85 protein-coding genes and 1 tRNA gene (2 of these 86 cut by a window edge) are annotated in these 115343 nt (G+C 51.5%); 32 read left to right on the plus strand and 54 right to left on the minus strand.

Translation table 11 applies throughout. The features are described 5' to 3' along the window. Positions 1-674 carry the 5' end (the start) of an ArnT family glycosyltransferase gene (locus SH302x_RS01265; RefSeq protein WP_479366731.1) on the minus strand. It extends 814 nt beyond the left edge of the window, so the window shows 674 of its 1488 coding nt (coding positions 1-674); its start codon is at positions 672-674; the stop codon falls past the left edge of the window. 174 nt (positions 675-848) lie between these two features. Here SH302x_RS01265 and SH302x_RS01270 point away from each other — a divergent pair, with 174 nt between their 5' ends. Together SH302x_RS01270 and SH302x_RS01275 are read left to right on the plus strand one after the other, a co-directional pair. Further along, positions 849-1709 (plus strand): PfkB family carbohydrate kinase, encoded by an 861-nt coding sequence (locus SH302x_RS01270; RefSeq protein ID WP_479366732.1) that lies wholly within the window; start codon positions 849-851, stop codon positions 1707-1709. A gap of 55 nt (positions 1710-1764) precedes the next feature. Further along, positions 1765-2514 carry a sulfite exporter TauE/SafE family protein gene (locus tag SH302x_RS01275; RefSeq protein WP_479366733.1) on the plus strand — a complete coding sequence of 250 codons (750 nt, stop codon included), beginning with the start codon at positions 1765-1767 and terminating at the stop codon, positions 2512-2514. Between the two features lie 264 nt (positions 2515-2778). Here the strand turns inward: SH302x_RS01275 and SH302x_RS01280 are convergent, their stop codons facing one another. The 6 genes from SH302x_RS01280 to SH302x_RS01305 all read right to left on the minus strand — a co-directional run bounded on the left by SH302x_RS01280 (position 2779) and on the right by SH302x_RS01305 (position 9960). Continuing rightward, positions 2779-3024: a hypothetical protein gene (locus SH302x_RS01280; protein WP_479366734.1), complete on the minus strand. Its 246-nt coding sequence runs from the start codon at positions 3022-3024 to the stop codon at positions 2779-2781. 23 nt (positions 3025-3047) lie between these two features. Then, positions 3048-3341: a hypothetical protein gene (locus SH302x_RS01285; RefSeq protein ID WP_479366735.1), complete on the minus strand. Its 294-nt coding sequence runs from the start codon at positions 3339-3341 to the stop codon at positions 3048-3050. 26 nt (positions 3342-3367) lie between these two features. Further along, positions 3368-3979, minus strand: coding sequence for a hypothetical protein (locus tag SH302x_RS01290; RefSeq protein ID WP_479366736.1), 612 nt, complete (start codon positions 3977-3979; stop codon positions 3368-3370). A gap of 123 nt (positions 3980-4102) precedes the next feature. Beyond that, positions 4103-5677 (minus strand): hypothetical protein, encoded by a 1575-nt coding sequence (locus SH302x_RS01295; RefSeq protein WP_479366737.1) that lies wholly within the window; start codon positions 5675-5677, stop codon positions 4103-4105. Positions 5678-5746: 69 nt separating this feature from the next. Beyond that, on the minus strand, positions 5747-9154 hold the full coding sequence (locus tag SH302x_RS01300; RefSeq protein ID WP_479366738.1) for a CHAT domain-containing protein: 3408 nt from the start codon (positions 9152-9154) through the stop codon (positions 5747-5749). 20 nt (positions 9155-9174) lie between these two features. Next, entirely contained in the window at positions 9175-9960 is a 786-nt protein-coding gene (locus SH302x_RS01305) for a hypothetical protein (RefSeq protein ID WP_479366739.1), read from the minus strand. Between the two features lie 541 nt (positions 9961-10501). Between SH302x_RS01305 and SH302x_RS01310 the strand changes: the two genes are divergently transcribed. Both SH302x_RS01310 and SH302x_RS01315 read left to right on the plus strand, forming a co-directional pair. Beyond that, on the plus strand, positions 10502-11089 hold the full coding sequence (locus tag SH302x_RS01310; RefSeq protein ID WP_479366740.1) for an RNA polymerase sigma factor: 588 nt from the start codon (positions 10502-10504) through the stop codon (positions 11087-11089). Positions 11090-11290: 201 nt separating this feature from the next. Further along, positions 11291-15937 carry a protein kinase domain-containing protein gene (locus SH302x_RS01315; protein ID WP_479366741.1) on the plus strand — a complete coding sequence of 1549 codons (4647 nt, stop codon included), beginning with the start codon at positions 11291-11293 and terminating at the stop codon, positions 15935-15937. Between the two features lie 9 nt (positions 15938-15946). Here the strand turns inward: SH302x_RS01315 and SH302x_RS01320 are convergent, their stop codons facing one another. The 11 genes from SH302x_RS01320 to SH302x_RS01370 all read right to left on the minus strand — a co-directional run bounded on the left by SH302x_RS01320 (position 15947) and on the right by SH302x_RS01370 (position 35205). Then, the gene (locus SH302x_RS01320) at positions 15947-16207 is read right to left on the minus strand and encodes a hypothetical protein (protein ID WP_479366742.1); all 261 of its coding nucleotides are present in this window, start codon (positions 16205-16207) and stop codon (positions 15947-15949) included. A 309-nt stretch (positions 16208-16516) separates the two neighbouring features. Then, positions 16517-19981 (minus strand): protein kinase domain-containing protein, encoded by a 3465-nt coding sequence (locus tag SH302x_RS01325; RefSeq protein ID WP_479366744.1) that lies wholly within the window; start codon positions 19979-19981, stop codon positions 16517-16519. Between the two features lie 16 nt (positions 19982-19997). Further along, positions 19998-20549, minus strand: coding sequence for an RNA polymerase sigma factor (locus SH302x_RS01330; RefSeq protein ID WP_479366746.1), 552 nt, complete (start codon positions 20547-20549; stop codon positions 19998-20000). Positions 20550-20622: 73 nt separating this feature from the next. Beyond that, on the minus strand, positions 20623-21798 hold the full coding sequence (locus tag SH302x_RS01335; RefSeq protein ID WP_479366747.1) for a tetratricopeptide repeat protein: 1176 nt from the start codon (positions 21796-21798) through the stop codon (positions 20623-20625). A 267-nt stretch (positions 21799-22065) separates the two neighbouring features. After that, the gene (locus SH302x_RS01340) at positions 22066-23688 is read right to left on the minus strand and encodes a tetratricopeptide repeat protein (protein ID WP_479366749.1); all 1623 of its coding nucleotides are present in this window, start codon (positions 23686-23688) and stop codon (positions 22066-22068) included. Between the two features lie 489 nt (positions 23689-24177). Then, complete coding sequence (locus SH302x_RS01345) at positions 24178-26655, minus strand: ligase-associated DNA damage response DEXH box helicase (protein WP_479366750.1); 2478 nt, start codon at positions 26653-26655, stop codon at positions 24178-24180. 109 nt (positions 26656-26764) lie between these two features. After that, complete coding sequence (locus SH302x_RS01350) at positions 26765-28363, minus strand: ATP-dependent DNA ligase (RefSeq protein ID WP_479366751.1); 1599 nt, start codon at positions 28361-28363, stop codon at positions 26765-26767. Further along, entirely contained in the window at positions 28360-29427 is a 1068-nt protein-coding gene (locus tag SH302x_RS01355; protein ID WP_479366752.1) for a ligase-associated DNA damage response exonuclease, read from the minus strand. Before SH302x_RS01355 ends, SH302x_RS01350 begins: the two co-directional genes overlap by 4 nt. Before the next feature lie 46 nt (positions 29428-29473). Beyond that, complete coding sequence (locus SH302x_RS01360) at positions 29474-30931, minus strand: cryptochrome/photolyase family protein (RefSeq protein WP_479366753.1); 1458 nt, start codon at positions 30929-30931, stop codon at positions 29474-29476. A gap of 307 nt (positions 30932-31238) precedes the next feature. After that, the gene (locus tag SH302x_RS01365; protein ID WP_479366754.1) at positions 31239-34130 is read right to left on the minus strand and encodes an amidohydrolase family protein; all 2892 of its coding nucleotides are present in this window, start codon (positions 34128-34130) and stop codon (positions 31239-31241) included. A 220-nt stretch (positions 34131-34350) separates the two neighbouring features. Next, entirely contained in the window at positions 34351-35205 is an 855-nt protein-coding gene (locus tag SH302x_RS01370) for a GNAT family N-acetyltransferase (protein WP_479366756.1), read from the minus strand. 111 nt (positions 35206-35316) lie between these two features. Between SH302x_RS01370 and SH302x_RS01375 the strand changes: the two genes are divergently transcribed. Both SH302x_RS01375 and SH302x_RS01380 read left to right on the plus strand, forming a co-directional pair. Beyond that, positions 35317-36375 carry an NAD-dependent epimerase/dehydratase family protein gene (locus SH302x_RS01375; RefSeq protein ID WP_479366757.1) on the plus strand — a complete coding sequence of 353 codons (1059 nt, stop codon included), beginning with the start codon at positions 35317-35319 and terminating at the stop codon, positions 36373-36375. Beyond that, complete coding sequence (locus tag SH302x_RS01380) at positions 36362-37402, plus strand: dihydrodipicolinate synthase family protein (RefSeq protein ID WP_479366758.1); 1041 nt, start codon at positions 36362-36364, stop codon at positions 37400-37402. Before SH302x_RS01375 ends, SH302x_RS01380 begins: the two co-directional genes overlap by 14 nt. A gap of 52 nt (positions 37403-37454) precedes the next feature. Here SH302x_RS01380 and SH302x_RS01385 read toward each other — a convergent pair whose 3' ends face one another. The 3 genes from SH302x_RS01385 to rpsU form a co-directional block, all read right to left on the minus strand. After that, complete coding sequence (locus SH302x_RS01385) at positions 37455-38723, minus strand: OmpP1/FadL family transporter (protein ID WP_479366759.1); 1269 nt, start codon at positions 38721-38723, stop codon at positions 37455-37457. Between the two features lie 154 nt (positions 38724-38877). Continuing rightward, a tRNA-Val gene (locus tag SH302x_RS01390) sits at positions 38878-38951 on the minus strand. A gap of 122 nt (positions 38952-39073) precedes the next feature. Then, positions 39074-39271: a 30S ribosomal protein S21 gene (gene rpsU, locus SH302x_RS01395; protein WP_479366761.1), complete on the minus strand. Its 198-nt coding sequence runs from the start codon at positions 39269-39271 to the stop codon at positions 39074-39076. Positions 39272-39961: 690 nt separating this feature from the next. Between rpsU and SH302x_RS01400 the strand changes: the two genes are divergently transcribed. Further along, on the plus strand, positions 39962-40171 hold the full coding sequence (locus SH302x_RS01400; protein ID WP_479366762.1) for a hypothetical protein: 210 nt from the start codon (positions 39962-39964) through the stop codon (positions 40169-40171). Between the two features lie 200 nt (positions 40172-40371). On the opposite strand, the gene SH302x_RS01405 is transcribed toward SH302x_RS01400, so the two are convergent. Continuing rightward, a complete protein-coding gene (locus SH302x_RS01405) occupies positions 40372-40851 on the minus strand; it encodes a DUF1579 domain-containing protein (RefSeq protein WP_479366764.1) in 480 nt (159 codons plus the stop codon). 175 nt (positions 40852-41026) lie between these two features. Between SH302x_RS01405 and SH302x_RS01410 the strand changes: the two genes are divergently transcribed. From SH302x_RS01410 to SH302x_RS01425, 4 genes are all read left to right on the plus strand, one after another. Continuing rightward, positions 41027-41491, plus strand: coding sequence for an SRPBCC family protein (locus SH302x_RS01410; protein WP_479366765.1), 465 nt, complete (start codon positions 41027-41029; stop codon positions 41489-41491). Next, positions 41472-41828, plus strand: coding sequence for an ArsR/SmtB family transcription factor (locus SH302x_RS01415; RefSeq protein WP_479366766.1), 357 nt, complete (start codon positions 41472-41474; stop codon positions 41826-41828). The genes SH302x_RS01410 and SH302x_RS01415 overlap by 20 nt, the downstream gene beginning before the upstream one ends. Positions 41829-41925: 97 nt before the next feature. Continuing rightward, positions 41926-42381, plus strand: coding sequence for an SRPBCC family protein (locus SH302x_RS01420; protein ID WP_479366767.1), 456 nt, complete (start codon positions 41926-41928; stop codon positions 42379-42381). A gap of 130 nt (positions 42382-42511) precedes the next feature. Beyond that, the gene (locus SH302x_RS01425) at positions 42512-42979 is read left to right on the plus strand and encodes a VOC family protein (RefSeq protein ID WP_479366769.1); all 468 of its coding nucleotides are present in this window, start codon (positions 42512-42514) and stop codon (positions 42977-42979) included. A gap of 36 nt (positions 42980-43015) precedes the next feature. Here SH302x_RS01425 and ruvA read toward each other — a convergent pair whose 3' ends face one another. Beyond that, positions 43016-43648 carry a Holliday junction branch migration protein RuvA gene (gene ruvA / locus SH302x_RS01430; protein WP_479366770.1) on the minus strand — a complete coding sequence of 211 codons (633 nt, stop codon included), beginning with the start codon at positions 43646-43648 and terminating at the stop codon, positions 43016-43018. Positions 43649-43947: 299 nt separating this feature from the next. Between ruvA and SH302x_RS01435 the strand changes: the two genes are divergently transcribed. Together SH302x_RS01435 and SH302x_RS01440 are read left to right on the plus strand one after the other, a co-directional pair. Beyond that, positions 43948-44577: a Uma2 family endonuclease gene (locus SH302x_RS01435; RefSeq protein ID WP_479366772.1), complete on the plus strand. Its 630-nt coding sequence runs from the start codon at positions 43948-43950 to the stop codon at positions 44575-44577. A gap of 131 nt (positions 44578-44708) precedes the next feature. Next, on the plus strand, positions 44709-45119 hold the full coding sequence (locus SH302x_RS01440) for a thioredoxin family protein (RefSeq protein ID WP_479366773.1): 411 nt from the start codon (positions 44709-44711) through the stop codon (positions 45117-45119). A gap of 391 nt (positions 45120-45510) precedes the next feature. Here the strand turns inward: SH302x_RS01440 and SH302x_RS01445 are convergent, their stop codons facing one another. From SH302x_RS01445 to SH302x_RS01455, 3 genes are all read right to left on the minus strand, one after another. Further along, on the minus strand, positions 45511-46398 hold the full coding sequence (locus SH302x_RS01445; RefSeq protein ID WP_479366774.1) for a hypothetical protein: 888 nt from the start codon (positions 46396-46398) through the stop codon (positions 45511-45513). Between the two features lie 761 nt (positions 46399-47159). Continuing rightward, positions 47160-48104 carry a hypothetical protein gene (locus SH302x_RS01450; RefSeq protein ID WP_479366775.1) on the minus strand — a complete coding sequence of 315 codons (945 nt, stop codon included), beginning with the start codon at positions 48102-48104 and terminating at the stop codon, positions 47160-47162. A gap of 235 nt (positions 48105-48339) precedes the next feature. Next, positions 48340-49533 carry a hypothetical protein gene (locus SH302x_RS01455; protein ID WP_479366776.1) on the minus strand — a complete coding sequence of 398 codons (1194 nt, stop codon included), beginning with the start codon at positions 49531-49533 and terminating at the stop codon, positions 48340-48342. 1475 nt (positions 49534-51008) lie between these two features. On the opposite strand from SH302x_RS01455, the gene SH302x_RS01460 reads away from it, so the two are divergent. The 3 genes from SH302x_RS01460 to SH302x_RS01470 all read left to right on the plus strand — a co-directional run bounded on the left by SH302x_RS01460 (position 51009) and on the right by SH302x_RS01470 (position 54999). Next, positions 51009-52172 carry a hypothetical protein gene (locus SH302x_RS01460; protein ID WP_479366777.1) on the plus strand — a complete coding sequence of 388 codons (1164 nt, stop codon included), beginning with the start codon at positions 51009-51011 and terminating at the stop codon, positions 52170-52172. A 131-nt stretch (positions 52173-52303) separates the two neighbouring features. Then, positions 52304-53992: a cysteine peptidase family C39 domain-containing protein gene (locus tag SH302x_RS01465; protein WP_479366779.1), complete on the plus strand. Its 1689-nt coding sequence runs from the start codon at positions 52304-52306 to the stop codon at positions 53990-53992. Further along, positions 53989-54999, plus strand: coding sequence for a DUF1559 family PulG-like putative transporter (locus tag SH302x_RS01470; protein ID WP_479366780.1), 1011 nt, complete (start codon positions 53989-53991; stop codon positions 54997-54999). The genes SH302x_RS01465 and SH302x_RS01470 overlap by 4 nt, the downstream gene beginning before the upstream one ends. A gap of 167 nt (positions 55000-55166) precedes the next feature. Here the strand turns inward: SH302x_RS01470 and ruvC are convergent, their stop codons facing one another. The 3 genes from ruvC to ispF form a co-directional block, all read right to left on the minus strand. Next, positions 55167-55667 (minus strand): crossover junction endodeoxyribonuclease RuvC, encoded by a 501-nt coding sequence (gene ruvC, locus SH302x_RS01475; protein WP_479366781.1) that lies wholly within the window; start codon positions 55665-55667, stop codon positions 55167-55169. Positions 55668-55737: 70 nt separating this feature from the next. Further along, positions 55738-57351, minus strand: a complete 1614-nt coding sequence (gene cysS, locus SH302x_RS01480) for a cysteine--tRNA ligase (RefSeq protein ID WP_479369228.1) — start codon at positions 57349-57351, stop codon at positions 55738-55740. Positions 57352-57556: 205 nt separating this feature from the next. Beyond that, positions 57557-58072 carry a 2-C-methyl-D-erythritol 2,4-cyclodiphosphate synthase gene (ispF, locus tag SH302x_RS01485; protein WP_479366783.1) on the minus strand — a complete coding sequence of 172 codons (516 nt, stop codon included), beginning with the start codon at positions 58070-58072 and terminating at the stop codon, positions 57557-57559. 199 nt (positions 58073-58271) lie between these two features. On the opposite strand from ispF, the gene mdh reads away from it, so the two are divergent. The 5 genes from mdh (at position 58272) to SH302x_RS01510 (ending at position 64371) form a co-directional block, all read left to right on the plus strand. Further along, complete coding sequence (gene mdh, locus SH302x_RS01490; RefSeq protein WP_479366785.1) at positions 58272-59225, plus strand: malate dehydrogenase; 954 nt, start codon at positions 58272-58274, stop codon at positions 59223-59225. 147 nt (positions 59226-59372) lie between these two features. Then, on the plus strand, positions 59373-60101 hold the full coding sequence (locus tag SH302x_RS01495; protein ID WP_479366787.1) for an alpha/beta hydrolase: 729 nt from the start codon (positions 59373-59375) through the stop codon (positions 60099-60101). A gap of 419 nt (positions 60102-60520) precedes the next feature. Next, positions 60521-60817: a hypothetical protein gene (locus SH302x_RS01500; RefSeq protein WP_479366789.1), complete on the plus strand. Its 297-nt coding sequence runs from the start codon at positions 60521-60523 to the stop codon at positions 60815-60817. 345 nt (positions 60818-61162) lie between these two features. Next, positions 61163-62464, plus strand: coding sequence for an ATP-dependent Clp protease ATP-binding subunit ClpX (gene clpX / locus SH302x_RS01505; protein ID WP_479366790.1), 1302 nt, complete (start codon positions 61163-61165; stop codon positions 62462-62464). A 269-nt stretch (positions 62465-62733) separates the two neighbouring features. Then, positions 62734-64371: an ABC transporter permease gene (locus SH302x_RS01510; RefSeq protein WP_479366791.1), complete on the plus strand. Its 1638-nt coding sequence runs from the start codon at positions 62734-62736 to the stop codon at positions 64369-64371. Positions 64372-64382: 11 nt separating this feature from the next. On the opposite strand, the gene SH302x_RS01515 is transcribed toward SH302x_RS01510, so the two are convergent. The 3 genes from SH302x_RS01515 to SH302x_RS01525 all read right to left on the minus strand — a co-directional run bounded on the left by SH302x_RS01515 (position 64383) and on the right by SH302x_RS01525 (position 66739). Then, entirely contained in the window at positions 64383-64928 is a 546-nt protein-coding gene (locus tag SH302x_RS01515; RefSeq protein ID WP_479366792.1) for a hypothetical protein, read from the minus strand. 285 nt (positions 64929-65213) lie between these two features. After that, positions 65214-65678 (minus strand): hypothetical protein, encoded by a 465-nt coding sequence (locus SH302x_RS01520; RefSeq protein ID WP_479366794.1) that lies wholly within the window; start codon positions 65676-65678, stop codon positions 65214-65216. Between the two features lie 335 nt (positions 65679-66013). Continuing rightward, entirely contained in the window at positions 66014-66739 is a 726-nt protein-coding gene (locus tag SH302x_RS01525) for a hypothetical protein (RefSeq protein ID WP_479366795.1), read from the minus strand. A 251-nt stretch (positions 66740-66990) separates the two neighbouring features. Between SH302x_RS01525 and SH302x_RS01530 the strand changes: the two genes are divergently transcribed. After that, positions 66991-67506, plus strand: a complete 516-nt coding sequence (locus tag SH302x_RS01530) for a hypothetical protein (RefSeq protein ID WP_479366796.1) — start codon at positions 66991-66993, stop codon at positions 67504-67506. Here the strand turns inward: SH302x_RS01530 and SH302x_RS01535 are convergent. Next, the gene (locus tag SH302x_RS01535) at positions 67492-67875 is read right to left on the minus strand and encodes a response regulator (RefSeq protein WP_479366797.1); all 384 of its coding nucleotides are present in this window, start codon (positions 67873-67875) and stop codon (positions 67492-67494) included. The two genes, SH302x_RS01530 and SH302x_RS01535, sit on opposite strands and share 15 nt — an antisense overlap. A gap of 107 nt (positions 67876-67982) precedes the next feature. Here SH302x_RS01535 and SH302x_RS01540 point away from each other — a divergent pair, with 107 nt between their 5' ends. Further along, a complete protein-coding gene (locus SH302x_RS01540; protein WP_479366798.1) occupies positions 67983-69332 on the plus strand; it encodes a phenylacetate--CoA ligase family protein in 1350 nt (449 codons plus the stop codon). A gap of 452 nt (positions 69333-69784) precedes the next feature. Here SH302x_RS01540 and SH302x_RS01545 read toward each other — a convergent pair whose 3' ends face one another. Beyond that, on the minus strand, positions 69785-70888 hold the full coding sequence (locus SH302x_RS01545) for an alpha/beta hydrolase (RefSeq protein ID WP_479366799.1): 1104 nt from the start codon (positions 70886-70888) through the stop codon (positions 69785-69787). Between the two features lie 511 nt (positions 70889-71399). On the opposite strand from SH302x_RS01545, the gene SH302x_RS01550 reads away from it, so the two are divergent. Further along, positions 71400-73931: a DUF1592 domain-containing protein gene (locus SH302x_RS01550; protein WP_479366800.1), complete on the plus strand. Its 2532-nt coding sequence runs from the start codon at positions 71400-71402 to the stop codon at positions 73929-73931. A gap of 223 nt (positions 73932-74154) precedes the next feature. Beyond that, positions 74155-75468: a DUF1552 domain-containing protein gene (locus SH302x_RS01555; RefSeq protein ID WP_479366801.1), complete on the plus strand. Its 1314-nt coding sequence runs from the start codon at positions 74155-74157 to the stop codon at positions 75466-75468. Between the two features lie 104 nt (positions 75469-75572). Here the strand turns inward: SH302x_RS01555 and SH302x_RS01560 are convergent, their stop codons facing one another. Continuing rightward, complete coding sequence (locus SH302x_RS01560; RefSeq protein ID WP_479366802.1) at positions 75573-77228, minus strand: hypothetical protein; 1656 nt, start codon at positions 77226-77228, stop codon at positions 75573-75575. Positions 77229-77333: 105 nt separating this feature from the next. Beyond that, a complete protein-coding gene (locus SH302x_RS01565) occupies positions 77334-78464 on the minus strand; it encodes a vWA domain-containing protein (RefSeq protein ID WP_479366803.1) in 1131 nt (376 codons plus the stop codon). A gap of 117 nt (positions 78465-78581) precedes the next feature. Here SH302x_RS01565 and SH302x_RS01570 point away from each other — a divergent pair, with 117 nt between their 5' ends. Further along, complete coding sequence (locus SH302x_RS01570; RefSeq protein ID WP_479366804.1) at positions 78582-79118, plus strand: thermonuclease family protein; 537 nt, start codon at positions 78582-78584, stop codon at positions 79116-79118. An 89-nt stretch (positions 79119-79207) separates the two neighbouring features. On the opposite strand, the gene ypfJ is transcribed toward SH302x_RS01570, so the two are convergent. Next, entirely contained in the window at positions 79208-80077 is an 870-nt protein-coding gene (gene ypfJ / locus SH302x_RS01575; RefSeq protein WP_479366805.1) for a KPN_02809 family neutral zinc metallopeptidase, read from the minus strand. Positions 80078-80226: 149 nt separating this feature from the next. Between ypfJ and SH302x_RS01580 the strand changes: the two genes are divergently transcribed. Further along, positions 80227-80739 carry a gamma carbonic anhydrase family protein gene (locus SH302x_RS01580; RefSeq protein WP_479366806.1) on the plus strand — a complete coding sequence of 171 codons (513 nt, stop codon included), beginning with the start codon at positions 80227-80229 and terminating at the stop codon, positions 80737-80739. 136 nt (positions 80740-80875) lie between these two features. On the opposite strand, the gene SH302x_RS01585 is transcribed toward SH302x_RS01580, so the two are convergent. Beyond that, positions 80876-84640, minus strand: a complete 3765-nt coding sequence (locus tag SH302x_RS01585) for a CRTAC1 family protein (RefSeq protein ID WP_479366808.1) — start codon at positions 84638-84640, stop codon at positions 80876-80878. Positions 84641-84656: 16 nt separating this feature from the next. Continuing rightward, a complete protein-coding gene (gene acnA / locus SH302x_RS01590; RefSeq protein WP_479366809.1) occupies positions 84657-87377 on the minus strand; it encodes an aconitate hydratase AcnA in 2721 nt (906 codons plus the stop codon). 430 nt (positions 87378-87807) lie between these two features. Here acnA and SH302x_RS01595 point away from each other — a divergent pair, with 430 nt between their 5' ends. Then, a complete protein-coding gene (locus tag SH302x_RS01595) occupies positions 87808-88887 on the plus strand; it encodes a hypothetical protein (RefSeq protein WP_479366810.1) in 1080 nt (359 codons plus the stop codon). A gap of 74 nt (positions 88888-88961) precedes the next feature. Then, on the plus strand, positions 88962-90806 hold the full coding sequence (locus tag SH302x_RS01600) for a glycoside hydrolase family protein (protein WP_479366811.1): 1845 nt from the start codon (positions 88962-88964) through the stop codon (positions 90804-90806). A 43-nt stretch (positions 90807-90849) separates the two neighbouring features. Here SH302x_RS01600 and SH302x_RS01605 read toward each other — a convergent pair whose 3' ends face one another. The 3 genes from SH302x_RS01605 to SH302x_RS01615 all read right to left on the minus strand — a co-directional run bounded on the left by SH302x_RS01605 (position 90850) and on the right by SH302x_RS01615 (position 94169). After that, on the minus strand, positions 90850-92196 hold the full coding sequence (locus SH302x_RS01605; RefSeq protein WP_479366812.1) for an outer membrane protein assembly factor BamB family protein: 1347 nt from the start codon (positions 92194-92196) through the stop codon (positions 90850-90852). A gap of 166 nt (positions 92197-92362) precedes the next feature. Further along, positions 92363-93253: a helix-turn-helix domain-containing protein gene (locus SH302x_RS01610; protein WP_479366813.1), complete on the minus strand. Its 891-nt coding sequence runs from the start codon at positions 93251-93253 to the stop codon at positions 92363-92365. 91 nt (positions 93254-93344) lie between these two features. After that, positions 93345-94169 (minus strand): GxxExxY protein, encoded by an 825-nt coding sequence (locus SH302x_RS01615; RefSeq protein WP_479366814.1) that lies wholly within the window; start codon positions 94167-94169, stop codon positions 93345-93347. Positions 94170-95454: 1285 nt separating this feature from the next. Between SH302x_RS01615 and SH302x_RS01620 the strand changes: the two genes are divergently transcribed. Then, positions 95455-96393, plus strand: a complete 939-nt coding sequence (locus SH302x_RS01620; protein WP_479366815.1) for a dihydrodipicolinate synthase family protein — start codon at positions 95455-95457, stop codon at positions 96391-96393. Between the two features lie 131 nt (positions 96394-96524). Here SH302x_RS01620 and SH302x_RS01625 read toward each other — a convergent pair whose 3' ends face one another. Beyond that, positions 96525-98036 carry an NADP-dependent isocitrate dehydrogenase gene (locus SH302x_RS01625; RefSeq protein ID WP_479366816.1) on the minus strand — a complete coding sequence of 504 codons (1512 nt, stop codon included), beginning with the start codon at positions 98034-98036 and terminating at the stop codon, positions 96525-96527. A gap of 432 nt (positions 98037-98468) precedes the next feature. On the opposite strand from SH302x_RS01625, the gene SH302x_RS01630 reads away from it, so the two are divergent. Next, entirely contained in the window at positions 98469-101150 is a 2682-nt protein-coding gene (locus SH302x_RS01630) for a hypothetical protein (protein WP_479366817.1), read from the plus strand. A gap of 45 nt (positions 101151-101195) precedes the next feature. Here the strand turns inward: SH302x_RS01630 and mutS are convergent, their stop codons facing one another. The 8 genes from mutS to SH302x_RS01670 form a co-directional block, all read right to left on the minus strand. Then, a complete protein-coding gene (gene mutS / locus SH302x_RS01635) occupies positions 101196-103841 on the minus strand; it encodes a DNA mismatch repair protein MutS (protein WP_479369229.1) in 2646 nt (881 codons plus the stop codon). Positions 103842-103904: 63 nt separating this feature from the next. Continuing rightward, the gene (fliG, locus tag SH302x_RS01640; protein ID WP_479366819.1) at positions 103905-104897 is read right to left on the minus strand and encodes a flagellar motor switch protein FliG; all 993 of its coding nucleotides are present in this window, start codon (positions 104895-104897) and stop codon (positions 103905-103907) included. A 185-nt stretch (positions 104898-105082) separates the two neighbouring features. Continuing rightward, entirely contained in the window at positions 105083-105574 is a 492-nt protein-coding gene (locus tag SH302x_RS01645; protein WP_479366821.1) for a 6-pyruvoyl trahydropterin synthase family protein, read from the minus strand. Further along, entirely contained in the window at positions 105549-106448 is a 900-nt protein-coding gene (locus SH302x_RS01650; RefSeq protein ID WP_479366822.1) for a triphosphoribosyl-dephospho-CoA synthase, read from the minus strand. The genes SH302x_RS01645 and SH302x_RS01650 overlap by 26 nt, the downstream gene beginning before the upstream one ends. 27 nt (positions 106449-106475) lie before the next feature. Continuing rightward, positions 106476-107378: an alpha/beta fold hydrolase gene (locus SH302x_RS01655; protein WP_479366824.1), complete on the minus strand. Its 903-nt coding sequence runs from the start codon at positions 107376-107378 to the stop codon at positions 106476-106478. Positions 107379-107420: 42 nt separating this feature from the next. Beyond that, positions 107421-107792 (minus strand): hypothetical protein, encoded by a 372-nt coding sequence (locus SH302x_RS01660; protein ID WP_479366825.1) that lies wholly within the window; start codon positions 107790-107792, stop codon positions 107421-107423. After that, positions 107789-108847, minus strand: coding sequence for a hypothetical protein (locus SH302x_RS01665; RefSeq protein ID WP_479366826.1), 1059 nt, complete (start codon positions 108845-108847; stop codon positions 107789-107791). Before SH302x_RS01665 ends, SH302x_RS01660 begins: the two co-directional genes overlap by 4 nt. Before the next feature lie 116 nt (positions 108848-108963). After that, positions 108964-109590 (minus strand): RNA polymerase sigma factor, encoded by a 627-nt coding sequence (locus SH302x_RS01670; protein WP_479366828.1) that lies wholly within the window; start codon positions 109588-109590, stop codon positions 108964-108966. A 165-nt stretch (positions 109591-109755) separates the two neighbouring features. On the opposite strand from SH302x_RS01670, the gene cysK reads away from it, so the two are divergent. Continuing rightward, complete coding sequence (cysK, locus tag SH302x_RS01675; protein WP_479366830.1) at positions 109756-110697, plus strand: cysteine synthase A; 942 nt, start codon at positions 109756-109758, stop codon at positions 110695-110697. Positions 110698-110893: 196 nt separating this feature from the next. Here cysK and SH302x_RS01680 read toward each other — a convergent pair whose 3' ends face one another. From SH302x_RS01680 to SH302x_RS01690, 3 genes are all read right to left on the minus strand, one after another. Beyond that, positions 110894-113008, minus strand: coding sequence for a prolyl oligopeptidase family serine peptidase (locus SH302x_RS01680; RefSeq protein ID WP_479366831.1), 2115 nt, complete (start codon positions 113006-113008; stop codon positions 110894-110896). 317 nt (positions 113009-113325) lie between these two features. Continuing rightward, complete coding sequence (locus SH302x_RS01685) at positions 113326-114003, minus strand: sugar-binding protein (protein ID WP_479366832.1); 678 nt, start codon at positions 114001-114003, stop codon at positions 113326-113328. 106 nt (positions 114004-114109) lie between these two features. Further along, a protein-coding gene (locus SH302x_RS01690) for an FAD-dependent oxidoreductase (protein WP_479366833.1) crosses the window boundary here: on the minus strand, positions 114110-115343 show its 3' portion. It continues 443 nt past the right edge of the window; the window shows 1234 of its 1677 coding nt (coding positions 444-1677); the start codon falls outside the window, past its right edge; its stop codon occupies positions 114110-114112.

Here is a 115343-nt window from a genome sequence, read left to right on the forward strand (position 1 = left end):
CACAATAAGGCTATCGCGAACATCTGCGTGAGGACAAATGCAGGGAGTTCGGTGAGAAAATCTTCCATGTATCGTCGCACGTTGCTGTCAAACAAAGCGATCGTAAAGCATGCTAGCGCCGCGATCAGGGATAGATAGCCCAGCCATCTTTGGCTGAACTGAGTGCGATTGGTGTCTTGAACGTCCGCATTTATGCTTCGAACAGACACATATTGATCCGCTAAATACTTGGCCATCCAAACCGATAGAGCTCCCGCACCGGACAAGCATACCGCTAAAAAAATTCGCACTGCGATATAGGCGTTCGCTCCGACGCCAAAACATTGATAAACCGCTGCTATGACCCAGGGCAAAAGTGGGGGGCGATCAGTTCGCGGTACAATTGGCCCGGTTTTCGCACTCCAGTCTGAATAGAGAATAGGGTCCGATTGCAGATAGGAAAGCTGCCACTGGGGATCGCTAAAGTGGGTCGACAAACCGAGGCCGTGCTTTAATCCCCAGCCCATCGCTTCGTAATCGGGTCCGTCCGAAAACGGTTTAGGAGGTAACTTGAACCAAGCGTTTTGACTGATCCAATGATAATTGACGACAAACAACAAAATAAAACTGACAACGACCAACGCGACATTCGCTTGCCGGTTCTTGAATGCAACTGTCTTTTGAGTGTCGACCATCGAACCAGTGAGGAATCCAACGCGTTGTAAGAGGTCGTGCGATAGCGCAACCAAGAGTCATTGTGAGCGAAACGCTGGTATACAAGAATACTTCCGGTCAAGCAACTTTACCATGAGTCTTGACATTGATCGATTTTAATCCAACTCGGCAGCAAGGATAGGCAGTTTACTGTTATGCAACCACTGATCATATCAATTGGCGAAATTTTATTTGATCGCTTCGACAACGAGCAGACTTTAGGGGGAGCGCCTGCGAATTTCGCTGGCCATGTCGCGGCATTGGATATGCCGGTCGCGATGATCTCTGCCATCGGTCGTGATGAGTTAGGCACCGCAGCGTACAACGATTTGCTGCAACGTCGCATTGAAATGAGTGCCGTGAGTGCCAACGATTTGCCGACAGGGACCGTCGACGTCAAACTGAATCAAGGCCAACCCACCTATACGATCAATGAGCCGGCTGCCTGGGATGCGATTACTTTAGATAACGCAGCGTTTGATCTACTGAATCGAGCGACGGCGGTCTGCTTTGGAACGTTAGCTCAGCGGTCTGAGCGATCGAGAAACAGCATTCGTCGCGCGATGGAGATCTGTGGCGACCATGTGCTGAAGCTATTGGACGTGAACCTTCGCAAACCCTTTTATGATAGCGCCATTATCGCGGATTCGGTGGGGTTCGCAAACGCGTTGAAGCTGAACGAAGACGAATTGCCGATTGTTGCCGATGCGCTGGATATTCCGCCCGACCCCGAGGAATTCGCGCATACATTGCGGCGGGATTATGGCGTTCGCTTTATCATGATCACGCGGGGAGCTGCTGGGGCGACTTTGTACAAAGAGCAAGAGCGGGCCGTAATCTCTGCGGTGCCCGTCGAACACATGGTCAGTTCGGTCGGTGCCGGCGACGCCTTCACAGCGGCTGCTGTTTGCGGTTACTTAAATGAGAAACCGCTGGCAGAACTGGGGTATGAAGCAGCAAAACGTGCTGCGGTGACCTGTTCTTATGCTGGAGGACTACCTCCTTTGGATCGATGAGACTAACATAACGCAACGTTTTGGATCGGTTCCTTGTCCCACCGAAGGCTGACTGTTGCTCTCCAGTATCTCGATTTTCGATTGGTTGCTGCTGTGTATTGGCGCGATCGGCATCGGGCTTTCCAAAAGCGGTCTGGCGGGCGTGGGCATGGTGCACGTCATTGTCTTTGCGCACGTTTTCAATCCCTTTGAATCCACAGGTGTGCTTTTGCCGCTGCTGATTGTGGGAGACATTCTGGCTGTTCGCAGATACGGTCGTTATGTGCAATGGGATCTGGTCAAGCGACTTTTCCCGCCAGCCCTGATCGGCGTTGTGACTGGCTGGGCTTTGATGGGGCAGCTCAATGACCGTACGATTCAGGTTCTCATTGGCGTCATCATTTTATGCTTAACAATTTTACAGATCGTACGTGTTTGGAAGCCTGACATTATCGGTCAAACGTCACATTCGATCGCGTTTGCTTATGGAGCTGGCATGTTGGCTGGCTTTACAACCATGATTGCCAACGCGGCTGGTCCAGTCATTTCGCTCTACCTGTTGGCTATCGCCACACCCAAGCTGGAGCTTGTTGGAACAAGTTCCTGGTTTTTCTTGCTATTGAATATTGTGAAGGTTCCATTTAGTTATCAATTAGGCTTGATCGGCTGGAGTTCGCTGCTGGTCAACCTATGGCTTACACCAGCAGTCGCTTTAGGTATCTACGCTGGCAGCAAGATTTTGCCGCTGATCCCTCAAAAGCTCTTCAACATTTTGATCTTAACGTTTACCGCCATCGCATCACTTCGGCTCATCGGATTGTTCTGAGCGACATTGGGAAAGCGAAGCTGGGCGTCGTGCATATTCTTCGCAATCGGATTGGTTAGCTAAGAGCAATCGTAACGCGCCGGCATGTCCGATCGGGGATTGTCCCCGTCGGGCAAAGCTTTGGCGTTCTAGACATCTATCTCTTACTTTGTAAACCATTATCGGCAACCGTGCCCGAGGGTGAGTTTACTTTCGTTCTATAGTTACGCTGAGTCATTCTTCCAGCCAAATCGTAGTTGGGCTTGCAGGTATCGCGAGGCTGATCTAGGAGTTGCGTAACCGAAGTCGATGATGAAGATCCGTTATCATCATCGAAAGTTCCGCTGGCGTCATCGCCAGAAGCTGCTCGTCTTCACTTACCACATCGCCTAGCAACTCCTGGTAACTTTGTACTCGGCCCGCTAATTTTCCTTCCTGACGACCTTTCTTTTCAGCGGCAGCGATTCGCCAAGCTTCATCCAGCTTCGCTTTCTCGCGATCGTCATAAATCTCACGATATTCCGTCTTCATTTGAATCTCCTCGACCGTATCAATCACTGTTTGGAAATCAGGAGATTAGGGAAAAGCTCTCGCAATCGCTCTGGACTGTATTTCTGAGCGTTTCGGATCAGGTAAATCCAGCGGCTTGCTCTAAGCTCTGTTGCATGCGGCGGACGCGGTCCGCTAGTGATTCGGTACTTAATCGTTCCCGCAAGCGGTCGACCAGCAAAGCAAACGCTAGCGGAGTCGGTCTCTCTGGCTCTCGCCATATGATTTCGCAGTCTGCAATCCTGCAAAAACAGTAGAGACGTTTGTGGAGCCAAGGTCGAAAGCGGATTTGACGTCATGTCCGCAATTCGAGGATCCGGGGTTGCTATCGCAGTTCGGTGAGATCGCCGTACTCCAGTGAATTGAAAAACTCCTCTGCGTCGCGTTGAATGCGAGTTGTTTCAGCGGCAAACTCTGCATCCCTCAGCTTGACGTTGAAAAGTGCGGCTGCTAGTTGGTTTGAGCCATCAATGAGCTGAGACGAGTCAAGCGAGTAGCGGATACCGTCGTTGATAAAGGATCGCTGTACGTGATACTGGATGTAAGGCAAAGGGGCAAAACGGCTAACTGCCAACGTCTCAGTCGTTTGAATCCCTCGCCAATCAGTTTCTTTGCGGCTTAATATTTTAAGCTCGCGATTAAACTTATTGTCCAGGCTGGAATCACTGGCGTCCGCTAACACGGTCGCTTGCGGCTTCTCCTTTTCTTGTTCGCTTAGTGGCACGATTGCAAACGAAAAAGTAGTAAATTTTGGGTCTGGCAGTGGCGACATCTTGATGCCAATGATCACCTTGGTTTCATCATTGTTTATCTCCGTCAGCTCGACGGGTGCTTTGAGGTGAATCTTTTTGAAACTGTATTCTTTCCATTCTTCTGCGCCGAGAGCGGTCGAGAGCGCAAAGATCAGTAGGATGGTTGCTGCAAATAGGTGACGCATGATAAATCTCCTAAGAACTGAAAAAGTAAGGGGTAATGAAAGTGTAATGGGACCTAATAAAGAAAGTGAGGGGGATTTGATTCTTGCTCCAACGCAGGATTCAAGTTGCTTTAGCCTTTGGAGCTATTCCGTTTTCATTTGTCGAGTGAATTCCAGCACTGCCCCTGACCTCACCCAAACGAAAGGCTTCGCTTCCTTAAAACGCAGACGTACTCTCAACTTTCTCGACTCTTGATCCAACTGGTCTGCGTTTAGGATCTCGATGGAGAATGGCTGTTGATCCTCGGGAAAGACTTCTACCATTTTTGTGCTCCCTGGGCTGATGTCAGCTTTGAGATTTGCAAGTAGTAGGTCTATCTTAAAAGGGTGAGAGGTAAAGGCATCCATTTGCAGAGCTCCCCGGATCTCGTTGAACCTTTCGTTGTCGTCGGCGTCTATGAAAGTCGCTGCATTCTCGATGGTAGCCATGAAGTTCAGCGAGACATGCTTGCCGCTACCATCGAAATTTGACACATCGTGCTTCCAAGCTCCGTCTAAAGCTTGCCACAGATTCGCCTGCGCGACCGCTTCGGACTTTGAAAGAGGTAGGTCTTTCGAAGCGACTTTATTAATAGTCGTTATCTCTGCGGCCATCTTTGCTTCCCGTTCAAGCTTTTCTTTCTCACTTGCTGCAATAGCTTCGGGGCTAGGTGCCAAATCTGGAGCCAAGTCACCAGGCCGAGTGAGAATGACGTGAAAGCGTCCATTGCCTTTCGTGGGTTGATAATCCGTTGGTCGGGAAGAATCGTCTTCTCCGCTTATTCCACAACAGATCTCCAAACGTTCGTCGGTAATGCGATAGATGGCGGGTGTGAAAACTCCTAACTTTACAAGTGCATCGTCGTGCAAGTCGAGACGGGCTTTGCCTTTGTCGACCGTGTAGCGACCTTCGACAGGGCAGAACGAGTTGCCGATAGGGACAGAACTTGTTACTAGACTGTCTTGGTCCAGCCTGCGGAACCTACCACGATAGAAAGTGTATTCAGCACCAATTTCTGATGCGCTCAGCGATCCATCCAATGTTGCCGATCGAACAATCCAACTGCCTTCAAGATCATGTTGGATTGGCACTCGTTCCGGATGGATTTCTTCCAGGAGACGAAAAGTCTCGAACAGTTTCGATGCATCCCGACTGACTGCCAAGTTTGAAAAGAATGGATCTTTTATAAAGTCCAGATGACCGTAAGAAATCGTATAAAGCTTGTCATCAATCCAAACCAAATGATCGACGACTTTGGTTGGCACGGGGAGCTCAGCGAGCTTGTACGAGTATATCGAACGCAGCCCAATGTGCCCGTGCCAGCGAATAGGTGTCTGTTCAACAGGAGTTCCTCCCAAACGGTTCAATACACCAACTTGGTGGGATCGCAACGTGGCAAGCTGCTCGTCTCCGTCTCCTTTCTTCGTGTCGCCCATCGATTGCACAATGACGTTTATGAAAACTACTGGGTTTCTGGGGAATGGGGGACTTGTTGCGGTGTAAAGTGACGCCCCTTGGAAGCTTTGTTTGAGCGGTTCCTCAGGTAGAACTAGTGCAAAATTGTCAGACTTAGAAACGAATTCTTTTGGATCGACCGGGGCCGCTGCGCACGCAGCATGGGTGAAAAGATAAATCGCGATGTGGCAAATGACAGTGCGTATAGAAGTAGTGATTGGCATAGTCAACTCTCTTAAAAGTAGGAATGAAGGGCAATGGTAGATTTGGTATTCGAACCGGTTGATGTATCGTTACGTTCCAGGGCCTGATAAGAAAAAGCCTGCCCAATGAAATGCGGAACTATACTCGTTCAGGTTAGATTGTTTGTGAGGTAAATCTGGTGGTGGACCAGTTCCATCCCAAGACATCAACTGCTGCGGAGCACGGATCAAAAGAAGTTGAGCTTCACGGAGCGCGACGGCAGGAGGTTTATTCTCGCGAAAGACCTTGTAGCAATATGCCATAGTAATCCTCGCCGTCGACACATCGGAAACCGACCATAGTGTGGCGATGACATTTCTCGTGCCTGCCATATGAAACGCCATTGGTAAGCCGTACAACTCTTCGCCCGCTCGTACATCGCCCAACCCCGTCTCGCAAGCGGAAAGAAATACCCATTGCAAGTTGTCTAGCGGCATGCCGCAGACTTGTCTTGCGGTGAGATCGCGAGCTGCCGAGCTGGAATTAAGTGACTCTCCCGTGTTCACGGCCGTTGCGCTCAACGACAAAGCGACTTGCAACAAAGGATCTCGTTGAAGCAGCGTGCGGCGCTCTTGGTCTGACAGAATTAGACGCGAATCCAACGCCAATTTAGCTTGACCATTAGTGTTCTCGAGCAGCTTGTAGCTGCCATGCGTTGAAAGCAATGCAAAGCTTGCTTGTGATAATACGTCTGTTACCGACTGTAAGCCCGCTTCCTGACCTGTGACAAAAACCTTGGGCATTGCATCCGCACAGTGCATTGCAAAAGTGCACTCGAGTGCCGATCCAGCCAAATATTGTTCGTTGTCAAGTTTCACCCAATGTCTGTAAGACGCCAGGCGTGCGTGCCAACCGATGCGATCGGTTGAAAAGGTGTGTTTGACAGGTTTCACTGGTTCATCGTAGAAGATTCCACCAACGGTCAAAAGCGTTTCGACAAAATCTTGCGTCGGTCTTGGCTTTTTTAGTTGCTTTACAAGCCAGCGTGCATCGGGGACGATCGTTAGTTGGTAGTCCTCAATTAAGTACCGTCCGTTATCTGTCGTTTCCAACGCGTTGAATGGTATGAAATGGAGAGGTCCATCCGGAATTACATACACGGTTTGGCAGTTTGCTGGTAACTGATTTGCGATTTGTTGCCAAAGCAACTCGTATAGAAGTCTGCTGTAGATTTTGGTCCAGTCTTCTTCCAGCAATTTGATATGAAACGGTTGCAGAAATGGAAACCCTTTTAATGCGAGAATGCATTCGGCTTCGATTCGTTTGTGTGTCGTTTCAATCGACAATCGCAACAGCCTAATCAGCGGATCGACGTTTTCTGCTGAGGCGAGCGTCAGTCTCTTTGGGGGACCATGTTTGGTTATCAAAAACGCCGTATATGCTGCTTTCTGGAACTGACTGTCGCGGAACAAGAAGTATTCAATAACCGCAGCGTCATTAGGCAAGGCATGCTGAAGATCTGCAATTGATAAAGTTCCAGGCTGCAAGTCTTCCATCGATAGCTTCGCCTCCGCAGCAAGCTCGCGTTCCAATTGCTCCTTGCGCTCGACTAGACTTTCATGAACACTCGGCGGTACGCGGCCCTGACGGTAGATGGCAGCGAGATCACGACAGTTAGCCTGATATTGTTGATACTTGTCGCGAATCAATTGGTTTGAAGATGTACTCAACTTTTCAAAACGATTGGAAAGAACTCGTGAACGCTCGCCCTTCGCAAGCGATATCGCTTCATAGAGCTCTGTGGTCGATTGCTGATCCTGTGGCCAGTATGTCAAGAGATCATCGACAATACGTGGCAATGACCGCTGGAAATTCATTGCCTCACCTTCCGAGACTGACGCTGTTATGTAACGACTCTGTTGACGGAAAGCGTTGTAGCCCTCTAACAAAGCTCGCAAGCCCTGTGCTACGTCGCCGTTGATTAATTGAGCATGTCCATAGTTGACCATGGAGCGGCTGAGATGATCGTGTCCAAAAGGGAAATCCGACTCTGGATAAAGTCGCCGATTCATTTCCAAAGCTTGGCGATACAATTCCAACGCCTCTACATTTCGCCCCTGCCGCTCAACTACGAGTGCCAAATTGTTGGTGACCTGAGCGAGGGCGGGATGTCCCTGGTTGCCAGCATTTTCGGGAAGGGTGCGCTGGGTCATAGCCAGCGATTCAGCAAGTAATTCTTCCGCAGTAAGGTACTCACCTTTCGCGCTCAAGATTACTCCCATTTGCGCCAAGCTTTTTGCCAGGTCGAGATGACCGTTAAGATAGCGGTCGCTTGAATAGAGGGTTTGACGTATTTGAAGTGCTAAACGTTGTTCTTTTTCTGCGTCGTCTATATTTCCTAAGGCTCGATTCAAACGCGCGCTTGTTTCTAGACAATATGCCAGATCCGACTGAAGTGATAAGTCTCTTTTACTGATGACCCACGACTCAAAGATGTCAATCGCATCGTTTACAAGAGCTCTTGCCTTAGTCAGTTCGCCAAGCATCTCTAGCACAACGGCTAGGTTGTGAATGGCAAGAGCGATTCGTGGATGTCCAGCTAGGTGCGACTGCTTTGGATAAAGCTTTTGGAAATCCGAGATAGATTCTTCGTAGTGAGCTCTCGCTGCTGCTAAATCGCCTCGTGATCTCGCTAAGTAACCTAAGTTGTTGGATACCAATGCAATCGCAGGATGCCCGTTGGGATAATCCGGAATGGGAAACAATGACGCGGCCATTGTGGCTGCACGCTGGTAGCAGGCTGAGGCTGTTGAATAATCCCCGACAAGCGTTGCCGCATGACCACGATTGTTGAGTGTCTGCAGCAACTGCTCGCTACCATTTGGAAAGTGATCTATCGGATACAGTTGATCGGCCATCAATAATGCTTCGTCCAAATGCGTGATCGCTTTGTCATACTCGCCCAGCTCTATCAGGACAGCACCAAGCGAATTGGTGGTAGTTTGTAGAATCGGATGGCCGTTTGGAAAAACAGTTCGGTCTACTAAGTTCAAGGCCATAGTATGCGACGCTTGCAGCCATTCTTTCGCCCCAGCCAGGTCGCCCGATCTGCGCATTGCATTGCCGAGGTTGCTACTAGTAGCGACCAATTGCGGATGTCCCCCCGGAAAACGTTCGCTGGGAAAAAGGGCAAGTTTCATTTGCACTGCCACCTTGGAAAACTCGACAGCCTCTAAGAAATGACCTTGATCGATCAACACTGCGGCCATCTGATCGGCAATCACGGAACTAGCCATGTTAGCCCCAGGTGCTTCGCGTTGTAGTCGCGTTAATGCCTGTGACAGCGTTGCGAGTGCTTCGTCCAGCTTTCCTTGTTGATGTTGCTCAATCGCTAAACGGGTCGCCATGTGCGCTTCGCGATCTACTTCATCGGGTACAACAGACACCGCCATTGGAGACTCTGCATGAGCCAAAATGGAGCAGCTAATCAGCAATAAACTGACTAGGATGTTTATCATGCAAATGTATGCAAGATGCCTCATTTTGCCACCTGCTCGGCCGCTATGGGACTGTCCGTTGCCTCTTGTACCGATTGGAGTGGTGATTCTTGTAGGAGGGCGTCCAGGAAGTCTTCCGTAAAGATCGCGCCTGCAATCAAGATCTGCTTTTCTTCCGTCTTCATCTGACGCCAAGCCAGTACGATGAAGTTAAACATCTTGGTAGATTCAAGTTGTTCTTGAAGTTGCTCTTCCTCGACGTTTGTCCAATACTTTCCTGAGGCAAATGCGTGAGCTTGAGTATTAATCGCCAGACTTTGCAAGTCACGTAGGACTACTTGTCCGACTTCGGAATTCTCGATGTCGAGAATCTTGTTGGAGAGCAAGTCGTTGGCGATCTTGTTCTTGCGTACTGCTTCTTTTTTGCGTTGCTCCTGCTCCGCCAGTTCTTCTTTCGTGAGGGGGAGGTTGCGCTTAATCGGCTGAAACTGGCCTTCGTCGGCCCAAGCTGTAATTTCAAGACCATTGATTTCGCCACGGATGCGCAACGACCCCGGCATTAGGTCTGTAACTACAAAGCCCTTTTGCGTGGCGAGCGGTTCGACTTCATGGATTCGCTCAGCGCCATCGTTGGACATCGTAATCAGCTTATTCGTCTTCAAGTACACGGTGTGTCCGACTGTAATGGGCCGGGACTCATGCTTCACATTGGTTGGTGGTGTGGCGCTTGGTGGCGAGGAATCCTCAGCGTGAGCACCGGGCATGATGAGCAATGCAAGGAGACACAAACGGAATAGACTGTGGTAATGCAACGGTTGGAGATACATTTTCGATTCCTCGTTGATGATTCAGTTCGGATGGTGTAACAAGAACTCATCGCGTACGCTGCCGAACTTGTTCGGCACACAAATGACGAACGTCTGAGCGTTATGGGGAAATTTTTATTTAGCTCAGAAGGCTAGAGAAATTGTCAACACAGGTCGGGCGCGCATTGTGCGAAAAAGGAAGATTGTTTCGACACAACATGGGCGCACGGGGATGCGTTGATGGGGGCAGGGGTGGTAGCAGACAAGCGCGGACTGCTGGACCCAACCAGGTGCAATTACCGGGCGCTGAAGGCGTGGTTGCTTCACGCGAACTTGTCAGACTGTCAAAACCGGCACTTAGTGAACCAGAAATTGGGACCTCTAAACACCGATTTGCTGCGGGCTTTTTGTGGGTAATACCGGCGCGAGTCTTGTGGGAGGGCAACGGTGGCAGTTAGAATAGCTTTGGTGAGCGTGTTTCACCTGTTGGCCGTTCAGCCTAGGTCAAATATCGGCGAAGGCATTTAACGACGAGACCTTAGCGTTTACCCATTAGTACGTGATGCAAGAAACTACTCACTCCAGCTTACTGCAAGGGATGCGAGACGGAGTTCCGGAAGCTTGGGAGAAAATTGTAGATATCTGGACACCGCTGCTACGTAATTACTGTCAAAAGCGTGGCTTTTCGGCAAGCAGCGCCGATGATATCACTCAAAACATCATGTTGCGACTTTATCGCGGGATCCAGGGCTTTCATCGGGATGGGAAAGGCAAGCGACTCCGATACTGGATCATGGCGATCACGCGGAATGAAGTCGCGGAGTATTGTCGTCGGAATGCCCATCACGGCATCGCACAGGGCGGCAGCGAGCATCAAGCAAAAGTAGCGGCTTTAGTCGCCTTTGACGATAACGACTCTGACGAAGACTGGTGTGGGCCCGCAGTCGTCTTATCGAGAACAATGCAGGTGATTAAGACTGATTTTAAGCCGAATGTTTGGCAGGCATTTGAGCTCTTCAAGTGTAACCGGCTTACAGCGCGTGAGACTGCCGAGCGGTTGAATATGACTGAAAATGCAGTACGCCAAGCTTCACTTAGGGTCTGTCAACGTCTGAAAGAGGAAATGGATAGTTGGTTTTCGGTCCAGTAAGCCAATACTCCGTAAACGTAAGGAATCGCTCGCAGGATCTGTTCGTACAACCGCAACCACTGCGAATTAATTAGGGAAGTTTTCTCGTAACGCAGCTTCGTTGATACCAACAAGAGGAAATCGTTTGCCAAGCTCAATGCTATCCCCTTTACAGTCATCCAACAATTGTTTCTCCACTATTGCAGATTCGGTGGACCACTCATGAGCGATCAACGTCCAAAGCCGGATCGGACTAAGAAGCTGCCTTGTGTTGCCCCTACTGCATCTGATTTGGCCGATACGCCGTCCGCACATGCAGATGAAACTGGTTATGAGTTTGAGCAAATTCTGGGCGCTGCGCTCAAATACGACTTGGGCAGGGTGCCAAGTGACGAGGTATGCTCTGAACTTATAAGCAGACTGAAGGACCCGCAAAAGCTTCTTCGGTTACTCGACGACTTGGATGAGGATTCGCAAGCGGCTCATTTACAAAAACGAGAGCGAATAGGACAATTTGAATTTCTGGAATCGCTCGGTGGCGGTGGCATGGGGCAAGTCTTTAAAGCTCGTCACATGCAACTTGGACGGCTTTTCGCCGTAAAAATGTTGCATCCGCACCGCATGGAAGAAGCTGGTTCCTTACGGCGATTCCGCCAAGAGATGCGAGCGGTTGGCCAACTGCAGAATCCTCATATTGTCTCTGCGTCCCACGCGGACGAAGAGGACGGCTTGCCCTATTTGGTCATGGAGTATGTGCAAGGGCAGTCGCTGCAGCAACTTGCAAACAAATTGGAGCAATCTGGCCAACCATTGAGCGTTGGCGCAGCGTGTGAAATGATTCGGCAAGCTGCATTAGGTATCCAATTCGCCCACGACAAAGGTATCGTTCACCGTGATTTGAAACCAGGCAATCTCATGCTTGACCATTTGGGCACTGTTCGAGTGCTCGACCTCGGACTGGCTAAGATCATCCATGAGTCAGAGTCATCTTTTAGTCATACCGCAGAGATTGAACCTTTGACAGGAGAGCACCAATTGATCGGCACTCCCGACTACATGGCTCCCGAACAAATTCACGGTACGCTTAGTGCCGATGAGCGAACGGATGTTTACGCACTGGGAGCGACATTGTTTCGGCTGCTTACGGGGGCTGTGCCTTTTCCGTCGGAAACTTCGAATGAAAAATTTGTTGCAAAAGCGATTTGCATTTTGCATAGCCCCGCACCAGATGTACGGGGATTCCGACCCGAAGTCAGTGTGCAACTAGCAAATCTAATCAGCTCATGTTTATCGAAAGATCCAGCCGTACGAATTCAGTCTGCAGGCGAACTAGCGCAACGATTGGCGATATGGGCAGATCCTGCTCAGGTGCTGGCTTTGGCCTCGGATACAAGTGAGATGCCAGTGGATCAAGCAGCAGTCGATAATTCTCTGCTGACGTTGCATTTGCCAACTTCTTGTTCGCCTCAACCTATCGGTGGCTTATCCAGAAAGCTTACGGGCAAGGCCGCAGGTAGTGGATGGCATAGCGGTTCGAAATACTTCTTAGTCGCGGCTGCGTCGTTCTTCCCGCTTATATTAGCGGTCTGGTTAATCTACCGGTTCTCATTGCCCGGAGGCGGTGAATTAATCATTGAGTGCACCGAAGATGTGCAGTTGACTGTGCACGCGATTCAAGATGAACAAATAAAAACGCTGGATCTGGTCCGAAAACCTTCTGGCACTCTGGAGCTTGCCAGTGGTCCATGGCGATTGAGTTTGCAAGGCATTGACGCTGACGAGTTTAAACTAAGCGATGACATGATCGTAATCGCACAAGGCGATCAACCTCACATCCGAATCAGCCGGATCGCGAAATCACAGGTGTCATCTGCTGCTTCGCCAGTGGTCAACTCTGCTGAACCATTGCCAACCAGCAACGCCAACAACCAACAACAGCAAGGCATTCCGCAATTGAAGGCGTCCATACGGATTGAGAATCCTTCAACATTACAGAGCAATGAAACGACCAGCAAACATTCGGCTAATCCAGAGCCTAGTAAGCAGGAAACACCCATTCAGAATGGGCGAATGAATTTTCCTGGCGTGGTCTTACAGCCTTCCGTCGAAGATGACTTGTTTGAATGGCAAATGCTGCTCAAACGCCCGCTTTCCGGCGTACAGATCGACCAGTGGAAATGGAATATAGAACACTTTGACGTCCATCGCGATGGGACACGATGGGTGGACTCGCTTGGTTCGCATGTGTTGGTTCGAGATTGCCAGAATGGTCAAGTGAAGGCTTTGGTAACGCCCCGGAATAATGATGAGTTTTTGCACTCGGTAGCTTTTCAACCGAATGGGGAACCTCTTGCGGTGCTGGTGCATTCGCTGCGCGACTACCGTGAAGATGCATTAGAACTCCGTTCTTCCACTGGATTACTGGAACGTCGAATTGAGTATGGAAAAGATGTGCCTCAAAGTTCAGATATCAGTCGTGCAAACTTTGCCTGGTCGGGTGATGGGAAGCTACTAGTTATTTGGAATCTAAAGAATTTACTCGTTTACGATATTGCTGGCCAATTGCTATCGAAGTTTCAATTCGACGATGCATCTGGGCCGGCGACTGAGCTTGCGCAGGTGCCTCGCAGCATACATGCGACCGCACATCCGAAATCGCCTCACTTCACTATGCTTTGCCGAGACTCAGCCATTCGGACTTGGAATCTAGTCGACGGCTCGGTGCAAGATGTATCGCAAGTGGTAATGTCGACAAGACCAGAAGGCTTGGATGCTTTCATTCGCTGGAGCCCTAGTGGCGACCACTTGTTAGTAGCTGGGCTCGACGAATCCGGCGAAAGTCGCATTGCTCAGGTCTACTCGTTTGACGGCAAACGCCTGGCCTCCAGCCCGCGCGATTGGGTACACGCTGATTGGTCAAGGGATGGAAAGTATCTGGTCACGGACCTTGGACAAATACTCGATGTGAATCTCAAGCAAATTCGAGTTCTCCCATTTGCCGAACGTGATCCATTACCTGGTGCCCAGCGATATCCTTATTGGAGCAATAGTGACGAAGTTATCTTGTTGTATGCCGACGATAGGTGGCAGCGTCATTCCGGCATGATTCGTAGATTTCAACAATCGTCAGGCGTGGAAATGCCGACGGCCGTAGATCCTCAACCTTTGCAGCCGATGGCTGTTGGCGAAGTATCAGAGGGGCGAATTGCAGCAGCTTACCATCGTGGTGGGACACATCGCGTCATCTTTCAATGGTCGAAAAATGGTGTTGGGCGTCCTGCCGCTCGATTGGCTGAACAGACACCTACTGGAGCTTCGCTGCAACCCTACGAGGCGGCGTTATCTTCAAAGAACAACCGTTTTGCTTTGCGTTCTCCGCGGCGACAACTCGTGGTAGGTTTTGATGGGGAATTAATCGATGAAGCAATCTTGATGGGCGAAGAGCGACACGATGCAGCTTATCAACCACATGGAGATTTGTTGGCCTTCGTACAACAGCCCGATCAAACACTGGTGATTCAGGACGCTGACGGTAACACAATTCGAACGTTGCAGTCGGCTAGTTACAATGCGATGCTCCGGTGGAGTCTCAACGGACGTTTCCTTGCTTGGCAGCATCCAAGCCCGGATGGAAGTTCCAACCTCACTTCCGCGATCGATTTGCAAACGAAAGATCAACCGCCGATTTCACTTGGTAACGCTGGTGGGCGTGTAAGTTTTAGTCCTGACGGAAAGTGGCTGGCTTGTTTGGTGGCAGACCAGAACTCAGAAAAGTTACTCGTTTTAGACTTGATGTCAGATCGACGTTTGGAGGTTCCACTAAAGATAGATTCTGGTGTTCGGGCTGCCCCGGTGTGGTTGCCAGACTCTCAACATGTTTTTGCTGGGCAAGTATATCAAATTGGGAGTGATAACGTTTTGGTTCAGGTAGGAGAGGTTCGGCTTCGTGAATGGACCGGCGGTATGGCCAGTTCGAGCAATAATCAAGTGATTGTCTTTGCGCAACAGAAAGACGGCGAGCCGAAATTGTATGCCATCGATGCCAATGGATTGCTCCTTCGCTCGATTCATATCGCTGGGCAAGTTCTACCTTCGGCTATCAATGGATCCAGTAGCCAATCGAATCATGATTCCCAGGGCTCGGAGCGATCGGCTTTACTGGTGGCAGGAAAAGGTCTTTTTGAGCCTCATTCGGTTCTGCTGGCTGCCATGGACGGACCGCAAGCACCGACACTGCTCTGGAACGGGATCGCCTTCGATAATGGTGCAACGCTAACGGTTAGCCCTGGAGGCGACATTGTAGACGCTCCAATCAATGGCCAATCGGATCCGTATGTACTGCATGCCATCCGATATCCAGGCGGACCTTCGATACCTTTGACACAAGAAGAGTTTCAAGTCCGACTTTCCCTGAGTAAGAATCAACGAGCGATACTCTGGGCTTTAGACGTCAACGCGACTCTTCAGTTGGCTAGTGGCGAGATATGGACTCTGCCTGAGGCATCATTTGATGCACTAAAGCTATTGAACCAGTGGCCGCAAATCGAGCAAGTCTCGAAGATTGATCTCTCTGGACATAAGGAGCTTTCCGATCTGGAACTTCAGTTCGTCGCTAGATTTACGAGCTTGAAAGAGCTTGACCTAGCCAACACCTCCGTCAGTGACTTATCGTCCTTAGTCGGTTTGTCGACGCTGGTGTCCCTTGATATCTCCAATACTCAAGTCGAAGAGTTGGACAGCTTGGCGAAGCTATCCTCGCTGCGTCAGCTAAATCTATCAGGTTGCAACGTGTCTACGTCTAACGTAGCACTTTTGAACGAATCTATTCCGCAATGCAACATCGTCTTGAATACGCCTTTAGAAAATTAGGTTTTCAATTCAAGTATATAGTTCGATTGATGTTGGCTCTAACCCGAGATCCGTACAGATCATCTCAATTGAAATTCGCAGTTCTCGATTGAAATCAAGCAACCATCCGAGATAAGAGTTCAGCGTCGCGTAAGCTATTTCTCCCCAACGCAAAGAGCTTTGGGCTTTGCCGAGCAGTTCGTCAAAGCCGGGGAATTGATGCGCTTTCGCTATCGAGCGTAATTCCGTCATGTACGGGGTGTGAGGCACTTCCTCGCCAAAGCTTTCCATCTTTTTTGTCCTTCTAATGATAGTCAATTCTTAAAATTATTTGCACTTCTTAAGAAAGATCGTCGTTTGAAAAAGCGAGATCCGCTCGAAGGAAGCTGACAAGCTGAATTCGAGTGATACGAGTGCAATTGAGAGCTATTGCGCATACAAGTGGACATAAACTCGCAAGCCCATCTTCTGCGCTGTTTCGATCATATGCTTTGTTCCACGCATCGCGCTCAATGTCACGTAAGCTTGATCGAGTCAACAGCAACTTAGATTTCAACCCAACGAAATCCAGGCGCTTCCATCTGCGGGAAAAGCGAGTTACTATCGAGTACTATGAAGCTTCATGGACTTCCACTCCTGAACTTGGAGTGAAGGTGGTGATTGTGAATTCAGAATCGGCCTGGATATTGAAACAATCGACTCGATAAACTCTGTTTGATGGAAGCCGAACCAGATCGGCTTGCGAAAAGTGGACGGTAGAGGCTCAGTCCAAATAGGCTGGCCAATTCGCGTATCCCAAACGGACAATGAACCCCATGTGGGCTGGATGCCATTCAACTGGTCAGAATTCGACTTTACTCGAATAGAATACAAGCGATGTTCGGAAGGATGGAACGTGAGATGCGTGGAAAGGCCGCTCTGCGAACTTGGCATATAGTGTTGAAACTGATGCAGAACTTCCCCGTCAAAGCTCATTACTACGATCTGCCCATCAATGGATGCTACGGCAACGAGGTCTTCAGCAGGGTGTACGGCTAGGTCTTCAATGGCGATTGATGACTCGTAGAGTGTGGTAGACGTACCGTCTGCAATATCCAATCTAAGGACGCGATGATCCGATGCGGCGAAAATCAATGTCCCCGCATGATTTGAATCGATAATTGCAGCATCGATAGTTAGGGGGATCAAGGCTTGCCGCTTACCAGTCACCCCATCCAGCAAGCCCAACGTATTCGAATTTAGCCCAATCATGAAAGTCCGATTATTGCGACTCCATACAAACTGCTTGATATGAAGACGGGCTAATTCCGGAAACGAATCCGCCAACTCAAGCGATCCTGTCGGAGTCGCCTCCACGGTGAGTGTTTCGCCCTCTCGTATCCAAAACTGGAGGTGGCCTTCTGAGTTAAGAGTGGCAAAGCGTTTTCGGTCGTGGCTGATTGATGTTGCTACAGAATTCTTCACCGTAAACTTTTGTATTGGGGCAACATCGAGTGGAACGAGATACTGTTCTTGGAACTCGGCATGCGGCAGTGACAATCCAGAGACATCCGGTACTACGTTCTCTTGGTACGCTGTAGCTTGGACGCCTGATTCGGCTGAGCAAATAAACAAATCTTTTCCTGCACCAAAAGCGGATACGGTTCCATTATTTCCCACAGCGCAGTGGATCGAATGTCGTCGCAGATCGATTTCGCTGTCAACCCGATCGGCAGTCCTCGGCATCCAGTGGACTTCTCCAGTAAGATGATTCCATTGCAAAGTCCGCCACACGCGTGAATCTCCGCGCAATGCACGGTCAGGGTCTTTGCAAATCCACGCAGTCGATTCGCCGACCGAGGATAGCGCCCCGGCGATAATATTTGGGAATGTTAACCGTTTGAGGGGGGCAACATTCAGCCACCGCTGATCACGTTGTCTCAATAAACTGCTATCAGGGTTTGGAGTCCAAATCATGACTGCACCATCTCGTCCACAGCTTCTCAAACCATTGGCGCTCGTGTAAGAGAGGTCAAGTATCGCGCCATCATGTGCATCCGGCTCCATGAAAAGAAGTTCCGAATTGGTCATGTCCCAGATTCGGAGGCCCCCATCATCATCGCCGCACACCAAAACCGTATTGGTTGCATTCACTGGTGATAAAGCAAAGTCTTGGTCCAAGATATCGGCAAAAACCATACTCGATATTTTTGATTTCCCAGTGGTAAACTCTGCTTTTTTCTGCAGCGACCGGCGATCCCATACTGAAACAATTCCATTGGTTGATGCCGCTGCGATGTACGAAGGGGAGGCATCACTTGGTGACTCTACTGCTGGATCATCAGATACTGCTATAGCGGATATAGCTCGATCGCCGTCTATAGTTCCCAGTAGGGTACCCTGGCGAGAGTCTTGTAGTGACCAAACAGCAATCTGCCCGTTGCCGTTTCCGGAAACCAGATACTCACCGTCGCTTGAAAGTTCAATCGATCGGATTGGTGAAATATCTCGTGGGTCAAGCTGTCTCAACGAGCTTTCCCCTTGCTTTCCATAGAACCAAACATAGATTGACCCAGATTCCGTTCCACAAACGACTGTTGTGACGCTTCCCAAGTCAAGATAGTTAACCTCATTACGCGAAACGGCGACACACGAGCTATAGTCGCCATGAGGAATCTTTACTTGATGTTCGTTGACGTGCATTCTGGCGTTTAGATGCTCATACTCCCAACCACGAAGCGTGGGTGATATAGCCGACATTCTCGCATTCGATTCATCAACGTCGCCTCGAACAAAAGCATCGTGGGCAAGCCGCAGATCAAGCGCGTATCTTTGCGATTCGGAAACAGCTAGATTCCTACTCGACTCGTTCAGGGTGGATGCCAGAGATGCAGCGGTTGAAATCGCTTCAGCCCGGAAAAGGTTGGTTAGAATCAAGCCAATTAACAGAGTGAGAATAAGGGCAGTCAGTAGGCTGGCGATGACTGGCTCACGCTGTATCCAACGAGCTAGGCGTGTCATAATCCCAACTGCTCGAACCGGAACGGGTTTCCCATCCAGAAATAGTTGAAAGTGCTGGGCTAGTAAGTCTGCAGATGGGTACCTATCTCCCGGAGACTTCGCCAGACATTTCATCAGGATCTTCGATAGATCGCGGTGTATAAGACTGTTGACTGCACGGGGCTCGCGGATTTCTTGAATCTGAATGTTGCGAATCATCTGAGCGACATCCGGTCCATGAATGGGTGGCGTACCGCATACAAGGTGATAGAGTGTCGCTCCAAGTGAATATACGTCAGATGCAGGCGTGAGACTGGCGTTCTGACCAGCGGCCTGTTCGGGAGACATATAATCGAACGTTCCTACCACATTCTGAGTTGCTGTCAGTGGGTCGGGTGATTGGACTAATTTCGCCAGTCCAAAATCCGTGATTTTTGGTTCCCCTCGTTGGTCAATCAGGATGTTCTCCGGCTTGATGTCACGATGGAGTATCCCGGCGCTATGGGCAGCATGCAGTCCTTGGCAGATCTTTAATCCTAATGTCGCGAGTTGTTGGCTGGTGACATTCGAATACTCTGCGAGACTTCCACCAGGAACATACTCCATCGAGTAGAACAGCTCTCCATTGTCCTCGCCTGGTTCGTAGAGGGTCACGATATTGGGATGAGTAAGACTGGCGACAATCTGAACTTCTCGACGAAATCGATCTGCTGATGCCGTCAGTCGCATAATCTTCACAGCCACGACTCGATTGGCTGTCGTTTGGCGAGCCCGATACACATCGCCCATTCCGCCGCGCCCAAGAAGTTCCAGGAGTTCATACGTACCGAGATAACGTAGGACACGCGGGGCTGGAGCGGTTTCCGACTGTGTTGCGAACTTGACTAGCGGTCCGTTCATACCGTCCTCATCCGCGAAGTACTCGAGGAGCTTTGTCCGGTAAGCGGAAAACTCAGCAAGAAATCGTTGGCGAATTAAGGCCCTATGAACCAAGCCTTCGTTATCGACACTGACAAGATACGCACCGATCATTTCATCGATAATTTCGTCATCGTAACGGCTATTGTCAGCGTCGGATGGGTTCATTCGATCCTCCAAAATCTTAAGAAATATCCATCAACTGACTCCACTGTGACAATGTGGTTTGAGAGCGAAGTTTGGACATCGCGCGCCTAAGTAATCCGCCGATTGCGCTGGGTGTTCGTTGCAGTTCGTCGGCGATTTGCTGTATTGACCAATTCTCGCAATGTCGCAGCAACACTGCCGCGCGTTCACTGTCAGTTAAGGTTCCCAGGAGCTCGACTAAACTCTCACGTTCCTCATTCAAGCGTACCACTTGCGAAGCGCTTCTCAACGATCGGTTTGCGGGAAGTTCACTATCGATGGGGGACTCTCGCTTCTGCTTGCGAAGTGCCGCGAAGCAGCAATTACACACAATAACTCGTACCCAGCCTTTGAGTTCTGCATCTGTGTGCCCACGAAATTGTTCAAAACGCGCCAGAATGATTAATTCCGCTTCTTGCGTACAATCCTCGGCAACCGAGACGTTGATGGAATGGGCAATAGATAAAATAAAGCCTCGCAGAGTGACAAGCACTTGCTTTAATCCATCTCGATTCGTTTGCGCAAGATTCACCATCATTGTTTCTGACATCGATTGAGCCTCGATTATTAGCATCTTTCTGGATGACTCTCAGTATGTTGGCCTTCACCTCGAGCGACGAACTCTAGTTGGTTTGAATGCTGAAGGCACTTTGAAGATATTTCAATGCCTCATTGCCCTGGACCTTTTTTAATTCAACTAATTTATTGGGCTGGCTTCCACCATGATTTGCAGGGCAAAACCCATGGATAAAAGGCGATAGGTCGATCATGGAATCGAGGGGAATGTCCGAATTACGAACTCGACTGAGTTCAGTTAGACATTCGGAAACATTGAGTTCGCGCAATAGTTTTAGACCACTGTAGTGCGGGTCAGCGAGAGCCTCCGTTACTTCTGGATTTCCAATAACCAGACGCGCCTGCATCAACGCTTCCAGGCTCAGTGGATTCACTTGCATCGCCGTTTCAAAGTCTTCCGCGGCCTCGAGATACTTCTTACCCGTTGTGTAAAGGTCTCCACGAGTGAGAAGAATCCAGTGGTACCATGGATCACATTTCAATGCCATGTCTGCATACATAAGAACTCCACTGATTCGCTCCTGAGTCGGTATTCCGGGGGTAATGTCGGTCCTCATCAACATAGATGCAAGTAAGTTCATCTGTCGCGGGGGAACGCCATATTGCGATGCGCTTTCAATTAGTGATTGGTATGCGGATTCTGGTTGGGCATCGTTGTTCTGACGAGATAGCCAGCGTGAACACATTTCTAAGTAAACTAGCTGAGGTGCATATTCGCTCTTACTCAGTTGCGCTAGGAGTTCCGAGTCTGAGGATAGCTTTGCAATGTGCGTCTCTGCAAGAGCTTGTAAACACGGGTCATCGGTGTCGAGCTTTTGGAGCAGGGAAAGTCGTTCTTCACGTGTATGCTGAACCAGTGCCGCACCAAACTGTGCGAACGAATCGTTCGGAGATACTTTCAATGCTTCGTTGTAGTGCTCAGAGGCGGTTTGTAAATTCAGCAGCGAGTAGTAGTTGCCAGTTGCAAATGCTTTTGTAAACGCATCTTGTTGTTGAAGCTTGGGCAGAATCTCTGACAGACTATTGGTTAGGACCACGTAATCTTCAGCAGCAATGTCAAAGAAACCCGTGTCATCGTAGGCAACTTTCATCGCGTTCGTATTCAACAGTTTCACAACTGAGCCAGTAGGTACGCGACGCTTGATGCCATGCGGGTCCTGCCACTTCAGCGGAACGTATAGTTCGCGAGTTATCAACGCTCGCTTCCCCGTATCTGCTGCCATTTGGATCTCAGAGGGTTGTGCAAGGCAATCCCGCGGAAAGCCGGCAGTTATCGCGAAGGTTAGGGCAATGAAGCAAAGTAAACGCGCGCATCCGAGCTTCGCAAATTCCAGGTTTATAGTTTTCATGTTCGTATCTGGTGGCAGAGGGAAGTGAATCGATTCGTAAAGTAAGTCGACAGTAGAGCATGCATAGAACATAGGGTACAAAGTCGTTGTGGAACTGTCGCCCGCGTGATTTCGCAAAGGCTTTGCAGAGCGGCTAGGTTTTCAATACCCATAGTACATCTTGTCGACTCTGCGATTGAAGTCCTCAACTCTCTGTCGCTCCTGATTTCGGTGCTCAATTTGCTGCTGAAAGTTTCTGTCGAGTCGGTAGTCATCCTCGGCATACCACTGGTCCGAGACTCTCGGCGACCTGGCTATCTCGTTCAATTCAATGGCCGCTTGTTGAACTTTCTCAGCAAGATCGCGAGAGCGTGTTGCTCCGTCACTATTGCCTTGTTTGGTATATAAATCAGCAGCGTTTGATAAAAACGCCGCAGCGACAAAGTAATTCGAAATCCGCTGTTCTTCTTGCTTCGTCGGTTGGGGCAGTCCTGGGATCTGGTAATCCAGTTTTGGAACCTCCGCATTCAAAATTCCAGCGTAGTAGAGCAGCCCGGCTTTTTCGTAAGCTTCTGGCAATTCAGCCTTCAGTCCGATGTCAAAGTATTTCAACGCCGTTGATAAGTCCTTTGCTACGCCTTCACCGCCAGTTTCGTAGATAAGCCCAAGAAAAATAGATGCATCAGCGATTCCCATCTCAAGCGCTGTTTTGAGCGTCTTAACAGCAGAGTGGTAGTCGTCGGCGACAAACTGGAGACATCCGAGCTTAAATACACAATCTTTTTGCCCAGCAGCGGCACCTCTCTCCACAATTTGACGTGCAAGGATTAACTCATTTTGTGAGTTGTAATAATCGAATAGTGTGCAGTAGGCAGTTAATACTCCGGATTCCAAGGCCAAGTGGGCAAACTTTGGCGTCGAGGCCGGTGGAACTTCCTTCATCAGTAAAGCTATTTGCGTTTGTAGCTGTGCTAGATAGTCATACGCGTAACCATCAAGGCCCTCACACGTTGCAAGCTGCTCAGTTAGTTCCCGAATAACTTGCAACTTCTCACCCTTCTGGATTGAGCGTCGGATCGAGACTTCTACGGCCGGCCAATACTTCCGATTCGCAAGCTCACTCAACTCCTCAACTGCTTGGGATCTTTCCGCATGTAGACTCATGAGCTTTATCGCTTCGGCCCTCACTGCGCGCTTAGACTCACTAAGTCTGTCGGTTGGGATGTCATCGCCATAGCTGCCGTTCCAGCTAGGATCGGCGCTGTACGCCATCTGAATTACGTCCAGAATGGAACAATGATTGATGGTTCCTTCTGCTAAACCCTTTCGAGAAAGCTCGCGAAAGCCCTCTGCAATTTCGTTCAAGCGACGAAGGTGAGCCCGCACGACCTGATCAATCTCGTCGTTCGAGGGTAGCCGCGATTGAGCTCTTGCATGCTCATTAAGTTCGTCAGCTTCTAGCTCCGACTGTAAATGCAGCGAACGTGCTTGCAACACCAAGTACGCGTTCTGTTCTTCCAACGAACTTTCCGGTTGAACAACATGACTCAAAAGTATTTCTTGAAAATTCCCAACATGGAATACCTCAGAAAAATCCGTATTTGCTTGCTCATGATCACCCAAATGCAAAATGGCAAATCGTGGTTGCAAAAGAGTACTCAGCAGCGATTTTTTGGTCTTCAAATGTTCCGGTAGCGAGGTTGTTTCTGCCACCCCGCTAGTTGCAGCGATAAGCGACGCCAACGTCAGGAAAAGCACGATAATGGTGGGCATAACTATTTTCACGATATACTCCTGCGGTTCTTATTACAGTCAATGGGAACGATTTCTGCGACCACTAGCGGTTGCTATCACTGTGATCGCGGGGAAGGTGGATTCGGGCGCTAATTAATCACTTAGAATTCGGATTTTCTGGTCATGGTTAGAGGAGACTGGATCACCTAGGCGGCTCTAAGCAGGCACTGCAACACAGTTGCGTGCCTTACCAATTAGTCCGACCTTGTCGTTGTTGGTTTGCAGCCTGCCTTCGCTAGGTCGGTCTGTTATTTGGTCGAGTAACGAACGCAATAAGAGAAACGTGAAGTCGTTACGAGAATCGCGAGAGATTTCTAGAAGACGGACAAATCCGCAGGGACAGTCGTAGTTTGCTCCCACAAACGGGAATGGCAAGAAGCCGCGTAGGCCGGTAACAAGTAAAGCTTTCGTGCGCCGGAACATCGGTCGCTAAGGGGGGAGGGCGTTGACAGCACATCGGTTCGTTGATGGATGTGCATCTTATCCAGCGGCTTGCTCTAGGCTCTGTTGCATGCGGCGGACGCGGTCTGCTAATGATTCAGTGCTTAATCGTTCCCGCAATCGATCGACCAGCAAAGCAAACGCTAAGGGAGTCGGTCTCTCTGGCTCTCGCCATATGATTTCGCAGTCTTCAATCCGAGTAAGCGTGGCATTCAATCGCTCCCACTCAAGCTGCTTCTCCAGTACCTCTTTTCGCGCTTGAGCTAAGAGCAGATTCTGCGGATCATAGTTACAGAAGACATCGTAAATCAGATCGCTCGATGATTGTAAATGACGATTCGAACGACGCTCGCCGGGATAGCCCGCATGGATCAATCCCGCCACTCTGGCGATCTCACGAAAATGTCGTTTGGCCATCTCGGTAGCGTTCATACTCGCAAAGATATCCTCAAGCAAACGATTGGGCGAAAACCACTGAGCTGCTTCCTCGAATCGTAAATCAGGATCTGTCGGAGATTGCAATACAAATCCATAATCATTGGCCGCAATCGAGAACGTGATCTTTTTCGACCGGCTGATACGAAAGGCTGTCAGAGCTGCGAGCCCTTCATGAACCAAACGACCTTCAAATGGATATACAAACAACTGATAGCCGTCGCGCGTCTTGATCCGTTCGATCAATAGTTCGTTTTGTCTAGGCAGATGGCTCCAGCGTTTCTGAACCTCCAAGATCGGCTTGACCGCTTGCATCTCGAGTCCCATGTATTTTCCGTCGCTTGCCAACTCAATCTGCTCACGAATACCAATCGAAAGTTGGCTGGACAGCGGCATGCGACCACCGGCCCACCTCGGAACGGCAGTCGGAGTTCCTTTCCCTTTGCGGACCCAAGCGATCGAATCGCGTAGATGAACCAATTCTAGTAGCTTGCCTGCGAATAAAAACTTATCTCCTTCTTTGAGCTTGGAAATAAAGCTCTCTTCAACCGTCCCCAAACGCTTGCCAGTCATATAGCTGACTTGAACGGAGACTTCACTGACAATAGTGCCGATCGACATGCGATGACGGCGCGTGACTTTCGGGTCGGTCACTTGAAAGCGACCATCCTGTGCTTCTAGACGGCGATAGTCTTCGTAACGAGCTAACGATTGGCCGCCATGCATCGCAAAGCTCAAGGCCCAGTCAAGCTCGTCAGCATTGAGGTTGGCATATGCATGCGTTCGCTGAAGTTCTGCCAGGACTTCATCGCTGGTATAGCTTTCGGCCAAACCTCTTGTCACCAAATGTTGAGCTAGCAGGTCCAATGGGGCGATCACGGGTTGGCGAGCCTCTAGTTTCTGCTGCTGCATCATCACGCGAGCGGCCGCTAGTTCGATCAGCTCCAACGCATTGCTTGGAACAAAGAGCAGCTTGCTGGGCGTGCCAGGTTGATGCCCTGATCTTCCGGCTCGTTGAAGCAATCTCGCAATACCTTTCGGTGAACCCACTTGGACGACTTGTTCGACCGCCGTAAAGTCAACGCCCAAATCGAGGCTACTGGTGCAGACGACGGCTCGCAAGCGTTCGTCGCGGAGAGCTTGTTCGACCCAAGTGCGAACATCTCGATCGAGTGATCCGTGGTGTAGTGCTAGTTGTCCGGCCCATTGTGGATTGGACCTGAGCAACTCTTGATACCAAAGCTCGGTTTGATTGCGAGTGTTGGTAAAGACCAGCGACGTCTTCGCATTTGCAATAGCGGCCGAGGCCAGCGGGACCATTTTCGTGCCTATGTGACCCGCCCAAGGAAAGCGTTCCATGTTGTCAGGGATCGCGGCATTCAAGATGATCTTCTTCTTGCTTTCGCCGTGAATGATTTCGGTCGGACCCGCAAAATTAGAACCAACCAACACAGCGAGTGCCTCATCAAGATTACCGAGCGTGGCACTCAAACCCCAGCATCGAAAATTGGGTTGCAGCGAACGCATGCGTCCCAGTGCAAGCTCCAGTAGCACTCCGCGTTTACTGCCGATCAATTCATGCCATTCGTCCACCACGACGATCTGCAAATGTTCAAAGTGTTTGCGAGACTCTGGATACGACAGCATCAAAGTCAAACTTTCCGGCGTGGTTACGAGGGCTGTTGGCAGTCGCAGTCGTTGCCGCTGTTTGACGCTGGAGGATGTGTCGCCGGTACGGGCCTCCAGTGTCCACGGTACTTGCAATCCATCAAGTGCTCGCTGCAACGATTGCGTGGTGTCCCCAGCCAGCGCACGCAGTGGCGTGACCCACAGAGCTAGTAGCGGTGGAGCGTCGGGTTTGCCTTTGACGTGCGTCCATTGTTCTGGGGGCATAGGATTCGCATGCCACTGCAGCAGCGGGCCTAGCCAAGCCGCAAGTGTCTTGCCTGTCCCAGTCGCTGAATGGATCAGGACGTTCTTGCCCTCTAGATAAGCTCGCCAAGCACGACGCTGAAAAGCAAACGGCTTCCAACCTTGGGCTGCAAACCAATCGTCGGCTAACTTGATTTTGGAACGGGGCATATGTGGAAATTTCGCGTACGGCTGCGGCTGACGGTTAAACGAAGGAACGCGTACGCCTGCGGCTGACGGTTAAACGAGGTGTACTTGTTGCGCAAGTTGCGACCTTCTTTCATCGGGCTTCAATCATACGTTTGAGGTCTTCTAATTGGTTTGCATCGGCAGGTCGCTTATCGGTTCGCCAGCGAAGGATACGTGGGAATCGTACTGCAAGCCCGCTTTTGTGACGAGTCGATAACTGGATATTCTCAAACGCTAACTCCATTACTAACTCTGGTTTCACACTGCGGACCGGCCCAAACTTGTCCTGCGTGTTGTCACGCACAAAGCGATCGACTTGACGCATCTCTTGATCGGTTAAGCCAGAGTAAGCTTTCGCGAAAGGGACCAACTGGTCATTGTCCCACAATGCAAAGGTATAATCGCTGTAGATCGACGCTCGTCTTCCATGCCCGCGCTGCGCGTATATCAAGACCGCGTCAATCGTATATGGCTCAATCTTCCACTTCCACCAATGACCACGCACTCGACCGACTTGATAAGCCGACTGCAACTGCTTCAACATCAAACCTTCGGCCATCTGGTCGCGGGAAGTTGATCTCATGATCGCCAAGTCTTCCCAGCTTGCTGCCGCAACTGGTTGTGATAATTGCAGCGTCGAAGAGGAACCGAGCAATTTTGAATCTTCTAGCAAATGTTGCAACTGCTGGCGACGATCGGCCAGCGCCGCGGGCCTCAAATCTTGGCCATCGATTTCCAGTAGATCAAAAGCGACAAAAACGACAGGTACGTCAGCTAACAACTTCTTGCCAACCGTCTTGCGACCAATCCGTCGCTGCAGTTCACCAAATGGCAGCGGGCGACCGTCGTACCATGCCAATAGTTCCCCATCCAGTACGCAGTCTCGTGTCAGCTTTTGGGCTGCCGATTCAACTTCGGGATATCGTCCATCGAGTCGCTCCTCACCGCGAGACCATAAGAAAGTGGAGCCACGACGGCGAATCAACTGGCTACGAATGCCGTCCCATTTCCATTCGGCAAGGAACTCGTCGACGCGGCCGAGGGTATCAGGCGATGATTCAATGGCGTTGGCCAAGCAGAATGGATACGGTTGACTGATGTTTGCATCGCTGGCATCGGAGTTCTGTAGTGAACGGTAGAAGGCTGCAGTTGGTTCCCACTGACCCATCAAACGATGCGCAATAATCTCAGCGGAGATCTGCAAGTGCTCCGCTAGCGCTCGAGTGACCAATCGCTGACTGACGCCGACTCGCATCGAACCGGTGATCATTTTCATCAGCACGAACTGATCCTCCTTTGCGATATCGTTCCAGAGATTACTCAATGCCAGTGTTTGTTCTTCGGCGGGCAAACGACCCAGCAGTTGGAGTTTTAGGACCCAGTCGGTCAGCGAGCCAAGCGTTTCTGTTTGGTTATTGGGAATGACTAAACTGAAGGTCTCCGCCAAATCTCCTACCCAGCCGTACGTCTCTTCAAACAGCCATGCCGGTATGTTGGCGCGCGCGGCCGCCCAAGCTCGCAGCAGGTTACTGGGCATGACGCGACGCAGTTTGTTGCCTGACAGAAAATAGACCGCCCACGCCGCATCAGCGTCGTCTGCACTGCGGAAGTAGTCGACCATCGCAGCCAGCTTTTCGTTCGTCTTGGTCGTTTCATCCAGTCGCTGGTAGAGTTTTGCGAAGTGCTTCATGGCGATGACTCTGCAGTTGGAGTATCGCTGGCTTCTTGCGACGCTGCAGCGACCGCGTCTTCAACTTCACCTTCAAACTGAGTGTTAATGGCGATCGCATCAAGGCCGCTCTCACGGAGATACTTGGCGGTAATCTCTGCAAAGCCATGTGTGACCCAGACGGTGGAAGCGTTCGTCTGCAAAACAGTCTGTATCAACGATGGCCAGTCGACATGATCCGACAATACAAACCCACGATCCATGGCGCGTCGACGGCGCGTTCCACGGATCGCCATCCAACCGGATGCCATCGCAGTGGAGATATTGCCAAAGCGTCGCAGCCAAGGCGTGCCTTGGGCGCTGGGGACCGCCACGATTAAAGCTTCACTCCAAGCGACGTCGCTGGGTGCTTGGCTGATCAAACGGGTTTCGGGTAAGTGGATGCCCTGTTCGCGATAGATTTGAGTTGGGCCGTGCACAGCTCCGTGCAAGTAGATTGGACCAATCGACGCGTCAAGTCCGGCTAGCAATCGCTGGGACTTCCCCAAGGCATAAGCCATAAGGACACTCGCCTTGCCAGATTGCTGATTGGATTTCCACCAATGATTCACTTCTTCAAAAACTGAGGCGGGCTCAGGCCACTGGAACGCAGGCAAGCCAAATGTGGATTCAGTCACCAGCAGATCGCATTGAATCAGTTCAAAGGGCAAACAAGTTGGATCAGGCTGGCGTTTGTAGTCGCCGGTGACGACCGCTACTTTGCCGTCGACTTCGATGCGCACTTGAGCCGAACCGAAAATGTGCCCGGCTGGATGCAGCGAGACCCAAGCGTCATTCAGCTTGATTTGTCGGCCGTATGGGATGGCTTCCACGGTAATATCGCCTAGCCGACTTCGCATGATCGGTTCGCTTTGCGGCGTCGAGATGTAAAGCTTGCTGCCCCAACGAGCATGATCGCTGTGGGCATGCGTAATGCAAGCGGTGTCGACGGGTTTCCAAGGGTCGATGTGGAAATTGCCTGCGGGGCAATAGAGTCCTGCTTCTGTCAAACGAAGGAGTCGGTCGAAGTTTGGAGCGGGATTCATACAAGCAAGTTACTAAGGCCGAGGGTAGTTTGAAACCAGGCTGCAATCACTTTAATCCTTGCAAAAACTGTTCCGCTGTTTTGCGATGCCGCTCAAGCTTGGTTCCCATCTTTGTCAGTTGGCTTGTCATGACTTTCATGCGAGGGTTGGAATTGAAGAAGTCTTGGTGGTCGTTAATAAAGCTCCAGTACAGTGCATCCCAGATTTCGCACCATGGTCCACTCGGGTAATCGCTCATTTTCTTGATGTATGCTGAGCCGCTGATGTAAGGCTTCGTGGTAATTTTGCCACCGTCAGCATATTGGCTCATCGCATACACATTGGGGACCATCACCCAGTCATAGGCGTCGATAAATAATTCCATAAACCAGCGATACACTTCGTCAGGATCGATTCTGCACAGCAACATGAAATTGCCTAGGACCATTAATCGTTCAATATGGTGGCAGTATCCGGTTCGCAGAACTCGCTGGATGGTGGCATCAAAAGGTACGATGCCCGTCGTACCGTCATAAAATGATTGCGGAAGTTTGCGAGTAAACTTCCAAAAGTTCGTCGTGCGTTGTTGGCGACCATGCAGCCGATAAACCGCTCGCATGTATTCTCGCCAGCCGATGACTTGACGTACAAAGCCTTCGTACGAGTTCAGCGGAACGTTCTCAAACTGCTTTTCGGCCGCCGCGAGGATATCGTGAGGAGTGATCAGGCCGATATTCAAGCAGGGCGTAAGCACCGAATGATAGAGCGTGTCCTCTTTCGTCGAGATCGCATCTTCATAATCACCGAAGAGGGAAAAGCGATGCGACATGAAGTCCTTTAGCCACTTCAAAGCTCCCTTGCGATCAATCGGATACGCGAAATTATCTGCGGAGCCGATCGCATTGGGAAAATGTTTGGCCACGTAATGTTGGGCTTCGATGACATGTTCGCTCTCCGGCAGCTTCGGTAGAGCAGGGGGTAGGACGCCTTTAGGTAGTTTTTTGCGATTGTCCGCGTCGAAACTCCACTTACCACCCACAGGTGAACCATCGGTATTTAGCAAAATACCAAGACGCTTCCGTTGTGCGATGTAGAAATTTGTAAAGAAGAGACTCGTCTTGCCTTTCGCGTACGCTTGAATTTCGGAATCGCTGGTTAAGTAGTGCTCGTCTTCCAGCCAATCGATCGGCGTCCTTTCGCTGGCCGCCCGTTGGTCAAGTCGTCGACGCAGCCAATCGTCGTTGACATCGAGGGCGACGATCGAGGACGCTTTTAGCTTTTTTAAAATGCCGAAGATATCGGCTGAAGTCTTCAGCGAGCGAGCTTCAACATATTGAACTTGGTAAGTTGTTTCTAGCGAGCGAGCATACGACTGCATCGATGCGCGGTGCAGGATCAGTTTTTGCCGGTGGAAAGCGTACTGCGAGAAGTAAAGTGGATCCTCTACCAGCAAGACCGTATCCGCGGATCGGATGGCTTTGTGATCGGAGTAAAGCTGGTGTGGATAGACAAGAGCCGCACGCATGTTTTCACAGTTAAAGGCGTCAGTAATGGAAGCCCTCTAGTTTAGCAGGTTGGCAAGCTGGTCGTTGTCGCCCAGTGAACCTGCAGGGGGGGCGTTTAACCGCGGGGGCATCGCCCGGCGTTGGTCGGGTAGCGCGGCCCGCTGGGCACGCGGTTAAACGAAGAACGCGTACGCCTACGGCTGACGGTTAAACGAAGAATGTGGCTCTGTCGTTTAACCGCGTTGGGCATCGCCCCGCGCTTATTGCGCCCTTTAGAAACAAAGCCTAGTAGATACGAATGCATCTAGCGGCGGCCTTGTCCTTTGTTCAATCTTCGAACAGAAATTGCAAGGCTGCTCCCAATCGCTGTGACCAAGCGGCCTCGTTGTGCTGGCCTCCCACGGCTTGAAAGTACTGAAAATCATTTCCACGTCGCAGGCCAAGGGCCTCAATCGCAGCGGCAAAACGATCCGCGCGGTTTATGTTTGCACGCTGCAAAGATTCGTTGCTGCCTTCTTGAGTGCCCATGTCGATCCAAAGTTTGGATTCTCGCAGCCACTTCGCTTCGGTCTTCACCTTGCCAAGCATCATCTCTGCGGCCCAACCCAGCGAAGGGGACATCGCCATGCATTTGCCAAACTGAGTGTTCGCTTCTTCAAGTATCTGCAGCGATATCAGACCACCTAATGACGATCCACCTACTGCGTTGTGCCAGCGGTCGGCCTTCGTTCGGTAATGCTCGTCTATAAAAGGCTTGAGCTCTTCGCTTATAAATTTTACATAGTTGCTCCCCTTTCCGCCTCGACCCAGTCGCTCATCCACCGCTGCCGTGAACTCATCGATTCGATCCGCAGAATTCCAGATGCCGACCACCAGCATGGGCTGAAGTTGATGCGTTTGTATCAGGGAAGTGAGTGTTTCATCAACATTCCATTCAACACCAAATGCGGCGGTCGCTGCATCAAACAGGTTTTGTCCGTCTTGCAAATATAGTACAGGGAACCGGTCCGCCGAACTTTCGTAACCAGGTGGCAACCAAACTGCCACATGGCGTGAGCGTTTTAAATATTTCGATGAAAAATCACGATGAAACACAAGTCTGCCGATGACAGTTGACGAGGGCGGATGGGCTTGGCCAAATCCCTCGACGGATAAACGCAGCGCTTGCAAGTCAGACTTTGCCATGGATTGGATATCCAGTTTCCGGTTGGGAATGTCGTGACCTTGAGCATCCTTTTCGACAGTGTTCCAGTCCCCCAATGTAAACTTGAACTCAATCTGCTGGTTCGCTTCACAAACAATCTCGCACGAGTATTGCGACTCTGATTCGCGGCTAAGCTCAAGCCCATTGGGTTTCCAATTGCCGAGAGCTTGAGAACTGCCTGCAACGAATATTTTCTGATTTGCTGGTAGCGGGGATTGAATATCTACAGTGATTCGTAATTTAGTAGTTGGTTGGATGGCGCTGGCATCCGCGTTCGCGAGCGAATCAGCGGTTGAGGAATAGACCAACTGGCCGCCTAGATAGGTTGCCAGGACTTTGGTCGTTGCGATATCTGGCTCTGGGCAATTCAAAAGGTCTCGATCGATCACGATGAAGTCGGCCAGCTTGCCAGCTTCTAGAGTTCCCTTTGAGTTCTCTTCGAAAGACAAGTAGGCGTTGTTGATGGTGTAAAGCCGGATCGCTTCTTCGCGTGAAAGACGTTGCTGAGGATGGATTGGTTCTGACGACGACTTTGGAATTCGCGTGATGGCTACCGACATGCCCAAGAATGGGTTGTAGGGATTGACGCTGCGGAAGCTGCCGATCTTTTGCATGTGATCGGAACCGCCACCGACGGTCACTTGAGCGTCAAACAGTTCTCGATATGGCTGGAAATACGACATCCTTTGGTCACCAAACTGCTTTTTCAAGGTGGGGCCATCAAGGTACAGCCACGCGGGCTGGAGATCGGCCACGATGCCATACGCCTTCATCGATTGAATTGCCTCTTTGCTCATAAAATTGCAGTGAGTTATGCAAGGACGAGCGTCGCGAATATTCGTTTCGTCGATCACCGTCCGATACGCATCGATCAGGTTGTGGACAGCGCCATCGCCGACGGAGTGGGCTGTCATCTGCAGTCCATTTACCATTGCGAGTTTGGCGATTTGATAAAGCCGCTCGGGACTAATCTTTAAAGTCCCGCGGTAGTTGGGGTCGGTGATCGAGTAGATTTCGCTAACTCCCCAGGGCTCACGCATGTAAGCACTGCCGGTCAACATGCCGCCATCCAGATAAACCTTGATGCCGCGCAGCCATAATTGATCGTTATACGTATGGAGTGGATGCTCGGTCAGTGATTCTATTTTCTGCTGGATCTCGTTGGAAGGAGCATCGGGGTTGATTCCATAGAACAAGAAAACGCGCGTGCTGAGTTCGCCGCGATCTCGCAAGGCTTGATAAAGCTCAATTGCTTTGTCGCTGGTGTCGCGGTCCGATATACTTGTGATGCCAACCGAGTTGTAGTCATGCAGCAATTGCTTTAACGCAGAAGCTTGTTCGGAAAAAGAAGGCGGCTGTTGGCTGTCTGTAAACTTGATGATCGACGTCTCACCGCGAATGATACCGTTCAGCTTGCCTTGCTCATCGCGTTCGATGCGGCCTGTCGAGGATGGAGGTAACTGATAGCTGTCATCAATGCCGCTGATCTCCAATGCGAGCGAATTGACGGCGATATCGGGACCCGTTCGGAAGATGACTGGATTTTTGGGTGCCACACGATCAAGTTCCGCTCGCGTGGGGAAACGCTGCTGGACTAGCCGAGTAATAAACATCTGCTGGACTTTGATCCATTGCCCATCCTCAAGGGCTTCTGCACGTTGTTGGATATAGGCCAGCACGTCATCGATGGTTGCCACATCAGGGACGACGTGATCAAACTCGTACACCGCCGCAGCAGTCGCATGCACGTGTGAATCGATCAGTCCAGGCAAGACCATCTTGCCTGCGAGGTCGACTAGGTGCGTAGCTTCAGTAGCCAAACTTAGAATGTCATCGTTCGAACCGACCGCCAGGATTTTGTTATCAGCAATTGCCATCGCTGTTTTAACTTCAAAGCTTGGATTCACCGTAACGATTTGACCATGATGCAAGATCAACGTAGGTGTTTGCGAATAAGCAGGATTGCCAATGGCATAGATTAGGAAAAGAATCAACGTGGTGAGGATCGTTTTCATGCGGCCAGTTCCGTTCGGTTTCCAAGAAGCCATTGATGCAATTGTCGAAACATATAGATCTTACCTTGTTTAGACGCGCGGGTATCGCCCGGCGTACGGCATCTGAAGTTGTCAACGCGGCCCGTTGGGCACGCGGTTAAACGACGTCTCCCCGATGCGTCTGTCCTGTGGCTATAACGCGGCCCGTTGGGCACGCGGTTAAACGGCTTTTGCCTCTATTCTAACCAGTGGCGAGGTCAGCGAACGCGAATTGTGTCTCCCAGCAAGCAGGAAAATCTTGGCCCAGTGTCATGCGATAGAGTGGTCGGAACGGAGTGAAACCAAAACCTTTGGCTAACTCAACTGCGGCTTCATTAGTGGTCGGCACATCCCAAATCAGGCTGCGATGGCTTAGTGACAACAGCCGTTCAATAAGAGAATGCGCGTCGTCGGGGTCGGCAATCACCGGCCCTAGGTAGTCTGCCACGCGGCCAGTGCGCAGCATGGCAAAACTATCGTTGTGTACCGCAACTGCTGATTCGGTCGCCAGCGTTTGCAGCAGCGACGGTCGGCTCACACCCAATGCAGCTTGGTCTTTTTGAATCATCGCATCGCTTAAAGCTTCTTTCCATTGCGATCGGCTCGGTAGCGATAGGTCTGGTGGCAGCGGATCTTGTCGCTGGTTGTTGTTAGAGTTTGGAGCGGCCCGCTGCCAACGGTAAAACTCTTCATTTTCGACAAAGCCTAGCTTAGCGTACAGAATCTTTCCAACGGGCGTCGCGTCCAGTTTGATGCTCTTGATTTCCAATGCTTGAAGGTAATCGATGGCGGTCTTCATCAAAGCTCGCCCGATCCCCAACTGCCGAAGGCTTTCATCCACCAGCATCATGCCGATCCAGGCAAGCTGCTGGTCGTAGGTTGTCGTTGTGACGGTACCCGCGGGCTTACCTTGGTACGTAGCGTAGAAGCAACCGGTCGGATTCGCACGGATAATTCGCAACCAATCTTGCTCAAGCTGGTTCCATCGGGCTTGCTCCACCAAGGTCAACGCCCACGGAATTTGCGCAGGTGTTAAAGGATGTATTTCAATGGACATGGTGGGTGGCTCCGTGGTGTACTCATGTTTTGATCATGATGGGTTATACTTGACAGGAAAGGCAGGGTGAAGAACACTGCCCCCGTGAACTTGAAGAGATTGGTGCTAGGAATGATAAATACCACCCCATTAGCCTTGCCGGACACTATTGACTCGGAAGAGCAGTTAGATGAAGTCCTGTCCCGACCGGATGGTCATTTGATTGATTTTATTCAGCAATTGGAGTCTCCGCTGATCATCATTGGGGCTGGCGGGAAGATGGGGCCAAGTTTGGCGGAGTTGGCCCAGCGCGCTGCGCAGCAAGCCGGCCACCATTTAAAAGTGATCGCCGCCAGTCGATTTCGTCAACCTGAATCGCGAGCTTGGTTGGAGTCGAGATCGATTGAAACCAGAAGCATTGATGTTTTCGACCGCGAGCAGCTTTGTCAACTGCCCGATAGTCCCAACGTCGTGTACTTGGTGGGGATGAAATTTGGGACAGCGGTTGACCCTGTGCCTACATGGATCACCAACACCATTGGTCCGATGCTGACGGCAGATCGCTATGCCGGTTCAAAGATCGTCGCGTTATCGACGGGTAATGTTTATCCGATGGTGCCAGTAAATTCAGGTGGAAGTGATGAATCGCATGATCTTACGCCACTGGGGGAATATGCCAACGCCGCGGTGGCTCGCGAGCGAATCTTCCAACATTATGCGACGGAGGCTAAGCATCAAAATCCAACAGCGATCATCCGGTTGAATTATGCTCACGATTTGCGCTACGGTGTACTTTGCGATATCGCTCGTAAAGTCTATGAAGGTCAACCGATCGATTTAAGCGTAGGCTACTTCAATGCGATTTGGCAAGGCGATGCAAACTCGATCATCTTGCGAAGTTTTGCTTTGTGCTCCAGTCCCGCGACGGCCTTTAACTTAACGAGTGCGGAAGTGTACAGCGTGCGCGACACTGCCGAGCAATTTGGAGCATTGATGAATCGCAAGCCCAGTTTTACTGGGCAAGAGCAGCCTACGGCACTTCTCAGTAATGCATCGCGCATGAAGCAAACTTTTGGTGACTTGGGTGTAGCTCACGAGCGATTGTTGCAATGGGTTTCGCATTGGATTGTCAGCGGCGGACGGTCACTAAATAAACCTACGCATTTTGAGAGCCGAGATGGCAAATATTGAGTATCTGCAACAACGATTGAAGTCCGGTTTGGTGATCCCAGCGCATCCACTTGCGCTTAACGCAAATCGCAAGTTAGATGAGAATCGTCAACAAGGTCTGACCCGATACTATTTGGAGACTGGCGCGGGCGGCTTGGCTGTCGGCGTGCACACTACGCAGTTTCAGATTCGTGATGCAAAGCATGGTTTGTTGAAGCCGGTGTTAGAACTTGCCGCCGAAACAGCTAGATCTTTCTCTATCCGATCGTACCTCCCCGTCTTAATAGCGGGGATTTGTGGACCGACGCTGCAAGCGATCCAAGAAGCACAACTGGCTTGCGAGTTCGGCTACGACGCTGGGTTGTTGTCGCTTTCTGCGCTTCGTTCCGTCGATGAAGTGGAGTTGCTGGAACACTGCCGGCAGGTTGGCCGTATCATACCGCTGGTAGGCTTTTATTTGCAGCCGGCGGTAGGAGGACGCGTACTTTCCTATTCATTCTGGCGTCAGTTCTGCGAGATAGAATCGGTTGTTGCCATCAAGGTTGCACCGTTCAATCGATACCAGACATTCGATGTGATGCGAGCGGTAGCTCAGTCAAGTCGCTGGGATCAAATCGCTCTGTATACGGGCAATGACGATGCGATTGTATTTGATTTACTCTCGGAGTATGCATTGGAAGTCGCTGGGGAGGTTCGTACATTTCGCTTTTCGGGTGGATTACTAGGACATTGGGCTTGCTGGACCAAGTCGGCGGTCGAATTGCTTGAACGTTGCAAGCGTGTGCGAAGTTTGAAAGACTCGGAAGTCCGATCGGCTGAGTATGCGGAGCTATTGAAGATCGCTCATCAGGTGACAGACATGAACGCCGCGATTTTCGATGCAGCCAATGCGTTTCGCGGTTGCATCGCTGGGATCCATGAGGTGTTATACCGACAGGGGCTGCTGGAAGGTATCTGGTGTCTAGATTCGCAAGAGACGTTAAGCCCTGGTCAGTCCGCAGAGATCACTCGAGTATGCCAGCAGTATCCGCATTTAAGTGTGATGTGAAGAAGATTGATGAAATAGGCGTCAATACCCTCGATACGGGCAGGCGAAATGCCTAATGGTTCATCGAGATGCCGAAGCTCAAGAAATGAGCGTCCATGCTGTTGGTAAAAGTCGAACCTGGGACAGGACCAATTCCCGGCTGAATCAACTGGCCACTACGCGTGTTCTCTAGCATGTACGAATAGGCGACGTTAAACGCTACGGAATCGTTTGGGGTTAGCGAACCGCCGATACTCAGCATATGCTCATAGATCAGCGGCGATGCAATGTTGTAGAACGCTTCACTGTTCTTGATTGGGTTTTGGTTGTAAGTGTAGCCGACACGCCCAGTCACTAAATCGCTGAACTTCTTTTGAACTCCTAGGGCGGTGGCCATCACTGAACTCCAGTCTAATCCGCCCAATCGACCTGTGGCATCGAACACGGCGGGATCTCCGAAGCCAGCCGTGTTGGCATAATCAAAATAGCGGACATCCAGCGCAATGACGATGTCTTCAAAGCCTGTGTAAGATGTGCCCACCGAAATGATCATCGGCAGATCGATATCGGCGGTCATTGTGCGTGGCAGACCGTTGGCATCTTCGCCAAAGAACTCGAACTCGCTCAACCAGCTTGTGCTCTTGAATGAACTGCCAAAGCGCCAGTCGTTATCGGCGATATAGTATGTGCCAACTTGAAAGCCGCCGCCCCACTGGTACTTGGATGATCTCCCGTTAGCGTACAGCCCATTGGTGTTCGCGGAACTCAACACAAACGGATCCAGTTGCACTTCGCCAGATGTAATGGTGGGGCCGACTGCGATGGACAGTTGCTCGTTCAGGGCGTAGGAAACGACCGGTGCGAACTGCATGAACTGAGCTTGCGAGCTGACTTGTCCCAACCCAATAGGCGGAGGAGCAAGCGCTAGGTTGGTTGGATCGGACGGTAAGTTCGTTTTGAAACCGCCAACCGCGTTGACCCCCAAGCCCAGAGTAACGGCAGGTACAGCAGTCTTGTAGACCCAGCCTACGTTTGGTATCGGGAAAGTGCCGCTATCGGATTGAGTTGTGCCGTCGAACGGCCCCAAGGTCGACCGGACGGTTTGGTTGGACCACAACAGGTCCATGCCGAAGGCGGTTTGCGATTTTTCCATACCGGAGATCGACGCTGGGTTCCAGTAGATGGCGCCGATCGCGTCGGTCGGTGCTGCGACCGATGCACCGCCCATCCCACGATTGACCGGACCAGCGGTCGAGAGCCACGTACCTTGAGCGAAGCCAAAGGACTGAATTTGCAGCAGGGTGAGAACCGCGACCGACCAAAGACCGAGCGACTTGAGCATTTCAGGGAACCTTGCGCAAAACCGAGAGTTGTATATGTCGCTACAATCGGCAAAAGCGGCAAAGTCGCTGCAGGGTAATGCAGGATTTTTCGGCTTTGCGCAGCAGTTCGCCACAAGCTATTCTCACTGCATACCCAAGAATAGGGAAGAGAAGTGGGCGGTGAGGGACTCGAACCCCCGACCCCCTCGGTGTAAACGAGGTGCTCTAACCAACTGAGCTAACCGCCCGTGCGTGTTCTTCTAGGTAATCTCAAATTGTCTTGTCGACTATCCGCGCCACCCTGAGGCATCATCGAATCCGCGACAGGTTGCGCTGGATTCTGCAGATAGGAGAAGACTTGTATCAAGGCTTATAACTGTGGTCGACGTCGAGCCATATAATTACGGCGTTCAGCTCGTTGTTTGGCTCGTCGCTTGGTCTCGCTTGGCTTTTCGTAAAACTCGCGTCGTCGCATTTCCTTCTTCAGCCCGCTGCGTTCCACTAACTTTCGGAATCGACGGACCGCTTCTTGAATCGTTTCCCGGTCACGGACTAACAACTTGACCATGCATGCCTCCTATTTGGACTATTACGACAGGTTTAATACGAAAAAACAGCGATTTACTCATCCCCATACCTCCGTACACGACTGCCGACATGCGGCCCTGGAAACTTGGAAAGGGATCCGAAACGAAGATTTACGACGCCCAAGCATAACAAGCTTGACCGTCTATCCTATTTCGGCTGCGAAAGGCCCCGTAGTTTAACTGTTCAACATTCCGTGTCCAGTCGAATCCAACGGCTTTTCTTTCGATTTTGTGAGCCAAATAGTCGATACCCGGCGCCAATTCGCTCGGCGAGTGCTAGCCAATATGCGTGCTCGCCCAGTTTCGATGTACATTTGGCGGGTTCTTCAGGGCTGCCGGATCTTCGGTCGCCGAGTTTTGCTGCGAGTTACTACGAACTGTTTATCTGAGGCTGGCCGTGCGGAGGGCCTGCAAGTGCGGATGGGCTCTTGTTGCCAGCCGCGGGGCATCAAGTTCACCAGCTTTCTCAATCGCCCCGCTTTGTGAAGACCGCCTGGACTGACGATTCTGCCTGACTGGACCAAGCCAAACTTCCTGCAGTTAAGCTTTGCCGTTGGTCGATCCCTTGACCAAGCAGCCAAGGCGAATCGCGGTCTCTGCCAACTCGCTTGGATCGTACAACCTTTCGTACAGTCTGCTTTGCTTGCGACCGCCGCTTTCATTCAACCACTATGTCTCATCTCAAAATCGCCGAGCAAAACGAAGAAGTCGCCAACGGCCAATCGGATGCCAATGATGATGGCGTGCAGTTGATTGCCGAGATCGAGCGACTGCAGGATTACGTCTTGGACGAGCTAGAGTCGCTGAACACTCGCATTCAAACTGTCTTTCGCACATTCGGCTATAAGGAAGTCGAAGAGATCGAAGCTCCCGCCGAATAATAAAGCGAAGCGGACCAATAGACGATCAAGTGATTCGTCCGTTCGGCTCTTGCCGTCCGCGGGCGGTCATGACGATTGTTGATCTGCCTCCACGTGCACCTAGCGGCTGACGGTTAAACGAATGGCCGGATGGCGAGCTGTGTTCTTTCGGCGGGCGTTTCGCCCGCTTCTGCGAATTCTATGCAGTCGACCGAGCTCCATCAGCTTTTCGCGCGGACGTGTCGACCGTCCATGAATTTAACCCACTGGCCATCGTCGGTCTGCAGCTCGCTGCTAAAGTGCCATTGGTCCGCGTCGATGATCTCGATGGTGTCACGGTATTTACCTGTTCCACTGCCATCAAACTTGGGACCTTCCGAATACAATGGAAGTTTTGTGCCCGACTCGTCCAGTACACCCTTATACGGCCAGATGTTGGTCATCATCGATCCGATAAAGGTACCGACGTATTGATTCTGTTGTGAATCATATCCAACGGTCATGATCGACGACCAAGCGTCGCTGTCTTGCGCGTCACTGCAACTCTCGCAGATCAGCCACATGCCGCCAAGCGACCGGGCGACCATTCTGCCAGGCGTAGATGAATCGGAGCCATCTGGCATCTTGCATTGATGGACAAAGTCCCAGGTGCCTATCAGTTGATCGAGCCATTGGTGTTCGGATTGAGGTTTAGCAAACATGTAGATGGTCCTTTTCAAAAATGGAGTTTGTTGCCGTGTATTCCAAGTCGAATTCGATACGGCTAATTCGACAAAGCAAAGAAAACTGATTTTCGACTTGTCATGATATCACGGTTGAAATAACATGCAACCATTTGGTTGCGTGTTGGATTGTTCACGGAGAAGTTGGCGTACTATGGTTGCAAGCAATACAGATCGAATTGAAAAGCAAATTGAGATCAACGCGGATGTTTCACGGGTATGGCGGGCGCTGACGGACTACCGTGAATTTGGAACGTGGTTTCGTGTGAATTTAGAAGGGCCATTTATTGTCGGTCAGTACTTGCGTGGGCAGATCACTTATCCAGGCTACGAGCACGTAACGATGGAAGTGATTGTGGAAGCGATTGAGCCAGAGCATCGGTTTGCATTTTGGTGGCGTCCGTATGCGGTGGATCCCAGTGTGGACTACTCTCACGAACCGAGGACATTGGTCGAATTTACCTTGGAACCAACTGCCAGTGGCACGCTTGTACGGGTGACAGAGTCAGGCTTCGATGGTATTCCAGCTCATCGGCGTGATGAAGCGTTTCGCATGAATGAAGGTGGTTGGGCCGCTCAAGTAAAGAACCTTATGCACTATGTCCAAGCCAACCTCTAAACATCGTGAAACAAATGCTGTTTGGCAAAATGCTGCTCTGTTCGCTGCCTTGGGCGATGAGAATCGATTGAAGCTGTTGGTCAAGTTGGGTAGTGACGGGCCTCAATCGATTACACAGCTTTCGTCCCACATGTCGATCACTCGGCAAGCGGTCACCAAGCACTTGCGGGTATTGGAAGAGGCGAGCTTTGTTGCTCAGCAAACGCATGGCCGCGAGCGCCGGTTTGTCGTTTGTCCTGCGCGGATTCAGGACGTTCAGGCTGCGCTACGGCGAATCGCACAACAGTGGGACGATGCGCTGCTACGGCTAAAGAATTTCATTGAAAACGACAAGTAATCAAATGGCATGATGAAGCCTACGACGGGCCAGGGACACAACTGGCGATTGTATTGAGCAATATTTCATCAACATCAATTAACACGAGAGGACTGACGTGGTAAGCATTCAGCATCGAATCGGGATAGAAGCTTCAGCGACGAAAGTTTACGCCGCAATATCTACCATCGAAGGCATCGCCGGCTGGTGGACGCGGCAGACGAGCGGATCATCGGAGATTGGTGGCACCATTACGGTACGATTTCACAAAGACGATGTCGAAATCGGTTCTATGGCGATGAAGGTCATCCAGTCCAATCCAAACAATCGCGTGGTATGGAAGTTCATTGCTGGACCGCAAGAATGGATCGATACCGAAGTGGTCTTTGACATCAAGCAAGAAGGAGACTACGCGATCATTTTGTTCAACCACAATGGTTGGCGCGAAGCGATTGAGTTTATGTCCCATTGCAGCATGAAGTGGGCGACATTCTTGCTGAGCTTACGAAGCTTTATCGAAACGGGAATAGGCCAGCCATCGCCGGATGATCTCAAAATCGACAATTGGAATTAGGCCATGCACTGGGCTTGCTTTGCGCCTATGCGTGAGCTCAGCTTTTCGTTACTGTTACGTTATGTTTAGCGACTTCAGAGCATGAACCGGCTGCGACCAGCAAGCCAAGACAACTTAAGGAAATCTTTCGATGCAAAACAATTTGATCCTTGATGCTTTTCCTTATCTTCGAGTTCGCGATGCGGCAACGGCGATTGAGTTCTATAAGTCGGTCTTTGGTGCAACAGAATCGCTGCGGTTGGTTGAGCCTTCGGGCCGAGTCGGCCATGCAGAGTTGAATTTTGGAAGTCACACCATCATGATATCCGACGAGTACCCTGAATACGGTATCTTGGGTCCTGAAACCATTGGCGGTACCGGCACGTCGGTCCATCTCCATGTCACAGATGTCGATGCGTTAACGCAGCGAGCGGTGGATGCAGGTGCTAAATTATTGATGAAACCGCAAGATCAGTTTTATGGCGAACGTGCCGCCAAGGTGCTTGATCCTTTCGGGCATGAATGGTTGTTGGGCTCGCACATTGAGGATGTTAGCGCCGAAGAGATGCAGCGACGCTTTACCGCAATGTTTTCCAAGGACAATTCAACCGGGAAGTAATGGAAAGTTTGTTAGTAACGATTTAAGTGAAGTCGCTCAAGAGCCTTCGCTTTGTTTTTGGTAGATCGCTTGAATCATCGACTCGGTGTCCTTAAACTTCTTGCCGCCGGCGAGCGCTTGTTCGATTAAGCGACGCGCGTCGGCTTCGTTGTGACCCAAAACGACCAATGCTTCGAAGGTTTCTTCCACGACGCCCGGCGTTTGGATTTTGGCTTCGGGCATCTCTCGCTGAATTAGCAGTGCGAACTTCGGCATCTTTCGACGAAGTTTCGCAATGATTCGTTCGGCAGTCGCTGGGCCGACGCCAGGCAGGGCCGATAGACCCTTAGCGTCTTGTTGTTCGATTAAGATCGCGGTGTCGGCCACCGGTCGCACCATGGCTCGCAGGGCTTTCTTCACGCCGACGCCATCGACTGAGCAGAACAGGTCAAAGAACTCGCGTTCGACGATCGATTCAAAGCCGATGATGCGTGGCGTAAGCTTGCCACCCTGCGCTGCGTTGCCTTCGATGTACTGGATCGTGTGCAGTGTAACAATCTTGTCTAGTTGCGATTGCATGCGTCGTCGCGTGAAGTCGGCGACGAGGACTTCATAGCAAAACGGTAGCGACTCGAGGGTTAGGGTTTCTTCGGTAATTTCGACCAATCGTCCGGTGATTTTCGTGATCAAGTTCGTTCAAATCCGTTATTTGCTTTGCTTGTAAACTAGGGGACACCGACCAGTATAAGCCAAGGTCCAGTCGTGTAGTAGGGCGACTTGCGCAGGCTTCGCTTCGATGCAAAGTCTTCCCTATTGCTGTCATCTAGTTGAACCGTCAACCGCGGGCGACCGCGATTTTCAGAGTGAATGGCTCGTCCCAAGCGAGCCTATGGCTGGGCGGTAAAACAAAGCAAATCACCGCTTGGACTCGCAATCATTCGCCAGTTCGTAGTAATTTCGCTAAAATAACGCCTAGGAGCTTCCAAATCATGAACATGCCTTTATTGATCTACGACTCAGCGCTCGCTGACGAAATATTGCTGCAACGAAAGCAACATGGTCGCGATCGATATGATGAAGTTTGGGATGGAGTTTATGTCATGTCGCCCATTGCCAATAACGAACATCAGGACCTTGTGTCTGAGTTGGTCGCAATATTGCGATCGCTGATTGATTGGCAAGGGCTTGGTCGAACTTTTGCTGGTGCCAACGTCTCTGACCGAGCTTCGGAATGGTCGCAGAATTACCGCGTGCCCGATGTCTTGGTTTTTTCCAACCAGACTTCAGCCGTTGACCATGGTACGCATTGGCATGGCGGCCCCGAGCTTGCCGTCGAGATCGTCAGTCCAGGAGATAGAACATACGAGAAACTCGACTTCTATGCGAAGGTTGGCGTGCAGGAATTATTGGTGATCGATCGTCATCCTTGGAAGCTAACACTTTTCCGCAGGTCACAATCGCGGCAATTGGACTTGGTTTGTTCAACTAGTCCGCAATCGCTTACAGAGTTGATTTTTGAGACCTTTCCAGTTCGCATGCAGATAATCGCCGAGCCCGCTTGTATAGAAGTCCGGTTGTCGACAGGTCAGTTGGTGCGAAGTATCCCAATTCGGGCGTAAGTTTGGGTTATGACGATTTTGACGCGAGCTTGCCAGTGCTGGCACCACAACAGCATGTGATGTGGTTCTCCAACCAGCAGATGATGAACTAGGATTCTGCTGAGGTTTGTCACATTGGAAGAGGCTCGTTTATGTTGCTATTGGTTCAACACTTTGAAAAATTTCTCGCTGTAGCCATCGTTGGTTTTGTAGTAACCAGCTTGGTGTTGTCGCCTGCTAAAGATCCGATTGAGCCGCCCGATGATCGTTGGTTTAGCGCTCATGTCTTGGACGAGGCTGCACCGGTGCTCGTGAAGTTTGGCGCGGATTGGTGTGGTCCGTGCAAGATGATGGACGGAGTGCTGGATGAGTTTCGAGCGAAGTCGCAGGGAGAAGTCCGAGTCGTGCGAATTGACATTGATAAGCATCCTGATTTAGCCAAGCACTATCGTGTGGGTCCGATCCCCAAGTTAGTGTTGTTTCATCATGGCGCGGTGGTGGCAGAGGCTGTGGGATCGCGAGATCTTGATTCTTTGGGACGTTGGGTCGACAGCAAACTGTGAGACAGGTTGGCTAGAATTCGGTGGGCCATCACCTAGCCGGCCAGCGAGCTAAAGGGACCACCTCCTCAGAAGTGCCCACGGGTGACGCGCTCACTGGTCCGGATGGCGATCACATGCGTTTCTTCTCACAAACAAACGTAACCATTCACAACTCAATGAGCCGCAGGGCGATAGCCCCGGTTTTTGAAATTTCTCACCTGGCAACCGCGGCTATCGCCCAGCGGCTAATGTTTCTGTAATTTCTCACCTGACAACCGCGGCTATCGCCCAGCGGCTAATGTTTCTGTGACTTCTCACCTGACAACCGCGGCTATCGCCCAGCGGCTCATTAAATCATGCTTTGTGGATTCCTTGATCGAGGCATGAACGGCTACCAAACGAGCGAATCCCTTTAGCGAGAAAAGAATTTAATTCCGCGATCTTTTGCAAAATTCTCTGCTGCTTTGCGGCCAGTAGGAAAATCTGCATTGACACCTCGCCAGTTGAACTGAAACGAGCGTCTGAGAACTGTGATGGAATTTGTTGTGCAGACCAAGTCAGCAGACTTTGGAAGCCATAAGTCGTCATATTGAACCAACTCCAACTTCCATTGATAGGTCTCCGTCTCTCCCTGACGGTGCGAGTGGTGTGTGTATTCAGTAATCCAGTCGTCTCTGCTGTGATCAATTTTTAACTGCACATTGCCTGCACGGACGACACTGTGCGAAGAGGTTTCTGCCAGAAACTTTGGAGTGATTAAACGCTGCCAATCCGAATGCTGGCCAATTAGCTGCTCGACCGTGCGACCCGTATAGTGATCGCCAAGAAAGCCAAACCCAATTGCAAGCGGGTCCAGCATATCGCCTGCGAAGAATTCGGACGAGATATTTGGTAATTCGGATGAGTTCCGATCACGAGCATATCCGATGAAGTTTTGTTCTGGAGAAAAAACATACGCATCAGCTCCAGACTTCCACACTGCCGCCACCGTACTTCCACTAGAGTTAGCCTTGCGAAAATGATAGGAAGTTCCAAATCTAGCAAACTCGACAAGTATCTCAAATCTACCATTCTGGAAATGATCTTTGGCGTAAAAGGGAAATCTCTCTGCGTTAGCGTCCATCTCTAACTGCAGTGAGCAGCGATAGGACACAATTTTGGCTCGCTGTATTGCCATCTCGCGAAAGAGTTTCCGCCATTTGGTTGCGCTGGAAGTGTCTATCGCGTTCAATGGTTGATTCAACAAACCAGCGAGTCCAAACGCGCCACACTTCAACAGGTATCGGCGACCTATTTTCATTGAGCAGCATCCCAAAGATTCACTTTTAGAGTTTCCCAATTGCATCGACTCACCAATCATTTTTCCCTATCGACGCGGCACGTTCCTACGCACTCATCGTAGTATGCAACCTCAACGGCCAGCGGATCTCCCAATCCTGACAAGCATACTGATTCAAAAACAGGTGTACTGGCAAGGCTTGCATCCGTCATAGCATTTGAATTTAATGTTCGATTTGGCAGTGTAGAGATGATTCGACTCACTGGCAACGAGGCAGTCTCGCAAGCATAAACTGTCCAGCAGGGTAGTTCTCGAGTTTCGCCTATATCCGCATATCCATCGTCTGGTTTCAGATCGTCGCAACTTAATGCTACGCGAAGACCATGATCATTCGCCCCGGATGCATCATGACATACATATTCCACTGCTGGAACCTCCACTTGTTCATCGAATGGATGCTTCGACCACCCAGTCACTAGGCTCTCTGCATTGATCGATTCGCATCGTTTAGGCGGGTTATCACAGATTGCTTTATTAATCTCTACAAAACAGTGAGTATCCCCAGATGCCGCATCATGACTTTCAAACACTACCAGCAAGATTACACTCAGGAAAATAAGGGAACTGCTTTGTCGTTTGATAATTCCTAGCTGGAGCTTCTGCGTAAACAAACTAGCCTCGTACTTTGATAGTTTTCAAAAGTTGCGTAAAAATTAAGTTCAAAAAACATTTGTCGAAAATATACAAGAAAAAATCAACTCTCAATCCTCGCTGGGGGGAGACTAGGGCAATATCAAGTTATGTTGGGTGGCAAAATCTTCGATCGCCTGTAAGCCAATTGGGAAATCATCATTGACATGTTGCCAAGTTAAGCTGTAGTGCCGTCGGAAATACTCGTTCCCGTCGACAAAACCACGCAGTGTAGACTCTTTGGGTAGCCAGTAATCGTCGTCAAATAAATCAAGGGACGTGTCCCAAACATGCCGGATATTGACTACAGGACTACCAGGTTTGCCGTCAGCCGTTCTCGCAGATTCCATCTCGTGGTGCGTAACGAAAAAGCCTTTCTGAGAATCAACTGTAAATTTAACATCTGAACTTCGGCACTCTAGCATGCCGTTTCCAACTTGATCGACAACCAGCGAATTGGAGAAATTTGCCCAATTGCTACACGATGCGATTAAATCCTGATGATCGCGAACAATGATGTGGTCGCCTAAAAACCCAAAACCCAAAGCAAAAGGATCGCAGTTATCGCCCGCCCAAACCGGAGGTATAGTGTTGCGGAGATACTTTCTACCTGCCGGGGCTTTCATGATGCGACTACTTTTCCCATCAAACCGATAGTAGTCCTCGCCTACTCTCCACATCGCGGAACGAACTTCTTTACCGCTGTCCCCTAAGACTTGAACTCCTAAGTAGTCACCAAACTTCGCAGATTCGATCCGCAACTGTGTCTTCCCCTTCTGGAAGTGATGATTAGCGTTCGAGAGGGGGAAACGCTCATCGCTATGATCCATGTCAATTTGAACCTCGCAGCGAAAACTGACAATTTGGTTACGCTGCTTACTCATCTCTAAAAATACCTGTCGCCACTGATGCGTTTGGCCATGTGCGACTGGAGTTGAACCGTCCTCGGCCGTAGTAGCTGAAGAATCGGGCGCTTGTGAATAAACTATATAACTGTGGTGCAATAGTACCATCATTGCAAAGAAAAAATTTCTCATACCCACAGATCCCTTGTCTACTGATTTTGAACAGTGGCCATCAAACACGTCCGCAATTACAATTGTACCTAATCAGCCGTACGGGTCATCTTCATACTCGCATGCACCGTGGCACGGAGTCCAAGTTTCGACGGAAGATGTAAGAAACAACAAGCAACACCAAACGAACTGTTGCATTAGACTCATAGTTTTCATGGCTTTCACTTATCTCACTGTAAGGTTGTTCAAATGATAGTTATTTATCATCCTCAAATATGATTGGTATTTGGCGCTGCAACTGAAAATCTCCCTTCGGATCAGCAACCACGAGTAGGAATTCGAGCTGTGGTAAATCTTTTAGGTCTTCACTTGCAATGAGAAGCTCGGCCATTTGCTTGCTTTTCCATTTAACTTCCAAGCTCGGAAAGCTAGGTTCGGTGAAAACATTGGGCGTCTCACTAAAGTTGTCCAATTTGTTTTCGTTAATCCGAAGATGTACGTGATAAGTCACGCCAGAGCGATCGCTGACCTTTAAAATTGACGGATAAACTTCCATCGGGTGAGTGTATTGTAGCTCGATCGTTTTCGTAGCCAGTACAAGGGACTCTTTAAAAGGACTGCCAGATTGCTCGCTGATATCTTCTCCTTGTATAGCCCCGTCTTCCTCCTGCAAAGTAAACGTTGTCGGCTTAAGTGTTTTCTCACGCAAACGCAGTGTTACGCTTTCGGGTAACTGACGCGATTCAAATCCAGCAGACTTAAGATCAAAATCGACGAAAAAGCCATCCTTCGCTGGTGCAGGATTTGAGACGCCGATCGATATCTGAGGCACGTCGGTTTCAACTTCTAAAGCGGCTGTAGGGATGTTATCGTAGAACCATACTCGCCATTGCTTGGATGACGGATTTTCCGGGTCTAGCGAAACTCTTGACGGTGTTTCCCACCAACTTATTTGATGCCGAACATAAAATACTACGGAAAGATCAATCGCCTTGGACAGGCGAAGATAGTCTTCCTTTGGCAAAGAATCTGCTTCTACGTCCAACGGCAAATAATTTAGGTGAATGTCAACTTGCTTTACCTCCTCACTCTCACCAGATCGAATGGTTACGTCGACAACGATCGGCTTACCGACGGCTAGTTCAGGCGCGGCGTTTATCGAGGTGCAGTAGCAGCTACCAGTGGCAGACACCAAACGCATTGGCTCATCAAACGGATTATTGAGTTGGATTTTTGTCGAGAGTTTCTCCATCTGCTGGAGCCTACCTAAGTCAACTGGTCGCATTATTAGTCGCTTATTGTCCCAACTAACGATCTCTGGCTCAAAGCGATGAGCACCGACTAGCGGTTGCTGATCCGTATCTTTGGACTCCGGTAAACTATCCTGGCCCATGACCTGCAGGCACAGCGTCAATTGAAAGACTGCGAGAAAGACAAGAAGACGCATCACTAAGTGCCCTTTCACCACATTCAAAGTGCAAGTAATTCCCTGACCATAGGGCAATAAAATGGCTTTGTGCTTCTAAAGATGAAGCGATTGGTCGAAGTCCAATCGCCACAACAGCCAATAGCGGACGGCCTGCAAAGCACCGTAAGGCATTTTCGCGTCCGTAAATCTGGCGGCAAGGCTTTTCAACGACCCATTAGCTAGTCTGACGGTTGCTATCACGTTTGATCCTAGCAAAGCCGAAGGAATCACTAGAGGGAATACCAATAATAATTCGAGGCCTTGACTGGACACTTAGGTGCGTCGGTCTAACTTTATTAGGCCCGGAGGCCAATCCCATTGAGCAGCATGCGTACCATTATTTCTGCGACAGCCTTGCAGGTGAGCAGCTTGCTTGGTTGGCCTATGAAAGACTGTCATCAACCCAGGCATACAAAGTGTTGCTTGGCGCCCGCCAGTAGAACTGGATTTCAACTAGTGTTGAGTAACGTCGCTGCGAGCATCACGGACAGCCAATATCTCTTAGTAGAGCAGTTGAGTGCCTTACATCAAAACTGCTTAGTGAGCGTGCTCGCTATGCGAGGAAGCGGGAGTTGGCGAACATGATCTAGCCTTGGCAATATCAGCGATGAATTGCTTCACGATTTTTTGCGTGATTCGCGAGCTTTGCGGCTTGGCGGGTGATTGGCTCCGCTGGAGCTGCCGCCGCAGGATGTTTTTGCGGGTGAGAAAAACTCGATCTTAATCCTGTTCAATCGAAACATGACGCCATGTATCGAGTGTTCGTTAAGGGTGTGGATTTCCGCTTAGGTGTTTTTTGCGGAAATTTGAGTCCGCATTGTTGATTTCTCGGATCCTCTTTGTTAAGGTCAAGAATCTTCTTTTCGAGGACAGTTTCGTTCGGTTCACTTTCTGATAGGTGTTGCTATGCGAGTCTTTGGTCTTTGGTGACAGTCGCTGATTTCTATCACAGCGATTCTATAGTCCAGCTCACAGTGGATGAGCAGCGGCAGTTCAGAGGAGCGTATTATCCTGACTATTACGAATGCTACAAATATGGGGTAGGTACGCCTGGTTTGTGTGAATGTAATTACTCTTCGGGATATGGCTACCAGTGCGGGTACGATTACTGGAAGGCCGAGAATCTGGGGAACATCGCCTATCGATGTTCGAATTACTTACAACAAGATACCAGTTGTCAGTGGATTTGGTATCCGGAAGACTGCCTTACCGAAAGTACGTCATGCGGGACAGTAGTACATGGACGTTGTGTAACTATCGGGCCCATGGCAAATAGATTTCAACCCGATGCTGAACAGCAACCCGGCATGCCAATTTGCCATGACGTTCTTTCTTTCGACTAAAACATTTCCGTGACGAAAGTCCCCCGCGAGCTTTCTATAGTTGGTGAGTTAAGTCAATATGCATGTGTGCTTCTCGAAGAAGTAATAATTGAGGAAGTGAAGTAAGAGGCTTTCATGTTACTTTTCCGTTTGAGTAAGTTCGTGGTCTGGGTCAATATTTGTCTCGTTTTCTCTTTCAGCGAGCCGTCTGTCATTGGACAAGAGGCAACTGTAACGTCGGGCAACAAGGGAGAGGTCAACGATCCAGTTGCTGTTGGATTCATGGAAGGGTGGCTGGATTCATTCGGAGAGCCAGTATATCACTGCAAGTGGGTGTTTGATGCGAAACGAACTAGGGAGCCACGCTTTGAAAACGGCACCTTCGAGATTCACATGGAAGGTGAGTGGAGTTTTTCCGCAAAACTAGGTTCAAGCTACAAAATCAATTTCGATGGAGTGGAGTACCTCATTCGTGAAGTCCAAAGCGACGGGGGGCGAATTGTGTCGTTCTGGCCAGAATCGAAAAGCAGCGGGCAAAAATTCAGGATGAATAAGGGCTTAACCTACAATGATGAGTTCACCGGCGACCTAGGACTGCTTCGATCCCAAGTCTTTCCCTGCATGCTTCGATCCCGAATTCTGGAGTATCGGTGGGGCAATCCTATCTTTGCAACGCATAAGATAGATCCCCAACTTGTAGTAGTTCGGATCGAACCGCGAAGGCAGGACTTTATTGAGCTAGTCGACTTCACTTTGAGTGATGGAATTCAACCTGCGAAACGACTTTGGAAATCAACGAACGCAGATCCATTTGTCAAGCGAGTTTTGCGTGGAAGTGAGTACGAGACCACCTTCTCAAACATCAAAGTCAATGGAGCTTGGTTGCCAAGCAAAGTGTCTTTTGTACATCGCGCGGAAAGTGGACTATTGGGCACGAAATCGGACTTTGAAACTCGCGAGTGGAAACTCGTGGGCGATTACAGGTTTGATAGTGACACGTCCATGTATGAGAAAATCCTACCTCCTGACGGTACGTTAGTGCTTGATAGGTTGACTAGAAGTTACCAGTATGTTGGGGGCGGAGTTGGGACATGGAAGACGCCCGGCAAGGATTACAAGATGCGTGAAAATGCACTTGTTGAAGAACTAAAGAAGTTACCGGATTCACCAGCTACCGTGCCGTCGGTGTGGTATCCAACAGGGCGTACCAATATTTATTTCGTCATTGGGGCTGTGCTGTTGGTGCTTGGCGGGATCTTGGTATTCATAAAGACAAAGCGGAATGAGAACAGGAAATAGCGCTGAGAGCACCGCCTAATTTGCTATCCGTTGGTGTGCAAGAAGTGAGTGCGCTACAAAGTGTGCCAGCCGAAGGGTGTAGAACAATATGAGAGTATTTGCGAGTCAGCGAAGTTTAAGGGATCGTGCTTATGTCAAATCATATGCTAATTGGCCTGTTGATCGTTTCGTGCCTGCTGACCCAGGGCGCCCTCGCTAACGACGACACCGAAATCAGAACTAACGCTTCTTGCGGCGCCAATGCAGCTTACCTCTATCTGCACGCAACAGGGAGGTCCGTTGAGCTTGCTGATCTGCTGACCAAGGAGCAGTTTCGCAATTCGTCGCAAACTATTGAAGAAATTACCAAGGGACTTGAAATTTATGGCGTATCAGTGGCTCCTGTCAAAATACCCACATCGCAGTTGTCAAACTTAAACGGCTACTCGATTGTTTACCTAACCAAAAATAAAGCTCAAATGGGGCACTTCACACTGTGCCATTTCAACAATGGCCAAGTGCGAGTCTTTGAACCCGATGCACCAAAGACTAGCTTTGATCTGGGCCAGTGGGACAGGGCAGGTTTGACGACGGTTATGCTAATGGAAACATCCACACGGCCGTGGATGGTTTGGGCGTACGCTATGGTCGGAATTTTCAGTGTATGTCTGGCATTGAAATCATTGCCATACCTGCGAAAACGCAGGCAATTGACTTTCGCACTGGCCGGTATGACGACGTTGTTTTGTGGATGCACTGATAAAACGGAAATTGTCTCGTCGGTTCCTGTACCAGACCCTGCTTCCTCCCAAGCGGCGGAGCAAGCACTTATCTCTGATGCGACTGGCTTTATCAATGCGGGCAAGGTTGTGGAGCAAATCGGTGAGATCGTGGTCACTTATCCAGCCTCAGGACAAGCAAAAGCGGAAGTGACATTTCGCAATGTATCTGGGGCAACTTTGCAGCGAAGTAATTTCGAGTCCAATGCGCCATGCTGTTCTCCAGCACTGCTGGCAAACATCGAACCTGAGGTGGTCCCTGATCAAGAAGTATTTAAAGCGTACTTTGATATCCGAACCATCATGCCGGGCGAGAACAAATTGCCGATAACGATGGTCATAAAGACCGATCAATTTCTGTCCCAATGGGGTAGTGATGCTGACGTGGTGGGTGACACCTCCAAAGCGCGTCTTTCCGGACCGGTCATACTCACCGCGACGAAGTCGGTTCAGGGGGATCTAAAAAGCGCGGTGTCGGGCGAGCTAATCGTCATCTTACCTACCGATGCAAGTTTTGATGCAGATTTGATTCAGATCCACGGTCTGCCGAGGCTGGAAAGTTTGCAGGTGAACTCAGATAGTATTGTGGCTCGGAAAGATCGTTTCTACACCGCGTATTTCATGCCTTACTTGGGGAACTTGAGTCTTGATGACTCCCTGATCGGCCTTGAGGTGTTGACCGGTGAGTTGTCCTATGGAGATACCCGCTGTGACGTTCGGTTGGTAGTAAACCATTTTCCAGAGTGGACGTTATCTGGCGGGCGGACCGAAGCGAATTGCGTGATCATTAATGGTATGGTCTTTCCGAAGGCAATTACGGTCGAAAATAACCGAAATCATCCTTTCACGATTGAAAAGGCCGAATTCTCCGATGTGGCAGTTCTGGATGTTTCTGTTGATGAACATCGGGTAGAGTTCGCAGGCAGAGAGATTGAGGATCGTACAACCGAACTATTTGAGTCGATTTTGTTGTTGGATATCAAGCGAGATGGTAACGAAAAGACCTCTCGACTAGAAATTCCCATGAAGATCCATCGCCGCCTGGCTGAAGGTGCCAAATGAAAAAGCGAAGTGCGCGAGATGGTTTTACGGTAGTGGAACTGCTGGTCAGCTTATCGATCGCGGCGATCCTATCGACTCTCGCGCTGGTAGGTTTGAATTCGGCGCGGGAATCATCACGCAATATGACCTGCATATCGAATCAGCGCCAAATCGGTCTTGCCATTACGGCGTATGAAGCGGCCTATCGCGTGCTACCGATTAATGTGGCCGAAGAGCTAAGAAACGGGATGGCCATCCCGCTGGAGCGTCATAGTGCGCATGTGCGTTTGCTTTCGTTTTTGGATCAAGCGCCGCTGTTGGCCTCGGTGAAGTTCGGTGAAAGGATCCATTCCTGGGACGAACTAAAGCTCAACGCACCGCCGATCTTTCGTTGTCCATCGGAAACCAAATCAACAACTCGATCCTTCAACTACTGCTACTCGATTGGCAGTCGAGGTAATCCCACAAGCGTTTTTAAGATCCATGAAACCGATCGAATGGGTGCGTTTGGAACGACCTTCACGCAACTTTCAACAGGCCTCAATGGGCTCTCGAATTTGATTTACGTCAGTGAACGAAGCGTTGGAAGTAACGTTGGTGCTAAACGTTTTGCAGGTGACTATGAAAGAGTGGGCTTCGACCGCGGTAACGGAAAGCGAGATTGGTATTCCATCTTCTTTCTCGGCGAACCCCAGTCCGGCTACTTCACACCAAACCAATGGACGCAAATATGCGCTAAGACACTGGAACGAAAGCCGGATTGGATAACGTCCACAGGGGGGCTATGGATCTACGGCGAGGATGCATACTTCAATCAAATCATGACGCCCAATTCTCAGATTCCCGATTGCGGAATGATCGTGTCACCAATGGCAGGCGCTCGTACTGCCCGCAGCGAGCACAAAAGCCACGTAAATGTTTTGTTTGGCGACGGGAGCGTGCGAGGCATTGACGATTCGGTCGACCTTGAAGTTTGGCGGAACTTAGGTGCCGTCGATAAACGCGTGACGCCTGCGGTGGGGCCATAATGCCATGCAAGCTTGCAATCGAAAGCGACGCTTGTTCTTAGGTTCAGCGTGTAGCGTCGGCATTCTCAGTTTGATGCACTCAGGATGTCGTGATCGCCACCAGTCGGCCTCGGAAACATCGCACCGAGATAGCCTACGTTTCAGCAACGGATCTTTAGCAAGATCCACTACAGTATCGCTTGAGAAGTCACCAGTTGGCCGTGGTGGCAGATGGCGACGGCCAGTGCATCGGCAACGTCGGGTGGGTCAGGCGGCTTCTTTAAGCCCAACTGGTGTTGAACGGCTAATTGCATTTGAAGCTTGCTGGCATGGCCGTTTCCCGTCAAGCACTTTTTTACCGTGGTCGGCTTGTAAGAGTGAACCGCTAGATTCCGCTGCGCAACCGCCAAGCTCAATACGCCGCGAGCATGTCCCATCAAGATCGCCGTCCGAGGTCGCTCGTAATGCGAATACAACTGCTCGATGGCCACCGATTCAATCACGTACTGCTCGAGCACTTCGGTTAACCCTTCATGCAACTCCAGCAATCGCCGCTCTAAGGTGTGCGAGCGAACCGCGCGAATCACACCGGCTTCCACCAAACGGACTTTCATGCCCACAATCGCGACGATGCCATAGCCGGTGATGGCTAAGCCGGGGTCAAGACCCATGATCAAGCGGTCGGACATAGGGGGAGTTTGAAGTTTGAGTTGAAGTTTGAGTTGAAGTTGAAGTTGAAGTTGTTGAAAGACTGAAGACTTACTTTGCTTGTTCCCAGACGGTTTCGCCTTTTTTGTCTAGCAATTGAATTTTTACAGCGGCTAGCCCATCGCGGATCATGTCGGCAGCGGCAAAGTCTTTCTTAGCGCGAGCTTCGGCTCGCAGCTTGATGATCAACTGCATCAACTGGTCTACCGTGTGAGTCGCTTCGTCTCCGCTGCTTTGTTTGCGCGGAGGCTTTTTAAATAGTCCCAGGATGGCTGATAGTTCACGCAGGACGGACATGCCTTCTTGCAAAGCTTGTTTGCCTGCGGCATTCGTCGCGGCGGTTTCTTCTAGTTTCTCAGCGTCGATTAAGCGATTCATGCAGCGGACCATTTCGAACAAGTCGCTGACCGCGCCACCGGTGTTGAAATCGTCGTCCATCTTCGACAAAAACGCTTCACGAAGTGCCAGGATCTCGGACACGATGGCATGTTTGGACGTTGGTGTCTGGAACGTGTTGCGTTTGGTGTTGATCTCGAGCTCGTAAACGCTGGTGCCAGTGATTTGTGCATAGCGATCGAACAGTCGATAGAATGCTTCCAGCGCGACGCCAGCTTCGGCCAGTGGTTCATCGCCAAAAACAGTCGTCGATCGATAGTGGCTGCGAAGCAAGAAGAATCGCAACCGTTCGCCGGTTTGGTCTTCGATCAATTTGGCAAGTCCGCCGCCGCCTTTGCTGCGCGAGATCTTGCCCGATACGTCATCAGCCGGAGTCTCCTGTCGATCCGATTTACCGCCAACTTTACCGGTCGCATTGGAAGCTCGCATCAGCCCGTTGTGCATCCAATAGCGAACCATTTGAGCGTCGTGGCAGCAGCGGCTTTGCGCCAATTCGTTTTCATGGTGAGGGAACAGCAAATCCAACCCGCCGCCGTGGATGTCAAACGTCTTGCCTAGTATGCGGCGGCTCATGGCCGAACACTCGATATGCCAACCGGGGCGACCTTTACCCCAGGGGCTGTCCCACGAGGGTTCGCCTTCTTTGGCCGACTTCCATAATGCAAAATCGCCGGGGTTCTGTTTACGAGCCGATGTCTCGCCGCCTTCGCCTTGTTGAGCGTCTGCGGTCCGATTGCTTAAGCGACCGTACTCGGTATCGCTGGTGACATCAAAGTAAACATCGCCGGCGCTAGCGTAGGCGTGGCCTTTTTGAATCAGTTCACTGATGAAGCGAATGATCTCGTCGATGTTCTCTGTTGCACGCGGCATATGATCGATTTGATCAACGCCCAGTTGTTGCAAGTTCGATAAGTAGTCCGCCGTCATTTGCGTGGCGACTTGGAACATCGAGATCCCACGTTTTTGAGCCGACGCAATCAGTTTGTCGTCGACGTCAGTGATGTTGACGACCCAGGTGACTTCGTAGTTGTTGTAGACCAGATAGCGTTTGATCGTATCGAAGATGACGGGGCCGACCATATGGCCGATGTGTGCTTCAGCGTACACCGTTGGTCCGCACAGATACATTCCGACCTTTCCAAGCTCGACAGTTTGAAAAGGTTCTTTGGTTTTGGACAGCGTGTTGTAGATCCGGATCGGTGATTGCATAGCACTGGCGTTCGAGGCTGAATGGGTCTTGGTGGCAGGTGCGGCTATCGCGTTGGTCATCATGGATATAGTAGAAGTTGTACCGTAGTTGAGGCGGCGCGTGTGGGTCCGCCAATTAAAGCAAAAGACGCGGGGCGATTATAAGCAACTCACCGGATTCGGCTAAACCCTGATTTCAGCGGAATTTCATCAAGATAGCAATGCATGCTAAGACAAATGCCACGCCGAATTCGCAGCCTGCTATCTCCGTACCTGAGCCGTTCAGCTAGGTTCGGCAGAGCAGGGCAGTGCAGTGCGCTTCGGCCAGTCGGCTCTGACCGATATCGCCAATCTTTTCGCCAGTTTTCGCCTTCAGTCCGATCTGATCGGGCGAGATCTGCATAAGGTCTGCCAAGCGTTGGCGCATAGCGGGCTTGAAGGGCGACAGTTTGGGGAGTTCCATACGTACGACGCAGTCGATGTTGATAACTTGGTAACCGCGTTGTCGGGCCAGTTGGAGTGCTTGTAGGAGGAAGTCGGCAGAGTCGCGGCCTTTATTTTCTGGAGCGTTATCCGGAAAGAGTTCACCGATATCGGGCAGGCTAGCGGCCGAGCAAATGGCGTCGGTAATCGCATGCAGCAACACGTCAGCGTCGCTGTGGCCGATCATTTCCAGATCGCAGTCGATCGTGATGCCGCCCAGCCGCAGGGGGCCGCCATGTTGCAAGCGATGGGAATCGATGCCCAAACCAATTCGCAGTTTCGAGGCGTAGGAAGCGAAGTCGAAGGCGTTTGAGTTCATAGCGATGGTCGAGCTTTGAAAATTTTTTCGTCAGGATATCAACGTAGAGTTGGCTTTTTGAAGTTGGTCGTGTTTTTCAATGAGCCGACTGCTTGACGAAGTCGATTGGCTGTTGATACTTCTGGGCAAGTGGCTGATCGCTAGTTGGCGATTTCTTAACACGCCGATCTGAATTGTGACCTGAAGAGTTTGGTTGTCTATGTTACGACGAGCAAAAATATCGATCATTGGGGCTGGCAACGTAGGAGCAACGTGTGCTCACTGGTGTGCCGCAGCAGAGCTTGGGGACATCGTTCTGCTGGACGTTCCGCAAACCGAAGACATGCCACGCGGCAAAGCGTTGGATTTGATGCAGTCATCGCCCATCATGGGCTTTGATTCAAAAATCACAGGTACGAACTCTTACGAAGATACGGCAGGCAGTGATGTCGTCGTAGTGACGGCAGGCATTGCACGCAAGCCTGGGATGAGTCGCGACGATCTGCTGTCGACCAATGCTAAAATTGTAAGCAGTGTTGCCGAACAAATCGCCAAGACCAGTCCAGACAGTATCGTGATTGTGGTCAGCAATCCCCTGGATGCGATGGTTCAGCGAACTTTTTCTGTGACTGGATTTCAACCGCAACGCGTGATTGGTCAAGCAGGGGTGTTGGACACTGCGAGATACCGCACGTTCCTGGCTATGGAGTTGGGAGTGAGTGTTGAAGACGTATCCGCCTTGTTAATGGGCGGACACGGTGACACGATGGTGCCAATTCCAAGCTGTACTAGCGTTGGTGGCATCCCTGTCAGCCAACTGATCTCTTCCGAGCGATTGGCGGAGATTGTCAAGCGAACGGCCAATGGTGGTGCTGAAATTGTCTCACTACTGAAGACAGGTAGTGCGTATTATGCACCGGCTGCTGCGACCGCACAGATGGTGGAAGCGATTGTGCGGGACAAGAAGCGATTGATTCCTTGTGCGGCCTACTGCGACAAGGAGTACGGAGTGGGTGGTTATTACGTAGGTGTGCCAGTCGTTTTAGGGGCCGCAGGGGTCGAGAAGATTGTTGAGTTGCAACTGACAAGTTCAGAAACGGAAGCGTTTGGCAAGAGTGTTGCTGCTGTGAAGTCTTTAGTCGCCACGATGGAGTCATTGTTGGCGTCTGCTTAGTGATCTGATTTCGCAACACGGCCAGTTTTTACATCGTCGGTTTTTCCTGTTGACCTGCAACGCAGGCTTTCGCTAAAAACTGGCTGGTGTGATCGACGGGTCGGCAGTTGGAACGTTTCAACTCTACTTCTCCAGAACAGATAATTGATGAATCGACTGCCTTTGACTGGTTCTACTCAGGATTTTGAGACGGGTGCCGTCCAAGTTGCAGAATCAACGATCCCACTTCTCGAGCGAACGCCGCTCGCGTTGTCCGCTCCACACCGGCTGTTCTATCCCAAGCATTTTGAACCTCGGTATCAATATCCGTTGTTTCTCTGGTTGCATTCGCCCACAAGCAGTGAGTATGAGCTGGACGAGTTGATGCCAGCGATCAGCACACGCAATTATTTGGCGGTGGGTTTGCGAGGTTCCGAAGCGTCGCTTGAGCGAGATGGTTGCTTCGGTTGGTCGCTGAGTGATAGTGCGCGAGTAATTGCCGAAGAGACGGTATTGTCGACGGTCCAACTGGCCATTCAAGACCTTCCTATTGACCCCTCGCGAGTCTTCTTAGGTGGCTTTGGCACGGGAGGGACGATGGCGCAGTGGATCGGCTTGCGAAATCCCGGTTTGTTTGCTGGAGTGATGAGCATCAACGGCATTGTTCCTGATCGACCAAAATGGTTGACCTACTGGAAGCAAGCCAAACGCTTGCCCGTCTTGTACATGTATGGCGATTCGTCGGAGTTGTGTCCGTACGGTCAGGCTAGCCAAGCGATTGCGGTGGCGCATCGCAGTTGCTTGAAGTATCAGTTTGTGCAGTTCAACTGTGGCGACTGTCTGGATACCAGCATGACCTCCATGATGAATCAGTTCATGATGGAACCTAGGGTTTAGGCAATCTTGCCCACAAGTCTTGTGGTGTGGGCTGGGTTCCTAGTCCGTTGGCAGTAACGCGGCCGGCTGGGCCACGTAGTAAAACACTGCTTGCCTAGATTGGGTTTAACCGCGTGGGCATCGCCCCGCGTTCGTTTTGCCCTGCGGCGCAGTAACGCGGCCCGTTGGGCACGCGGTTAAACGACGCTGGCTGCATTATGGTCCAGCGGGCGACTGGCCCCTCGGGCATGCGGTCGAACGACGATATAAGTCGTAGCTGTAAAATTCTGGTTGACTTTGACGCTGCCGTATCCTTTGGCGTATAATGGGTGCGAAATTTTTTTTGAAATTGCTGGACTTTTCCCCCGGCAGTCCCGTACTATGATCCTGCCAAAAGCAGGCGGGATAACTCTCATCACGAATCGAATGGGCGTCTAGCTATGGCCGAAGTGTGGAAGAACTTATCTGCCACGCCTATAATACCGGCGGTGATCAGCGTTCTGGTTGTATTGGTTATTTCATGGGCTGCAGTTTCGCTATTGTTAAGATGGCGCGAAAGCACCAAGGATGACATGAATTTGACGCAAAGCTGCCTAAAAGATTTCGAAGAAATGCGTCTCGGGGGCGACCTAACCGAGGCTGAATACCGAAACATAAAAGCGTTGTTGGATAGCAAAACAAATTCAGCCACGAATGAAGCGGATACTTCGGTGTCTTCCAATTCGGATCGGGTTTGATAGTGATCTGGCAGCGAAAACCGAATTGAGTTGCGTTGTTAGCTGGCCGCAGGGTCAGCGAGCTGACGGAGCTTGGTTCAAAAACCAGTGCGATGCACAGGTATAGTTCGGCTCGACACCGCGGACAGGGAAGCCCCGGTATGATGGATCAATGCTGCGTAATTATGTTTGTGACCAAGCCTCTTCGATGTTTGGTCCACTTGCGATTAATCATGTAAGCGTCAACTGTCATCGAGCTTCCTTTCAGCGTGTGATTTTGCAACGGTCGGACTTCTGATTCAATCGCGAGTGGCAGACAGCTCTCGCAAGGTGATTCGAAGCCGCCAAGCTAGCTAGGAGTCGTATATGCCTCAGGGTAGAGATGTTACAAATCGTCGTGGAAACAGCGGCGGAAGTGGTGGGACGTCGAACAAGAAGAACGCCTTTTGTTCTTTTTGTCGCAAGAGTTATCGTGATGTAGGTCCGCTGGTCGAAGGGCCAGGGGATGTTTACATCTGTGGCGAATGCATTGAGTTGTGTCAATCGATCTTGGATCAGGAGCACAAGCGACGCGGGCCATCCAAAGCTCTTTTCAACGAGATACCTACCCCTCGTGAAATCGTTGAGCACTTGGACCAGTACGTGATTGGCCAAAACCACAGCAAGCGAACGTTGGCTGTAGCGGTTCATAACCACTACAAGCGACTGAACAGTGCGTGGGAAGGTAATGACGTTGAAATCGAGAAGTCGAACATTCTATTGGTCGGGCCGACTGGAAGCGGTAAAACGCTGCTAGCTCGAACTCTAGCCAAGATGCTGAATGTCCCCTTCGCTATCGGAGATGCTACGACGTTGACCGAAGCGGGATATGTAGGCGAGGATGTGGAAAACCTGTTGCTGAAATTGCTGCATGCGGCGGACTTCGATTTGGAGTCAGCTCAGCGAGGAATCTTGTATATCGATGAGATTGACAAGATTGGCAAGACCAGCCAGAACGTTTCGATTACACGTGACGTTTCCGGAGAAGGTGTACAGCAGGCGCTACTGAAAATGCTCGAGGGAACCGTTGCCAACGTTCCGCCGCAAGGTGGGCGTAAGCATCCGGAGCAGCAGTATATTCAGATGGATACCAGCAACATCTTATTCATCTGCGGCGGAACATTCGCAGGGGTCGATGAGATTGTGCGCAAACGCTTAGGTTGCAAGACGCTTGGCTTCGGCCAACCCAATGCCGTCCGAGACGAAAGCGACACAGCGACATTGCTCTCGCAAGTGGGCAGCGATGATATTCTGCAGTTCGGTATGATTCCCGAGTTGATTGGGCGATTGCCAGTAGTTGCGCCGCTCGCACCGCTGGACGAATCCGGTTTGGTCCGCGTTTTGAAAGAGCCTCGTAACGCTCTCATCAAGCAGTATCAAGCTCTGTTCGAAATGGAGAACTGTGAGTTGGCGTTTACTGACGAAGCTCTTACGGCAGTTGCACGTAAGGCTTTGGCCAAGAACGTTGGTGCACGTGGACTCCGCGGAATTGTCGAAGAAGCCATGTTAGACATCATGTTTGAACTCCCTGATCAAGAGCCAGGCACGGTGTTTACCATCGATGCCAACGCGGACAATGGCGAACTGAGACATGCCAAAGCGGTGCCTCAACGTAAAGAGAGTGCTTAGCACAGGTTTGCTGCCGCTGCTGCGAACCGACATGACTGATGCAACGTGACGACGTTTCGTCGGGCTGTGTCCCCTCCTTGTAGCAGTTTGGAGCATTGAAACAAAAGCAGGTCATGCTGCAATGCAGCATGGCCTGTTTTTATTTTATGGCATAAAAACGGTTCTCCCATGTGGGAGTACTTGCCAGTCGGCACCGGTTGAATCACCATGGGGCAGCTTTGATGGTATAATTCTGTTTTTCGTCATCGCATGTCGCAGAGCCCTCGCCCGTGTTTCGGTACAACCCAGTCCTCCAACGCGAACTGATCTTCAATCTTCGGCGGCATCGTTCTTTCGTGCTGCTGCTGGTCTATCAAGTTGCGCTGGCGGCCTTGATTCTGGTCGCTTATCCACGGGTTGATCGGCTAGACTTGAGCGTTCCTAGTTCAGATGCAAGGCGCTTAGCAGACTTCTTCTTCTTGGGACAGTTTGCAATCATCTCATTGATGGTGCCCAGTGTCGCGGCGGGTTCCATTGCTGGAGAGAAAGAACGCAAGACCTACGAGATGCTGCTGGCCAGCCCGCTGAAACCCCTAGCGATTGTCGTCGGCAAACTGGTTGCTTCACTGACGCATCTATTTCTGCTGATGGTGGCGTCGTTACCGATTGTCTTTATCTGCCTGCCTCTAGGTGGTATCTCATTGGAAGAGGTGGTCGCGGCTTATCTAGCGATCCTGTTTGCGGTCATTTTGTTTGGTACCATCAGTGTCGCTTGTTCCAGTGTGTTTAAGCGGGTTTCTTCTGCGCTGGTCGTCAGCTACATGATCATCGCACCAATGGTCTTGGTCGGCATTCTGATTTGGATTGCGATGGCCGATTCAGGCGCCTTGCGATTGACCTTCATCTCGGGGGTCTTTCCCGTTGTCGCCAGCGTCGCATCCATGGTGTTGATTTATGCCACTTCGCAACGATTGCTCTATCCACAAGACGTGGGGAGTATGGGCGAAGAGGTTGTGGATCTGGAAAAAGAGCAAGACAACGCCGTGGGGCTCATTATCCAGCGAGATCGATTTCCTGATCGTTTTTTTGCGCCGCCGCGCCGCGCGAAACTGATGGCTGACGGAGCGAATCCTGTCTACGACAAAGAGATTCATGCGGAGTTGTTCAGCCAAGGGACATTGATGCTGCGGATTGTGATCCAAGTCAGCATGTTTTTGGCAATTCCGCTGATGGCCGTGTTCTTGTTCTTGTACCCCGCTATGTTTCGTTATTACATGGCGTACGTATTGGTCTTCAACACGCTGGCTACCTCCGTTTTTGCAGCGGGCACGGTCACCAGTGAACGTGAACGGCAGACGTTAGATTTGCTGTTAACGACAGTGCTCAGCGGTTGGCAGATTCTGGTTGGAAAATTCATTGCCAGTTTTCGAGTGTCGTATGTGCTAACGATGTTTCTGATGTGGCCGGTCGTGTTGGGAACAGCATTGACTGATGAATTGAGATCCAACGTTCTGGCGGTCCTGCTGTGTGCGCTGATTATCACGATGTGTGCGGCGGTGAATTCAACGATGGCCTTAGTATGTTCGGCACTGTTCCGGCGTACCATGCATGCGATGATCGCGACATTTGCTTTCGTGATTGGATTCTACCTCGTGCCCTTGGCTCTATACGAAGTTGCGCAGGGAACAGTTGGCTTGCAGCGTTACGTGCCAACCATAGAGTGGTTAGGCATTTGCAGTCCCTTTATGGCTATTCAGAATGTCCCGGTGCAGTATGAGTTTACGCAAACGGCCGAAACCTTTCAAAGACCAACCAGCATTGCATACGTCCTGGCTTACTTCGCCGCTTCGGTGTCGCTGATGGTGAGTGCAATGATGTTTCTTACACTGGCGTTTCGCAATCGTTGGTGGCTAACAGGCCGCGGCTAACGCAGTGTATGCTAACGCTTTGTTTTGCCGCCGCGCATATTCATGCTCTCCATCGCTTGATCTATCCAGTTACGGTCGTTCTTGCGTACGATAATACGGTCGTTGGGTTGTAATGCGTAATTCTGTTCTTGCATAACGCGTTTGCCCTTGGAATCGAAGTCGACGTCCATGCGAACTGGTGGGTGATTCGGCGTGGTGGCTCGGATAATGGACACTTCGATCTTGCCTAAACGTTGAACAAGCTTTGCATCGCTAATGACGTCTTCGATAAAGAGAGGCTTGTCTGGTCGAATGGGAATCTTCTCCATGTGCTTCTCACCGTTGCGGATTTCTAGCACGACCGTTGGCAGGCCAGTAGAGCTGGTAGATGTTTGCATGGGCAGCAAGGCACCGTCTTCGTCGAAGGCGTATCCTGCGGCCTTCATCGATTCAATATCCAAGCTTGAGGTGGATTCTCGCGGCTGGAGATTGAATACATTGCAACCGCAGGCAGAGAGCAACAGGCAGCTCGCGATTGCGAACATCAATGACTGGGATTTCAATGTCTTAAGTGGCATGATGCAGAGAATTACATAAGTGGGATGCGGCTGACTTAACGCTTCAGTCGTTCTCTCAATGCAATCGGCTGGCAAGAAGGCTGTCCTGTAGTCAAACACGTAAACTTTAGAAAAATTCTGGGGCCGCGCATATTTCTCCCAGGCTTCCTGTTTTCTCTGTTTCGCCCTGTCTGCGGGCGCTGTGTAGCTAGCGGGCAAATAAAAAACTCCTTGGTCGATCGATGCGATCCACCAAGGAGTTTTCGATGTGCGTCAAAGCAACTGAAGGTGTGTGTCCGAGAAGAACTACTCCTTCTTCGCCGCAACTTTCACGAACTTAGCTTTTTCAAAGGCCTTCTCACCGAACAGTTCAGTGATCTGCTCGTCGCCTTCCATTTTCTCTGCTTTGCCTTTGCAGTTGTTGCAGCAGAAAGCGACCGAGGCGCCATTTACTTTGATGGCAGTTTCCTTGTTCAGCTTGCCGCCGCTGAATGGGCAAACGCTTTGTTCGTATTGCTTGGTGGATACCAATTGCAAGTTGGCTTTGGCAGCATGCTTCTCGCTATCTTTAGCGAATGACGCTTGGCATTTATCGCAGCAGAAGAAAACTTTGCCTTCTTTCCAGGCCGAGTTTGCGTCTTCGCTGACTGTCGCACCGCTGACGGGACACTTGGCTTCCTTGATCGCTTCTGCCGCGATGTCGGCCAACGCGACTAGACCAAAAGAGAAACTGGCGAGCATAGCAATCGAAAAAATTCGAAATGCGGACATGACTGAGACCTCTCACAAAAATGGAAACTACGAAGGAAGGTGGGATTGCTTGTGGTCCTTCGCTTTAGGGGAAATCGGATGCCCAATTATACGACTTAGGCAAACTGCTTCGCAATTGAGCATCCCAAAAAAAACTGAAAACCATCGGTTTATCCGGCTCATGTTGGCATTCAGGGCTGCGAAAGGCCACATTTGCCGGAAATTTCCAGCCATTCTCGACCCACACGTTCCGACTTTTCAACCGATCGCGAAACGGAAGATTCAAGCGAGATGCTCATTGTAAAGCCGGTTCGCGGAAGGGACGTCGAAGTATCATGACGGGTTTTGGGTCAGTTCTACGGGAAGCGTTTTTGATTGGATGCGAGTTCTCGTAGGTTCTCGGACTGAGCACCCTTTAAGTGCGTGAGGAATTTTTTCACTGCGAAATGTTCGATTTCACTGGCCTGCACCAACAGCAGTGAACCGACCCGATATACCTCGCAATTGTAGTCCATGAGGTCAAGTACGAAATCTTCCACGTTGCTCGCCTGTTGACTGCTATTCAGGAGCCAAGCTAAATCATATTTTCGGAATGAAAGCGTTGCCTCACCATAATTCGATATTTGAATTGCACCGCCGGTGATAGACCAACTTAACCCATAGGGTTCAAGGATCTGTTGAAGGATGCTGACGGCTGGCATTTGATTGAACTCAACCAATCCCTGCTTTGTGTCGTTTGTTAGCGGGGAATTTAGTATTGGCTGTTGCGCTAGATTAAGAATGTTGACGTCGACTTCTTCTGACAACTGGCCAAGCAGTTCTCGGGCGGATGCTTTGTGGGCCGAAATAGATACTTTCTGTCTTAGCTTTTCGCGAACTTTTTCTGTGTCGTGCTGTATGGCAAGTTCATCTTTCAACCAATGCGGCGGGTCTCCTTTCGGTTTGACCCAGGGGACATCTTTGCCAAGGTGCGGATTCAAAGGACTGCGAGGGCCAGCAAGCCACGCTGCAATCCCCACGGATGCGATCATCCATATCACAGGTGAAGCGGTGAAGCGTATCGTTTGTTGCAATATGCCCATTGTCCGTACCGTTATTCTCGTGAGTGTTGCAATCTGCGCCGAATTGAAGTTTGGGGGGCGATTGAGAAATGGGATATGCGATCCGCGTGCCGGAATGTGTTCACAAATGTCGTTTGTTGGCCAAACCAATCAAGCCAGAAAAATTAAAAGAAGGAGGGTGGGCCTTGGTGTGTCATCATCCTGTATCAGTTAAATTGGTACCGTGCTTCAATTCGTTAGCCAATTTCATCGACACATAAGCGAGCTTTTCTATGGACCCCAATGAGTTGTTGCGTGAGATTGAATTGCCGCAGTCGCAACGCGAGATTCCTTTTGAGACCTTGGAGTTTTTGAAGGATGGCCGGTCGCGCTTCGATTCCGTCTATTCGTTCCATTTCGTCCCGAGTAACTACGAGATTCTGTGGACTGTTCTGGACGCGTTGCCGCGAGGGCGTTTTTGCGAATGGGGCAGTGGCTTTGGAGTGGCTACGGGAATGGCTAGCCAGTTGGGCTATGAATCCGTAGGGTTTGAAATCGATGAGAACTTGGTTGAAGCTTCTAAAAAACTGTTGCAGGATCACAACATCATTGCGGCCATCGAGCTTGGGGACTACACCGAATATAGTGTTGAGGCTGATGTCTTCTTCATCTACTGTTGGCCTGGCAAGCAGATGGAAGCGGAAAAGCACTTCTTTGATACCGCTCCCGATCACGCCGTTCTACTGGTCTGCCATGGCCAGGATGATATTCGTTGCAAGGTCAAGAACCTGACGTCAGCTAGCGACTAGCCTTAAGGCCTTGCGAATTCGATCGTGAGTTTCTGGAGCCCCAAGGGCTAATTTACCAAAGCCATACTCGGCACCTTCGGCCACCGCTTCGGCTTGGTAGTCCTCCATGTTGGAAACTAGCATCACAGGGATATCGTTAAACCGATCATGGGCTTTAATCGCTTTGATAATGTCCAATCCGTCGCTGTAGTCGATGTCCAGCTTGCGGTTAACCAGCACCAAATCGACAGACTCTCGTGCCAGAATTGCGAGGGTATCCGATAATTGGTCTGCTTGCAGCACTTCGGCTTCAAAGACTCGCGTCAGCATGGACTTGATGCTACTGTGGTCTGGTCCGCAGTTTCCGACGTCTAAGACTCGCTTCTTCATGGATATTCGTTATCTAGTTGGCTCGAAGGTGATCATTTTTGTGATAGTATAGAAGGACAACAAGTCTCGCGGAAGTTGTTGATCAGCCGGAATTGAGGAAGTTTGCTTTGCTAGAGATCATTCGTTCAAACAAGTCCTACAGCTTGCTGCAGGCGGCACGCGAGTCAGAGCGAAAGGAGTTGCGTTTCAGTTCACGTGAGAGTCTGCAAGACCTGCAGCTTGCCAAGCTCAATCGCTTGTTAAGCGAAGTGCTTCCTGAGAATATCTTTTATCAAGACCATTGGAAATCGCGAGTTGGGCCGATTGATTCACTTGCGCAATGGGCGCAGTTGCCAACGGTCTGTAAGCATGATCTGATTGCGGAAGATGGCGGTGATTTTGCAAAGAACCATACATACCATCATTCCCAGTACACGCGACTGCACCGGACCAGTGGGACGCGTGGCCGCCCCATGATCGTGATGGATACCGCTGAGGATTGGCAATGGTGGCTAGACACGTGGCAATTCGTTTGGGACGCGGCGGAGGTTCGCAGCAGCGACACCGTCTTTATGGCGTTTTCCTTTGGCCCCTTTGTTGGTTTTTGGAGCGCTTTCGAAGCGGCCACACAACGCGGGCTTAAGGTCGTGCCCGGTGGCGGTTTATCGACTTCCTCGCGACTCGATTTAATTCGCTCGTCGCAAGCCAACGTGTTGTGTTGCACTCCCAGTTATGCGTTACATCTTGCCGAAGAAGCCAGCCGACATAAACTCGACACCTCTACGCTGGGTATTCGAAAGATCGTTGTGGCAGGCGAACCGGGGGGCTGTGTGCCAGCCATTCGGCAGCGTATAGAACAACTTTGGCAAGCTCAAGTGATTGATCATGCGGGCGCAACCGAGATAGGGCCATGGGGTGTTGGCAGTGAAGATGGCAAGGATCTGTATGTCATCGAATCGGAGTTTATTGCGGATTTTATACCGCTGCAAAAGAAGATTGTTGTCGATGCTTCAGAGCCTAAATTCGAGATGTACGAATTGGTGCTCACGGCGCTTGGGCGTCGCGGAGCTCCGGCCCTAAGATATCGCACAGGAGACGTTGTATGTCCTGCCTTTGGTGAGAACGGAGCGGGGTTTGTTCGATTGCGAGGCGGGATACTTGGCCGCGCAGATGACATGCTGATCATTCGTGGGGTGAACGTTTTCCCCAGCAGCATCGAAGCGATTCTCAGACGCATTGACTCGATCCCTGAGTATCGAATGATAGCTGAAAAAGAAGGCGCAATGGATCAGTTGACCATTGAAGTGGAGGGGGCTTCGCACGACATAGCCCAGATCGCCGAACTGTTTGCGGTTCAGCTTGGATTGCGAGTTTGTGTCAAGACGTGTCCCGTCGGCAGTTTGCCACGCTTCGAAGGAAAAGGCCAGCGTTTCATTGATCGCCGAGTGGCAGGGACGGACAGCGCTTCGGCGTTCTAGACCTTGGGCCCCCGACGATACCCTTCCCCTGCTAGCATTGTTATCTACACAAGTAAGGGTGACGCTGAAGCAGATGTTAGCTTGTTTTGCTACGTGAAATTGCAGGGTTTCGTTTAACCGCGTGGGCATCGCCCCGCGTTTGTCGTGCCCTTAGCAGTATCGCGGTCCGTTGGGCAAGCGGTTAAATGGCGTTTACCCCGTTTCGTCTGCGAATCAAACGTAAACTTGTGTAGATGCCAATGCCCTGCTGGAGCCAGTCGCCGTTGTCAACTAGCTCTAGCAGTGGCGGGCGGTTACCAGCATGGACTCGTGGCACACCAATCTTGTTGCGACGCGTTGGGGAGGCCCAGCGGTCGCTCAGAGCTCGCCTTCACAAAACATATGGCGCAGCGTTTGGAAAGTGACGCTGGGCCTTGGGCCTGGTCTTCGCAGTAGGATTGGTGCGATTAGGTTCACGGTGCTTGATAATCTTGCCACGTCCACTCCATGGCCTGTCCCAGCGTCTGTCGCACTAAGCCCTTTTCGACGTGTCCGGCGTTTTCGGACCAAAGGTATTGATAGTCATAGCCTTTGGTCTTTAACGCTTCAGCCATGCGATTGTTCGCCAACACCCAGTTGTGCAATCCTTCTTCCGACGAAGTTGATCCGTTATCGCGTGAACCAACCTGAAGCCAAATGCGGAGCGGCTTCTTTTCGGAATTGGGAATGAAGTTGGCGTGATATTCCCAAGCTCCTCGCGGTGCCGTTTCGCTGGGGATTTGATTCACAAAAGTACCTGAGTAGCTGATCACGCGGTGGTAGAGATCGGTCCGGAACCAAGCCATCGAAAGAGCCGCTGCTGCGCCTGAACTTGCGCCTAATACCCCTCGGCCGTCAGGATCGTCCGTCAATGTGACGTTGGCATTCTGCATTGCAAGTGGAAGTACTTCTGATTCGATAAAGTCGGCGTACGCTCCAGAAACCGTGTCATATTCCAGGCCTCTTTGGCTGCGCGGTCCGTCGCCTCCTCCGTTGGCGATGAAGACGGCGGCCATTACCGGCAAGCGCTTTTCAGCGATGTAGTTGTCCAGGACTGCGATCAAGGTTGCTTGCATGTTTGATTTCTCTGAACCATCGTGGTTAACCATGAATGGAACTTTCGTGCCGGGGATGTATCCGGCTGGCACGTAAACCCAAACTTGGCGAGTGTAGGGGCCGCGAACTCCTGGATAGAACTTCGAGTCTTCGGATTTCATGACAAAGGTTGTCAGGTTTCCGCGCGGAGTCCCTTCATTTACTTCGAGGACAGGGACGTCGGCCCAATCGCCAGACCTAGCGACCATAAAATTTCCATTCCGGTCGAGGGGAGGGGCTTTCTCGACTTTGATTGCATCGGCTGGGGGATCGACTTTAATCTGAGGGCCTCGCGGAATTGCTTGTCCACGCGGACGAACCTGCTGAACATTGTCGGACTGACCGCCAGGCGGCTGGGCCAGCGCGACGGTGCTTGACGGCCCAAGCATTCCGTAGATGGCAACGACTGCGAGAATTAGATGGAATCGGTAGAAGCTGCGCATGGGAGTGGCTTTTACAAATGTGGGCAGGAGAGCGAATAACCAAGGTTGAGATCGCGTGATGTTTGGGGCAAGCAAAACGTCCCCTTTCAGGTTGAAGCTTCAGTATACCAATTGCTACGTTCCGCATTGAAGCCGTCGTATACTTTCGAATCTGCAACAGAATTGGCGAACAGCTCGGAAATTGTTTGACTTGCTCAGGTTCAACCGCAAGAATGGAGGACTTGCGTCAACAAAATCCCTCTTCGTTTTGGTTGTAAATGACGGTGGTTGCCTAGCTGTGTGTTATTCCAAAATTGCTGTCTGGTTGTTCTTCTCAACCCTCTGTTGTATTGCTTGTCGAGTCCACTCACAGACCGACGGAAGTTCCGCGGAGCCTGCTAGCGTTTCAAAACAACCATCGGTAGCTGATTCTGATCGCGCTGCCGATCTCGCATCCTTTGATCATGAGATTAGACCTCTATTGCAGCGATACTGTTATGACTGTCATGCGAATGGAGGGGATAGTGGGAATTTGACATTTGATACGCTAGGGACATCAGAACAATTGCTTGCACCGGAGTTATGGTTCAAGGTTCTGAAGAATGTGCGTGCAGGGATTATGCCTCCGCGAGACCAACCGCAACCGACGCCAAGCGAGCTTCAGTCGTTGGAGAAGTGGATCAAGTCATCGGCCTTTGGTCTTGACCCGGACCGACCCGATCCTGGCCGAGTCACGCTGCGGCGCATGAATCGTATCGAGTATCGCAATGCTGTTCGAGATCTTCTAGGTTTTGATTTCGATGCAGAACAAGCTTTGCCACCCGACGATGTTGGCTATGGCTTTGACAACATTGGAGACGTCTTAAGTATTTCACCGATGCGGCTTGAGAAGTTCTTGGAAGCAGCAATTACAGTCGTTGAAAAGGGTGTTCCGAAAGATACGGTTGTCATCCCAAGCACACTCTATTTGCCCGATGCTTTCGTCGACGAGAATGGTCGAGATGGTGATAGCATGTCGTTTTATAGACAGCGTACTGTTCGAAAGAAGGTCGTCGCACCGTCAGCCGGTGATTACCTAATCAACATTTACTGTAAGATCGATGGTGATGCTATGCCTCGCGATCCGCAGGAGTGTCGCATTCATGTTACGTCAGATGGAAGAGAGTTTTTTACGCAGCAGTACCATTGGGCAGACAATGACTGGTTCGAGGATGATTGCATTGTGCACTGGGAAGCTGGCGAGCACGAGATCGCTTTTACGACCGAGCCGGTGTTTCCTGACCTTAAGCCGCTGCGTTCAAAGATGGATTACCGGATTGTTAGTGTGCGTATTGATGGGCCTATGGATCGAACCCATTGGCAGCATCCGCCTGGGTACGAGAAGCTCTACAGTTTAGATTCGCCGCCCACGGACCCGGCAGAGCGACGGGCGTATGCGACCGACGTGTTGCAACGTTTTGCGACTCGCGCATTTCGTCGGCCTGTGTCTGACGAGACACTTCAGAGGCTAGTAGATTTGGCGGAAAATACGTACTCGTTAGATGGTTTAACATTCGAGCAGGGCATCGCTCAGTCGATTGTCGCGGTGTTAGCTTCACCCAAATTCTTGTTTCATTTTGAAGAGAGCGAACCGACAGACGACAGTCAATCGTTTGCCCGAATCGATGAGCTGAGTCTTGCTTCGCGTCTATCGTTTGCTCTGTGGCGTTCGATTCCTGATGATGCTTTGTTGCAATTAGCACTGGACGGGAAATTGCGAGAGAATCTAGAGGCGACGGTCAAACGAATGGTCGCCGATCCTAAATCTCAAGGATTTGTTGAGGGATTTGCGCAGCAATGGTTGCAGACCAGTGTGGTGATGGATATCCCTATCAACTCGGAAGCGATCATGGAAATGCAGATGACAAAGGCTGAATTGGCAGAAAAAGCGGCGGCCGCGCAGCAGCAACGTGGTCGATTCGGCGGCTTCGGTCCTCCCGGTAATGGCCGCCCGGCTGGAATTGACCAACCACGGCCGCAGCGGCCAGCAAGCCCGGAAGCTCAACCACGAGAGCGTGTTGATTCTGAAAGTTCAGGGCCACCAGATTCCGCAGCGTTACCGAGTTCCACGCCTGCGAATTCGCCCGAAGCCGAGCGTTCGCGACCCGGAGCTGGCGCAGCTAACGCTCCGCCTGGTTTCCCTGGTGGTGGATTTGGTCGTCGACGCGGCCCACCGCCTTATGAAGGCAAGGAGCTTTTGCCCAAGGTCCGGACTGCGATGAAGCAGGAAGTTGAGGCTTACTTTGAGCATATAATGCGAGAGGATCGTAGCGTGCTGGAGTTCTTGCGCAGTGACTATACCTTCTTGAATGCCGATCTTGCCAAGGTCTATGAGATCCCTGATGTCGAAGGGCCTGAGTTGCGAAAGGTCACGCTCCCGGAAGGCAGTCCTCGAGGCGGCGTTATCACGATGGGCAGCGTGCTGACGGTGACCTCGAATCCGACTCGAACTTCACCCGTCAAGCGAGGGAAGTGGATCCTGGAAAATATATTAGGTGCCCCGACGGCGCCGCCACCGCCGAACATTCCTTCGCTGGAAGAAACAATTGCGAATGCTGGGGACCGAAAGCCGACTCAGCGCGAAGCGCTTGCGATCCACAGGGAAGATGCATTGTGTGCATCTTGTCACGAAAGGATGGACCCGCTGGGGTTGGCACTAGAAAACTTCAATGGTTTTGGACGCTATCGCGCCATGGAGTTTGAACAGCCGATCGATCCATCCGGTCAACTCGTAACGGGTGAAGAGTTCAGTCATGTCACCGAGCTAAAAGAAGCTTTGGCAGAGAATCACAGAGCAGAGTTTTATCGCACGCTTGCGACTAAGATGCTGACTTATGTGCTGGGAAGAGGTACAGAGTATTACGATATCGCAACGATTGATGAAATTGCCGAGCGGCTGGAAAAAGAAGACGGTCGTTTCTCCGCGTTGCTCATGGGAGTACTTGAATCGGCGCCAGTGCATAATCGACTTGTATCGACAGCCGTAGTGGCACCCGCTAGAAATGCTATTTCCGAAAGTGAATGATCAAGCTAGCGACCGCTCGTTACGTTAGTCGCATTCGCAAGCAGCGGCGACTGACAAATTAAGTTAGAAACGTTAACATGAATAAGTAGTCCAGGACTTTACGACAGAAAGCGCAATAGTAATGAACGGGAACACGAATAACGTTAGTAAGTCTGTACCGTACCGAAACCACTCTCGACGGCGCTTTCTTCAAGCGGCTGGTTTGGCAATGGCCTTGCCTGCCATGGAGTCGATTTTGCCTCGCGGAATGAGCACGGCCAAAGCCGCAGCTACTTCTGCAAGCACCGCCGCGACAACTGCGACAGGAGCACCACTACGAACAGCATTTCTCTATTTCCCTAACGGAGCGATCCCTGCGGCTTGGTGGCCCACTGGTGAAGGGAAAGATTTTCAGTTGAATCGCACGATGGCGCCGCTGGCTACGGTAAAAGACAAGATTCAAGTCCTTGCCGGATTGAATGATATCTCGGCAAATGCAGGGAGTGATGGAGGTGGGGATCATGCGCGGGCTAATGGCACATTTTTAACGGGTGTTCGGATCAAGAAAACGAATGGCGCCGATTTCTATGCGGGTGTTTCGGCTGACCAATTGATGGCGCAACAGGTTGGGTTGCTGACTCCATTTCGGTCGCTGGAACTTTCGTGCGACGTTGTGTTAAATGTTGGGGCCTGCGACACGGACTACGCATGCGTTTATCAGCACAATCTTTCCTGGAGTTCGCCGACTACGCCATTGACTCCAGAGGTCGACCCGCGACTGTTGTTTGAGAGGCTCTTCGGAGAAGGAACGCCTAAGGATCGGGCGCGAAACTTAGAAATTCGCCGCCAGCAAAAAAGCTCGATCCTTGATTTCCTCAAAAGCGAACGGACGGATTTGGCTCGCGATGCGTCCTTCCGCGACAAGCAAAAACTAGAAGAGTACTATTCAAGCGTCCGCGATATCGAACAGCGTATCACGTACGCAGAAGCCTCTCGTTCTAGCAGGCAGCTTCCAACTCAAGAGGCTCCTTTAGGAATTCCTGCTAGTTACACCGAGTACATGCGGCTTATGTATGACATGTTGCTGCTCGCATTTGAAACGGACTCTACGCGCGTAGCCTCGTTCATGATTGCAGGGGATGGTAACAATCGAGACTTCTCAGAAATTGGTATCAATGATGGTCACCATAACTTGACGCATCACGGTAACAAGGCGGATTGGATCGAGAAGGTTACGCAGATCGATGTTTGGTATGTTCAGCAACTTGCCTATTTTTTGGAGCGGATGGAGGCGACTAAAGACATCGACGGTAACTCGCTGTTGCACAATTCGCAGATTGTGTATGGCAGCGGTTGTGCGGATGGCAATCGACATACACACGTCAATTTGCCAATTATTCTAGCTGGCGGCGGCGGGGGTACTCTCGATTCGGGGCGCTTTGTGGACTGTGATAACGTTCCCTTGTGCAATCTCTACCTAAGTATGATGGATCGCATTGGCGGTGACAAAATCCCAGAGTCGTTCGGAGATTCCTCGGGACGACTGGCAAACATTTAGTCGATCGCTTCACATCGATCGCTTCACGTCGGTTGAGGACAACCGGGCGACGGGACGAACACTTTCAAAATGTTGCCCCAGTACTTTCTACTGGAACTGACAACCTAGGGGAACAAATATCGGAAGAAGTTGCGGATGCTTTGTCCCGGTACGTACGCTACGGGTTGGCCAATGATGCCGCGACCAATCTGCACGTTGTAATTCTCTTGGCCAAAACCAAATAGCGGACGATGCCCAGCGTTGCCGGTCGAATACAAACTTGGCGCTTGATTGGGCATCACCGTCGGTGGAGCGTAAAACCCGGGCTGACCGACGCCTTGCATCGGCTGCATGCCGGGCGCATAAGGGACCATTGGACCACAGGTCGACGCAGAACCTTGTCCTTGAGCCGCATTGTAAACCACCGGCGTCACCATTTGGTAAGCGTCAAATTGACAAGGCCCTTCGGTGACAAACGGCTCGCCGGTGACGACAGGGGCCGTACGTTGATATTGAGGCATGCTGTCGTAAGGGACAGAACTGGTGGATGGCGACGATGAAGGAAACGAAGTGGTGCCAGGCGCGATGGATGTCGAAGGAGACGAGCTTGGAAAGGGCAAGGATGGCTGGCTCGTGCTGGAGTTGGGAAGCACGCTGCCACTGCTCCCCCCTAAGCTTGGAACACTGGTCGAGGGATTGAACGAAGGCGGCGGACTAAAGGACTGTGGCGGTGGGACGACCGAAGACGAAACATTGGGCAGTGCATATCCTTCCTGAAAGGCAGCAGGCGCAACGCCGCTGTCGAGACTCAGGCCAGAACTGGAAGGTACTAAAGAAATCGACGGTTGCACGGACGCTTCCGGGTCTTGCGCATAAAAGGCAATGCGTGTTTCAGGCAACGCGGTGATCAGTGCCTCGCGGGTGTCCATCGGATTGCGGTAACTGACAGGTGTCGTGTAACTGCTAGCGGTGGCTGGTAGTTCACGCGAATAGGTTGGCGGAGGTAGTACTGTTAAAGCGCTTCGATTAAGGTCCGGAAGGATGTCGACAAAGGTCGTTTGGCTCGCAGCGTTGCTTTCGTCGGCGGAATTACTTTCATCGTCCGAAGACCGATAGCCACTAGTAACCTCACGGTCAGCTAATGGTTCTTCCGAAGCGCTGAGCACCAAGTTGCCACCACTCAGTTCGCTGATCTTATTCATCAGCGAGTCGTGATTCCACCGGGTGTCAGGAGGGCTGACGGGCTTGCTGCTAGTCTGCTCAGCCGGCGCGATGTTGATTGCGGCGCATGGGTCATTGTTTACGTGGTAAACCACCGTCCCGCACTGGTCGATCGTGGCGTAATAGGCTGGAGTGACGGCGGACGCGTCGCTGGTACCCAGAGCTGGTCGAACGGTAGCTGCCGCATCGGTTTTCGGAGGTGCGGATTCGGTCGGCTTGGTTTCATAACGTGGTAATTGAAGGCCGCTGTCGGTGCTCGAGCTTTCGGGCGCAGTATTGTAATCGCCGGTAGCAGAGCTCTCTGATTCAGGCGAACTTATTTCGATGGCGGAAGATTGATTCTCTTTCGCTTCGGCAGCCAGTTGAGTTGCTCGAAAAGCTTTAGCGGCCTCGATATCCATCTGGACGTTCGCATCGGTGCGCTGCAGCACGCTGAGCTTCAGGCTGAGATTGTCGATTGGAGTTGGTTCCAAAGCGTACACTACCGGCGAACTGAGGCCTAGCAGCAATAAACTTGACAGCAATCTGCGGTTGGTTCGAAGAGAAGTGATTGCGGGCATGTATGTTTCTCCAAGGCGGAAGTCTATAAGTTGCTTATATCTTAATCGGAGCAGGGGAATCCCAAACCCAAAAACTGGAAAGCAGGGAGCGGGGCGGAAAGGTTCTCAATTCGTCGATATTTTTGAGACATCTACATAACGAAACTTGCCTCGAGCTCGATTCGCAAGCTGTTCAATCCAACGCCCATCACCTTGGTTGCTGCCAACGCCAAATTGGATCGCATGGATGGTAACTTGGCCGGAATCTGCCCGAGCAATTACTTGATCGATCTGGCGTTGCGACAAGCTGGGGTCGGCACCGTCGGTCAAGAAGAATACCACGTCTGGTTTCAGATCCATCGCCAGCAGTAAAGCTCGATAGTGCTCAGTGCCACCGATCGGCAGAATGTTTTTGACATAATTGGCTGCCGCCTCCTTCTCGATATCGTTGGCAAAGATCAGTCCTGGAGATCGTCCCAGCGAGCCGAAATAACGAGAAGGCTGGTCGTTATAGAAGATGATTTGAAACTGGTTGACGCGTCCCAAAGATTGAATCGAATAGGCCAGTTCACTTTTCGCTCGCTGCATGGGAGTGCCGCTGTAGGCGCTCATGCTCTCCGAGTAATCCACGACGTACACAAAAGCGCTGCCTTGTCCTTCAATCCCCATAAAAGACGTCTTCGTTTTGGCCGCGTTTCCTCGGGTATCTCCGCCCGAGCCTTGGCCGCTGAGTCCAGCGTTTCCAACGCCGCCGGCGTCGGCACCCGATACGGAGACGCCGCTGAGCGCGTCTGCCAAGGGGCCGAGCAGTTCTTGCATGGACGCATCTACCGCATTTGCCGAGCTGGAGGAAGCTGCCTGACTACTGAGTGCCTCAGACAACAGTTCCGCACTCGCGGAAGACTTATTGCCGCCACCTTGCAATTCATATTCAACGCCAGACGTTTTATGGTGAGCCAGTGCCAAGCCCACGGGGCGATCTCGCTGACCGCCCGTGCCTTTGCTAATCGGTTGCCATAAAGCTGCGATGATCAATATCAGCGCGGTATGGATCAAGGTGCTGCCCAGCCAAGCGCGTCGGTTGGCGGGACCATTGTTTAGCGTGAACGGCTGGCTACGGCGCGACCGCAAATACGTGGGGGCATTATCCGTCGCTAATGGGTCGATAGGGTCGGCCACTTGAGAATCATTCACGACAGGCCCCTGGACTCGCCGCGGTGGTTGGGGAGGACCTGGATCGCGTCCGGTTGGGTGCATGAGATCCCCGTTTGGAAAAGTGGACAAATCTTTGCGAATTCAAAGGTTCTGTGTTACAAATTATAGTCCTAATCTTTAGAAAAAGCTAACACCCAATCTCAATCGGAGCCCATTCCTATGTCGCAGTCCCTTACCAGCGTCAAATATCTGAAGCTTTGTTTACTTGGTTTTGCACTCGCTGTCAGTCCGTTAACGGTGCATGCCGATGACGAGGAAGCATCATCCAGCGAACCGCAGTCGATGAAAGGCAAAGTCACCCGCGTGATTGACGGTGATTCCATTGTGGTTAAATCTGCATCCGGCGAAGAAACGATCCATTTGGATGGAATCGATGCACCTGAGTTTAAACAGGCTGGCGGTGACAAGGCGACCAGCTTTCTCAAAAAGTTGGTGTACGAAAAAACGGTCGAAGTTCGCTGGGATAAGAAAGACAATTATGGCCGCATTTTAGGGATGGTTTACTATGGCGAAAAGGACATCAACCTGGAGATGGTTGCCAAGGGGTGGGCGTGGCACTACGAGCGTTATAATAAGAGCGAGCAGTTAGCAGAAGCACAGAAAGCGGCTAAAGAAGCCAAGCTTGGTCTTTGGGAAGAAAGCGATCCCACTCCGCCATGGGACTATCGCAAGAATAATCCCCGCGAGCAAAAATAGTTTGTTGATAACGGCAAATACATGATAGTACAACGACTGGAAGTCCGTTGTACTATTGGCTGACAAGCGAATTTGGCCTGCTACGTTTCTCAGAGCGCTTCGTAGTCCAGTTCAAAAGGTTCCATGAAATGCTTCAAGTCGCCGGTCTCGATGCCTTTGGTTAGCCATTTCTTGCGTTGTTTGGAACTTCCGTGCGTGAACTGCTCGTGGCGAACCTGACCAGTGGCACGTTTCTGCAAAGTATCATCGCCGATTTGATTTGCAGCTACCAGCGCTTCTTCGATATCGCCCTTTTCCAAAATCTGTTTGGTTTCTTGAGCGTGACGAATAAAGACACCTGCCAGAAAGTCCGCTTGCAACTCGGTACGAACGCTCAACTGATTACCTTGGATTTTCGAAGCGCGAGATTGCAACCGCTGAACTTGCTCGGAGATGCCCAACTGATTTTGTACGTGATGAGCGACTTCATGGGCTACGACATACGCCATTGCCAAGTCGCCTTTGGCGCCCAGCTTTGTCGATAGCTCGTTGAAAAAATCCAGATCTAAGTACACGTTGGAATCGCCTGGGCAGTAGAACGGGCCGACAGATGATCCAGCGACACCGCAAGCCGATCGCACTTGGCCGGTAAACAGAACCAGCTTGGGTGGGACATAAGTTTTACCAAGCTCGGTTCGGAACAGTTGGGTCCAAACGTCTTCGGTATCTTTCAAGACAACACCAACGAATCTGCGCAAGGGTTCTTGGCGAGGATCTGGGGCTTGACGTGTCGCAGCCGCGCCGCTGTCCGCAGTAGGACCCGCTTGCTGCAAGATCTGCTTTGGATTTGCACCCAAAAGAATTGCCAAAAACATAATGATCAGCGTGCCCAACCCGCCACCGATGGCCAAGCCACCGCCGGCTGGCAGCCCTCGTCGATCTTCTAAATTTTGGCTTTCTTCTCTGCCTTCCCAACGCATGATGTGACCTCGAATGGAGAATTTAATGGAATCGGTAAGTGTTTTTGAGAGGCTACCTGTAAGGCAGCATCCGCGTATCATAATATCTTCCGGCTAATTGTTCATGCCAAGGGTACGAGGATTTCCCAATTTCTCAAGTGAGGTCGCTTGTGTACAACGTCCAACAGGCTTCCGGTTTGCAGGGCCGAACCGTCTTTGTTGCCCCCAACGCAACCGTTGTTGGGGATGTGACCATCGGCGACTACTGCTCGATTCTGTTTGGCGCGGTGTTGCGTGGCGATACGGCACCGCTAGCGATAGGCCCTCGAACCAATATCCAAGACTTGTGTTGCCTGCACGCAGATCCAGGGTTCCCTTGCAGCCTTGGAGCAGACGTGACGGTGGGGCACCGCGCGATCGTGCATGGGGCGACGATTGCGGATCATGTCCTGATTGGAATCGGGGCCATTGTGCTTAATGGCGCCTCGATTGGTGAATGGTCTATTGTTGCCGCAGGCGCGTTGGTGCCGGAAGGCCGCACGATTCCGCCTCGGTCGTTGGTGATGGGTGTGCCCGGCAAAGTCGTCCGCGAAGTTTCCGATGAAGATATCGCCATGATTCTGCACGCGGCGGAACACTATGTTGAGTTGGGGGCCGCTTATCGAGTGGCAGCAGTCCGGTAAGCGTAGGCCGGAGCAAGCAAAGGTCTGCCGGAACTTCGGTCGCTAAAGGTTGGCGACGTTGAAGGATACAGTTGGTCTTTTCTGGTGGGCTGTGCGTGGTTTGGGCAAGGGGGAGCGACCTTGTTGCCGGCCTACGCTACTGCTGCATTTGTAACCAGAAGTCTTTGGTCGATTGCTCTCGCGTTAAAGTCGCTCGGTTTTTTTCATCAACGATTCGCTGCTGCTCTGCCTGCGACTGCGGAGCGGGATAAGCGATCATCGCTTGGAATGGCAACGGTAAACTTGTCTGACCAGTGATCGTGTTTAAATCTGCGTCTTTGTCCCAACCTACACTGTGCAGCAGATAATGACGAGCATAGCCTGCTGCTAGCTCTTCTTGCGGCGCTGCAAATCGCAAAATCAACTCGTCGCCACTACCCATGACCACCATGTGGTCATCGTCAGTTTGCACGATCGATTTGCAATCGCCATAACGAGTAAATAGCCCCGACATGGGATTCCATTTCGGCAGCATCGATACCCAATGGTAGTCATACAAGTGCGGTTGCCAACGCTCTCGCGTCAGCAATTCGGAGTAGCCGCGATAGCGTAGCGTGGCTGCGACCAAATCTAGTTTTGATGCTTGATGGATTGGAATAAACTCGCCCTCGATAAACCACGCCCTGTCCCAGTACAACTCTGCAGACGTTGTGATCCGAATCGCTTTGGTCGTTGAATCAATCACGTCTTTCAGATCGATCACAATCGTCTTGGGTTTGCCTCCTGGAAAGCCCATGAAAGCGAGCTTTTCTTCGACTTTTCCCGATACATCAACCGTTGACAACGAAGGAGGGCGGGGGGGCTGACGCAGAGGGTCTTGGTCGATACCGATGTTGAGCGAAGTATCCGTTGGATGCAACCAACCTGTTAAGCTTAACTGGGACTGCTGTCGATTGAGTCCGTCGGGCAATTGGATTTCCAGATAATGTTCGGATACCAAGCCTTGGCAGACATACGCTTGCCACGGTCGCGAGTATTGGCCATCGACCGCCGACAACTCCCCAGTCCAATCGCGGCCAGCTTGGTCAACGATCTTCGGTGCAGCTTTTTGTACCGAGGATTGCCACATGCCGGGGGTGGCGATGTGAGGCGGCCCTACCTTCTCATTGCTAGTTACTTCCCAATCGGAAGGATGGTCAAAGTACAACAATTCGACTTGGTCAAAATACGCCGCTTCCCAAAGCTCTTCGGTAATGCGAATCTCATGCGCGCCATCGTGTAACTGCATCAGGTTTGACGGGATCGACAGATACTCCCAACGTCGGTCGGGCAACGTTTGACCTCTTGCAATTTGTAACCCTAACGGCGCGTTCCACAACAAGTCGGTCACCAGTTGCCAACGCTGGCCATCCCAACCGTACAAGAAAGGACACGAACCTTTCAGTTCTTGCTTTTCTTCAATCAATTCATTCTTTGCCGGGTCGACGATGGTTTGCGTCAAGCCATTAGGAAAGATTACTCGCAAACTGTAAGCGTTAGCTTGTGGTTGCAAACCGAAATGCGTGACGTCTTGATCGATCACGCGTGCTTGGTAACCACTGGTCGTGAACAGTTCCAACGTGGTTCCAATCGCATACTCATTGATGCGTCCACCACCATTGTTATCGGCAATCCCTTTGATGCGCAGATGCAGGTAATCGCCTGCGGGTACATTTGCAGGTGTCCAAATTGAAACGGATTTGTTATCGTTGCACAGCAAAGCTACTGTTCCGTTGTTCTGCAAGTCATACGTGGATTGGAAGCGGATCGCATTGCTTTGAGTATCGGTTTTCGCATCGAATCCGAAGGCTTCTTGGGCCGATTGCCAATGCACAGACGTTTGGTCCGCATGCTGAATTAACAAGTCTAATCGACCATCGTTGTTGAGATCCAATGGGCTAACTTGTCGCGTATCGTTCAGTTTGATGTCGACGGCATCCAGCACGCTCACGGTTCGGCCCGGTACGGTGCTTGTGCGTAAGACATGGTAACCTGTGTCAGTCGTTGCGATCCAGTCCCAAGAAACGTTTCCATCGAGCTCTGCGGCTTGCAGTTGACGGGCGTTCGCCAAACCAGACCATTTGGCATCCATCTCGCGGTACATGAATTGCCCGTGTTGAATGTTCTCTAAACGGCCGACGCCATCGGCGAAGGAAAGAAGAATGTCAACATCGATATCTCGGTCATAATCGCAAGCCGCAATCGCAGTCACGATCCGCTCTGGCGGTGGAAGCTCGCTATTGATACTTGCATCGCGGAAGTTTCTTGCGCCGCGATTCTCAAACAGGCGAACTTGGCCATCGATCAAAGCGATCAAATCGAGATCACCGTCGGCTTCCATATCGAATGCCAAGATTTGCGTGACCACGCCTGAGTTGGGCAGACTGGTTATCTCTGGTGATACCAGTTCGCTGATCGGTTGCAATGTGGCGGGATCAAATCGCAACGAGATGACGTGCAAGCCTTGTTCTGTCCCAATCACGATGTCGCGGACCGTTGAGTGCCGTGAGTCGGTTACGACTTCGTTGGGGTTGTCGGCGGAGGGGCGTTGGCCGACATCGCTGCGAAGTTCCGATTTGACTTCGTAGAGATCGACGGGCTTAATACAGAGGATCTTGGAAGGCAGTTCGATTGTAAAGAGCTTGCGCAGTTCAATGGCTTGGCCGTTGTCGGAACCCAAAGTTGGACGTTCGGTGAATTCCAGAAGCGACACTTCCGTTTCCGTGGCAATCAAAATCTCGGGACGCAGATCGACGTTCCAGTCGAACCACTGGGCATCAATGACGGGTGAATCATAAGCAGGTAGCATTAGCGCGGTTTCATTCCATTCAATGAAATTAGAGCTGATGAGCGTGGTTGGATCGACAACTGCAATCGAGGGAGGAGCCTTGTATTGCCGGTAGGCTTGATCCAATCGAATCATGGATAGTGGTTCGATGTCGGCTGTCGCATCAGCATCCGCTTTTTGAATGGTCGTCATTCCGACAAACACGTTGATCCATTGGGATGCTGCCAAGAAAAAACTGTCTGGGTCTGTTGAGGCATTCAGGGACGTTTGCTTAAGCTGCTCAGCCAGATCCAGCCCGTTGACCTGACGGTTCATTAACCAAGCTTGAGGTTTGGCAATTTCGATGGCGGTGTCGACTAAGTCTACTAGCGAGAGGTCTTCTTGTAACTCTTTTAAGCGGAACAAGCGAGCTAACAGATAACCATTGCGGGGGTTTTCACGTACGGCGATTTCGAGCGGCTCTTTGACTTTTTTCGTAATGCTCGGATCTAGCCGTTCGAGGGATTCTGCCAAGCTAGCAAGTTTGGCGGTGAGCACTCCGTCGCCCGGAAACTGCTGGAGGTACTTCAGGATTCGATCGACGAGCGCGTTTTTCAGCGTCCGCTCCATAGCCGGCGGCAACTGGCCAATACGCCGTTCGTTTAGGATGACATCCAGCCGAGCAAGTTCCACATTGTTGGGCTCTTGAACTTGGGCTGCGGCGATCGACGCAGCGATCTGTTCAAACAATTCTGGAAAGGTAGCACGAATCTGAGAGCGGGTCTCTTCGGTGGTTTCTGCCGCTGCCAGTTGCTCGCTAGCGATCGTAATCTTGGTCAGCAACGCGATAGCTTTATTTTGTAAGAAGGCCGCGTTTGAAGGATGCTTCGCAAGCAGTTCGTCCAGCAGAGACAAGGCTTCGTCTGCTTTCAGATTTTCCATCCGTGAAACTGCTTGAACAAGCTTCACCGATTCCTCTTTGGTGAGGTTGTCTGGCTGGGCGTCCGGTGGAGGTTGGATTGCTGTTTTGCGGCTCCACCAGTCAGATTGCCAAATCGCAATCGCGACCACGGCCGCGATCGCGAGCAATGCCAGGCCCAGCCCAACTTTTCTCATTTGCGTATCCTGTGCCTTAACTGGCGGCTAGCTTGCGCAGGACGGTCGGCAGGATGCCACCGTTGCGGTAGTAATCGATTTCGACTGGTGTGTCGATGCGAACGAATGCTTCAAACGATTTAGTCGAGCCATCTGGTGCGGTCGCTTTGACGACGATGGTACTGCGAGGTTGGAGGCTATCATTCAGGCCTTCGATCGCGAATTCTTCTTCGCCGGTGAGTCCTAATGTCTTGGCATTTTGACCAGGCATGAATTGCAATGGAAGCACGCCCATACCGACCAAATTGCTGCGATGGATGCGCTCGTACGAAATCGCAATAACCGCTTTGACGCCTAGCAGTAAAGTTCCTTTGGCTGCCCAGTCGCGGGATGAACCCGTACCGTATTCGGCCCCAGCCAAGATAATCAACGGCGTGTTCTTTTCCTGATAAGCCATTGCGGCATCGTAGATTGGCATGACGTCGCCACCAGGCAACAGTCGTGTGACACCGCCTTCGATACCCGGTGTCAATTCGTTTCGGATGCGGATGTTTGCAAACGTGCCACGCACCATGATACGGTCATTTCCGCGGCGGGCTCCGTAGCTATTGAAATCGCGCGGTTCAACACCATGCTCACGCAAGAAACGGCCTGCAGGACTGTCTTTTGCGATCGAACCTGCTGGCGAAATATGGTCGGTAGTTACTGAATCGCCCAGCATCGCCAGCACGCGAGCGTTCTTGATAGGCGCAATGCTGCCAGTCGCTTCGGCTACTTTCTCCAAGAACGGTGGATGTTGGATATAAGTACTGCCTGCATCCCATGAATACAGCTCGCCAGCGGAAACTGGGATCGCGTTCCAAGCTGCGTTGGAGGTGAATGCGCTTTGGTACTGATGCACGAACATTTCTGGCTGGACGGCTTGTTCCATGGTAGCGGCCACTTCATTTGCACTTGGCCAAATTTCACGCAGATAAACGGGCGTGCCATCGCGGTCGTTGCCGATTGGTTCTTTTTCAAAATCGATATCAATACGACCAGCCAGCGCATAAGCCACGACTAGCGGTGGGCTAGCAAGATAGTTAGCGCGTGTATGCGGGTTGACGCGGCCTTCGAAATTGCGGTTTCCACTCAACACGGCGGTGGCGACCAAGTTCCCTTCGGTGATCGCCGCTGCGACAGGATCAGGCAGTGGCCCGGAGTTGCCAATGCAGGTCGTACAGCCATAGCCAACCGTTTGGAAGCCCAGCTTATCCAGCGAATCGCTGACCCCAGCGGCATCAAGGTAATCGGTTACCACGCGGGAACCTGGAGCCAAACTGGTTTTGACATAGGGGGCAGACTTCAAGCCCCGAGCGACCGCTTTTTTGGCCAACAAGCCAGCTCCCAACATCACCGATGGGTTTGAGGTGTTCGTGCAGGAAGTGATCGCCGCGATGACGACTGACCCGTGGCCGATTTGGCTGGTATGTCCGTTGTCTTGCACTTTTGCCGTCGAGGATAGCTGTTCCGTCGTAAGTCCGAAACCACGCTCGGCAATCGGAGCGGTCAGCGCCTTGTTAAAGCTTTGTTTGACGTTCACCAAAGCCACTCGATCTTGCGGACGCTTGGGTCCTGCCAGAGCTGGTTCAACGCTGCCTAAGTCCAACTGCAAGGTCTTTGTGTACTTGATCTTGGAAGCAGATGCGTCCAAGAACAAGCCTTGTTCCTTGGCATAACGTTCGACCAAGTTGACCAAAGAAGCGTCGCGGCCGGTGCGTCGCAGGTAACGTAGAGTTTCACCATCGATCGGGAAGAAACCGACGGTCGCTCCGTATTCGGGAGCCATGTTCGCAATCGTCGCACGGTCTGCCAAAGTCATCTTTGCGACGCCTTCGCCAAAGAACTCGACAAATTTGCCGACGACGCCTTCCTTTCGCAGGATTTCGGTCACACGTAAAACAAGGTCGGTGGCCGTGGCAGTTTGTGACATTTCGCCGACGATTTCAAACCCCACAACTTCCGGCATCAACATATACAGCGGTTGTCCCAGCATGGTCGCTTCGGCTTCGATACCGCCCACGCCCCAGCCCAGTACGCCCAGACCGTTGATCATCGTCGTGTGCGAGTCGGTGCCCACCAAGGAATCTGGATAAGCTACCGGGCCTTTGGCGTCGGTGCCTTGGAAGACCGTCGACGCAAGGTACTCGAGGTTGACTTGGTGCACGATACCCGTGTTGGGAGGTACCACGCGGAAGTTGTTGAAGGCTTGCTGTCCCCATCGCAAAAACTCATAACGTTCACGATTGCGCTCAAATTCTATCTCGACGTTTTTCTCCAATGCGTTGGCGCTGCCAAAAAAGTCGACTTGGACCGAGTGGTCGATGACCAGATCGACGGGAATCAACGGATTTATTTTCTTAGGATCCCCGCCCAGCGCCTTCATGCCTTCACGCATGGCGGCTAAATCGACCACGCAAGGTACACCGGTAAAATCTTGCAACACGACGCGAGCTGGCTTAAATGGAATCTCAATCTCTGCAGGTTTGGCCGCATTCCATTTTGCCAAATGCCCAACGTCTTCTTCGGTGACCTCGTACCCATCGCAATTCCGCAGCAGCGATTCCAGCAGGACGCGAATCGAATAGGGAAGTTGAGAAACGTTTCCGACTCCCATCTCTTCAAGCTTGGCGAGGCGATAGTATCCAATTTCGCCATCGCCTAATGATAAAGTGGCTCGAGCGGAGAAGGGATCGTGTTTCAGTGCGGCACTGGTCATAAGTTGAAATTTCCGAAACTGATAAATTAAGTAGACTCAAACTGCAAATAATCGGCGAAAACGAAGTCGCGCGCCTCAGCCTGCCTTGCCTGCGACAAGGCGATTGTAGCTAACGACCTGCGGGTTGTCATCGGTTAACCTGAGGATGTCTGCCACGAACTAAATCCTTGGCATTTTTGGCCAACAACCATCGGCAAGGGCTGCCGATCTCGTTTGACTATAACCGATAGCGTTGCCAGGAATGGACTCAAATCGATGTTAGTCTGGGGTGACTTGTCGTTTTGCGGGGACTTTGTCGTAAATGCGGAAAGTTCTGTGCGCAACGGTCGTAGCGGATCGATGGATAGACAACGGGGCCCCGCTGGGCAACCGCAAGCTCACCGGCCAAGGGCGGAATCGCTCCTGGCCAAGCAATCTCGGAGTATCATCGATGCGTCAAAAGTCCTACCCACGTCTATCCGTACTTCTACTACGTGCCAAGCTGTCGGCAGTGCTGTCAGCCAATCTTCTGTTTGGCTGCCAGGCGACCATCGGCCTGGCTCCCTTGCAAGCCTGCGATAAATGCAATTTGAACTCCGCGTCGGCACCTGCTGCCTACGGGTGCACCAGTTGCGGAGAAACGTGCGGACCCCGTACCAAGCCTTTCAGTGTGCTGAAACTTGGCAGCTTGGTCGATGGCATGGATCGAGCGACCGATAGCTTTGAACGTTCGCTTTTAGGCAGTTCTCACCATCGAATCGCCAAAAGCTGTGACGCATGCGATCACAACGGAATGTCCTACCAACATCCTTGGCAGATGAACGCGGTGCCCCTCATGGCACCGCAAAGCTACGGGGCTGGAGAAGGCCACACCCCTCCCACTTTGCCACAGGTACATCACGACGGAGGGCATCTCACCAATTCTCATGACCATGTTGGCACGGAAAAGCTCGCTCCACCACAACCCGCCAGCAAACCCAACAGTTTTCCTCCATCCAATTCGGTTCCATCTCTAACCGTGCCACAGTCCTTGCCCAACGAGGACTATCAGCACAATCCGTTTCGGGACGATGCACGACGTAACGCTCCCAATGCTTCCCCGAAATTGAATAGGTACACACAAGATGCCAATGCTTCTCAAGCGTTGTCTCCCAAAAACGTGGCTGCGAACTTGCTAGAGCGGCACAGCCAAACGTCTCGAGTTGCACAGCCAGCAGATGCTCGCACTCACGCAACGCAAGCCGAACGGCCTTACTCGCGAGCGTACCAACCACAAGCGTTCATCGAGCAACAGAAGATAGCTGAGGCGGCCGCAAAGAAGCAGTTAGAGTCGCTCGCATCGCCAACCGAAAACTCAGCGGTCCAAGTTGCGTCGGCCAGCGGCGTTCGCATTAAGGTCAACGAGTCCACTCCATCTCCTGCGACTTCCCGCAATCGAGTCCCCGAAGCGCGACGGGCGGTTTACGAAGCTCCGGTTGCTGAGGCGTTTGATATGGTTCGCCCCGCTACTGCAATTGGGCTTTCCAATTAGAATACTGGCAATGGTGACTGCGCTAGCGAACCCAGTCAACATGGACCTGCAGGGCCGCAGCGGTCCGCCCGATCATGCCGACGGAACGATACGACGCATGGCGTCCTTCCTCCCGTTCGCATATGGAAACGCTGATGTTTTATCCGGTGTTCGAGCGAAGCTCGCAGTTTGTAGTCTGGTTCTTGACTGCCTGTCTGGCCAGTGGCGGATCGCTGGCTTGGTCGCAAGATCAACCGCTGGTCACAATTCGCTTGGTCGGTGATCCGGTGATGCAAGCCGGGACGCGGGCGTTGGGCTCTCTTCATATCGATAACGCTGGTGCCCAAGCCACCAAAGTACAACTGCAATGGAAGCTGGCGTTCGATTCCCAAATGATCGAAGGTGTGTCAGACCAAGCCAGTCAGACAATCGCTTCAGAATTAAGTTCAACGACGCAGAGCATTGTCGCAAGTGGCACTAGTCAACACCAGATCGATGCGTCATCTAACAGCATGCTGGAACTAAGCAGTTCGGAACCTCTTGCGCCTGGAGCGTATCGTCTGCAGTGGACAGTGCAAGGCCATGACGATTCGATGCTAGGTTGGGCGCATCTGTTTGTTCTGCCAAATGATGAGGTCGATAAAGCCCAGACGCGTCGTTTTGGTATCAACGGTTCGAGCTTGGCTCTTGCCGAGCTCAATTCCAAGTGTGGTTTTGGATGGATCCGCTTTGAAAATGGCAAATGGAACATGTCTTCGACGGCCCGCGATGCCTATGCGTACGATGGGTCGGTTGCGCCGTGGCATGTCAATCAAGATTTGATTTATCAGACATGTCGCGATCACAACATGATGATTCTGCCATACGTCTTTCAGACACCTGAATGGGCAAACTCTGCTGGGCCAGAGGTGAAGGTGAATCGAGCAGGCTATCCGCCTCAAGATACCGCCGACTATGGCGAAGCGATCTTCCAGATGGTCGCTCGCTACGGATCTCGGCAGCATGACGCCTCGAAACTGAAGACGAACGACAAAAAGTCTGGCTTGAACAAAATCGATGCGGTTGAGTTATGGAATGAACCGAATCTAGTGGGACCAACTTGGGCTGCATTCGTAGGGCCGATCGATCGCTATTTCGATGTCATGCGAGCTGGTGTGGAAGGAGCTCGCAAAGCGGATCCTGACTTGTTGGTTACTTCCTGCGGATGGGCGGGAGTCGAACTCGCGACCCTGCAACAAATGACCGACTATCGATACGCCGACGGCAAATGCCCTTTGGATTTGGTCGATGTAATCAACGTGCATTTCTATTCAGGTGTGCAAGAGCCTGAGATTGCTCTCGAAGATCCAAACATCCGCAAGGAAAAAACGTCAGCACCGGAGATGACTTATCTGGACCAGATTGACCAGTTGATACTGTGGCGTGATCAACACAAACCAACAGCCGAGATCTGGTTGACGGAGACAGGTAACGATGTTGGTGGCCCTATTGGATTGTCGGAACGCAAGCAAGCTGCGAAATTGCCGCGAGTGACTATGATTACGCTAGCACGTGGCATCGATAAGGTCTTTATCTATCGCGAAAGTGGCTCAAAGCCGTCGATGCATGCCGGAGCGGGACTCATTCGCGATGATGGAACCCTGCGGCCATCTTGGTTCACCATGGCGACCATGATGCGTCAGTTACAGGGCTTTGACGGTAAAGCGGAAAGACTCCCGCATGCCGATCCGAACGTATGGCTCTTGCAATGGAAGAACGACCAGCGATCGGTCATCGCCGCTTGGGCCATCGGCGAGCCGGTCCAGTTGCAGGTCAGCGAGTTGTTAGGAGAGCAATTCCCAGCAGTTCTAGTAGATGCATTCGGGCATCGTGTAGAGCTTGAAGCTTCTGCGAGCGTCACGCTTGGGGAGTTTCCTGTGTACCTACAAGCCCAACCCTAACGAGGAACGCATCCGCTCGGACGGGACTCTCATTATATGATGCCTACCGCGCACGAATGCAGTAAAGAAAGTCAACGCCGCGAAAGAAGATCGCGCCATTTGCTACCGCTGGAGTCGACCAAAATGTGTCGTCCAGCTTACCGCCTCCCAGTACCTTCATTTCACGACCGGCGGCAAAGATCACCGCTGAACCATTCTCGTCTAGCAAGAGCAGTTGATCGCCGATCGACAACATACTCGCTGCAACGGTGCTCAAATTTGGCACCCGCTCCTGATAAATCCGTTGGCCTGTAGCAGCGTCATAGGTCCGCAGAATGTTCTTGTCGATTACGTAAACCAGTTGCCCGTCAGCAACCGGCGACGCCATGCCGGGGGCCGCTTTCTCTTGCAGCCACTGGCAATATTCAAAGCTCTCATTCTTTTTGGTTGGACTGATGTCCCCAGTTGCTCCGGCCTTGATCGCGAATAGCGTGCCTTTCGAAAATGGATCGCTGCCTCCAAAGTAGATGGCCGTGTCGTCAGCACAAACGGAACAAGCCGTTGCGGCTTTGACATTACTGGCTGTCCAAAGCAACTCGCCGCTGGACGGATCGAAACTATCGACTTGCTCACCGGCCGATACGATCAACTCGGTCCGTGACGCATTGGTCCAAACAATCGGAGTACTCCACGCCGAGCCTGTGGACTGACGAGCCTTTTGCCAAACGACTTCGCCGCTCCGAGCGTCGATACAGTAAATGTCCGCGGACTCTTCGCTGAAATTCTGCAAGTATATTTTGCTGGCATGGATAGCCAGCGAACTTCCCGTGCCAAAGCCATTATTCATCTTGTGCGGCTCAAAGTCTCGCTGCCATAGCAAATTGCCGTCATGTGAGAGGGCGGCGAGCTTACCAATCGAGCCAAACCAAACGTAAACGCCTTCTGCATCAGCGACCGGTGATTCGGTTGCGTAAGTGTTGGAAGGGTGCGTGGGGAATGGCGGCTTGCCTTGTGTTAGGGTCTGTGTCCAAAGGATCGATCCGGAAAGTGCGTCGATACATTGAGTCTGCCATTGGATGTCGATGTCCGGGGCTCGCGTTAGGCCGCCCAAGCCCATGCTTTGCGGCATCTTTACGCCATCAGCAAACCGCTTCGGCTTGGCTAGATCGTTTGCATAAGCGGCTGTGATGTAGACGCGATTGTTCCACACGATTGGCTGCGACCAACCAGAGCCTTGCATGGGAATCTTCCAGGCGATGTTTTCTTCTTCCGACCAATTTAACGGGATCACCTGAGCCACAACTCTACCGTCTCCCGTCGCACCTCGAAATTGAGGGAAGTCATCTGCCACGCACAAAGTGCTGCGAACCATGAAGCTGAAAACCAACAGGCCGACGATCGTATTGTTCATAGAAATCTTACCAAAAAGGGCTTGGCGCAAACTTAAACGCTCTCCAGCGATGCGTTCCATTGGATTTCCGCATCATACCATGGTTACTGTGGTGTACTGTCGCGGCAACCATAGTATTCCTCTCTGGCAAGTGTGCGTAGCATTGCGAAGGCGACAAGAATCTGCACTACTTTCTCAGCTCGCTCGGGTTCTTGCCATGAATTCTTTTGAATGCTCGATAGAAGGTGGTCAAGTCATCGAAGCCGCACTGAAAAGCGATCGAAGTAATCTTTCGATCCGTTTGTCCTAGCAGCAACTCCGCGTGGCGGATGCGAAGCAGGTTGACGTACTCAAGCCATGTTGTCCCTGTGCGGATCTTAAAGCGATTGGTAAACGTGCGGCGAGACATGCCTGTGGCGACCGCCGCATCTTCCAACGACAGCGACTCAAAGAAGTTGCGATGCAGCCAAGCCAAGTAAGCCTCCAGCAATGGGTCGTCCGAGACTCTCGGTTCGTCTTTCGTCACCGAAGAACGCTTCAGTGCTGGACTGACGCCACGGAGCTTCGGCGGATGGAGGACTAGCGAAAGTTCGGCCAATAAGTCCATTGCGGCAGCGATACTAGACAGTTGACTCGCCGCATCCGCTTGATCATTCAAATAAAGAATCTTACGTAAACGCTGTTCGATTCTGAGCGACCGTAGCAATGCAACTCCATACACGCCCCTGACGAAATCCGCGATTACGGAAGCAACACAGGGGATTTTTCGCGAGTCAATACCAAGCCCGTAGAGCGAAATGGGAGATTTTGGGAAATCGATGATGCGATGATGGACTTGAGCTGGCACCAGGACTAAATCACCAGCGACACAACTGTTTCGCTTGTCTTGAAATTCAATTTCACCACTCCCTTCCCGAATCAGTAGCAGCTTGAAAAACGGATGGATCGTAATCGGCATTGCAAACGACTGCTCATGGCGACTTTCAAACGCCCATAATCCATTGGGACGCAGATCAGGCGGCACGGGAGTCGATCGCGTTTGCGTAGGAGATTGGAAAGGAGGTGATGGTTTTGACATGGGCTAGAACTTGGCACCGTCGGAAAGAGGTTCCAACGGATATAGGGCGACGGCAAATACTATAAAGAGACGAAGGATGTGAAGTCGCGAATCAAGGCCGAACACCTCGGATCATTAACTTGGCTTTTCCAAAGCAGACGATTATCCCTATTTCACAACCAGTCAATCGTAGGTGAGTCTGCATGGTGCGGACTGCACGGGCTGAGATGTCATCATAAATCGCATCCACTTGCACGCATACAAGATTCTCAACAAGGATTGGTGTGATGTTGCTGCGGGGGAGTCTTCGTTCGTGAAACGTAGGCTCGACAACTGTATCGTCCAAGCAGTTTAGCCCACGCGAACGCCATTCTATCACGGCTAGTTTTCGATATGTGGTGGTAGTGTACCCTACGCCAAAAAGACGATGTAACTCAAGAATCCCTTCGCGAATCGTGCGCAGCACCGTTTTGTGTTTCGTTTGGACGATGTTAGAAATGCAGTCGTAGTCTTCATCAAGCGGGACATCGCGAGGGTCGAACGGCACTCGCTCGATGATCGCTCGGTCCATGGCAAAGTTCACTAACAGACCAAGTCGCAATTTCCAAAACTTGAGATAACACAGCAATTGCGTATAGTTCTCGGGGGCAAATCCATCAATATTATGCTTGAGTTCAAGTATCACTCGGTTGGCGATAATTAAGTCTGGTACAAAGATATCCGCCGTTTGGCCTTTATAAATAAATTCCCTCCGCGTGGCGGGTTTGGCGACGAACGGAAGACCTTTCTCAACCAGTCGCTGCTCCGTTGCCTTCTGGTAACACTCCTCTCGCACCCCTGGTCCGACTTCGTTGTGGACGTCGAAGATGCATCCATTGATAAGATACGATAGCTCTTGGTGGATGACCTTATTCGCATTACGCTGAGAATCTTGCATGAAATCGTCCCTTCATTATCTCAGTGCCCGTTATTTCCACCGAATGAAAAGAGTCCGACGAATATCAGGCGCACATTCGTTGGTCTCCCTCGATTCGTTGGCTATTCTACTGCACTGCATTGTATGCAACTCCGCTAGCCGGTGGCGAAGGTCGTTATTTCCACCGAATGAAAAGAGTCCGACGAATATCAGGCGCACATTCGTTGGTCTCCCTCGATTCGTTGGACGTTCTACTGCTCTACATTTTATGCCACTCCGCTGGCCGGTGGGGAGGTCTGTTATTTCTAACGAATGAAAAGAGTCCGACGAATAGCAGGCTCACATTCGTTGGTCTCCCTTGATTCGTTGGCTATTCTACTGCACTGCATTTTATGCAACTCCGCTAGCCGGTGGCGAAGGTCGTTATTTCCACCGAATGAAAAGAGTCCGACGAATATCAGGCGCACATTCGTTGGTCTCCCTCGATTCGTTGGCTATTCTACTGCTCTACATTTTATGCCACTCCGCTGGCCGGTGGGGAGGTCTGTTATTTCTAACGAATGAAAAGAGTCCGACGAATAGCAGGCTTTCATTCGTTGGTCTCCCTCGATTCGTTGGACGTTCTACTGCTCTACATTTTAGGCCACTCCGCTGGCCGGTGGGGAGGTCTGTTATTTCTAACGAATGAAAAGAGACCGACGAATAGCAGGCGCACATTCGTTGGTCTCCCTTGATTCGTTGGACGTTCTACTGCACTGCATTTTATGCCACTGTGCAGTCCGGTTGAGAGGTCTGTTATTTCCACCGAATGAAAAGAGACCGACGAATAGCAGGCTCTCATTCGTTGGTCTCCCTCGATTCGTTGGACGTTCTACTGCTCTACATTTTAGGCCACTCCGATGGCCGGTGGGGAGGTCTGTTATTTCCACCGAATGAAAAGAGTCCGACGAATAGCAGGCTCTCATTCGTTGGTCTCCCTCGATTCGTTGGACGTTCTACTGCTCTACATTTTATGCCACTCCGCTGGCCGGTGGAGAGGTCTGTTATTTCTAACGAATGAAAAGAGACCGACGAATAGCAGGCTCACATTCGTTGGTCTCCCTTGATTCGTTGGCTATTCTACTGCACTGCATTTTATGCCACTCCGCTAGCCGGTGGCGAAGGTCGTTATTTCCACCGAATGAAAAGAGTCCGACGAATAGCAGGCTCTCATTGGTTGGTCTCCCAGTTCTAATTGCCCAAAACGCCAGACAATTGTGCTTGATTTGCCAAGCGGAACGCCAACACACTGTATAAAGTATGATCTATGAATTCTAACATCCCACCCATTCGTTATCGACGCAAGATCACCGGCATGTCGGCCATCTTGTTGCCGCTGTTATCGGACACCGAAATCGACTGGTCCGGTTTTCGCGACCACGTTGCCAGGACCGCGGACGCTGGATTGATCCCCGCTGTCAACATGGATACTGGATACGGGAACTTGATCAGCGCCAGCCAACGTTTGGACGTTTTAAAGGCGACCCAAGAAATCGTTGCGGGTCGACCGTTCATTGCTGGTGCATTCGTCGGCGATCAGCCAGGTGCATCGTTTGATTTCGATCAGTACCGCGATCGCATTGATGAGATCCAATCGTTTGGCGGCAAGCCTGTGATCTTCCAAAGCTTTGGCTTGACGCAACAGACGGCTGACAAAGTAATCGAATCGTATTCCAGGATTGGCAAGCACTCGGGTGCGTTTTATGCCTTTGAACTTGGGACTATGTTCGCGCCGTTCGGAGCAGTCTACGACTTGGATGTGTACCAGCAGTTGCTGCAGATTCCAGAGTGCCTTGGTGCAAAGCACTCTTCGCTGAACAGGCAGCTTGAATGGCAGCGACTGCAATTACGAGATACGCTTCGGCCCGATTTTCTGGTGCTGACCGGAAACGATTTAGCGATCGACATGGTCATGTATGGCAGCGACTATCTGCTTGGGCTTAGCACGTTTGCACCCGCCGAGTTCGCTCGACGCGATGCGATGTGGGAGCAGGGCGACAGTGATTTTTATGAGCTGAACGATCTATTGCAATATCTAGGCTTCTTAGCATTTCGATCTCCCGTTCCGGCATATAAGCACAACGCCGCTCAGTTCTTGAAGCTGCGAGGTTGGATTCAAACGTCGCTTACCTATCCCGGCAGTGCCACTCGTCCCGAGTCCGACGTTGCCATCTTAGAAGAAATCCTTCAAAGGCTTGATCGATAAACCGACCACCAATCAAAACTATTATGCATTGCGCGTGATCCGGACGCAGGGGAATACGAAGACACCCGCGAATCAGATAGCCGAAACGCGGGTGTCATGGTTCAGGTAGCAGTTGTTGGGCAGCGAGAACTTTAAGTTCCCTGCGCAGCAGTCCAACCTTTTTCGCCGTCGAAGGTGCACAAGTGCTCGGTCTTGATGAAGTCGAGTCCAGCGGCGGCAAAGCGGCTGAGCAAATCGATCACATCTTGATGCGTGATGTTGCCATCGTTAGCAGCCAGGAAGCGGCAGCGCCAGTGGTCTGTGCAGAATGTTTCGGCGAAGCCTTGTGGGTAAACCTTCTGGCCGCGATTGGAGACCACTTGCAAACGTAAAGCTTCGGACTGGAGTTTTTCCAGTTTCGCCCCCAGATCGTTCGGGCTGATCCCGGCACAATGCACGAATACGTCAACGCCTTTGAGCTCCTTTTTGGCAGGTTTGACTGGGGTGTAGATCGGTTTAACTGGCTTGGTGGGATCTGCTGCAGCCGCCGCGCTGTAGGTGACGGCTTTGAGTTGTTGCGGTGATTGTCCCATGCGGGCGACGACTGCTTCCGCAAACTCGCGCGTTCCGACTTTCTGTTTGCTGATACCTTCCTTGAAAATGTCGTAGGTGTGGACGCCATCTTCCAAGGTTCTCAGCCAAGCGTTGTGGACTTTTTGGGCGATTTCCGGCTGGCCGATGTGTGCCAGCATCTGCACTGCGCCGAGCAGCAAGCCGCTGGGGTTCGCGAGGTTTTGGCCTGCGCGTCGAGGAGCTGAACCGTGAATGGCTTCGAACATGGCCGCTTTTTCGCCGATGTTGGAGCTGCCTGCGAGACCAACTGAGCCGGCGATTTGCGCCGCCACGTCGCTGAGAATATCTCCGTAAAGATTGGGCATCACGATCACGTCAAACGCTTCGGGGGAATCGGCCAATTTCGCAGCACCGATGTCCACGATCCAGTGTTCATTTTCGATTTGTGGATATTCGGCTGCTACCTCATCGAAGACTTTATGAAACAACCCGTCGGTAAATTTCATGATGTTGTCTTTGGTAAAGCACGTCACCTTCTTGCGGTTGTTGGCCACGGCATATTCGAACGCGTAGCGAACGATCTTTTCGCTGCCTGGGCGTGAGATCAGTTTTAGGCACTGATAAACTTCGTCGGTCTGGCGATGCTCGATCCCGGCGTACAGATCCTCTTCGTTTTCTCGGACAATGACCACATCCATGGTTGGGTGTTTGGTGGAGACAAACGGATGATAAGATACGCAGGGGCGGACGTTGGCGTAGAGTCCTAATGTTTTCCGCGTGGTCACGTTCAACGATTTAACACCGCCACCCTGTGGGGTCGTGATGGGGGCTTTGAGGAACACGCGAGTCTTGAGGATGCTATCCCAGGAGCTGTCTTGGATACCTGACATCACCCCTTTCTTGTAGAGCTGTTCGCCGATTTCGATCTCTTCAATCGCCAATCGTGCACCCGCGGCCAAGAGGACATCCAATGTGGCTTGCATGATTTCGGGGCCGATTCCATCACCTCGGGCGACCGTAATCGGTACAGGGGACTGGTTGCTGGAGCCTTGGTTCTGAGAAGCGGTTTCAAAAGTCGCGGTGTTGGCCATCTTTGCGTGATCCTTCTGTGTTTGGGTGAAAATGACTAGCAATCAACAAAAGATGCATGTCGGCTAGTTTTTGAAAGGGCGAAAATAGGTTTCTAATTCGGATTCCATAATGACGTGGATTCGTGCATCTCCAGGGTAATCCCTGACTGGGACAGCTGAAAGTGGGAAGAAGTATACCGTTTTTGGCCGATTTCGGAACGCATAGTTGGTCCGGAATTAGGTGCAAACTCTAGTTTCCAGGAGCGTGCTGGCGGCTTTCGCTTCGAAAATTGTGCAATAGGCCAGAGGAGTTTCTGCGGATTGGTGGCATCTCCAATCCCGTTTTAGAGCGGCCTGAGCTGCGTGAGCAACTGCTACCGTTCTTCAACACGGGAGGATAAAATTTGTGGCTGAGAATCATGTCTCTGCATTTAGCGACTAAGGGCAGGTAGTATGGCAAGACGAACCCTGATTGTTTTGGCCCTGGTTGGTTTTTTCTTCTGCGTTTTGAATTTGCCCTACCGGTACACATTCAGCCCCCTAGAGAACTTTGTTCGAAAGACTAGTGACGATATTGGTTCAGCGTGGTTGATGCCAACCTTTTATCTGGCTGGTTGGCCGGCCACGTATGATTTTTCTGTGACTTACCCGGCGCAAACGGAAGCTCCATTTCGAAGCTTCTCTTGGCTATCGCTGGTCCAGAACATCCTTGTGGCTGTTTGTGTTGCTGCCGTGTTGACGGTCTACATGACTTATCGTGAAAACCGAAACCCAGGTCAAAGATGGTATAGCTTTCAGTTCACAGATTTAATTCTTGGGACGCTGTTGGTCGCAGTAGCGTTTGGATATTGGCGTTACTATGAAAGCGTTGGGATTCGGCAAGCAGCGTTGGGCAAAACGTTGAATGAGGCAGGCCATCAAGCATCAACGCACATACTGCAGCCGACGCTTTTGTACGAATATCTACCAAAATTTGTAAGTCGTCGAGCTTGGCGACGGCTTACTCATGTGCAACTGAACGATCCCGACGACGCATTGCTGGCCCAGATTCTGGCCTGCAACAACCTACGTGAAGTTCTACTTAGTTCGGGTTCATATGATTTGGCGCAACTCAAAAAGCTGCGTAAGCAATCTATGTTGATTTCACTGAAGGTCGAATGTAGGGAACTAACGCCTGAAGTCTTCGCGACACTTGGCTCGATCAAGCAGTTGAATGCCTTGAATCTGACTTGTACCAATACGACGGCTTCAGATTTGGAAGCCCTGAACCAAATGAGTCAATTGCAGTGGCTGCGGCTGACCAAGACCAAGGTAGCTCTGCGAGAGTTGAGCGATGCTCCGGTCCTGAGAACAGTCAAACATTTGTGGCTGCCGCATCCAAGTCCAGGGCTCGAGGATGCTTTGACGTTAGACGGTTTGCCGAAGTTGGAGTTTGTGGCTTGCGTCGAGTACGATCAGTTTCGCAATTCCGAAGTGGTATCACTGACCTTCCGGGACATGCCCCGATTGCAGTCTATCATTCTAGATCCCATGCAAAAGTTCGACTTGATCATTGACCGTTGCCCCAGTTTATCAGAACTACGCAACGCGCACGTCAACATAGCAAATCGAACTTATGCGGGTGAGTTTGTAAGTGAAGGGCCATGGTTGCGCCATTTGGGCATCGACGGGCCGATTCAAGCCGGAAATTTGGCGGTAGCACCGATTGGATTGGAGACGCTCCGCTTCGTAAACACCAGCCCGCTGACCCTGCTGATTGAAAATACGGTGTACCTGGAAAACCGAAACGTTTATAGAAGCTCGCCAAAATTCGGCGATCTTTCTAACGTTGAACCCAGCTTGCCTCAAAAGTGGATCGACTCGCTTGGGGAAAGTAACGGGCCAAGTATATTGCATTTTAAGCATGTACCATTACATGACGTTCGCTTCGAACCGCTTGTAACCAACGGTGGAATAAAGGCGTTGGAGTTTCAAGCAACCGGTTGCGTGCCATCACAACTGACCGTTTTAAGGCCCATGACTAACCTGCGTAGTCTGAATCTTCGGTCGGAACAAGTAACCACCGAAGGTATTTTCCAATTGTCAAAGCAACTGAATCAATTGCACGCGTTCGATTTTGATTTAGGGCGCATGAAGCGGCTGCGAATCGAAGATGCGACAGAATTGCGGCGCGGTCCGCAAAATAACTATCGACTAACTCAGGTGGACGCGATTCGAATTGTCAATGCTCCCTTGTTGAGTGACAGTTATGACTTAGAAGCTTCCTTAATATATGCTCATTTTGAAAATGTACCCAGCTTGAAGGGGCTGTCTTTTCAAGCTGCACTGCCAAAGCAAAGCAAGTTGTTCGGATTTCGAGACCTGGAGCTTTTCGTCGGCGGTGGCGCGACGCTGGATGACAGCATGGCTGCTGAAATCCTCAAGTGTAAAAATCTTAAGGAGCTAGGCCTTCTGCACGCGGATGTGACGAACGAGACCATTGCCAGAGTTGGCGAATTGAAGCGTCTAAAGTTGTTAGCACTTCCTGGTTCGCCATTAGACGACGACACCGCCAGAAGGATCTTGGAAAATAATCCAGACCTTCAACTCCTTCGTGTCCATGATACCTTGCTTACCGATGCCATCGCTGAGGACATTGTCAAGCAAATCAAACGAAACGTGTTGTTGGATCTCTCTGTGGATGCCAAAATTCTGACAGATGCACTTCTGCGTGCCTTGGCGAAAACGCATTTTCTCAATCTGCGGATCGAGAATGCTCGATTAACCCAAGAGCAGACAACCGATCTGCTAAAGAATTCTAGTTATCAATCGCTGGCGCTAAGGGGTAGTGATCTTTCGTACTCGCATTTCAAGGAAATGCTTGCCTGTATGGCCTCACCTTCCGTACTCGATCTTACTAACTCGAAGGTCGATGGCGATGGATTGAAACTGCTAGTAAAAAACTGGCGCAATACCACCTTCATCTTGACCAATACCAATCTTGATTGGGATATATATACTGCGTTGGTAGCCGCCGGTCGCGTTGACAAAACCTCGATGCAAGAGCAAGAAAATCTAGGGGGGCCCAGCAGTAATTATCAATTTGATGTGAATCAACCGAGAATTAAAGTGAGAGAAGAACGATTTCGTCCATAGATGTAGCGGAGTGTTTGGAGAAGTTGTCGCTGGTCCAAAAGTCTGTTATTGGTTAGCTTCGCTTTGAAGTTGTTTGAGAAGCTCCATTGCTTCTTGCGGCGATAGACTGTCTATCGGCAATTGCTTAAGCTTTTCGACCACTGGGTGATCGGCCAGTTGGAAAAGTGTCATCTGTATGGGGGAATGCTTCTTTTCGCGAGGTGGCAAGACGCGAGCTTGGCCTTTCTTCTGTAGATTGTCCATCTCGAGCTGAGCGAGAATCTCGCGAGCGCGATCGTTGACTTCGCCGGGTATTCCAGCCAGCCGAGCAACATGGATTCCATAGCTGCGGTCAGCGCCACCAGGGACGATTCGATGCAAGAAGATAATATTCTCATCCCATTCTTTCACGGCCACGTTAAAGTTGCGAACACCCGGCAGCGTGCGCTGAAGATCAATAAGCTCGTGGTAATGAGTCGCAAACAGTGTTCGCGGGTCAGCGTGGTCATGTAAGTATTCGACAATGGCCCATGCTAGCGACAAACCATCGTAAGTGCTCGTACCACGACCGACTTCGTCCAAGATCACCAGCGATTGCTTGGTGGCCGTATGCAAGATACGCGCGGTCTCCACCATTTCGACCATGAAGGTACTTTGGCCTCGCGACAGTTCATCGCTGGCCCCTACCCGCGCGAACACTCGATCAGCGATCCCGACCGTCGCGCGATTGGCAGGCACCCAAGATCCGACTTGAGCCATGATCGTAATCAAAGCGACTTGGCGAATGTACGTGCTCTTCCCCGCCATGTTGGGGCCCGTGATCAGATGCAAGCGACCAAACTCGCTGCCTAGGGTTGTATCATTGGGAGTGAACTTCCCTTGCGGCATCATTGCATCAAGTACGGGATGGCGAGCTTCAAAAAGTTCCAGCAGAGGCTCGTCGGTGATGACAGGTCGAACATAGCTTCGCTTCGCAGCTAGCTCAGCAAATCCAGCCAGCACATCCAGTTCGGCCAGTACGGAAGCTGTGCGTTGCAGGGAAGGAATCACTCGATGGACAGCTTCTCGCAACTCATTGAACAGCTCTAATTCAACCTCAAGTGCTTTCTGCTCAGCCCCTAAGATTTTCTCTTCGTATTCTTTAAGTTCCTCGGTGATGTAACGTTCTGCGTTCTTGAGAGTCTGTTTGCGGACGTAATTTGCAGGGATACGGTCTTTGTGCGTGTTGGTAACTTCCAAGTAGTATCCGAAGACACTGGTATAACCAACTTTCAGCGAAGTAATGCCCGTCTTTTCGATCTGGTCCGCTTGATATCTTGCGATCCATTGTTTACCGCCGCCTGCCAGCTCCTTTAGTTCATCTAATCGCGAGTCATATCTGTCGCGGATGAAGCCTCCGTCGCGGGCCAGCAGCGGGCATTGATCGACCAGAGCCACCGCTAATTGGTCGGCGAGTGCGTCTTGTAATTCGATCCATTGGTAAAGCTGTTGCAAGCGTGGGGCCACACGCAATTCCAGTAATGCTTTAACACGTGGCAACACACGTAGTGTCGATCCAACTTGTTGCAAATCGCGTGGTCCGCAGCGGCCGGTGGCCACACGCGATACCAATCGATCCAAATCATAACTGTCGTTCAAAAGCTGTCGCAGCGATTCCCGCAATCGGTTGTCTCGTACCAGTTCGCTGACGCTGTCCAGACGTAAATTGATATGCTCGATATCAATCAGTGGAGCGGCCAGCCATTGTCCTAAGCATCGCGAGCCGCCTGGTGTTACGCATGCATCCAGACATTCTAATAGCGTGCCAGCTCGCGAGCCCGAGCGTATGCTGGTGGAAATCTCCAATGAGCGGCGAGTCGAGGCATCGATCTCAAGGAAACGGCTTTCACGAGCCGGATGCAGCGTTGCGATATGATCCAGACTGATACGTTGCGTATCCATCAAGTAACGAATAGCTGCTCCCGCAGCTCGAATGGCAACCAGATCATCTGGCCCCCAGCCCATGCCTTCCAAGTTGTTAACGTTAAAGTGTTTGTAAAGCGAATTGGTTGCTTCTTCGGGGTGGAAGTTCCAGTCGGGACGCGTCGTGATTGGAAGTCTCTGAGCGGGCGATACGGAAGCATCGCGTTGAATCAGCTTGGCCAGCTCTTGATCGGATTCGCTGAGCAAGATCTCGCTGGGTTCCAGCCGAGCGAGTTCGTCTTCCAGTGCTGATAACGCGACCGTATTGGCTTCGAAGCGACCTGTCGAGAGTTCAACCCAAGCGATGCCAAGCTTGGCTTGACTGTCAGCCGCCGCGTTCTTGCGCGGGCTGGATTGATCGCGGCAGATTGCGACCAAGAGATTGGAAGCACGCGGGTCTAGTAGCGCGTCGTCTGTCAGTGTGCCAGCGGAAACGATGCGTTGGACTTCCCGGCGAACGATACCTTTGGCCGTCTTCGGGTCTTCGACTTGTTCGCAGACGGCCACGCGATAGCCTGCGCGAATCAGTTTGCCGAGGTAGCCTTCCAATTGATGGTGCGGAAAGCCAGCCATCGGTACCGGGTTTTCGCCTTTGTCTCGCGATGTGAGAGTGAGGCCGAGCACTTTCGCTACGACTTTCGCATCATCGTGGAACAGCTCGTAGAAATCGCCCATGCGAAACAGCAGCAGCGCATCGCCGCTGGTCTGTTTGGCTTCTTCATATTGTCGCATCATTGGTGAAAGATTCATGTTGGACATGATAATCGTTCACCGTGAGGCTGCGGAGACCTGATTGCCCCTGCCATGGGGCCTTTAAGCCACAAACTGCTCTTCGCCGTCGCTGGAAGGTCGGGCCAGTTGGCCGGAATCCTCCAAATTGCGGATGATATCCACGATCTTCTGCTGCGTTTGTTCGACGTCGGAAAGTTTGACGCGGCCGAGAAATGCCATTTCTTCTTTGAGGATTTCCGCGGCCCGCGTCGACATGTTCTTCATGATCTTTTCTTGTAGAGCTTGGCTGCCACCCTTGAGCGCCATGGCCCATTGCGAGGTCTCGACATTTTTGAGCACCGTTTGGATGTCCTTGTCGGCAAGCTTCTGGATGTCCTCAAAGACGAACATCAGTCTTCGGATTTCATCGACCAATTCGGCGTTTTCGTTGGCCAGAGTTTCCAGAATCGTACGCTCGGTCGAGCGATCCGAAACGTTGAGGATCTCGGCCACGGCGGGAGCTCCACCAGCCTTCTGGAACGATTGGCTCATGAACATCGCCATTCGCAGCTCAAGCGCTTTTTCCACTTCGTCAATCGCCTCCGGGCTCGTTTGCCCCATCTCCGCAATGCGTCGCACAACATCCAGTTGTTTCAACGGCGGTAATCCAGCGAGAATCGCAGCCCCCGATTGCGAAGGCAAGTGGGAGATCACAAGTGCTACCGTCTGCGGATGTTCTTCCAAGATAAATGACAGAATGTTCTGCGGGTCGGCTTTCTGCATAAAGCCAAACGGCAAGCTTTCCAGCGTCTGTTGCAAGACGCTCAGCATGTCACCAGCGTCGCGGCCCAAGGCTTTCTTCACCAGCGATTTGGCTTTTTCGATACCACCGGTGCTGGTCGAGAACGAGCTAGGTTGGCTGTTGAAGAATTCGTTAATTACGAACTCTTGTTCCGGCCCGCTGACTTCTGAAATCTGAGCGATCGAGAGCGTGACTGCTTCAACGTGACGTGCAGGCAGCCGCGAAAGAAGCATCGCTGCTTCTTCCTCTTCCAAACACATCAAGAGGACTGCTGCTTTTTTTACGCCATCCACGGCTGTCGTTCGGCTGGGCTGAAGTTTCGAGCGAAGGAACGCAGAGCTCAGCGGGGGCCAAGGCGGGCGGCAAACGCTGCTTGCTCAGTGCAATTAGCAGTATCGACACCGAGCTGCATCGGTCGTAAAGATTCTTAAGCCTCCCGAACAATCCGCATATCCTGAACGCCCATAGCCAAGCTTACTTACCAATCGATGCGGCAGAATCCCCATTGGCCGTTGTTTTCATCGACCCCGACTTCGATCCACCGCAATGGATGATTGACTTTTGGTTTAAGCACATCTCGCAATCGAACCACAATCCATTCAGCGATTTCTTCCGCCGTCGTATTGGTCACGGGCAGCAGAACGCAATCCTCACGTGGAAAGATCCAACGTTTATCGCGAAAGGTCGTCAGGACTTCATCGCCTTGTTCTTGGACTTTGATCAGCGAATGTTTGGTTGGCAGCAACACATGGTGATCCAGTTCGCGAACGATTTCTGCGATGGCATCTCGAAAGGCAATAAAATCAATGACGTAGCGGTTTTCGTCCAGGTCGCCGCAAACGGTGGATTGCACGCCGTAGTTGTGACCATGAATGCGTTCACAAATATCACCTGCAAAAGTAATGAAGTGAGCGGCTGCAAAGACGAGTTGTTCTTTGAGCAATTCAACGCGAAATTGAGGTTGAGACATAGGCGTGGGGTATTTGATAAAGGCTTACAAAAATGGCGGCTGCAAGCAGGTCTGCAGTGGTGCCTGGATTAAGTCGATTGCCGTCGCTGCGCAGGAAATGGTCAAAGTCTTGCCAGGCAGTTTGGTAAGCTCTGCTGCGGCATGGGCCGCTGCCAAGCACCACTTGGGCTCGCAGCATGACTTCCTGAGCGGTCGCAAGTCCGCACTTCCTGGCGATCAGCGTGTCGATGCGACTTGCGAGCCATTCGATCTGCAATTGGCTAACAGCCGCGAGGACTTCCGTCCCTTGCAGAATTGCGGTCGAAAGCTGCTGGGCTAACGCATAAACATCGGCAAAGTTCGTGACGTACTGTCGGGCCACATCATCATAGTCGGCTGCCAACTGCATCGCACTGATTAGGCATGGAGGAGGCGGTGCGGTTCTGACATCATGTTGTTCTGCTTGGCCCAAGCCGCCGGGATTGGCAAGACCAATCGCCGCGTACACTTGGCTGGCGTCGTCGCGATCCAATTGAGCCAGCACGAGATGCGAGGGCAATAAATTGGGTGGCTGGCTCGGTTTTGCTGTTTGAGTTTGGTCTAACATCGCAGCTTTGGCCAACGGAGCTAGCAGCAGAACGATCCCAAGGTTGGTGTTCTTACCAACACGTTTCAAGACCGCTTGGACCGCTTGAAATATCCATTGGCCGATCGGTGCATCGCTGTGTTCTGACCAAGTTCTGCTTGTCAAGTTCGCCGACTGCAGGAAGTCGTCGAGTGTCGTGTCGGCAAAGGAAGCTGTTGGATGCACATTACCAGCTTTAACGGCCATCACTTCCAGCTCGCAGGCTGTGCGGACGAGTTGAAAGATATCGATAGGCGGATTGGAGTTCATGCGGTGAGGTCGCGGTGGCCGACGTGGCTATGATTGAACGAGCAACGCTCGCAGTTCATCCAAGACTTCTTCAGGAGCCTCTTCCATGATGTAATGCCCAACGTCGCTCAGCACTCTGCGTCGCGAATTGGTCAGCTTCTTTTCCAGCCGATCAAGGCATTCCATGCGGAAGCACCAATCTTTTGCGCCCCACACGAACCGCGTTGGTTTCTCCCTCAGCATGCTGAGGTTGCGTTCGACGGCTTGCAAGACTGGGTATGTCCGATGCTTTGGCGTAAGTGGTATGTCCTTCACGAATCGATCGATACCGATCCGGTTAGCCGCGTTATTGTAAGGATAAAGCAGGCCCGTTCGCGCGGTGTCTGAAAGATGATCTAAGCGGTCGATGGCCATGTGCACGGCCGCAAGAGCGAACAAGTTTCCATATCGCATGGCCCAGGAACCCAACAACGGTATGCGACAGGCTGCAATCCGCAGAGGAACATATGGCGGCGGAAATGCACCCGTGTTCAGAACCAGCAACTTGTCGATGCGATCACGCACGGCCGCGGCAGCTCCAAGGCCAATCGCACCGCCCCAATCGTGAACTACCAATGTGATATGTTGCAGATCGAGACCTGTGATGAAAGCGATCAAGTTGTCGGTGTGCGTCGACAGGCAATAATCGTAGGTAGCAGGCTTGTCGCTTAAGCCGCAGCCTAGATGGTCCACCGCGATCACCGGATACTCGTCTTGCAATCCACTCAGCAGGCTTCGATAGTAAAACGACCAAGTTGGATTGCCATGGATACACAAGACGACTTGTTCCGCTTGTGCAAGTTGCTCGGCTGAGGCGTTGGACACATAGTGCAGTTTGTGGCTCCCCAAGCTGAAGTACCGCGATGGGAAAGGGTACTCGGTTCGCCAAATTTCGTTGTTGGTTGAGATCATTGCTGCCTTTTAATTCTTGCCGAAGCTCGCCAGTTTAAGACGTTAGCTTTTATCGACAACCGCATTTTCTAGCAGAAACGGACGATCAAAATGGCTTTCTTCCCCATTGGCCATAAAAAGCCGGACTCGCGTCGCCCAACTGATCTTCAAGATTTGGCCACGATAGCTGAGCGGACCATTAGGCAGTTCGGTTTCAAAGTGCAAACGCCCTTGCGCGATCGATTCGCTCAGTTGAGGGCCAGCCAAGCGGCGAAAAAAATGAACGCCTAGATCTTCGGTGCCTTTGCCTTGAGTAAACCAAATAACTGAAACCTCGACCGCATTTAGGCTTTCCAGCGGCGAGTTGACTACGACATCAAACTGGATGGTCTCTTGCGGTCGGTAAGTTGGCCGCAAACCGCACAATCTGGTCAAGATCGGACAAGTACCTTCTCGGTTGGAATTGCCCGCGGATACACTACCACGGGGAAACTTCGGCAAAACGATGGCCATCGGCTGACTCTCCCCTCAACCTCTATACGCCACGTGATCGCGTTGTGCGAACTGCAGAAGGAATGCATCGCTCGCGGTGGCAACTGCAGCGAACATTGTAATCGTAATGGATTTCCGTCTTCAACACGAATTCTAGACTCTTGCAACAGGAGTAATCTTTCGACTTCCTGACTCTCCACTCGGATGTCAGTTCCGAAATGGTACGTGACTTTCTCCTCGCAGACCAGCGATACCGTCAAGCTTTTTATCGACATTCTGCCATGCTGCACCAATTGCAGGCTGGCGGAAAGGCCAGGAAACAGCGGCAATTGATCGACCTCGATGACCGTTGAGCCGACTCGCGTCGCATAGAAAAAATCTTTGAAGAATCGTTTCGTCAGTAGAATTGCAATATAGATGAACAGGCCGACGATGACCGCGGCGAACCAGTCGAATTTGCCTAACCAGAACCTTCCAGCGACCATCGTGGCCATCACGATCGCAAACGTGTCCCAGATCAGGATCAGCATAGCGGTCACTAGCAACCGATTGGTTTGGGAATTCGCTTCGGGTAAACGGTATTGCAAATAAGTGCCCGGGCTGTCGGTAAACCGAGCGGTTGCTGGTAGATACACCGCTGATTTTCGAATTGCCGAGCGGGGATTGGCGTTGGGGCTAGCATTGGGCAAGCGACCGCCCAGCATGGCGGCTCGGTGTTCATCGCTGATCGCGACCGAGACCACTTGGCGACCAAAACCGAACGCTCCAATGCCTGCAAAGCTGACGGAAACCAGGATGAGCAGCCAGAATCCGTAGCCAACGGCATAGGCATTGGTTTCGGGGGAAATGAGTTGCCACCCAACCACAATGGTCAGCACCGCAATGCCCAGCAGCATCAGCGCACCAAAGAACGACGCTTGCCCGACGCGACCAATCAGCCACCAACCGGTCATGCGCGAACCGCGTTTTTTCCCCCACAGCCGAAATGGCCGCTTCATTGACATCAAGCTCACTCATTCAAAAGTTCGACATACCCTGGACGTGAGTTCTACCGCAGAAAACGTGAAACGCCTACTGCATACTGCGTTTCGAACCGCAACGAGCGTGGGCTTTGTTACTGCCATTCAGGACGCTTTTCTAAGACTGACTTTAGCTGAGCCCGAGCGCGATTCAACCGTGAGCGGACGGTTCCAATCGGCATATTCAAGATGTCCGCAATATCTTCGTAGCTCATCGATTGGATGTCCCGAAGTACCAGAATCGCTCGATGATCATCGCTCAACTGGCTGATCGCCGCTTGAACCGACAGGATGTGTTCGGTCTGAATCATACGATTTTCGGCACCTTCCAGCGGGGACACCGGTTCGCTGCCCAACGCTTCACGCGTTTGGTCCAGCGAGCGAACAGGCCGCCGTCGGCGGTGCTTGGAGAGTGCGAAATTGAAGGAAATGCGGTAAATCCAAGTGTAAAAGCGGCTGTTTCGCTGGAAGGTGTCCAATTTCAAGTACGCTTGAATGAACGCTTCTTGGACGACGTCTTCAGCGTCCTCGGTCGATCCCGTAACATGGATCATGGCATTGAATAACCGCCCCTGGTAGCGTTCTACCAGGGCTTCAAAGGCGGTCGATTCCCCTCGCAGAGCGGCATCGACCAGTTCAGCTTCCTCTCGATTATCCGCTTGCAAACCTACCCGCCTCGCCGCATTTTCGCTGTTCCGCCTTCGAGCAACGCTCGCTTCCATTTTACTAGCACTCGCTGATCTTCAACAACGGCTAGCACAATTATCTCGATTCCGAACGCAAACTTGTTCGCTCCATTGGGGCCATACTGCACAGTTTGCGGGTATTCGTTACAATCCAACGTCTTTTACGTACCAAACCAATTTGTCTAGTTCTGACACAAAATTATGAGTCGCGGAAAAACTTTCGATACGGTAGTTCAAACGGTCGGCAGCACGCCGATGATCCAAATCAATCGTCTGGTCCCCAAGGAACATGCGACGGTGTTCGCCAAGTGCGAGTTCTTTAACCCTCTCAAGAGCGTAAAAGATCGTATAGGAATGGCGATGATCGAGGATGCTGAAAAGTCGGGCAAACTGAAGAAAGATACGCACATCATCGAGCCAACCAGCGGGAACACTGGGATTGCTTTGGCGTTTGTTTGTGCAGCCAAAGGCTACAAGCTAACTCTGACGATGCCGGAATCGATGTCGGTGGAACGTCGCGCGTTGCTGCGAGCTTTGGGTGCGAACTTGGTTTTGACACCCGCAGCAGATGGAATGAAAGGCGCTATCGCACGCGCCACAGAGATGACGGGCGCCGACCCAATCGCTTGGATGCCTCAGCAGTTTGAAAACCCCGCGAACCCGGCGGTTCATGAACGAACGACCGGCCCCGAGATTTGGGAAGACACCGCTGGCAACATCGACGCCATCGTCGCAGGCGTGGGAACCGGCGGAACGATTACGGGCGTTGCACGTTATATCAAAGCACGCAACCCGAACTTCAAAGCGATCGCCGTGGAGCCGAAGCATTCGCCCGTGATCAGCGGTGGTCAACCTGGCAAGCACCGAATCCAAGGCATCGGAGCGGGCTTTATTCCTAAGAACCTGGACACTTCGCTGGTCGACGATGTGATTCAAGTCGACGATGAGACCGCTTTTGAATGGGGCCGACGGTTGGCTCGCGAAGAAGGCATCATGGCAGGGATCTCCAGCGGCGCGAACATGTGGGCTGCGGCTCAGATTGCCGCTAGGCCTGAGTTCAAAGGCAAGCGGATTGTTACGATCATGTGCTCGTTGGGCGAGCGATATCTGTCAACTCCGCTTTTCGCTGATTTGGGTGGCTAGGCTGAAGTAGCTCAGTGGCTCCGTCAGTAGCTCAGTGGCTCCGTCCACTGAGCACGGCTCTGCGGGCGGAGCCGCAGAGCTACGGATACACCTCCGCGGGCGGAGCCGCAGAGCTACGGCTACGGCTCTGCGGGCGGAGCCGCAGAGGCACGGAGAAGATCTCTGCGGGCGGAGCCGCAGAGGCACGACTGACTGCTCACTCCATCTTCAAACTCTTGATCAAGAACGCATACGTGTCGGCGGTCTGCTCAATCAGCTTGGTCGTCGAAGTGCCCGCTCCGTGACCGGCCGACGTTTCAATGCGGATCAACACCGGTGCGGTCCCAGCGTGAGCTTGCTGCAACCGGGCCGCAAACTTGAAACTGTGGCCGGGTACCACCCGATCGTCATGATCGGCGGTCGTCACCAGCGTCGCGGGATACGAAACACCATACTTCAGGTTGTGATAAGGCGAATAAGCGAGCAGGGCAGGGAACTGCTCGGCATTATCGCTGCTTCCATACTCGCTGGTCCAAGCCCAACCAATCGTGAACTTGTGAAATCGCAACATGTCCATCACGCCGACTCCCGGCAACGCAGCCGCAAATAGTTCTGGGCGTTGAACCATCGTCGCGCCGACTAACAAGCCGCCGTTGCTGCGGCCCGAGATCGCAAGCTGCTGGCTAGTTGTCTTCTTTTCACGGATCAAGTATTCCGCAGCGGCGATGAAGTCATCAAAGACATTTTGCTTTTTGTCAAACATGCCCGCCTCATGCCAATCGCGACCATACTCGCCGCCACCCCTCAGATTCGGTACGGCAAACAAACCACCCATTTCTAGCCATACCAAATTCGCCGGCGAATAACGCGGTACGACCGAAATGTTAAATCCACCGTAAGCGTAAAGGATCGTTGGCATTGGGCCATTGAGATCAGCTCCCTTTTTATAGGACAAGATCATCGGAACCTTTGTGCCGTCTTTGCTCTCGTAAAAAACGCGAGTCGTCGCGTAGTCGTCAACATTGAAGTCAACTTTGGTTTCTTTCCAAACGCTCGTGTCCTGCGACTGAAGATTCAAACGATAGATGGTTGGCGGAGTGATGTAATTGGTAAAGCTATAATAGGTTTCGTCGTGTTCCCGTTTCGTCGCAAACCCTGTCACACTTCCCAAGCCCGGTAACTCAATTCGGCCTAGCGATTGCCCGCTCAGCGAGAATCGCTCGACTTCACTAGTCGCGTCGACCAAATAATTCACAAAGATTTGGTCTTGAAGCAGTGCCGCATTTTCAATGGTCGCATCCCGCTGTGCAACAATGGTTCTGGCGGACTGATTCTTCAGTGCATCGGCTTGTACCTCACAATCGATTGCAATGATTTGACGAGTCGCGGCATCCTTGTCAGTTAGAAACAAGATGCTTTGCTTGGAAGCGTCTGAGGTCGAAACCTGGTTGCCTAGATACTGATAGGATGCGTCGAATTCGCCGATCAGTGGTAGGGGATTCTTGGTCGCCGCGGTGACTTGTCCATCGGGCAGCGGAGCAACATAGATCAGATTGCGGTCCTCGGTTCCGCGCCAAACACTGATGATCAACAATTGGCCGTCATCGCTAACGCTGGCAGAAAACCCCCATTCCTTTTGGTCGGCCCGCTGGTAGATCAATTGATCTTCGCTTTGTGGTGCCCCCAAGCGATGGAAGTAAAGCTTTTGATAATAGTTGATGCCACTAAACTGCTCGTCTTGTTTGGGTTGGTCGTATCGCGAGTAGAAAAATCCGGTGCCATCTTTGGTCCATGACGCGCTGGAGAATTTGACCCATTCGACTTTGTCGTCGAGATCTTTTCCGGATTCGACATCGCGGATCATCCACGTGTTCCAATCGCTGCCAGCGCTTGCCAAACTGTAGGCGACATATTTGCCGTCGCCGCGGACTTGCCAATCCGTGAGCGCCACCGTGCCATCGGCGGCCAGCGAGTTGGGGTCCAGGAGCACGCGTCTATCCGATCCGTCAGCCTCTTTGGCGACGTACAGGACACTTTGGTTTTGTAGCCCGTCGTTGTAAGTAAAAAAGTAGTTGTCGCCGAACTTATCGGGCAATCCGAAACGTTCGTAGTTCCAGATTTCGGTCAATCGTTGCTTGAGCGATTCTCGCTCGGGGATTTGTTCGAGGAAGCTGAACGTGGCTTTGTTTTGAGCGGCAACCCAGGCTGCGGTTTCTGGGGCTTCGGTGTCTTCTAGCCAGCGAAAGGGGTCAGCGACTTTAGTTCCGTGATAGTCGTCGATTTGTTCGACTGTTTTGGTTTTGGGTACAGGCACGGAATTTTGTTGGATCATTTCAGGTTCGTTGCTGAAGGCCAAGTGATTGGAAATGGATGCGCAAGAAACAAGAACGGCCAGAATCGAATTACGCAAGTCAGACATTCTCGCAAGCTTTCTATGGAGGTGATTAACGGTACTTCAACATAGTAACGCATTGTGAAGCACAGCGAAACGCTCGGCCGTCGCGGATGATGCTGGGACGCGACTACGTTTGACCGCGCGGCGATCGCCCCCCGTTCAGCCTCCGGACACGCGGCCCGTTGGGCACGCGGTTAAACGAAATAAGACGACGTCCAGAAGCTTAAACGTCTAGAAGCTCGTTAAGGCGTCGACTACTTCAGCGTCACGGTGCCGAAGTTCTTGGTATCAAGATACGAGTCGTTCTCGTCGTGATGCCATTTAGTAACAGCACCACGAGATCCTGTGCCTGGATCGTCGTTGACTTGCAGTTCAATGCCCAATTTGGAGCCTGGCTCGCATTTCGCATGCTTGAGCTTGACGGACATTTCGATCAGGTATCCCCCTTCGACTTCTTTGGCAACGGCTTTAACGTTATCGGCCGAGTAACCTGCGCCGTCGCCAGAGATCTTGCCTTTGTAGGATACGCGGTACTGAGCGTCATCTTCTTGGTATGCCCCCGCCTTTTGATTTAGTTCGTCAACGAACAGTTCAATCGAATCTTGTTCGTACTCATTAAAAGAGCTGTCAGACAATTTAGGATCGGTCACTTGAAACAACGCGTATAAATGGCCTTCGTCCCACATCAGCTTGACTTTCGCTGTTGCCATTTTTTCTTCGCTGATGGACGTTTCTGAACGAGCTGGTTTTTTTACGCTTAACTCTGGCACATCCTTCCAGGCGTCCTCGATTTCACCATCCACTTCGATGGTGCCTTTTATTGCAACAGCATCGTCTGCAGATTCAGGTTTGGATTCTTCTTGAGCAAAACTCAAGGACGCGGTGGTCAATACAGCTAAGGCAAATGAGAACGAACGGAGTGAGAATCGCATGGTAGCCTCTTGAGAATAGGTGAAAGATTGAGCAACAGTGCTCGGCTCACAATTGTCTAGCGGCCAGTGCGCAAAAGCAACAGGGGGTCTGTAGTGAGGGGATTTCTTATGGAATCTGTCTTTTCGCTGCCATCGCGCGGTGGCGAAGCGTGGAGGCACCGGAGAGATCGTAGACATCATCAAAACCGCTTTGCATCAAGATTCTAGCAGCGACATAGCTGCGTAAGCCGGATGCACAGGAGGTCACGGTGGGTTTCGATCTATCTAGCTCATCCAGTCGATCGCGCAGTTCATCGAGAGGTATTTTGATGGCATGGGCGGCTTCCGCCAAAGGTGACTTGGCTGTCTCCGCTGGCGTGCGAACGTCAACGACTTGGTAAGCGGACAGGTCCACATCAGGATCGAGGAACCTGACAAAACCATCCAATTCATTGCAAGCTGCAAACGCGGCCATATGGATGGGGTCTTTGGCGCTGCCAAACGGCGGCGCATAGGCTAAATCGAGTTCGGTTAGGTCGCGGACGGTGGCTCCAAATCGCATTGCTGTGGCAATCACGTCCATCCGTTTGTCGATTCCCTCGCCGCCGACTGCCTGAGCGCCCAGTACTTTGCCGTCAACCGGCGAATAGATCAGCTTGAGCGTCATCGACTGAGCGCCGGGATAGTAACCAGCATGATGGTTAGCGATCACAATTGTGCTACGCGCTTCAACACCCAGGCGTGCGGCCAGCTTGCGAGTTAGCCCGGTCATGGCGGCTGTGGTGCCAAAGACGCGGACAATGGAAGTGCCAAAGACATCGCCCATGGAGCTCGCTTTTCCAGTCGCCGCGTGCTCGCCAGCGATTCGGCCGGCGCGGTTGGCGGGGCCAGCCAAGGCGATTCGCATGGCCTGCTGAGTAGGACCATACACGTACTCGGCGGCATCTCCGACCGCATAGATGTCGGGATCCGATGACTGCATCAAGCGGTTGACGGTGACGCCGCCGGTCTGGCCAAGCTCAAGTTTCGCGTCGATCGCTAACTTTGTGTTGGGACGCACTCCAATTCCTAGGATGAAAAGCTCAGCAGCGAGCACTCGCCCGCTCTTAAGATTCGCGGCATGAGCTAGCTTGTTTTGTACTGAAAAGCTCTCAACCGCATCTCCGACGTGGACAGCGACGCCTTTATCGGTGAGTGCTTGTTGGATCGGATAGGCCATTTCGGGGTCTAACAGCGGAAGAACTTGCGGCATCAGTTCCACCAAAGTGACTTCGATACCTAGTCCAGCAAGCTGTTCTACCATTTCCAAGCCGATGTAGCCTGCGCCGATCACGACTGCTTTTTTCGGGTGGTGCTGGTCC

The organism is Njordella calcicola, assembly GCF_056494125.1.

What these genes read in the sequence shown, in the direction of transcription:
- SH302x_RS01270 (WP_479366732.1), top strand. Translation starts at nt 849, where the DNA reads ATGCAACCACTGATCATATCAATTGGCGAAATTTTATTTGATCGCTTC.
- SH302x_RS01280 (WP_479366734.1), bottom strand. Translation starts at nt 3,024, where the DNA reads ATGAAGACGGAATATCGTGAGATTTATGACGATCGCGAGAAAGCGAAG.
- SH302x_RS01285 (WP_479366735.1), bottom strand. Translation starts at nt 3,341, where the DNA reads ATGACGTCAAATCCGCTTTCGACCTTGGCTCCACAAACGTCTCTACTG.
- SH302x_RS01290 (WP_479366736.1), bottom strand. Translation starts at nt 3,979, where the DNA reads ATGCGTCACCTATTTGCAGCAACCATCCTACTGATCTTTGCGCTCTCG.
- SH302x_RS01295 (WP_479366737.1), bottom strand. Translation starts at nt 5,677, where the DNA reads ATGCCAATCACTACTTCTATACGCACTGTCATTTGCCACATCGCGATT.
- SH302x_RS01300 (WP_479366738.1), bottom strand. Translation starts at nt 9,154, where the DNA reads ATGATAAACATCCTAGTCAGTTTATTGCTGATTAGCTGCTCCATTTTG.
- SH302x_RS01305 (WP_479366739.1), bottom strand. Translation starts at nt 9,960, where the DNA reads ATGTATCTCCAACCGTTGCATTACCACAGTCTATTCCGTTTGTGTCTC.
- SH302x_RS01310 (WP_479366740.1), top strand. Translation starts at nt 10,502, where the DNA reads ATGCAAGAAACTACTCACTCCAGCTTACTGCAAGGGATGCGAGACGGA.
- SH302x_RS01315 (WP_479366741.1), top strand. Translation starts at nt 11,291, where the DNA reads ATGAGCGATCAACGTCCAAAGCCGGATCGGACTAAGAAGCTGCCTTGT.
- SH302x_RS01320 (WP_479366742.1), bottom strand. Translation starts at nt 16,207, where the DNA reads ATGGAAAGCTTTGGCGAGGAAGTGCCTCACACCCCGTACATGACGGAA.
- SH302x_RS01325 (WP_479366744.1), bottom strand. Translation starts at nt 19,981, where the DNA reads ATGAACCCATCCGACGCTGACAATAGCCGTTACGATGACGAAATTATC.
- SH302x_RS01330 (WP_479366746.1), bottom strand. Translation starts at nt 20,549, where the DNA reads ATGTCAGAAACAATGATGGTGAATCTTGCGCAAACGAATCGAGATGGA.
- SH302x_RS01335 (WP_479366747.1), bottom strand. Translation starts at nt 21,798, where the DNA reads ATGGCAGCAGATACGGGGAAGCGAGCGTTGATAACTCGCGAACTATAC.
- SH302x_RS01345 (WP_479366750.1), bottom strand. Translation starts at nt 26,655, where the DNA reads ATGCCCCGTTCCAAAATCAAGTTAGCCGACGATTGGTTTGCAGCCCAA.
- SH302x_RS01350 (WP_479366751.1), bottom strand. Translation starts at nt 28,363, where the DNA reads ATGAAGCACTTCGCAAAACTCTACCAGCGACTGGATGAAACGACCAAG.
- SH302x_RS01355 (WP_479366752.1), bottom strand. Translation starts at nt 29,427, where the DNA reads ATGAATCCCGCTCCAAACTTCGACCGACTCCTTCGTTTGACAGAAGCA.
- SH302x_RS01360 (WP_479366753.1), bottom strand. Translation starts at nt 30,931, where the DNA reads ATGCGTGCGGCTCTTGTCTATCCACACCAGCTTTACTCCGATCACAAA.
- SH302x_RS01365 (WP_479366754.1), bottom strand. Translation starts at nt 34,130, where the DNA reads ATGAAAACGATCCTCACCACGTTGATTCTTTTCCTAATCTATGCCATT.
- SH302x_RS01370 (WP_479366756.1), bottom strand. Translation starts at nt 35,205, where the DNA reads ATGTCCATTGAAATACATCCTTTAACACCTGCGCAAATTCCGTGGGCG.
- SH302x_RS01375 (WP_479366757.1), top strand. Translation starts at nt 35,317, where the DNA reads ATGATAAATACCACCCCATTAGCCTTGCCGGACACTATTGACTCGGAA.
- SH302x_RS01380 (WP_479366758.1), top strand. Translation starts at nt 36,362, where the DNA reads ATGGCAAATATTGAGTATCTGCAACAACGATTGAAGTCCGGTTTGGTG.
- SH302x_RS01385 (WP_479366759.1), bottom strand. Translation starts at nt 38,723, where the DNA reads ATGCTCAAGTCGCTCGGTCTTTGGTCGGTCGCGGTTCTCACCCTGCTG.
- rpsU (WP_479366761.1), bottom strand. Translation starts at nt 39,271, where the DNA reads ATGGTCAAGTTGTTAGTCCGTGACCGGGAAACGATTCAAGAAGCGGTC.
- SH302x_RS01400 (WP_479366762.1), top strand. Translation starts at nt 39,962, where the DNA reads ATGTCTCATCTCAAAATCGCCGAGCAAAACGAAGAAGTCGCCAACGGC.
- SH302x_RS01405 (WP_479366764.1), bottom strand. Translation starts at nt 40,851, where the DNA reads ATGTTTGCTAAACCTCAATCCGAACACCAATGGCTCGATCAACTGATA.
- SH302x_RS01410 (WP_479366765.1), top strand. Translation starts at nt 41,027, where the DNA reads ATGGTTGCAAGCAATACAGATCGAATTGAAAAGCAAATTGAGATCAAC.
- SH302x_RS01415 (WP_479366766.1), top strand. Translation starts at nt 41,472, where the DNA reads ATGTCCAAGCCAACCTCTAAACATCGTGAAACAAATGCTGTTTGGCAA.
- SH302x_RS01425 (WP_479366769.1), top strand. Translation starts at nt 42,512, where the DNA reads ATGCAAAACAATTTGATCCTTGATGCTTTTCCTTATCTTCGAGTTCGC.
- SH302x_RS01435 (WP_479366772.1), top strand. Translation starts at nt 43,948, where the DNA reads ATGAACATGCCTTTATTGATCTACGACTCAGCGCTCGCTGACGAAATA.
- SH302x_RS01440 (WP_479366773.1), top strand. Translation starts at nt 44,709, where the DNA reads ATGTTGCTATTGGTTCAACACTTTGAAAAATTTCTCGCTGTAGCCATC.
- SH302x_RS01445 (WP_479366774.1), bottom strand. Translation starts at nt 46,398, where the DNA reads ATGAAAATAGGTCGCCGATACCTGTTGAAGTGTGGCGCGTTTGGACTC.
- SH302x_RS01450 (WP_479366775.1), bottom strand. Translation starts at nt 48,104, where the DNA reads ATGAGAAATTTTTTCTTTGCAATGATGGTACTATTGCACCACAGTTAT.
- SH302x_RS01460 (WP_479366777.1), top strand. Translation starts at nt 51,009, where the DNA reads ATGTTACTTTTCCGTTTGAGTAAGTTCGTGGTCTGGGTCAATATTTGT.
- SH302x_RS01465 (WP_479366779.1), top strand. Translation starts at nt 52,304, where the DNA reads ATGTCAAATCATATGCTAATTGGCCTGTTGATCGTTTCGTGCCTGCTG.
- SH302x_RS01470 (WP_479366780.1), top strand. Translation starts at nt 53,989, where the DNA reads ATGAAAAAGCGAAGTGCGCGAGATGGTTTTACGGTAGTGGAACTGCTG.
- ruvC (WP_479366781.1), bottom strand. Translation starts at nt 55,667, where the DNA reads ATGTCCGACCGCTTGATCATGGGTCTTGACCCCGGCTTAGCCATCACC.
- cysS (WP_479369228.1), bottom strand. Translation starts at nt 57,351, where the DNA reads ATGACCAACGCGATAGCCGCACCTGCCACCAAGACCCATTCAGCCTCG.
- ispF (WP_479366783.1), bottom strand. Translation starts at nt 58,072, where the DNA reads ATGAACTCAAACGCCTTCGACTTCGCTTCCTACGCCTCGAAACTGCGA.
- mdh (WP_479366785.1), top strand. Translation starts at nt 58,272, where the DNA reads ATGTTACGACGAGCAAAAATATCGATCATTGGGGCTGGCAACGTAGGA.
- SH302x_RS01495 (WP_479366787.1), top strand. Translation starts at nt 59,373, where the DNA reads ATGAATCGACTGCCTTTGACTGGTTCTACTCAGGATTTTGAGACGGGT.
- SH302x_RS01500 (WP_479366789.1), top strand. Translation starts at nt 60,521, where the DNA reads ATGGCCGAAGTGTGGAAGAACTTATCTGCCACGCCTATAATACCGGCG.
- clpX (WP_479366790.1), top strand. Translation starts at nt 61,163, where the DNA reads ATGCCTCAGGGTAGAGATGTTACAAATCGTCGTGGAAACAGCGGCGGA.
- SH302x_RS01515 (WP_479366792.1), bottom strand. Translation starts at nt 64,928, where the DNA reads ATGCCACTTAAGACATTGAAATCCCAGTCATTGATGTTCGCAATCGCG.
- SH302x_RS01520 (WP_479366794.1), bottom strand. Translation starts at nt 65,678, where the DNA reads ATGTCCGCATTTCGAATTTTTTCGATTGCTATGCTCGCCAGTTTCTCT.
- SH302x_RS01525 (WP_479366795.1), bottom strand. Translation starts at nt 66,739, where the DNA reads ATGGGCATATTGCAACAAACGATACGCTTCACCGCTTCACCTGTGATA.
- SH302x_RS01530 (WP_479366796.1), top strand. Translation starts at nt 66,991, where the DNA reads ATGGACCCCAATGAGTTGTTGCGTGAGATTGAATTGCCGCAGTCGCAA.
- SH302x_RS01535 (WP_479366797.1), bottom strand. Translation starts at nt 67,875, where the DNA reads ATGAAGAAGCGAGTCTTAGACGTCGGAAACTGCGGACCAGACCACAGT.
- SH302x_RS01545 (WP_479366799.1), bottom strand. Translation starts at nt 70,888, where the DNA reads ATGCGCAGCTTCTACCGATTCCATCTAATTCTCGCAGTCGTTGCCATC.
- SH302x_RS01555 (WP_479366801.1), top strand. Translation starts at nt 74,155, where the DNA reads ATGGAGTCGATTTTGCCTCGCGGAATGAGCACGGCCAAAGCCGCAGCT.
- SH302x_RS01560 (WP_479366802.1), bottom strand. Translation starts at nt 77,228, where the DNA reads ATGCCCGCAATCACTTCTCTTCGAACCAACCGCAGATTGCTGTCAAGT.
- SH302x_RS01565 (WP_479366803.1), bottom strand. Translation starts at nt 78,464, where the DNA reads ATGCACCCAACCGGACGCGATCCAGGTCCTCCCCAACCACCGCGGCGA.
- SH302x_RS01570 (WP_479366804.1), top strand. Translation starts at nt 78,582, where the DNA reads ATGTCGCAGTCCCTTACCAGCGTCAAATATCTGAAGCTTTGTTTACTT.
- ypfJ (WP_479366805.1), bottom strand. Translation starts at nt 80,077, where the DNA reads ATGCGTTGGGAAGGCAGAGAAGAAAGCCAAAATTTAGAAGATCGACGA.
- SH302x_RS01585 (WP_479366808.1), bottom strand. Translation starts at nt 84,640, where the DNA reads ATGAGAAAAGTTGGGCTGGGCCTGGCATTGCTCGCGATCGCGGCCGTG.
- acnA (WP_479366809.1), bottom strand. Translation starts at nt 87,377, where the DNA reads ATGACCAGTGCCGCACTGAAACACGATCCCTTCTCCGCTCGAGCCACT.
- SH302x_RS01595 (WP_479366810.1), top strand. Translation starts at nt 87,808, where the DNA reads ATGCGTCAAAAGTCCTACCCACGTCTATCCGTACTTCTACTACGTGCC.
- SH302x_RS01600 (WP_479366811.1), top strand. Translation starts at nt 88,962, where the DNA reads ATGCCGACGGAACGATACGACGCATGGCGTCCTTCCTCCCGTTCGCAT.
- SH302x_RS01605 (WP_479366812.1), bottom strand. Translation starts at nt 92,196, where the DNA reads ATGAACAATACGATCGTCGGCCTGTTGGTTTTCAGCTTCATGGTTCGC.
- SH302x_RS01610 (WP_479366813.1), bottom strand. Translation starts at nt 93,253, where the DNA reads ATGTCAAAACCATCACCTCCTTTCCAATCTCCTACGCAAACGCGATCG.
- SH302x_RS01615 (WP_479366814.1), bottom strand. Translation starts at nt 94,169, where the DNA reads ATGCAAGATTCTCAGCGTAATGCGAATAAGGTCATCCACCAAGAGCTA.
- SH302x_RS01620 (WP_479366815.1), top strand. Translation starts at nt 95,455, where the DNA reads ATGAATTCTAACATCCCACCCATTCGTTATCGACGCAAGATCACCGGC.
- SH302x_RS01625 (WP_479366816.1), bottom strand. Translation starts at nt 98,036, where the DNA reads ATGGCCAACACCGCGACTTTTGAAACCGCTTCTCAGAACCAAGGCTCC.
- SH302x_RS01630 (WP_479366817.1), top strand. Translation starts at nt 98,469, where the DNA reads ATGGCAAGACGAACCCTGATTGTTTTGGCCCTGGTTGGTTTTTTCTTC.
- mutS (WP_479369229.1), bottom strand. Translation starts at nt 103,841, where the DNA reads ATGAATCTTTCACCAATGATGCGACAATATGAAGAAGCCAAACAGACC.
- SH302x_RS01645 (WP_479366821.1), bottom strand. Translation starts at nt 105,574, where the DNA reads ATGTCTCAACCTCAATTTCGCGTTGAATTGCTCAAAGAACAACTCGTC.
- SH302x_RS01650 (WP_479366822.1), bottom strand. Translation starts at nt 106,448, where the DNA reads ATGAACTCCAATCCGCCTATCGATATCTTTCAACTCGTCCGCACAGCC.
- SH302x_RS01655 (WP_479366824.1), bottom strand. Translation starts at nt 107,378, where the DNA reads ATGATCTCAACCAACAACGAAATTTGGCGAACCGAGTACCCTTTCCCA.
- SH302x_RS01665 (WP_479366826.1), bottom strand. Translation starts at nt 108,847, where the DNA reads ATGAAGCGGCCATTTCGGCTGTGGGGGAAAAAACGCGGTTCGCGCATG.
- SH302x_RS01670 (WP_479366828.1), bottom strand. Translation starts at nt 109,590, where the DNA reads ATGGAAGCGAGCGTTGCTCGAAGGCGGAACAGCGAAAATGCGGCGAGG.
- cysK (WP_479366830.1), top strand. Translation starts at nt 109,756, where the DNA reads ATGAGTCGCGGAAAAACTTTCGATACGGTAGTTCAAACGGTCGGCAGC.
- SH302x_RS01680 (WP_479366831.1), bottom strand. Translation starts at nt 113,008, where the DNA reads ATGATCCAACAAAATTCCGTGCCTGTACCCAAAACCAAAACAGTCGAA.
- SH302x_RS01685 (WP_479366832.1), bottom strand. Translation starts at nt 114,003, where the DNA reads ATGCGATTCTCACTCCGTTCGTTCTCATTTGCCTTAGCTGTATTGACC.